Here is a 115,343-nt window from a genome sequence, read left to right as displayed (position 1 = left end):
TTCAATTCTTTCGCTTTTGCTGTAATCGCTAATGTTGATGATGGCGTTAATGCTGATACACGTTTTGCTAACTTCACTAAAATCTCCCCCTATGAACTAAAGCTATAATCAGCCCGCGGGCTGATTATAGATAAAAAATTGGCTTCATTTTCATAAAGCGCTGAAATCTTATATTATGACACATATGGTATTTCATATGGTATAAACGATTTATGATTGTGATAAGCTGTATCGTTTTATAAATTCACCGCTAGAGAAATCAAGATAATAGTATGTTAAATGTTTCTTATCTTTATCCACATATGTTACTTCCCACAGCGGCTTTTTATTTTCAATGCCTAGGCGCACCGACTTAATTTCCTGCGGGTTTTTATCATTTTTCACAATGGAAATGGCTTTCTCTTTTGTGATCCCGCTGCTTGCTTTCTTTAAAACAGCTGTTTGTTTTTTGCTTTTAGGCATCCAAGCAATTACCTTTTGATTGCTTCGGTTTGTACCTTCTACTACATAAAATGCATGATTGCCGAAATATGGCTGGGTGCTTGTGACAGATTTCAAATTAAATTCTTTTTTTGCTTGGGATGCTGCTTTTTCCTCAGCAGACTGAACATCCTTCACGGACGAGTGATAAATGCTAAAAGAAATGCCCCCGATAATTAAAAGCACAGCAGCTACCGCTACAATAATTAACTTTTTCATAAAATCCCTACTTATGTACGATAAATTGTAAATACAGCTTTGCTTTGATCTTCTTCATCTAACGCTAATCCGAACATCAAATCTTGCTTTTTCAACGTGCGATTCAAACTATCAACAATTTTATATAAATCCGAGGAATTTTCCACGCGGACAGTTGATAATACTTCAATCCTACTTTCCATTGTAAACCTCCTAGCTCGTCTATCATGACGCAAAAATGACGATATCCGTATTATAACAGGTATCAAAAACTATCGTCATCTTTTTCACTCATCAATCCCGTCTGTACGTTTTGCGTAAAAACCGAATAAATAAGTAAACATATATAATATTATAAGGAATTTACCTCTTTTTGCAAAAGGAAATTTGTTTATTTTGCAGAAAATTTCATCACATCATAGGATTTTAGCGACATTTTAATAGAGTAAGCGCTCCCCTCTCTTACGTCATATAATTCAATCCATTCAGCTGTTAAATTTGAAAGCAGTCTAGAGGAATATGAACGGCCTTGTTTCGTAAACGCAACGGCAAGCTGTGTATCTAATTGCTTCAAAAATGCATTCGAAAAAAACGTCCCTTCTCCAAAATTAGGAATTTTCAATACATCTACATGGGTAAGAGGAATGCGTAAAAACTTTTCTTCTACTTCATCTGAGCTGCTCATTGCATATAGAATCCGATGTTCTCCGATTGTAAATAATAGATCCATAGCCGCTGTTTTTTGCTTCGATGCATGCAAGACATCAACATGTATATTATTTGTTAACTGAAATAAATCATTTTCTCTCCACTTCTCTGTTTGAAACTCCGCCTGGTACTGAGCCGGGACAATAATACGCTCTATATGATAATCATTCACAGCTCGCTGAACATTTGAATCATAGTACTTTTGCTGTTTCGTAATTATTAACTGATTTATTTTTTTCACTTTATATCGCTGTATCCAATTCTTTAGCTCGGGATAGGAAGAGGCATTTCCGGTATTTATCAAAATGGTCTCTCCGCTTCCGTCTTGAATTAGACTTGCTTCTCCATCTGAAAGAGGTAAAAAAGTGATAACGACTTCATCAGCTTGTAAACCAAAATCTACGTTTTTAATAACGGCTGCTGAAACCGAACAGTTCATAAAACTAAAAAACAGTACAGCACTTATCAATATTTTAATCATACACTGTCCTCATTTGCTTATCATAGTATATTACTATCGTCTCTCAAGTGAAGAAACAGTATGCATAAAAAAAGACTTAAGCGTATGCTCAAGTCTTTTCATTCCACCATTCTTTGTAGTCCAGTAAGATATTCGAAAACGTTTTTTGAACAACCTGGACTTTTGGAAGTGAATGAAGGAAATGGTACCCATATGCTGTTCGCGTAATACGATTATCAAAAATAAATATAGCTCCTCGGTCACTTTTTGAACGAATCAACCGTCCAAATCCTTGTTTAAAACGGATAACGGCCTGAGGAAGTGAATAATTCATAAAAGGACTTTTCCCTTCTTTTTTCATCTGCTCAAATTTAGCTGTCAGCAGAGGTTGATTTGGAGATGAAAAAGGAAGTCTGACAATTACGAGACATGATAATAAATCTCCTGGCAGATCAATTCCTTCCCACAGGCTGTTTGTACCCAATAGAATGGAATGCTCAAACTGGCTGAAGTCTTTTAATAGTCTATTACGATTTCTAGTTGTGACTCCTTGACCGAGCAGTACAAATTCTTCAAGGTCGTTTAACTCTTTTAAATAACCATACGTAGCTTTCAACATGTCATATGAAGTAAAAAGCACCAGCATACGACCATTTGTTACTTTAGCTACGTCAAGAATACTTTCTGCCATCATAGCGCTATACTCATATAATGATACTTCGTTAACAGCAGGCGTATCTTGAGGAATATAGACTCTAGCTTGCTTCTCATAATCAAACTCGGAAGGGAGAATGAGTTGAGCAGGCTGAAAGTCATATAACCCTAGCTCTTGAATTAAATAATCAAATGTTCCATTCACCGTCAATGTAGCCGATGTTAAAATAACGCTTTGTTTCTTAGCGAAAAATTCATCAGCCAGCGTATCGGCAATGGAGGTAGGCTGACTATAGATATACGTAGCATTCGCTGCTCCTTTTGGTTCAATCTCAAACCACGTTACGTGATGACTCTGCTGTTTGAACAAAAGCTTTTCTATTTGCTGAGATATGTGTTCAAATCCTTTAACAGCCGTTTGAAATTCATGAAGAGACGACTGTTCATTTTTTGTGACTTTGTCATATAGTTCGTCAAAGGAATGTCTTGCCCCATCATTCCATGTAAAAAGATCGTGAATTAAAAAACGAATGCGCGACGCTGCTTCTTGAATAGCCGTCCAGTAATGCCCATGCTCTTTTTCCACTTTATATCGATAGCTGCTTCTTCCAATCTCGCCCTGCTGATTGCCGATTCTTTTTTGGACAAAAGAATGAATCAAACGAAATAAGTCATCGCACTCAGAATGAAGCTGCACAAACAGGTTTTGAAGAAGTTCAGTGTTAAGCTCGATGCTATATTTCACAAACGTATGATGAAGTTTTTTTAACAGCCCTTTGTCTTGAATGGTTCCGATTCGGTTTAATAGCGCATTAACCGCAAAATAATCTAAGCGCTCCCCCAGCTCTTCTCCAGCAATGTCTTCTAAGTGATGAGCCTCGTCAATAATAATCTGTTCATACTCAGGCAGCAGCTCATGATTACTCATCACATCCATCAACAGCAAGCGATGATTTGTCACTACTATATGGGCATTTTGCGCTCTGTTCTGCGCTCGTTCATAAAAAGAATAAAGTTTCCAAGGATGCTTAAAGTCACTTGGAGACGGATTGCTTTCATTTAGCTGTTCCCAAAAAAGTTTGCCGCCAGAAGGCAGGTTTATTTCATCGCTATCGCCCGTTTCCGTTTCCGTCAGCCAAATAAGCAGCTTCGCTTTTGTGAGGATCGCATCGTAATTATTATTGCGCTCTTTTAAGAGCTGAATAAATTTTCTTATACTAATGTAATGTTCTCTTCCTTTTAAAACAGCTGCCGTAACAGGAAACGGAACAATCTTTTCTAGAATGGGCACATCTTTTTCGATGATTTGCTGCTGAAGCGTTACCGTGTTAGTCGAGATAATGACTGGGTGATGATGAACAGAAGCATAAAACACGGCAGGAACTAAATAAGCGTAGGTTTTACCAATACCGGTCCCGGCTTCAATTAAAGCATGCTCATTACCTGCAAAGCACTCTTGTACAAAGTTCATCATCTCCCACTGCCCTTTTCGTTCTTCAAACAATGGCAGAGCCTGATGGAACAGCTTTTGCTTTTCAGTTTCAAATATTTCGTAAGTATGAGAGTGCTGCTTTTCATTAGCTGAATGCGGCTGATATTTGTTTAGCGCAATGCCATGTATAAATTCATACGAATCATCCTCGGCATAGCTTTTATCATCTATAACTTGTTGAATTAGTTCTCCAATTTCACTTTTAAAGTGCAAGCTTAGCGCATACAGCTGCTTTAAGGTTGTTAGAGGTAGCTTCTTTAATTTCTCAATTAATAACAGTAAAATACGTGCCGTTACTTCTGCATCACTGTCTGCTTGATGAGGGTTTTCATGTTCAATATGTAAATACTCAGCTAATTGGCTAAGTTTGTACCCATCAACTGTAGGCAGCAGAATCCGAGCCAGTTCGACGGTATCTACGGTTGAATTATAAAGCGTCTCCTCTCCGCACTGATAGAGTTCTTCTTGTAAAAAAGTTAAATCAAATGCCACATTATGTGCAACAAAATAAGCATCATCTAGCAATTCTATAATTTTAGGTGAAATTTCTTCAAATAAAGGTGCATCTTTCACCATATCATTTTGAATGTTAGTTAGTTGTGTAATAAAAGGCGGAATATCCATACCAGGATTTAAAAAACTAGAAAAACGTTCAACAATTTTGCCGTTTTCTACTATGACAGCAGCAAATTGAATCATTTTATCTCCTTGTTTTGGAGAATGTCCCGTCGTTTCAAGATCTACCACAACAAAGCGTTTATTCACGGTCAACACCTCGCAAGTCTGTCTTTTTATAGTATAAAGTGAAAGCCTGCTCTATATGCTTTAAAAGCGCAACTCCTTCTCGTGAAAAACAGAGAGGCTTTCATACATAGAAGTTTTACTTTAGTGTGTATAGAGGTTTATACCGTTCACTTACTAGAGTATGTATTCAAATAAAAATCCCCCTCATGAAGGGGGACTGTTCTTATAGAATTGTACCAGCTGGTTCTTGTTTAAGCAATTGTTGGATTTTATTCTGTTCATTCATAATCGCTACGGTTGGATGATGGTGAGCTACTTCTTCATTTGCTACGAGCGCATAAGAGATAATGATGATAATATCTCCCGGCTGCACGAGTCTTGCAGCAGCTCCATTTAAACAAACTACGCCGCTCCCTCGTTCACCGGGAATGACGTACGTTTCCAAGCGAGCTCCGTTATTATTGTTTACAATTTGGACTTTTTCGTTTGCTGTGATTCCTACTGCGTCGATGACATCTTCATCAATAGTGATGCTCCCAACATAATTTAAGTTGGCTTCAGTTACATAAGCTCTGTGTATTTTAGCATTCATCATCGTGCGAAACATTTAGTTATCCCCCTGTACGTCTACAATTACATTATCAATTAAACGGGCTTTAGAGAATTGAACAGCTAAAGCAATAATGATTTTTCCAGCGGCTTGCTCAATCGTTTTTAGCTCTGGATACGTATAAACATCGATATAATCCACTTTACCGCTCGTATGTTGCTCATTTTCTTTTCGAATGGCCTGTTTAAGGATTTCTACTTGCTTCTCTCCGCTTTCAAGAAGCTGCAGAGCGCTTTGTAAACTCTTAAATAAAACAGGTGCCTCTTCTCTTTCTTTATCTGTTAAATATACGTTACGAGAACTTTTAGCTAATCCATCTGCTTCTCTCACCGTGTCTACTGCTCTAAGCTCCACTGGGAAATTAAAGTCTTCAATTAAGCCATCTACCACAGCAACTTGCTGTGCATCTTTTTTACCAAAGTATGCACGATCTGGTGTTACAATATGAAAAAGCTTTGTTAGTACCGTGGCTACTCCGTCAAAATGGCCGGGGCGCTTCTGTCCACACAATACGTCTACACGATCTGTCACGGTTATAGCAACTGAACAGCTTGACTTATACATTTCCTCTACTGAAGGATAAAATAAATAGTCGACGTTAGCTTCTTTTGCCACGCGCTCATCGCGTTCAAAATCTCTTGGATACGTATCAAAATCTTCATTTGGTCCAAATTGAGTCGGGTTCACAAAAATACTTAGCACCACCACTTCATTTTCTGTGCGAGCCGCTCCAAGCAAAGTAGCATGGCCTTCATGCAAATAGCCCATCGTCGGGACAAATCCAATTGAACGTCCAAGCTGCCTTTCTTTTTTCATCTCCTGCTGCATGTCTTTAATTGTTGTAATGACTTTCATCTTATTTCCCTCCGTACAGTGCCGTTAACTGCTCTTCTTTCATTGAAAAAATATGTGCTTCTTTCGGAAACTCTCTTTTTTTCACTTCACTTACATACTGTGAAAGCCCCTGTAAAATAGGCTCATTTATTTTCGCAAATGACTGAACGAATTTTGGCACACGCTCTACGCCGTACGTTAATACATCGTGGTATACAAGTACTTGACCATCCGTGTCAGCTCCTGCTCCAATTCCGATTGTGGGAATGCTTAAGCGTTCAGCTACTTGTTTTGCTACTTGTTTAGGAACACACTCTAATACAACAGCAATAGCTCCCGCCTGCTCACACTTGATCGCATCTTGGATTAGCTGTTTTGCTTCTTTCGCTTCTTTCCCTTGCACTTTATAACCGCCCAGGACGCCGACAGACTGAGGAGTTAACCCGAGATGTGCAACAACCGGAATACCAGCTTGCGTCAATTCTGAAATTGTATAGAGAACATCGTTTGCACCTTCTACTTTTAAGGCATGAGCTCCGCTTTCCTGCATAATACGAGCAGCATTTTTCATCGTGTCTTCTTTCGACACGTGATAGGACATAAATGGCATGTCGGTGACGATAAATGTATCAGCAGCTCCTCTTTTAACCGCTTTTGTATGATGAATCATATCATCTACCGTTACAGGAATCGTAGAGTCATATCCTAAAACGACCATTCCTAGAGAATCGCCTACTAAAATCATGTCTACGCCTGCTTCCTCAGCGTACTTAGCTGACGGATAATCGTATGCAGTCAGCATCACAATTGGTTCATTGTTTTGTTTCATACGTAAAAAATCTAATTTTGTTTTCACTAACTTTCTCCTCCTTCTCAGAGGAGATGAGCGCACGTCTGCACACAAAAAGCCCTTCTACCTATAAAAGGAAGAAGGACTTTGACAGACTTCATCTATAAAAAGCACACTTTCCCTAATGTGCTTACCTACGCGTCATCCCTCTGTCCTAGTCCTTAATGGATCAAGGCAGATTTATTGTCGTATTAAAAATAAACAAACGAGTATCAAGTGAAGTTCTTGCGATACTACCTTGATACTCGTATTATAATAAAAATTTCTTTATTTTTCTACTATTTTTTAGCAGAGAGCTCAATATCTGCAGAATGAATTCGGTGTATAACTCCTTCATCATCTTCAATCAATAAAACGCCTTCATCTGTTATACCTTTTGCAAAGCCTTCAATGTTAGCTGTCATCGTGCGCGCTATAATTCGCTTGCCAATACTGATCGCATACGTTTCCCAAAGAACTTTAATTAAACCAAAGCCATTTTTTAAGTATTCTTCATAAAGGGTTTCTAACTTTAAGAAAAACGCTTGCATCAAAGCCGCACGATTAATTTCTTCACCTTTTTCAATACGTAAAGATGTGGCAATGTGTTTGATTTGTTCATTAAAATCCGTTTCCTGCTGATTCACATTGATGCCAATTCCAATGATGACCGAATGAATCCGGTCAAAATCAGCCTGCATTTCTGTTAAAATCCCAACTAGCTTCTTCCCATTTAATAAAACATCATTCGGCCATTTAATGTCTGGAGAAAGGTTCGTCACTTCTTGAATGGCCTGTACAACAGCCACTGCTGATAGTAGAGTCAGCTGAGGAGCCTGCTGCGGAGGGATAGAAGGACGCAGTATAATACTCATCCAGGCACCAGTATATTTTGGGGAATACCAAGCTCTATCAAGTCTTCCTCTCCCTGCCGTTTGCTCTTCAGCAACTACAACCGTTCCTTCTTTTGCTCCTTCTTGAGCAATTCGATGAGCAATTTTCTGAGTAGAATGCACGCTTTCCTCATAATGAATATACTGACCGATTTTTGTTGTTTGGAGCCCTAATAAAAGCTCGTTGCTGCTTACTTTGTTCGGCTTCCCAACAATGCGATAGCCTTTTTTACGAACAGCTTCAAGTTCATAGCCGTCTTTTCGCAGCTCTTCGATATGCTTCCATACAGCTGTTCTTGAACAGCCTAATAAATCGCTGATCTTTTGGCCGGACACATAGTCCCCATCTGCGTTCGTAAACATTTCAAGCAGCGTTCTTCTTATATCTGACTGCAAGACTGCACCCACTTTCTTATTGAAGATTTCGTGTTCATTAACTCATTGTATAGAACTTTCTCCTCAATTTCTTTTAACAGTTGAGACACCCATGGACCACCCTTTTTACCTGTCCACACTAAAAGATCTTGACCATTTATATCTAAATCTTTTAAAGAATGAATAGGCAGCTCGCTATAGATGTAAAGAAGCTCATGTTCATTCATATACTCATTGTTTCGAAGAAGTTGTAAAATACGATTCACGCTTACGCTGGCCTGCTCTCCAATTGTATACATGATGCGTTTTGACCATCCATTTTCCAAAACGTCTCGAAGACCAATAGACTGAAGCTGAATATCTTTAATTTGCTTATTAGATAATTTCCAGCTTTTAAAAAATGCCTGCTTGTCTTGAATGTCGAGTAGATGTACCAGAAGTGTCCATGACTCCGATACTCGCTGAAGCATCATCCAATCGTGTGCACAAACAGATCGGAATTTTTGCGGATCTACATTCAATTGGGGCAAGTAGCGATACAGCTCCGTATCTGCTACAAGTGCTAATGCTAAAGACGGACGCTTTCCGCTCAGCATTTTTTCGAATTCAACTGTAATGCGTTCAATAGAAACATGCCTCAGCAGTTCACCGTATTGCTGAATGGCTCTTTTAGTTTGATCAGACAGCGAAAACGCCAGCTGACTGACAAAGCGAACGGCTCTCATCATACGAAGAGCATCTTCATGAAAGCGTTCTTTAGCATTTCCGACAGTGCGAATTAACTGGTTTCGCAAATCTTCTCTTCCATTAAATGGATCAATGATTTCTCCTTTTGCATTCATAGCCATTGCATTGATTGTAAAATCGCGACGCTGCAAATCTTCTATCAGAGACGAAATAAACGTAACGGACGAGGGGCGACGAAAATCATCATATTCTCCCTCAGAGCGAAAAGTGGTTACCTCATAGGTCTCGTTCTCATGGACAACGACAACCGTACCATGCTCGATTCCTACATGAATCGTCTTAGGAAAGAGTTCCATCACTTGTTCAGGTCTAGCTGACGTAGCGATATCAATATCTCCAATCGTCCGATTTAAAATGAGATCCCGGACCGCTCCTCCAACAAAATACGCTTCGTAACCGGCTGTCTCCAGTTTTTCAATAATATAAAGCGGATGAATGAACGGTTCTTTCATAACTTCCTCCATTCTTCAACCCTGTACCAATTTATAATAAAGTTTTTCATATTGACTCACAATCTCTGTTGAATGAAATTTATGATTAACTGCGCTTAGAGACGCTTCCCTCATTTGGTGATGCAACTGTTCATTTTCAAGTAGCTGAATTGCTTTGCTCGCTGCCTCTTCGACGTCTCCCACTTCGCAAATATATCCTGTTTTTTCGTGTTCAATTACTTCGGGTATTCCGCCTATATTTGTTCCGATGCACGGAACACCACAAGCCATAGCTTCTAAAAGTACAAGCCCAAAGCTTTCTTTTTCAGATAATAACAGTTTTAAATCGCTAATCGAATATAGTTCTGCTACATTTTCTTGTTTCCCAAGAAATAACACAGAATCTTGAAGATTTAGCTCTCTTACTAATTGAGACACTACCGTCATTTCAGGGCCGTCTCCTACAAGGAGCAGCTTAGACTGAAGCTTTTTATTAATAATAGCAAATGTTTTGACTATATCTGTAACTCGTTTGACTTGACGAAAGTTTGAAATATGAATAACGACTTTTTCATTTTCTAATATGCCATACTCCGCTTTTAAATACTGAACTTCTTTTTTATGATAAACTCGTTCATCAATAAAATTATACATCGTTTCAATTTCTTTATCTGGACTAATCAAATGGTGAGTTTGATCAACAAGTGACTGAGATACAGCCGTCACTGCATCTGATTTCTCAATTCCAAATTTAATTAAATCTTTTAACGATGGATCCTCTCCTAGAACCGTAATATCTGTCCCATGAAGAGTCGTCACAATTTTCACTTCGTGCTCCACCATTTGTTTAGCTAAAATCCCGCAAACGGCATGGGGGATTGCATAGTGCGTATGAATAATGTCAAGCTTTTCTCTTTTAGCCACTTCAGCCATTTTACTGGATAAAGCGAGATCATACGGAGGGTATTTAAAGACGGAGTACTGATTTACATCTACTTCGTGAAAATAAATATTTGGATATACTTTCGTCAATCTAAAAGGCATGCTAGAGGAAATAAAATGAATTTCGTGCCCTTTTTCAGCCAGCAGCTTCCCTAGCTCCGTTGCTACCACTCCTGAACCTCCAACGGAAGCATAACATGTAATACCAATTTTTAACTTCATTTATTTTCCACCTACTAAATCGTCGTACATCAAAATCGGTTTTTTAGATAAAAAACCTTCACCGTATGTTACCCCGACTTCTTTGCCAAATAATTGCTCTCTGCTCTCTACCGTTTCAATATATCCGTTTACCAGCGGCGTATCAAACGTATCTGCTGTTTTTATAAATTGACTTTCATAAGCCTCTAGACTAGCTACTTTCTTTTGAAACGTGCTTGATACATCTACGACAAAATCTGGCTTATGAAATCCATTTATCATATAGAAATAAAGAGCCTCAGCACGATGAGCTTTTTGCTTCTTATAATCGATATAATTTTTAACGCCAGCTGAAAACATGGCCTCTTCTACAAGCTTTGCACAATTTCCATGATCAGGATGACGATCTTCAAAGTAAGGAGCAAATATAATCCTTGGTTGATACGTGCGAATAACTGATGCAATTTCAGCTATATACTCTGCCTTTAAAACCAAACCTCTGTCTGGCAAATCCAGATGAATTCGCTCATGAACACCTAAGACATTAGCAGCTTTGGACGCTTCTTGTTTTCGAATTTCAACCGTTCCATTTGAAGAAAGTTCAGCTTGCGTCAAATCGCAAATAACTACCTTCAAACCTTGTTCACTCATTCTTGCAATGGTTCCACCCATGCCGATTTCTACATCATCGGCATGAGCACCAAAGGCAAGGATATCTATTGTTTCTTTCATTATCTTCACCCTATTTTTTTATAATTGAACGCCAATGCAAATCGCCTCGTTCAAGTCCATGAATTAAAATCTCTGCTGTTCCCATATTCGTTGCAAGAGGAACCGCATAGACGTCACATAGGCGCATCAGAGCTGAAATATCAGGTTCATGAGGCTGAGCTGTTAACGGATCGCGGAAAAAAATAACCATATCCATTTCATTTTGAGCAATTAAAGCTCCTATCTCCTGATCTCCTCCAAGGGGTCCTGATTGAAAGCGGTGAACCTTCAAACCTGTTGCTTCTGAAATACGCGTTCCTGTTGTTCCTGTTGCGAACAGCGAATGTTCCTGTAAAATCGCTTGATAGGCTGTTGTGAATTGTACCATATCATTTTTCTTTTTATCATGTGCAATTAAGGCGATTTTCATTTTTCTCGCTCCTTAGTCAATAATATTTTCTAATCCATATACAAGTGTGTCTACGTTCATAACTGTATCAACAGCTAGCTTCACACCTGACATAAAAGAAGCACGGTTGTATGAATCATGACGGATTTTTAATGTTTGTCCAAATCCTCCGAACATCACTTCTTGGTGAGCAATCAGCCCTGGCAGGCGTACGCTATGTAGGCGGATTCCTTCATAATCTGCACCGCGCGCCCCTTCTAGCAATTCTTTTTCCTCAGGATGACCCTGTTTTTTTGCTTCACGAACTTCACTGATAAGCTCCGCTGTTTTTAAGCCTGTTCCTGATGGTGCATCTAACTTTTGATCGTGATGCATTTCAATAATTTCAACATCATCAAAGTATTTAGCTGCCATTTGTGAAAACTTCATCATTAAAATAGCGCCAATCGCAAAATTAGGTGCAATGATACAGCCAAGTTCCTTCTCTTCAGCAAGCTGCTTTAATTCTTTTAAATCTTCTTCTGAAAAGCCAGTTGTTCCTACAACAGGCCTTACTCCATATGTTAGGGCTGTTTTAGTATGAACGCGCCCAATTTCAGGTGTTGTCAAGTCAACTAAAACATCTGCCTTAACGTCTTGAAAACATTTTTCAATATCCGTGTAGATTGGCGCTTGTACATTTGGCATTCCTTCAATATCACTTATGTATTTTCCTTCATTGATACGATCTACCGCTGCTACTAATTCAAAATGCTCTGTTTCTTCTATTAATAATACAGCTTCTTTTCCCATACGACCTCTTGGTCCTGCAAGTACAATTCGAATTTTGTCCATTCTTTTTCTCTCCTTAGTCTTCTTTTTTCGTCCAGCGATCTTTGTCACGCGTATTAAATTTATTCATAACGCGATCATGCGCTTCTTGTAAATCAATATTTAATGAATTTGCAAAGCAAATTAATACAAATAAAATGTCGCCCATTTCTTCTTCGACCGTACGTTCTGCTTCAGTCGTTTTCTTCGGCTTTTCACCATAATAGTGGTTAATTTCGCGCGATAATTCGCCCACTTCTTCCGACATTCGCGCAAGCATAGCAAGAGGACTAAAATATCCTTCTTTAAATTGGCTAATATATGCATCAACTTCTTGCTGCATTTGTTCCATCGTTTTTTTTGACATCTTTTTATTTCACCTCTTTTAGAAGTACACTCAGCTTACTATTATAACATCTTTACTTCAAATTATTTAGTGTAATTACTTCTTCTTACCAAGCCTTTATCAGATGCTCTTTCACAATATTCCTCACGTTTCCCTTAATTCTCAAAAATCTGTCTATATTTTACGAATTGAGGATACTACTAATACATAGCACTAGAAGTAACATCATCACTTTTTACTATTTTCAAAAATCTTTTCGATAGTTATTTACGAAATGAAATATATTCCTTTATGATAAGGTAGTGCAAAAACGGTCATAGGAGGTTTGTAAGTATGAAAGGTCTCAGATTTAAAAATATTATTTTTATACTGCTTGGTGCTGCCATATTTGCGTTTGGACTTGTTAATTTTAACATGCAAAACAATTTAGCTGAAGGTGGATTCACAGGCATTACCCTGCTTTTATTTTTCTTATTTAACATTGATCCCTCTTATTCTAACTTAGTGTTAAATATTCCTTTGTTTTTTGTAGGGTGGAAACTATTAGGGAGAACAGCATTTATTTATACCATGCTCGGAGTCGTCAGCTTATCGCTATTTTTATGGATATTCCAGCGCTTCCCGGTGAATATGCCCCTGCGACATGATATGACTCTAGCAGCTCTTTTTGCCGGTGTTTTTATTGGAGTGGGTCTTGGTATTATTTTCAGGTTTGGAGGAACAACAGGAGGAGTCGATATCATCGCACGTGTTGTTCAAAAATATATCGGGTGGAATATGGGGAAAACGATGTTTCTTTTTGACTTTATTGTGATTAGTGCGTCTCTCATTTATTTATCCTACCGAGAAGCTATGTACACACTTGTTGCAGTTTTTGTCGCTGCACGGGTTATTGACTTTATGCAAGACGGCGCGTATGCCGCCAAAGGAGCAACGATCATTTCAAATCATAACGAAGCCATATCGGATAAAATTATGAAAGAAATGGATCGAGGCGTGACGATTTTAAAAGGACAAGGTTCTTTTTCTAAGCAAGATACCAACGTGCTATACTGTGTTGTTAGTAAAAATGAAATTTTCCGTTTAAAGCAAGTTATTACTTCTGTAGATCCACACGCATTCGTTGCAGTTACGGATGTTCATGATGTCTTGGGCGAAGGATTTACTCTTGATGAAAATAAAAAACCGCTTGAAAGATAAAAAAATACCGCATTAGCGGTATTTTTTATTAGTCGTCGTTATTCATTCCTGTATAAATCATGATTAAACGAACCAGCTCAAGAACTGCTACTGCTGCGGCTGCTACGTATGTTAAAGCCGCTGCGTTAAGCACTTTGCGCGTCTCGCGCTCTTCGTCATTTCGAATCGCTCCGACTGAGACGATTTGCGTCATTGCTCGGCTTGAAGCGTTAAATTCAACAGGCAGTGTTACAACCTGGAATACGACCGCTGCTGCCATGAAGATAATACCTAACAATAGCAACGGCTTAATCGACGCGATAATTCCAATCATAATTAAAATCCAAGAAGCGTTTGATCCAAGGCTTGCCACCGGCACAAGCGAGTGGCGAAGACGTAAAAACGAATAGTTTTCTTTGTCTTGAATCGCGTGTCCCACTTCGTGAGCCGCAACGGCAGCGCCTGCGACAGACGTTCCGTAATAGTTGTCTTCTGACAAACGAATTACTTTTGAACGAGGATCGTAGTGATCCGATAAAAATCCGCCTACAGGCTCTACGTGAACGTTGTACAACCCGTTTTCATCCAAAATTTTTCTTGCTACTTCTGCGCCTGTCATTCCTGATGAGTTGCTTACTTGTGAATATTTTTTGTAAGCACTTCTCACCTTAAACTGTGCCCAAATTGGCACAAGGATAATAATGAGAAAATAAATCAAAAAGCTCATTTACCCACACCTTTCATTATGTGTTTGACTACTCTTTTATTTTAGACAACTCTGCGCTTTTACGTCAATCATTACGCCCTCTAGCTGACTTTCTTTTCTGGTCAGCGAAATATTTTCGCGCTCCTACATAAAAAAGTGTAGCAATAATAATACTTCCGGTGGTAATTGTAACCCAAATAAAAGACGGGTCTGTACGATTTTCTTTTACTTGTTCAAAAAAACCTTTTAAGTTTTGTTCCATTTGGTTAAACTGCTCATCGTTAATCTCACTTAGCGTTCCCTCAGTTTGTAAAAAGTGAACGTCCGCGCTCACACGCTGTACGTAGGGAGACGACACGTCTACCTGCGCGCTCGGTAAGATCATATCATATTCCTTCAAAAATTGCTTAAGCTGCGCTTCATAAGCCGCTTGTTCTCCTTTTACCGCTTCATTTCTCATCTCTTTAAATGTTGCTAGCATACTCCCTTCGAGCTCAGTCCACATAGGCTGATGCTTGCTGTGCAGCGCATCGACTAATAATCGAAATTGAGTAGCTTTTTGAAGACGTTCTTCATCACTGGAATCAGAAGATAAAAGAGACCTTTCTACCTGTTCATAACAAAGAGTTAAAATACGTATATCTTCGGCCGATACGCCCAAAGAAGCTGTATTGAGACTGGTAAATTCATTCGAAAAGTTTCTGAACAAATGTTGGGCTGCTTTATACTCCTTTTGCTCTACAAGCGATAGCGTTTGATCAGATAAGTTATCAAGCTTTTCCCACTGCCCTTCAGCTGCATGTACAGTAGTCGTATATGCAAAGAAAAGTACGAGCAATATTCCTACTATTCTTCCTTTCATTCTCGTCCCTCCTCTAACCTCTACTAAAACTTATGAGAAAGAGGACAAGAGTAGACCTATTTTCAAAAGGAAGTTTTGATCTTACTATTCATTCATCGGAGTGATAAAGTTTTGCGTATAATATTTCTCATATACACCTACACCAAGACGCGTAAACTCTTTATTGAGTAAAGCCTTACGATGTCCCTCACTATTAAGCCACCCTTCAACCGCAGCGATTCCATCCTGATAATTCGAGGCAATATTTTCGCCCGCGATACGATATACTACATCACCTTTTTGCAGACGGTTGCCTAAATCACCTTGTGCTGGTGAAACGTGAGAGAAATAGTTTAAGTCGCTCATTTCTTTGCTGTGTAAATAAGCTACTCCGGCAGTGGCTTCGTCCCAAGCTAAAGGTGACAGCTGAAACCGGTCTCGAATTACATTTGTAATATCGATAATTTGCTGTTCTTCTCCTTCTTGGACACTTTTCCACTCATCCGATGTTAATGACGGAGCTGTTGGAAGCTCACCGCGATAAACGATTTCGTACGGACGCTGTTTTAATAGCGTGTTCATGTCCATAATTCGAATACTTGAGATTGTATTAAGGAACTGATCAAAATATAGTTGGACGTATACATCTCCATATTTAATAATTGGGCGCATTTTCATATCCTCTTCACTCAGACGAAATCGGTATTCATTTCCGTCTTTTTGAAGCGTGAGTTCGGATGAAAGTGAAACTCTTTTTTCTACTTCCTCTCGCTTCTCACCAATCTCAAAAGGATCTGTATTTGTTTTTGAACCAATGACGTATACAGATACGACTTGATTATTTTCTACTCCTACCTGCGCATACGTTTGACGATTCTTTTTGTAAATCCACCAGTCATAGCCATATGCAGAAGAATCAATACGATCCGGCTCTCCAAGCATTCCAATCAGCTGTTCTGAATGATCTCCAATGAGCTTCATCATATTTTCACTTTGTTTTTCATAAGAAGCCACTTCTTGTGTAGGCTGACTTTTGGAATCCGTTTGGTTTTGCTCAATATTTTGACCCGTTAGATATTTTTCTAGCTGAGGTAAATAATCCTCCGCGTATACAAATGCCACTATTAATACGAGAATAAAAATAACTTTTTTCAGCTTTTCTTCCTCTCCTTACACCTGTTTTCTTTACCTGTTTAACTTATTTTTATCTCTATTATACATGCATTCAAAAAAAAATAGCTATTGGTATGAAGGAAACAAAAGAAAAAGCCAACTATTTACGAATATACTGCAAACAGTTGGCTTAGTTGGCTTTCGCTTTTTAATGCGTTTGTTCTGAAATGTCTGAGAGCGCTTCTCCTGCACGTTCATTTGCATAGCGAAACGTTGATAAATCACCTAGCGATACAATCCCTACTAGCTTTTGGTTTTCCACAACAGGAAGACGACGGATTTGATGTTGAGCCATAAGCTTAGCAGCTTCTTCTACAGAGGCTTCCGCTGTAATAGTTATAAGCTCTTCACTCATAACATCCGTTACTTTACTTGAATTTGGCTTCTTTTCTGCAATGCCTTTTATAACTAAGTCTCGATCTGTAATCATTCCTACTAGCTGATCTCTATCGACAATTGGAATTGCTCCTACATTCCATTCCTTCATTTTCACTGCCACTTCATATACGTTATCGAGCGTGGTGCATGTTTCCGTATCAGCTGTCATTACCTCTTGTACAGTTTTCATTGTTTTATCCTCCTTTACATAATGTGTTCGCTTTATAGTGTGACCAACTTTTTAGTAAACTTTCGTATTTAAAACGTTTAAATAAAAATAGATAACGTTTACATTTTTCCTTATTAGATATTGCAAGTTTTATCCATTCGGCTTATGATTTAATTGGGGTATATCTGTTTTGGGAGGGAGTTCATATGAAATTTGAATATGCAAAATTTGATTCATTAAAGGTTGATTTAGATTTATTAGATGAGATTATGCATCAATTTGGTCTGGTCCGCGCCGGACAATGGGATTATGAACGCGTCACGTACGATCGAAAATTCGAGTTTCAGCGAGATACCTTCTATTTGCGAGTCCAAGGACATGCTATTTCAGGCGATGTAGGGGGCAGACATGCTGTTATTCATCTTATGACACCTCTACTAGGCAAACATTATTATCCTCACGGTGTAGAATATGGAGACGGCGAATACTTTCCGCCATCCCTTGTAGAACAGTGTGAAAAGATATTAACACAAATCAAATCACAGCTTGAAACCGTTCAGCTATAGAAGTAAAAGAGGCTGAGACAAAGTATGTTAGTTGAAGTTAAATGCGAACTACTAATCAAAATTATTGATTGGTAGTTCGTTTTTTGTTGTCATATTGAACGTAGGTTTCGTGTAGCTGCTTCTAGCAGTTGATCGGAGAGCAAGGCAAAAACTCCTGCGGGAAAAGCGGCACATATGAGAACCGGCAGGAGCAAAAGCGACGAGGAGGCTCACCGCCCGCCCGCGGAAAGGGAAGCCTTGCATGGAAATCAACCGCGGTTTCACAAGCGGTTCAGCTCCTTTATCCCATTTGTTTGTCTTTAGTTTGGATTGATGTAGTTATGTCGCGATCTGTTTTTAATTCAAAGGAGGAGTAGATGGGATCTCCTTTGCTTTTATATCTTGACGTTCACTAAAATCAGGCATGTACGTATCTTTCTCTCGTTCTTGTCGAGCCCACTGAAAAAAAATAAAGCCTAAAACCGTTCCATACACAATTTCTTGAATGATCTTCATAATAACGCCGCCTAGCTGCTGATCTTCCACGGGCGGCAGCCTATTAAACATCTCGGGAGCAAGCTGCCCTAAACTTGCAATCATAGAAGGCGGTACACAAAGGGAAAGAGCTTGTACCCAAGCGCTTGAGTCTGTATACGTCGCATATAAAGAATGATTTGCAAAAATAATCAGCGCGCACGCTGGAGTAAGGAGTACGCCATCTGCAAAAATGTATCCAAGCTTTTTTAAAGAACTTAGCGTTTGTTCTTCTTCTAGCTGATTAACGAGTGGCCACCACATGCAAAATGCAGCGATAAATAATATAACACTCACGATTCCGTGGAGCATCATATCCGTTTTAATAAAATCAAAAAGCAGCGGAATATGATACAAAGAGAATAACCCATTGAATAATAGTAGCGCAATTAAGGGCTTTGTAAAGAATTTAAAAACAGGTTTAACCCCTCTTACATAAATACCACAACGAGCTAACCACGGCGGAATTCCTAAAATAAAAAGCGGAGGAATCACCAAGTAAACGATTGCCATTTGCGTCATATGAGCACTAAACATAAAATGCCCTAGTAAATCTACAGGTCCTCCTTTACATATATATAAAAGAACCATGCTAATAACAAAATACGCTTTTGTTTTTCTGTTTACGGCCATCGCTCCTCTAAAATTCCCTCTCCATCTACCAACGATGAAAAAATATAAGACGGTCACCAGACAAATGGTTAAAAAATAGTAAGGACTCCAAAGTGCTTCAAAACCAAACATCTGCAAATTGTTAATCAACGTCTATTCCTCCTTCTACAGATGATGAAAAGGACTGGCGCATGCCAGCCCTTCTCTTTACCACCAAATAATGGTTACAAAAGCTAAAATGGTTAAAAGAGCTACCAATACGCCTGAATACAAGAAAAATGCTGGTATGGTATGTCCTTTGTGGTTCATATGCATGAAATAATAAAGTTGAAAGATGACTTGAACAACGGCCAAGAGCACAATCACCGGCATAATGTACCATCCGCTAAACTCTTGATAAACCGCAAAAAAAGCAATTAGTGTTAGAAACAACATCATCCCAAAAGAGATAACTTGCATCTTCATATCTTCTGCGTTTCTTTTTTTACGATAATCTAAATTGAGCCTTGGGTTATCTGAGTTTGATTGATTTGTCGTCATCAGCTTATCCCACCATTCCCATTAAGTATACAACCGTGAAAATAAAGACCCAAACCACATCGATAAAGTGCCAGTATAAACTTGCTACATAATATTTTGGGGCGTTATATAAGTTTAGTCCCCGCTTCGCATTTCGAATCATCAAAGAACCAATCCAAAGCAATCCGAACGTTACGTGAGCTCCGTGTGTCCCAACCAGCGCGTAGAAAGAAGAACCGAATGCGCTGCTTGTAAACGTATGCCCTTCATGAACATAATGCCTGAACTCATAAATTTCTAGCCCTAAAAACGCTAAACCTAAAAGCCACGTAACGCCTAACCATAGCTGCATCTTTTTAAATTCAAAATTTTTCATATGATACATAGCATATACGCTTGTTAATGAACTTGTTAATAAAATCATAGTCGCTGCAAATACAAGCTTAATATCAAATAATTCTTCTGGCTTAGGCCCTGACATGGTTGAGTTGCGCAAAGCTAAATAAGTAGCAAAAAGGGAAGCAAACAAAACCGTCTCTCCGCCTAAAAAGAGCCAAAAGCCAGTAAATTTATTTTTCCCTTCAAGCGTTGCTTTTTCAGGCGAAGCAGGGAAAGTTTCAGCAGTTAGCTTTTGTTCAGTCTCCATTACATCTTCGCCTCCTTGTCATCATCAACTAAGTCTTCTTTGTGAATATGAAAGCCGTGATCATCAATCCATGAACGGAAGAACATTGATAAAAACATGACGATCATTCCAATAATCCCTACAATATCTCCCCACGCATGATCATTTCGATACAAAAAGCCAATCCCTGCAATAAACATTCCAAGCGATATCATAAATGGAATAAACGACGAGTTTGGCATATGAATATCACCAAGAGGTTCGGCTGGCGTCATTTCTTTATTTCCTGCCATTTTTTCAATCCAATATGCATCTAACCCGCGTACAAGCGGCGTTTGTTTAAAGTTATACTCTGGAGGCGGAGATGAAATAGCCCATTCTAATGTACGTCCGTCTCCCCAAGGGTCTCCTCCTACCTTTTGTCCTTTGGCAGTTGTTTTTATAATATTAACAAGTAAAATGAGCGTAGCAACCGCCATGAAAGCAGCTCCTGATGAACTGATTGCATTCCCAAGGTCGAGACCTTGATTAGGCAAGAACGTCCATACGCGGCGAGGCATCCCCATTAGGCCCAAGAAATGCTGAATAAAGAACGTTAAGTGGAAACCAATCAAAAAGAGCCAAAACGTTGCTTTGCTTAACTTTTCATCTAACATCTTCCCAAACATTTTTGGCCACCAGTATGTGACACCTGCTAATATAGCGTAGACGACACCGCCTACGATAACGTAATGGAAGTGGGCAACGATAAAATAAGAATCTTGAAATTGATAATCTGCAGGTGCTACAGCTGCCATAACTCCTGTTACTCCCCCGATAACAAATGATGGAATAAAGGCGACAGCATACAGCATTGGAGACGTAAACTCAATACTTCCTCCCCAAAGCGTAAACAGCCAGTTGAAAATTTTAATTCCAGTTGGAACGGCGATAGCCATCGTAGCGACAGCAAAAATGGCATTTGCAATCGGACCAAGTCCAGTTGTAAACATGTGGTGAGCCCACACCATGAACCCTAAAAATCCGATTAATACGGTAGCAAAAACCATCGACGAGTACCCGAATAATCTCTTTCTTGAAAAAGTAGGTAAAATTTCAGAGAAAACACCAAACGCTGGAAGAATTAAAATATATACTTCCGGATGACCGAATATCCAGAAAAGATGTTCCCAGATAATGGTGTTTCCACCCATTGTAGCGTCAAAAAAGTTCCCACCAAATAAGCGGTCAAAAATCATTAAAAACAATCCAACCGTCAGTGCTGGAAACGCAAACAAAATAAGAGCTGATGCAACAAACGTCGTCCACGTAAACAGCGGCATACGCATATAAGTCATACCTGGCGCCCTCATGTTAATGATTGTCACGAGAAAGTTGATACCTGAAATCAATGTCCCGGCTCCCGAAATCTGCAAACCTATCGCATAAAAATCAATGCCGTGACCAGGTGATGCAATAGACAGCGAAGCATAGGATGTCCAACCTGCATCAGGTGCTCCTCCTAAAAACCAGCTTAGATTTAAAAAGAGTCCCCCAAAGGCAAACAACCAAAAACCTAACAAATTTAAAAATGGAAATGCTACATCTCGAGCTCCAATTTGCAGCGGAACAACTGCATTCATCATCGCAAAAAGAAGCGGCATTGCGGCTAAGAAAATCATTGTTGTTCCATGCATTGTTAAAATTTCATTATACGTTCCTGCACTGACAAAGTCATTGCTTGGTATAGCAAGCTGAATACGTATAAATAGCGCTTCCACTCCTCCGACTAGAAAAAAGATACCGCCGGCAATTAAATAAAGAATGGCGATTTTCTTATGGTCAACGGTTGTCATAAAGTCCCAAATTGTTCCACCTACACCCTTCTTTTGACTGAGTGTACTCATCGCTAAACCTCCCCTTTTAAAAACGACTGGACGTTTATTTTTCTTTTAAACTCATTAAATAGTCTGCTAGCTCATTCACTTGTTCATCTGTTAAGTCAGGATATGTACCACTCATCTTATTACCCGGCTTAACTTTTTCAGGGTCTTTTAACCATTTTTTGATATTTTCCTTGTTGTGAGGAAGCACCCCAGCTACACGCTCACGTTCAGAAAAACCGGCTAAGTTTGGTGCTTGACGAGCTTGCTCTGGACGATTGTCTTTGACGTCAACAGCATGACATCCGATACAGCTTTCATTAAAGACCTCTTGGCCAGCTTTTGCGGATGCTGTTTCTACATCAGGCTTTGCCTTTTTCAAATCTTTTGCCCACGTATCAAATTCATCGCTTGATACAGCCCGTACTTTAAAGTCCATAAGAGAATGAGATGGACCGCAAAGCTCAGCACATTTTCCGTAGAAAACCCCGTTAGCTTCCTTTGATTTTTTAGAATCAAACACTAGCCAGAATTTATTATCATTTTCTGTGTTAGCATCGAGCTTTCCTCCAACTGACGGAATCCAGAATGAGTGCTTGACGTCAGAAGCTTTAATGTTAAAGTAGACTTTTTTATCCGTTGGAACAACTAGATCTTGCGATGTAATAATTTTTTGATTAGGATACTCAAATTCCCACCAGTACAAGTTAGCGCGCACATTTACTACGACAGCATCTTTGTCCTTCATTCCTTTTACATCCGCTAGCTTAAATGTTGAGATGACCGTTGGAACAGTCAAAATAATCAGCAGCAAGATAGGGATCACTGTCCATATAATTTCTAACTTTCTGCTTCCCTCTACTTGCTTTGGAATCACATTTTCTTCGCCTTTACGACGACGAAAGCGCAGAATAACAAATATAAAGATAATGGTGACAACAATAATAACTAAAACCATGATGGCTGTACTAAGCAGCATAAGCGAATATTGTTCTTCAGCTACCTCACCTGCAGGCTTAAGTGTTGACAAAAACGGTTTTCCACAGGCCGATAACACGAATGCAAGCAGCGTAAATAACGACAAAACACGAAAGTTCAATCGCCATTTTTTCATACCATTCCCCAACCTCTCTTTCATTGACGTGATTTCATCTATGCCCTCTTGAGCATAAAACTTATTCCTTCTATAATGAATTCTACATGTAGAAGAAATCCCCCTTGTGCAGTGTCGCATTCAGCGAAAGATTTTATCTAGGCAAAAAGCGTTGCGACAATCATTGAGACAAATAAAATAGTTAAATAGTTTAGTGAGTAGACAAACATCATGCTAGCCCACTTTGTGTCTTCTTGTTTATTGTATTGAGCAAATCCTAAAAATAGCCATCCTATGTTTAAAACAGTGGCCAAAATTAGAAATGGAGTGCCTAATTCGTATAAATAAAGAGGTAATGGCAACAAACAAGCAATCCAAATGAGAATCTGTCGTTTTGTAAGCTCAAAACCGTGTACAACAGGCAACATAGGGATTCCCGCTGCTCGGTATTCTTCACATCTTCGCATAGCAAGAGCTAGAAAATGAGGCGGTTGCCAAATAAACATGATTAAAAATAACACCCAAGCCACTACATGTAAATTGGGATCGATAGCGGCCCATCCAATTAAAGGCGGGACAGCCCCTGATACACTTCCGATTACTGTATTAATTGTGTATAGTCTTTTGGACCACATGGTGTAAAGAACTACATATGTAAGTATTCCTGCTAATCCGATGAGAGCGGCTACGGAAGAAACAACTAGTAGCATAAGCAAGCCGGTTAACGTAAAACCGATTCCAATCCCAAGGACCGTCAAAGGTGTAAAACTCCCTGTCACTGTAGGTCGTCCCTTTGTTCGTTCCATTAGAGGGTCAATGTCACGATCTATGTAATTGTTCAAACTGCATGAACCGGCGATGATAAGTGAAGAACCTATTAAAGTAAAAAATGCTTTATCCAGGTTTTCTAAGAAGTGTTGTTCGTTGAAGAAAAGAGCTAGCCAAAAACCAGTAAAGGTGGTGATGAAATTTGAGTTGACTATTCCAATTTTAATCGTAGCTAAAAAATCTGACCAAACGGAACTATTTTCGCTTACATGAGCTGTGTTAGGCGATGCAGAAAGCGTTGAATCTTCCACCACTTTTGAATCTTCCATGGCGCTTCCTCCTTTACTCATCCACAGACTTTTATCTAGTAAATAAAGAGTCTATAAATGAAGGCGTTTTCAACATATTTTTACAAAAATCTCCCCTTTGTTCACAAAGAAGGCATATTCCTCTCATCAAAGCTACTTAAAAGCTTCACATGTAAACGATAAAATAGTAGAGAAATATCTATTTCTCATGTTTATTAAACCATATTTTGCCGTTACTTTGTGAAGAATTCATGAAAAAAATATGGATTTTTTTTGTCATGAGCTAAATGCATGTCCCTGTCACTTGTTAAAAGATATTTCTGCAAGTAAAATAGTTTTCTGTACGGTACCTTTTACATATCTGCAGAGTCAAACTCATGAACAAACCTTACACTTTCTACCATTATAACAAATTCAATCAAGTTTATGGAGAATAAATGAAATTTATGTTTAATATACAAAAAGATTAGGATAAATTGTTTAGCTCGTTATATTACTTACTTTGCTTTTAGGATGGTGATTATTGTGCGACTTGGATTAAAATTTTTATCCGTTGTGACGAGCATGGCCATGTTACTTATTCTACTTGGCGGTGCCCTTGTCACGAAAACTGGTTCAGCAGACGGGTGCGGAGATTCTTGGCCTCTGTGTAATGGACAGCTCATTCCTGACCCTTTAACATTTGAAACCGTTGTTGAATTAAGCCACCGCTTAGTTTCTGGCGTGTCGGGCTTTCTAGTGCTCGCTTTATGCGTATGGGCATGGATTTCACTAGGGCATATAAAAGAAGTTAGACCTTTAGCGTTTATCTCTTTTTTCTTCCTAGTACTGCAAGCATTAATTGGGGCCGCTGCCGTTATGTGGGGGCAATCAGATGCAGTGCTTGCCCTTCATTTTGGTATTTCCCTTATTTCGTTTGCTTCTGTGCTGCTGTTAACACTTATTATCTTTGAAGTGGATCAAAAGCTCGACGCAACTAATATACAGCTAGGCTCTAAAATGAAAAAACACATTTACGGGGTTATCTTGTACACATATGCCGTTGTGTACACGGGCGCGCTTGTTCGCCATAAAGAAGCTAGCTTGGCTTGTCCAGACGTTCCATTTTGTTCAAACGGAAACGGTTGGCTACCTGTTGATTTGAATCAGTGGATTCAAATGGGACATCGATTCGCTGCTGTTTTAACGTTTGTATGGATTTTAGCTTCCTTTATCCATGCAGTTAAATATTATCGCCATCAAAAAAATATTTTTTACGGATGGTTAGCTGCTCTCATTCTAGTTATTTTTCAGGCGGTTTCCGGTATGCTTGTTGTTGTCACACGTTTGCAGCTAGAGCTCGCGCTTGCTCATTCTTTAATTATCTCTTTCCTATTCGGTGTATTAAGCTACTTAACCTTACTTGCAACGCGTCATACACATAATTGATCAAAAAAGGTACGAGCTCAGAGCTCGTACCTTTTTTAATCAGCTTTCTAATTCAATTAATAAATCTCCCGGCTGAATGCCATCTCCACTCGACACGTGTACTTGTTTAATCACGCCGTCAAATGGTGCTTGCACGGTTGTTTCCATTTTCATTGCTTCTGTGATCATTAAGTGATCACCTTTTGAGACTTTATCGCCTTTTTCTACTACTACTCGAATAACGGTTCCAGGCATTGAAGCGCCGATGTGGGCCGGATTTCCTTGGTCGGCTTTTTGTTTTGCCGTAACGGTTGTTTTAACACTTTCGTCTTTAATCACGACTTCACGAGGCTGACCGTTCAATTCAAAGTATACCGCTCGCGTACCGTCTGCCTGCGGTTCTCCAATGGATACAAGGCGGACAATTAAGGTTTTTCCTTTTTCAATCTCAATTTCAACCTCTTCTCCTAAACGCATGCCGTATAGGAAAGTCGGAGTATCAAGAACAGAAATGTCCCCGTATTGTTCGACTGCTTTGTGATAATCCATAAATACTTTTGGATACAGCGCATAAGCAATGGCATCAAAACTCGTTACTTGACGATTTAAGTCTTTAAATAGCTTTTCTTTCACTGCATCGAAGTCCACATCTTCTAACAATTCTCCAGGACGAACTGTAATAGGTTTTCTGCCTTTTAGAATGATGCGCTGAAGCTCTTTAGGGAATCCCCCGTGAGGCTGCCCTAAATACCCTTCAAACAATTCAATAACTGAATCCGGGAAGTCAAGCGTTTCACCGCGCTCAAACAGCGTTTCTTCTGTCAAGTTGTTTTGAACCATAAACAATGCCATATCTCCAACTACTTTTGATGATGGCGTAACTTTTACAATATCACCAAATAACAAATTCACGCGTGAATACATATCTTTTACTTCATCCCAGCGGTTTCCTAAACCAACTGCTTTTGCTTGTTGCTGTAAGTTGCTATATTGACCGCCTGGCATTTCATGCACATATACTTCTGTATGAGGAGCGTTCATGCCGCTTTCGAAGTCTTGGTAATATTTTCGCACGTCTTCCCAATAGTAAGAAAGCTCTTCTAGATTTTTAATATCTAGATTTGGTCTGCGGTCCGCACCTTCTAATGCGTAATAAAGAGAGTTAGCACTTGGCTGAGACGTTAAGCCTGCCATTGAGCTTACGGCTACGTCTACAATGTCTACACCCGCTTCAATTGCTTTTGCATACGTGTATACACCGTTTCCGCTTGTATCATGCGTATGAAGGTGGATTGGAATATCAACCGTTTCTTTTAGAGCCGATACTAAATCATAAGCTGCCTGTGGTTTTAAAAGACCCGCCATATCTTTAATGCCCAGGATATGTGCTCCAGACTGCTCAAGCTCTTTTGCTAAGTTCTTGTAGTAATCCAAATCATACTTACGGCGCGTCGGATCTAAAATATCACCTGTATAACACATCGCTGCTTCTGCAATCTTTCCTGTTTGACGAACGGAGTCAATTGCAAGAGTCATTCCTTGCACCCAGTTTAAGCTGTCAAAGATACGGAAAACATCAATACCTGCATAAGCTGATTTTTCAACAAATTCTTTAATTACATTATCAGGATAGTTTTTATATCCAACGGCATTTGACGCGCGAAGAAGCATTTGGAAAAGAACGTTTGGCGCTTGTTGACGTAAAGTAAGCAAGCGATCCCACGGATCTTCTTTTAAGAATCGATAAGCAACATCAAACGTTGCTCCCCCCCACATTTCCATAGAAAATAAATCTGGAAGCAAGCGTGCAGTTGGGTTAGCTACTTGTTTTAAGTCGTTTGTACGGATACGCGTTGCTAAAAGAGACTGATGGCCATCACGGAAGGTTGTATCCGTTAATAGCACTTCCTTGCGTTCTTTCACCCAATTTACTAAACCTTCTGCACCTTTTTCATCTAAAATCTGCTTTGTTCCGTTTTGAATTGGTTTGCTTATATCCACACTAGGAACGCGCGGTTTCGTAAAGATCGGCTTTTTCTTTTCAGATACACCTGGGAATCCATTTACCGTAACATTCCCAATGTATGTAAGCATTTTAGTTCCGCGGTCTTTTCGCTTCGGGAAAACAAAAAGTTCAGGCGTTGTATCAATAAATGATGTATCATAAGCACCTGTTAAGAACTTATCATGCTTCACTACATTTTCAAGGAACGGAATATTGGTTTTAATTCCACGAATACGAAATTCTTTTAAGTTCCGTACCATTTTTGATGCGGCTTGATCGAATGTTAATGCCCATGTTGTTACTTTTACTAACAGTGAATCATAATAAGGCGTAATTACAGCACCTTGGAAGCTGTTTCCCGTATCTAAGCGTACGCCAAAACCGCCACCAGAACGATAAGCCATAATCTTACCCGTATCCGGCATAAAATTGTTTAACGGATCTTCTGTCGTCACACGAGATTGAATCGCATATCCATGTACGTGAATTTGATCTTGTGCAGGAATGGACACTTCCTTGCTGTGAATCGCGTAGCCGTCTGCAATTAAAATTTGCGATTGAACGATATCAATACCTGTAATCATTTCAGTAATTGTGTGCTCTACTTGAACACGTGGATTTACTTCAATAAAATAAAAATCGTTTCCTGACACTAAAAATTCTACTGTACCAGCATTTATGTACTGCACTTTTTCCATCAGCTGCACAGCTGCTTCACAAATGCGGAGACGTAAGTCTTCATCTATAGAAACACTTGGTGCTACTTCTACTACTTTTTGGTGACGACGCTGCACAGAACAGTCGCGTTCATAAAGATGTACAACATTTCCTTGTTCATCACCTAAAATTTGCACTTCAATATGTTTTGGATTTTCAACTAGTTTCTCGACATACACTTCATCATTACCAAAAGCAGCTTTTGCTTCTGATTTAGCACGGTCATAAGATTCATTCAGGCTGTCTGCATCGCGAACGATACGCATGCCTCGACCGCCTCCGCCCAAAGCCGCTTTGATCATTAGAGGATATCCATGCTGATTAGCAAATTCTTTTGCTTCGTCAATTGAATCAATAGGACCATCCGTACCAGGAATGACGGGAATATCTGCTTGAATAGCCTGATGACGTGCTTTTACTTTATCGCCAAACATATCAAGATGCTTGGATTTTGGGCCAATAAAAATAATACCTTCTTCTTCACAACGTTTCGCAAATTGGATATTTTCTGACAAAAAACCATAGCCAGGGTGAATAGCATCTACATCATGAGACTTAGCAATATCGATGATGCCTTCTATATCTAAATAAGCATCAATCGGTTTTTTCTCCGCTCCTACTAAATAGGCTTCATCCGCTTTGTAACGGTGATAAGAACCTGCGTCTTCCTTAGAATAAATTGCAACAGTCCGAATATTCAGTTCAGTACATGCTCGAAATACACGAATCGCAATTTCTCCTCGGTTTGCTACTAATACTTTTTTGATTTTTTTAGTTACAAAACTCATGTTGCTAATCTCCTCTCAATTTCGTATAAACTTCAATATATAGCAAAATTGGATAAAAGAAAAGCAAAAATCAATGGAAAATGATAAAATTCCAATAAATTTTTGCTTTTTTTACACAATTTTTTCACGAAAATCAATCGCTTGTTGTTGATGTATTGTTCGGATGTAGCACAATATTTTCCGTATTTTTCTGTTTTTTATTTTGATAATTTACGAAAAACGAAATATTTACAATAATTCCCATAGATACCATCAGCGTTAGCAGCGAAGACCCTCCGTAACTGATAAACGGAAGCGTGACGCCGGTAATCGGAATGAGTCCCGTAAGCCCACCAAGGTTAATGCCTGTTTGAATACCTATCATACTGGCTACTCCAATACAAATCATGCTAGCAAACGGATCCTGAGATTTTTTAGCCAGCATTAAAATCCTGAAAATTAAGAAGCCTAAAAGACCCAGCACGAGCATAACTCCAAAGAACCCTAATTCTTCTGCAATAATAGCCATAATGAAATCGGTATGGGGCTCCGGAAGATAACCATACTTTTGTACACTTTCTCCTAAACCAAGGCCTTTCAAGCCTCCTGTACCTATTGCTAAATATGAATTAACCAGCTGATAACCGGTTCCTTGAGCATTGGCAAACGGATCTGATGCACCGGTAAAACGGCCAATTCGATTGGCCGTAAACTGACCTGTAAAAAAACCAATTGTAATAATTACCGTAAGCAAAATGAGCCCTAGTGCTAGCATGCGGAAAAAGGTTTTTTTAGAGATTCCCGAACATAGCATAATGGTAACGGCAATAGCAAAAATAATTGATCCCGTTCCAAGGTCAGGCTGAATAGCTACAAAACCTAATATTAGAAATACAAGACCCATAGGTCCAAAAAAAGCTTTTTTGATATTATCAATATACTCTTGTCTTTTAGACAAAACATACGATAAGTACAAAATGACAACAAGCTTGGCATACTCAGCTGGCTGCATGTTTGCCCCGCCAAGCTTCAGCCAACTTTGCGCATTGTTACTCGTATGCCCCATTACAAATACAAGCAAAAGCAGTACAAAAATGCCCAGAATTGCATAAGGCAGTATTTTAGGATACAGCTTGTAAGGTGTTAGCATTGTTAAAATGAACAATACAAGCGTAAAAGCAAGCCACATCTTTTGTCTGTTGTAAAAGAAATCGCTTGACGTATGATATCTTGTAATACTTACAATCATACTTGAACTGTAAACCATAACTAGTCCAACCGCACAAAGAAGCAGCACTGGAATTACAATTGAATAGTCAAAATGCCTAAATATTTTTTTTACCATAACCCTCTTCCTTTAAAAATGACGTGTTTCTGTTTCGTTTCATCTTTTATGTACAAATTTGAGTAGATTAGGAAATTTCAACCACCTGTAATAAAAAACTCAAACTACGTTTGTATATAGTTTGAGTTTCGATCGCGTGATTTTTATTTTTTTGTAAACGCTTCATGCAGTGCAGAAAGTTCACGCTCGAGGCGGTCTAGCAATGTTTTTCCAACACGTTCATCAATTAAACCAAGACGAACTGCAAAATCAATTTCTCTTGATAAACCAAACATTTGTGTATCTAAAACCTCTTCATAAAGAGGACATTGTGGCATTGTTAAGTTATCCATTTGAACTTGAATTAATTGCAAAATCTTATCTGCATCAGCTTTTAACAACGCATACGCTTTTTCACGATGATCTATCATTGTCTCAGGCGTCAAACTCAATCCCTCCGTTCGCGAGCGATTACCTAATCTATCTCTCAATTTTAAAGGCTATGCTCCAAAAAAGCAAGGATAAACATGTCCGTGAGGCTGGCCGTCTTTTTTATACTGTTACTTTCTCAAAACCGTTACCATAGATGTAGGAAATTTCGCACTTTCGTTGACCTTTCCATTATATCATACGAAAATCACTCTCAACTAAATTTTTTCATCAAAGTGACAAATAAGTAGAAAGCGCTTATACTTTTAGCAAGGGGGCATTTATGATGAATTCAATTATTATGTTAAAAGGAAAAGTAAAATATACGCTGACACTCGACCCAAGCGTGTGGATTTTCGATGACCGCAAGCTCGATATGGACGTTTTCTTTGAACATCCACCGGAGCAAAAAGACGAGACAGAAGCGTACACAAAGGCTGTTTCGAAGCATTGGGACCGTGAAATTCAAGAGGGAGCCGTCTTTCCTCCTACGTTAAAAACCGAAAAGAAATTCAAAAAACAGGAGCTAGTAAATGGAACATTTGGCATTTTATTTGCACCTTTTCTAGCAAACGCTTCACCTACTGAAGAAGCTACCAACGTTTCATTTAAAACAAAAGATGCGCTGATTTCTTTTTCATTAGAAGAAGCGCAAAAACTAATCTTTGGTTTCAGCCAAGATGGAAAGCCTCTTAGAGAAGATGGGCCTATCTATGTCTATTTACCTGACGGATCTAACCGAAATAAACCTATTAAATATGTGGAAGAAATCATCGTTACATAATAAAAGAAGCGGGGTTCCACAAGGAACCCTGCTTCTTTTAAAGAATATCAGCTGCTAATTGTGCTAGCCCGGAGCGCTCTCCTTTGATTAACCGAACGTGGCCCGATACTTTTTGCTCTTTAAACTTTTCAACTACGTACGTTAATCCGTTGTTATACTCATCTAAATAAGGATGATCAATTTGAGCCGGATCTCCCATAAGGACAATTTTACTCTTTTCCCCCACCCTTGTTAAAATTGTTTTTATTTCATGCTTCGTTAAATTTTGCGCTTCATCAATAATAATGAACTGTTCCGGAATGCTTCGGCCTCTTATATACGTCAAGGCTTCCACTTCTATTGAACTGAGCCCAGCTAGAATCGCATCCAGCTCTCCAGGTTTTTTAGTGTTGAATAAGTACTCTAGGTTATCATAAATTGGCTGCATCCATGGACGAAGCTTCTCCTGCTTTTCTCCTGGCAAGAATCCAATATCTTTCCCTAAAGGAACAATTGGACGAGCTACAAGTAGTTTTTTAAAACACCCTAAATCTTCCGTCTGCATAAGTCCTGAAGCTAAAGCAAGCAGCGTTTTACCCGTACCTGCCTTTCCAATTAACGTGACCAGTTGAACGTCGTCTCTAAGAAGAAGTTCTAAAGCCATAATTTGCTGAACATTTCGAGGTTTGATTCCCCAGATATGATCATATTCAAATAAAAGCTTTTTTACTTTCGTTGTTGTTTGATCGACAATGCCGATGGCTGATCCAGATCCTCCAAATGCATCTTTCATCACTAAGAATTGATTTGCAAAAAAGGAGTGGTTCGCAATTTGAGACGTTAGCAGTTCTCCTTTTTCGTAAAATTGACTCAGCAGTTCTTTTGCAATATAGACTTCAGAAAAGCCTGTATAAATACTATTGAATTCCACTACTCGATCACTTAAAAAATCTTCTGCCCTTAAGCCGATTGCGTCAGCCTTCACACGTACCAACACATCTTTACTCACTAGTATCACTTCACGTCCATCTTCTTTTGTTTCCTCTTCAAGAGATAGATTTTTAGCAACAGCTAAAATTCGATTATCATTTGTTTTTTCCACAAAGATTTCTTGAAGCTGTTGAAAAGAGCGATGATTGAGTTCAATTCGCAAATGGCCCCCATTTTCTAAAGGGATTCTCTCATATAACTTTCCATGTTGTCTTAAGTTATCAATGAGTTTGGATACCTGCCTTGCATTTCGTCCGACTTCATCCATATTTCTTTTTTTCGAATCAACTTCTTCTAGCACAACGGCCGGAATCACTACTTCGTTATCATCAAATGAAAAAATTGAATGCGGATCTTGTAATAAAACATTCGTATCTAATACATAAATTTTTCCCAATAATTCAGCCTCCTACTCCGATTGTTTTTCCTGTAAGGAGTGAAACAAGGCACCCATCCATTTATATACTATGTAACGCACATGTGTGAAGTGACCTTAAATGGACGGACCATTTTCTTTAAATATATGAACACGTGTATAAAGATAGAAGAACTATTAGAAACTAAATACAAATTACTACAAAAAATGAGTCATTCATAAGGAGGAGTCTCCCACATGAACAAATTTTTTCTATCCATTAGCTTATGTTTTATTACACTAACCGGCTGCAACAATAACCAAGCAGACGTTGAAGAAGGGCAAAAAACAGATCGAATTGTACAGGTCAAAAATTCATCTCCTGAACGCTCTCACAAGCGTACTGCTAATGAAATATCAGCTCATTTAGTTGAACTGGCTTCAAGCGTTCCGAATGTAAATGATGCTACTGCCATTGTGCTCGGTAAGTATGCAATCGTAGGCATTGACGTCGGCAAAGATATTGATCGTTCAGAAGTAAGTTCAATCAAATATACAGTTGCCGAAGGTCTGAAAGCTGATCCGTACGGCGCTAATTCTGTTGTTATTGCAGATCCTGATACGGTCGCTCGGCTAAAACAAATTGGAAATGAAATTCGCAAAGGTCGGCCGGTTACAGGATTTTTAGATGAATTAGCAGCCATTGTAAACCGAGTAATGCCTGAATTTGCAGAAGAAATTCGCCGAAATCCTAGCTCAACAGATACAAACAATCAAAAACTAAATAATAAACAAGAGCAAAATTTAAAGAATGAGCAGGAAAAACAATCTAATAATCATCTTCAAAAAAATGAATAAGAAAGTCGCTTAGCGGCAGGCTGCTGCTAAGCTTTTTTTATCGCTTCAATTACTTGCTTATCGAGTTTAGCAGCTGCTACTGGATCATAGGTCTTTTCATATGAAGGGTTTACTGAAATCTTAGAACCATAGAACATGACATCTCTTACTTCATTAATATCTAGTTCGATTAGCGTCAGCTTTAAAGCTACTCCTTCTAAATTTTCTTGCACTACCTCAGCTATTCCGCTGATTGAGTAGCATGATTCATTAGCAAGAATATTTACCACTGCTTTATTCGTATGTTTAATGTTTTCTACAATCCTCGATTTGACATCTACGGCAAATCGAATTTTTTGTTTAGTCGGAGCTACTAACCACGAAATGGCACTAACATTTGGACCGTTTGTTTCAAAATCAATAGTTGAAATGGTTGCAAATCTCTCTGTCTGTAGCTCATCGTATAATGCATCTACTAATTGAGTCTCGACTTCGTTGGCCATTTTCATCCCTCCTACTGTTTATGTACTTACTAGTTACTATCTTCGAGCTAACAAGCAAAATTACCTGCTTCTTTAGGAATGTTTTCCTATCGTTCCTTTTCTACTGAGAGATAGCACCGCAAAAAAACTTTATAAAACAAGAATTTTCGGCTAGAATGATGTATAGAGAAGTTGAGGTGATAGAAATGAGAGTACAATGTGTCATGTGCGATAAAATTGAAACAATTGAGGATGAAACACTCGTGGCAAAACGACTGCGCAACCGTCCTATCCATACATATATGTGCAATGAATGTTCTGAACGGATTGAAAAACGAACAAAAGAACGCATAGCTACTGGTAACTTTAAACTATATGAGTCGAAAAAGACAGAGGAGGATTGGTAAGGTGCTCCGATTAGGAATAAGTATTGGCATGTTAAGTGGGATTATCCTTGGGTTATGTTTAAAATGGATAGAATGGCTAACCGGCAAACAAGTTTATACCCTTTTATTAAATGTTGATTTTATTCCTATCATTGGCCCTATTCAATGGTCTGAATGGGTAGAGTTTGTTTTTCATTTACTCATTGCCGTTGCAATTGGGATCGTTTTTGTTTACATAGTAGGTAAATTAAATAATATGTCTATTCGAAAAATCGTATTGTGTTCCTTTTTATTAACACTTCCAACCATTCCTTTGTATTTTCCGTTGACGCTGCTTGCGCTCAAGCCTACGCCTGCGGTGGATGATGCAGTAGCGATTTTTTATTGGACAGCTGGCCATTTAATTTTCGCAGCCGCTCTTGTCTTCGGCTATATCATACTAAAAAGACGCTTGTAGCTATAAGCGTCTTTTTATGTAGTCTTTTATGAACCCAACGTGGAGTTTTGCTTCTTAGCCTGATACAGCCGTATTTTATAAATAATCAATACAAGCGCTGCAACCACAAGCCCTTCAGCTACAGGTAAAAAAATGCCTAAAAACGTTAAGATCGTACATCCAAAAGCTAAAAATAGATAAATAACCACAGATTTTAAAAGCGGCAGCTTCTTTGCAAACCCGAGTTTGTACACGAGAACAGATAGCCCTAAAATGGTAAAGTATAACAGCCACATTCCTATTTTTGCATGTTCATCTACTTGATAAAGAGCAGCAAAAAATGAAAGGTGTTCTTTTACATCCATACTTCTTCCCCCTATTCCTTACTTTACATTATTCGATATAAGCCACCTTTTTCCTTTCCAAATTCTATCTTTATAGAACGCTTTCAAAAAATAGAAAATTCTGATATAATAGATAAAAAACAAGCCGCTAGCAGATAGAGCTAACGACTTACTTTTTTTATTATTTCGTGTCAGCGTATTTTTTCTTTTTCGCTGCTTTTTCACGTTCATTTTTATCAAGAATTTTTTTACGTAGACGAATAGATTCTGGTGTGATTTCACAATATTCATCTTCGTTTAAATATTCAAGTGATTGCTCTAAAGACATAATACGAGGTTTTTTCATACCTGTTGTTTGATCTTTATTAGCAGAACGCATATTCGTCATTTGCTTCATTTTACAGATGTTAACAACGATATCATTTTCACGAGTGTGTTCTCCTACGATCATACCTTCGTATACTTCTGTACCTGGCTCAACGAAAATTGTACCGCGGTCTTCTACGCCTTGGATTCCATAAGTAGATGATTTACCGCTTTCCATAGAAACAAGCACACCTTGACGGCGACCTCCAACTTGACCTTGCTGCATTGGTTGGTAGCTATCAAATGAATGGTTAATGATACCGAATCCACGAGTTAACGATAAGAACTCAGTTGTATAACCGATTAAACCACGTGCAGGAACCATAAAGATCAGACGAACTTGACCGCTGCCGTTGTTAATCATATCAACCATTTCACCTTTACGAGCACCCATCGATTCCATAATAGAACCTGTATGTTCTTCAGGCACGTCGATTTGCACACGTTCAACTGGCTCACAGCGAACGCCATCAATTTCACGAACGATTACTTCAGGTTTTGATACTTGAATCTCATATCCTTCACGACGCATGTTTTCAATTAAAATAGATAAATGAAGTTCTCCACGTCCTGAAACAACCCATACATCCGGTGAATCAGTATTTTCCACGCGTAAACTTACATCCGTCTCAAGTTCAGACATTAAGCGCTCTTCAATTTTACGAGATGTAACAAATTTACCTTCACGACCAGCAAACGGTGAATTGTTTACTAAGAACGTCATTTGTAAAGTAGGTTCATCAATACGTAAAATTGGCAGTGCATCTTGGTGGTCAAACGGACATACGGTTTCACCTACGTTGATGTCTTCCATTCCTGATACAGCGATCAGGTCTCCTGCTTTTGCTTCTTCGATTTCAACACGCTTTAAGCCTAGGAAACCGAATAATTTTGTTACACGGAATTGTTTTACCGTACCGTCAAGCTTCATTAATGCAACTTGCTGGCCTACTTTCATTGTTCCGCGGAATACGCGACCTACACCGATACGACCAAGATAGTCATTGTAGTCAAGCATTGCCACTTGGAATTGAAGTGGTTCGTCGCTGTTGTCTACTGGTGCTGGAATGTGCTCAATGATTGAGTCAAATAGAGACGACATGTTCTCATCTTGCTTTTCAGGGTTCGTGCTAGCCGTTCCGTTGATTGCTGAAGCATAAACAACAGGGAACTCAATTTGTTCCTCGCTTGCACCTAGTTCAATAAATAAGTCAATTACTTCATCGACTACTTCAGTTGGACGAGCAAAGTCACGGTCAATTTTGTTAACAACAACAATCGGCGTTAAGTTTTGCTCTAATGCTTTTTTCAATACAAAGCGCGTTTGAGGCATACATCCTTCGTATGCGTCTACTACAAGTAGAACACCGTCTACCATTTTCATAATACGCTCAACTTCTCCACCGAAGTCAGCATGTCCTGGCGTATCCATAATGTTGATACGCGTATCTTTATAATTAATAGCTGTGTTTTTCGCTAAAATTGTAATTCCACGCTCACGCTCAAGGTCATTTGAATCCATCGCACGTTCTTCAACATGCTCATTAGTACGGAATGTTCCGGACTGATGTAATAATTTATCTACTAACGTTGTTTTCCCATGGTCTACATGGGCAATAATGGCAATATTACGTAAATCTTTACGAATGTTCACGCATTTCACTCCTATGCTTGTAATAACTAAGCTATTATATCACACTAACTCTAGAATTGCAGAATGATTTTGTTGTACACTATAAATATCCGTTATAAATGGGAGGAATCAACATGAGAAACATTAAGTGGGTATTTGTTTTATATGCATTTATCGCAACTGCGGCAATTATGTCAATCGGCATATTTATCGGAGAAGGAAGCGCTCTCGGGGTCATTTTAGCTATCGCAGCTTTAATTGTTGTAATGGGCCTTGGCTTTACGACTAAGAAAAAAATGCGAGAAAAAGGGCAGCTGTAATTTTTTTTGCGATGATTGAAAGCGTCATGGCCATTTGCAACATCAAAATGGTTCATGACGTTTTTTCATCACAAAATTCTTTGACTACACGTAAGTCTTCACTTCTATTTTATTTATTCCACTTTCCTTCAAGGTACGTACGAAAGATTTCGTCATGTAATGTTGGTTTGCTTACAAATACACTGCTTTTTTCAAGAATCTCTAACGGCTTTCCTTCTAAATCCGTCATAACTCCTCCAACTTCTTCAATCAATACTTTACCGGCAGCAAAGTCCCATGGAGCCAAACGTAAAGTAATGTATCCATCCAAGCGTCCAGCCGCTACGTAAGCAAGCTCAATAGCTGCGGATCCATAGGAACGGGTCCCTCTTACTTTACGCACAAGCGGACTTAATACGGAAGGATCAATACGGCGGTTCTCCGTCACCCATGTTGCATTTAGGCTAATAATAGCTTGTTCAACTGGTACAGGTTCAAGTTTCGGCAATTGGATGTCATTCATAAACGCGCCCTGTCCTTTTAAAGCATGATACAGCTCATTATGAATAACATCATAAATATAACCTGCTTGTCCTACACCATTTTCAAATATACCGATGGAAATAGCAAAATTTCGCTGCTGATGAACAAAGTTCATCGTCCCGTCGATTGGATCGATAATCCAAATCGTTCCTTCTTCTGATTCAAGCTCTTCTCCATATCCTTCTTCTCCGAGAATATGATGTTCGGGAAAGGTTTCATTGATTTTTGAGATAAAAAACTGTTCAATTTCTTTATCCATATTTGTTACTAAATCATTTGGATTCGATTTCGTTTGAATGAGAAGTTCTTTACTAAACGACTGTTGAATTTTTTGTCCAGCTTCTTTTAGCCACTCTTTAACGTATGTATCAATTTCTTTCCAGCGTTGCGTCATCTCAATTCCCCCTCAAAAATACGTCTCTTATTTAAGCTTAAAAAAACCTCTGCAAGATGTCAATTAACAGAGCACGTGGGAGAAGAACTGCCGCTTCTTCTCCCACGTGCTCTGTTACCACTTATGAATCTGCTCATTCAGTTTAATCCTTTTTTACAGTTTACCCTTATTTGTTCTATTTTATTCCCGTATCTGCTACTGAAGAGATATCATTTCTTCACGAAGTTTCTCGAGCTTTCGCTTACATTTTTGTTTTTGTTCCTCATTATTCTCCATCATGGCTTCATATAACGTCGCTAACTCGTAATCTAACTCCAAACGAATTACACCTAATCTTTTTTGTCCATCATTCTTCTTATACATATTCACCACTTGTTTCATGTTTCAAACACCCCTCTCAAATTATTGAACCTGCTTATAGAAAACTAAATTTTCAGATATTTTGATTGATATAGTCTATGTCGAAACCTAATCTCATGTAACTAAATTGTGTGATTACCTATAAAAAAATGATAGACACGTTTTGACAAGCATATGCGAATTAATTGGTGTTTATGCTTTTCATGTGGTAGAATCTTCGCGTAAATCATACTTACTTGCATAGATGCACAGCAGCTATACATATTCACTAAAAAACGGAGGTTTCACATGGCATTCTCAGGATTTTCACAAGATGACTTTAACGTATTCCGTATCGAGGGACTTGATGCACGTATGGAAGCCATCAAGACAACGATACGCCCAAAATTCGAACAATTGAGCAATCATTTTGCTCCGACTCTTTCTTCACTTTGTGGAGATGAAATGTTCGTACACATTGCCAAACATGCACGAAGAACAGTTAACCCGCCAGCAGATACGTGGGTAGCCTTTGCTAACAGTAAACGCGGGTATAAAAAGCTCCCTCATTTCCAAATTGGCCTTTGGGAAACACATGTCTTTGTGTGGTTCGCCGTCATTTACGAATCACCTATTAAAGAACAATTTGGAAAGCTGCTAAAACAAAACATTGAGGAGATTCGTCAAAATATCCCTGCCTCGTTTGTTTGGTCGAAAGATCATACAAAACCTGATAGTGAAAAAATGGGCGACTTATCTTCTGAAGACTTAGAGAGTTTGTTTGAACGTCTAGAAACGGTTAAAAAAGCTGAGATCCTATGCGGCATTACGATTCCAAAAGAAGAAGCGATTGCAATGAACGGCGAAGAATGGATAGCTCGTATTGAACAAACATTTCATACGGTAACTCCATTATATGAACTAACTAAAAAAGCATATGCATAATTTTAACGAATTGATATAAAAAAAATGGAGCCAAGCTTGGCTCCATTTTTTACATTTTTATGATGTCTCCAGAAGAAGCAGCCTTTGCTTTTTGAATCGTTCGATAAGAAGAGTATTTGCTTTGGTCTTCAAAATCGTTACAGATTGTTTTTTCTTCTGCTTTACTTGGCACAATTTCTTTAAATCGGCGATAGACTGCCATTAGGTGATCACGCTCAATACCTTTTTCATAAGCACGTTCAATGCTTTCAAAAAACTTCACTACATCAATAATTTCTTCTGTACTCCAATCAAGGGAGATAGGGTATTGATATTCCACTTCTCATCACTCCATTTATTTCTTCAATCTATGTATATCTATATTCTTAACTCTATCACAATCTATAATGTACACAAAATTTATTCTCTTTTCACACAAAAGAATTTCTCCTTTTTTTTCTTTTTATTTTCTCTTTAAAATATCTTTGCAAATGGGTTAATAAGTGCTATAATTCTTTTGTTTTATGGGGATTTTCAAAACATAAAGAACTATAAAATAATGAGTAATAAGCAGTTTACAATTACTTGTATTTTTTAAACTAAAAATTGTATTTATATTATCAAACAGTAGTAAACATACACGTTTCATTCATTTATATAATGGTTAAAATCAAGAAAACTGCCGAGTAGAATTTCTGTTGAATTTCTTTTATAGAAAAAAGATCTGATATTTTAATATGTAGAATTCAACAGCCACTAGTTTTTGGTATATAAAATTGAATGCTGTAATTTGATAAAAAAACAATCAAAGTCCCTCTAAGCTTTGCTTAGAGGGACTGACAATTTATAATAAAAGAGGTGTATAGCAAAGTTGTCTTCTCAATTCTCAACTCCATTATTTACTGGATTGGTTAATCACGCTAAGAAAAACCCAACACAATTCCATATCCCTGGACATAAAAAAGGAAATGGAATGGATCCTGAATTCCGCTCATTTATTGGCGATGATGCTTTATCCATTGATTTAATTAACATCGGTCCTCTTGATGACCTTCACCAGCCAAAAGGCATTATCAAACAAGCGCAGGATTTAGCTGCAGAAGCATTTGGTGCTGACCATACTTTTTTCTCTGTTCAAGGAACGAGCGGAGCAATTATGGCAATGGTTATGGCGACATGTGGGCCTGGAGATAAAATTATCGTTCCTAGAAACGTGCATAAATCTGTTATGAGTGCGATTGTTTTTTCAGGAGCTACGCCTATTTTTATTCACCCTGAAATTGACGAAAATCTTGGCATTTCTCACGGTATTACATCGGACTCTGTAGAAAAAGCCTTAAAGCAGCACCCTGAAGCAAAAGCAGTGCTTGTTATCAATCCAACTTACTTTGGAATTTCTGGAGACCTTCGTAAAATCGTAGAAATTGCCCACTCGTATCAAGTGCCTGTACTTGTTGATGAAGCTCACGGCGTTCATATTCACTTCCATGATGATTTGCCTCTGTCTGCTATGCAGGCCGGTGCAGACATGGCAGCAACAAGCGTGCACAAACTAGGCGGCTCTATGACGCAAAGTTCAATTCTAAACATACGCGAAGGCTTAATCTCTCCAAAACGTGTACAGTCTATTTTAAGCATGCTGACAACAACATCAACATCTTATCTGCTGCTGGCTTCTTTAGATGTTGCACGAAAACGTTTAGCCACAGAAGGAAAAGAGCTGGCTGAACGTGCAATTTCTCTTGCTGAACAAGCACGAAAAGAAATTAATACAATTGAGCATATCCGATGTATAGGCAGAGAAATTTTAGGCACAAAAGCTACGTATGATTTAGACCCTACTAAATTAATTATTTCTGTTTCAGATTTAGGAATTACGGGCTATGACGTAGAAAAATGGATGCGTGAAGCTCATAATATCGAAGTTGAAATGTCTGACCTTTATAATATTCTATGTATTATCACGCCTGGAGATACAGAAGAAGATCTTTCACGTCTGGTCACGGCTCTGCGTGAGTTATCTGCAAAATTCCATAATCTTTCTGAGACAACGGCAAAACCGGCTATTTTATTGCCTGATATTCCTGTATTGGCTTTAACACCTCGCGATGCTTTTTACGCTGAAACCGAAGTGGTACCTTTTCATGAGTCGGCAGGTCGTATTATTGCAGAATTTGTGATGGTCTATCCTCCTGGTATTCCTATTTTTATTCCTGGGGAAATCATCACTGAGGAAAATTTAACCTACATTGAAACAAACTTAGAGGCAGGTTTACCAGTGCAGGGTCCGGAAGATTTTGAATTAAAAACATTTCGTGTCATTAAAGAACATAAAGCAATTCAATAAAAAAAAGGTGCGAATTTCCGCACCTTTTTTTATTGAATTAATCTAAATCTTCATCTGCTTTTTGACATTCTCCGCTTTTACATGTTGAGTATAATCGCGTCACTTTCTCATCTTCGAAATGATCAATTGTGCAGTTACATGTTTGACATACGATTGTTCCCATTTTGTAAACTCCCCTTTAACCGTCTTTTTTGTAAGCGTTTTACAACTCTTGATATTATATTATTATGTCACATTAAATATGTCAACAACTAATTAGTATGTCACATTAAAAATATTTTTCTCATAAATGTTATATTTGTTTTCAAAAAGCTGAACGCTTAGCATCATCTCTATTTATATGAAAAAACAATGTCTAATTTCACATCTATTTCAGCACTTTAAAATAATTACGAAAAATAAGAATTTGAGCTCTTGCCTTTTTTTCTTACTAATAGGGTAGACATTTCATACAAACTTTACTAGAATGTATAACCATGTGGTTTCATGTATAGCTAAAAAAGTTATATGAGAAACTATGTTATGTAAAATAGAATAGGAAAGGAGTGATAATCGATGAAAAAACTGACTCCTGTTTTTATCATTTCGGTTATTATTGCTGCAGTATTTATCGTATGGGGTGTTATTCCAGAATCTGTGCTAGGAAGCGCAGCGCTTACACCCGTCACATCGGCAATACATAGTTTTATCATCGAGAAATTTGGCTGGTATTACTTATTAGCAGCTACATTATTCTTAGTTTTTACGCTGTACTTAATTTTTTCAAAGTACGGAAACATTAAACTAGGTAAACCTGACGAAAAGCCTCAGTATGGTTATGTCTCGTGGTTTGCCATGTTATTTAGTGCTGGTATGGGGATTGGACTTGTATTCTGGGGTGTTTCAGAACCAATCAATCATTTTCATACTCCACCTTCTGGTGAAGGCGGTACAGCAGAATCAGCTCGTGCAGCTCTACGTTATTCGTTTTTCCACTGGGGTTTACATCCTTGGGCTATTTATTCCGTTCTTGCACTGGCCCTTGCATATTTTCAATTTAGAAAAGGTTACCCGTTCATAATTAGTAATATTTTACGTCCACTATTAGGAAAACGTGTTGATGGACCTCTTGGAACGATCATAAACGTCCTCGCCGTATTTGCAACTATTTTTGGGGTGGCAACATCTCTTGGACTAGGCGCTATTCAAATTACCGGTGGAGCCTCTTACTTGTCGCCAAGTATTGATAATAATTTCACGACTCAATTAATTGTTATTATTATCGTGACGTTCTTGTTCATGCTGTCAGCACAGACGGGTCTGAACAAAGGTATTAAGTATTTGAGTAACATTAATATTGTTTTAGCTATTCTGTTAATGCTATTCTTGTTATTTGCAGGTCCAACCAACTTTATTATGGACTTATTCGTTACAACAATTGGCAGCTATATTCAAAACTTGCCGTCGATGAGTTTTCGATTGAGCCCGTTTGATAATAGCACCTGGGTTCAAGATTGGACAATTTTCTACTGGGCATGGTGGATCGCTTGGGCACCGTTTGTTGGTACGTTCATTGCTCGTATTTCACGAGGTAGAACCATTCGAGAATTTTTAATTGGTGTACTAGCTGTTCCTACCGTATTTGGTGGATTATGGTTTGCTGTATTCGGAGGTTCTGGGGTCTACTTAGACTTTTTTAAGGATCTTCCTGTTATGGATGTTATCAACAATAAAGGAACAGAAGTTGCTTTATTCTATGTACTTGAACAGTTTCCATTTGGTACGTTCATGTCTATTGTCGCTATTTGCTTAATCGCTACATTCTTCATTACATCAGCTGACTCAGCTACATTTGTTTTAGGAATGCAGACAACAAATGGTGATCTAAATCCTTCAGGCTCTATTAAACTTACGTGGGGCTTAATTCAATCGTTAACAGCAATCATTCTGCTTTGGACAGGTGGTTTGGACGCGCTCCAAACAGCTGCGATTATAGCAGCGCTTCCATTCTCAATTGTGCTGGTGCTAACGGTCTTTTCATTAATGAAAGCATTTAAAGAAGAAGGCGCATTGAAAAGAGAAAAGAAATCTGTGTAAGACAAAAAAAGCGTTAGCTTATATAAGCTAACGCTTTTTTATGCAATCTTACGCCGTACAAAATAAAATTAGTTGATAACATGTCAAGCAAACAGCTGAAGTTGTACCCGTCATCATAAGCGCCAGTCTTTTAGATTTGACGTTCATTTCTGCTATGCCGTAAGCTAAATAAGCAAATACTACAAATAAAATAATTTTAGATGTCAACTGATCACGTTTTGATAGCAATTCAACCAGTGAATAACCTATCCAAATAACAATGTGTAAGCTCCAAACGAAATACGTCTTCATAGCTCCTTCGCCGCCTTTTCATTCGTTATCCAAAAGAGCAATTTTTTATCTACCTATAAGGAAAGCACGTCCCACTTCATATGTATGCATCTAGAGCTCATTTAAGACTGCCTCAGCGCTTTTTACACGTTTCTTTTAAGGAGTTATACTCATCAGCAACAAAAGCTGCCTGACAAGCATCTGATACTTTATGAAAACCGTTTTCCTCAAAAAAAAGCTGATGCATACGCATCAGCTTTTTAAAAACATTATTTTACAATGTGAATTGGGCTTCCAATAGCTACTTCAGCAGCTTCCATTGTGATTTCACCTAATGTTGGGTGAGCGTGAATTGTTAATGCGATATCTTCAGCTGTTACGCCAGCTTCGATAGCAAGACCAAGCTCAGCGATCATGTCAGATGCGCTAGGTCCAGCGATTTGAGCACCAACAACTACTCCGTCTTCTTTACGAGTGATAAGCTTCAAGAAGCCTTCTGCAGCGTTAAGTGCAAGCGCACGTCCGTTAGCAGCAAATGGGAATTTAGAAGCTTTAACAGCTAATCCTTCTTCTTTCGCTTGTGCTTCAGTATAACCTACAGATGCAAGCTCAGGCTCAGAGAATACAACTGCTGGAATTCCTAAGTAGTCAATTTCAGCAGGTTCGCCAGCAATTACTTCAGCTGCGATTTTACCTTCGTAAGAAGCTTTGTGTGCAAGTGGAGGTCCAGTTACGATATCACCAATTGCAAAGATGTTGCTTACAGATGTACGAGTTTGGTTATCGATTTCGATAAGACCACGGTCAGTCATTTTAACGCCAACTTGCTCAAGACCAAGCTCATCAGTGTTAGGACGACGACCTACAGTAACTAATACGTAGTCAGCATCGATTACTTTTGACTCTCCGCCTACTTCAAACGTAACTTGTACGCCGTCAGCAGTTTCTTCAACGCCTTTAGCCATTGCTTTTGTATAGATTTCAACGTTTCCTTTTTTCTTAAGGTTACGTTTAACAAGTGAACTCATTTGTTTTTCAAAACCAGCTAAGATTTCATCAGCAGCTTCTACAAATGTAACTTCTGTACCGAAGTTAGCAAAAGCAGTACCAAGCTCAGTACCGATGTAACCTCCGCCAATTACAACTAATTTTTTAGGAACTTCTTTAAGCGCTAGTGCACCTGTAGAGTTGATTACGCGCTCAGAGAATTTGAATCCAGGGATCTCGATTGGACGAGAACCAGTTGCAAGGATAGCATTTTTGAATTTGTACGTTTGTGCAGAATTTTCATCCATTACACGTACAGTTTCGCTGTCAACGAAGTAAGCTTCACCTTTTACGATGTCAACTTTGTTACCTTTAAGAAGGCCTTCAACACCGCCAGTAAGTTTGTTTACAACGCCGTTTTTGAATTCTTGAACTTTAGAGAAATCAACTGTTACATTCTCAGCGATAATCCCCATGTCTTCAGAATGTTTAGCGTGTTCAAAACGGTGACCTGCAGCGATTAATGCTTTTGAAGGAATACAACCAACGTTTAAGCATACGCCTCCAAGGTTACCTTTTTCTACGATTGTAACTTTTTGACCTAATTGAGCTGCACGAATTGCTGCAACGTAGCCACCAGGGCCAGCACCAATGACAAGAGTATCAGTTTCGATTGGGAAATCTCCTACTACCATTTATTACGCCTCCATTAATAATAATTCTGGATCATTTAATAAACGCTTGATTTGGTTAAGAGCGTTTTGAGCTGTTGCGCCATCGATAATACGGTGGTCAAAGCTTAGTGATAATGCTAATACTGGAGCAATTACAATTTCACCGTCGCGTACAACTGGTTTTTCAGCGATACGTCCGATACCTAGAATTGCAACTTCTGGGTGGTTGATAACAGGAGTAAACCATTGTCCACCAGCAGAACCGATATTTGTGATTGTACAAGAAGCGCCTTTCATTTCAGCAGGAGCTAATTTACCATCACGTGCTTTTCCAGCAAGGTCGTTAATTTGATCAGAAATTTCGAACACAGATTTACGATCAGCATTTTTCACAACTGGTACTAAAAGACCTTTTTCAGTGTCAGCAGCGATACCGATGTTGTAGTAATGTTTTTGAATTACTTCATCTGTAGAGTCATCGATTGAAGTGTTAAGAGCTGGGAACTTCTTAAGTGCTGAAGTTAACGCTTTTACCACGTAAGGTAAGAATGTTAATTTAATACCTTGATCTGCTGCAACTGTTTTGAATTTTTTACGATGAGCAACAAGAGCTGTTACATCGATTTCATCCATTAATGTTACGTGTGGAGCAGTGTGTTTAGAGTTAACCATAGCTTTTGCGATTGCACGACGGATACCGCTCATTTTCTCGCGAGTTTCTGGTAGGTCGCCTTCAGGAATAGCTTGTGCTGCTGCTGCTTTTGGTTCAGCTGAAGCAGTTTCCTCTTTAGCTGGAGCTTCAGCAGTTGCTGTAGCTGTAGAACCACCAGATAAGAAGCTATCGATGTCATCTTTAACAATACGTCCGTTTTTACCTGAACCAGGAACAGCTTTAATGTCTACACCTTTTTCACGAGCATATTTGCGCACTGAAGGCATAGCAATTACTTTACGGTTAGGATCAACATCAGCTTGTGCTGCAGGAGCTGTTGCTTCTTCAGTCACTTCTTCAGTTGAAGCTTCTTCTTTAGCTTCTTCTGCTGGTGCATCATCATGATCGTCACCTTTGAATTTTAAGTCTTCGTATCCAGGAGCATCAAAAGTAACGATAACTTGTCCTACAGTAGCTACTGTACCTTCGTCAACTTTTACTTCTAATACTTTACCTTTTACAGGAGATGGGATTTCAACAACAGCTTTGTCATTTTGTACTTCTGCTAGTACATCATCCTCATCAATTTCATCTCCAGCTTTTACGAACCATTTTACAATTTCACCTTCGTGGATACCTTCACCGATATCCGGCAGTTTAAATTCAAATGCCACGTGTCTTCACCCTCCTAGTTAGTTGCGTTCAATTTGTTAGTGTTTATTTTATCTAAGACAGAAATCAGCACAAAGCTGATTTCTATCACAGTAAAATGCTAATTAAAATTCAAGTACTTTCTTAGCTGTTTCAACGATATCTTTGTGGTCTGGTAACCATACGCCCTCAGCTTGAGAGAATGGGAACACAGTATCCGGTGCTGTTACACGTAATACTGGTGCTTCTAAGCTTAAGATTGCACGATCGTTAATTTCAGCTACAACGTTAGCTGCGATACCAGCTTGTTTTTGAGCTTCTTGAACTACTACTACGCGACCAGTTTTTTCAACTGATGCAAGAATTGTATCGATATCTAAAGGTTGAACTGTACGTAAGTCCACTACTTCAGCAGAGATACCTTCTTTTTCTAGTTCTTCAGCTGCTTTTAATGATGAGTGTACCATTGCACCGTAAGCGATAAGCGTTACGTCTGTACCTTCACGTTTCACATCAGCTGTACCTAAATCAATTGTGTATGATTCTTCAGGTACTTCTTGACGGAATGAACGGTAAAGCTTCATGTGCTCTAAGTATACAACCGGATCGTTATCACGAATTGATGAAATTAAAAGACCTTTTGCATCGTATGGAGTTGAAGGAATTACAACTTTTAAACCAGGTTGAGATGCTACGATACCTTCTAAGCTATCAGCGTGAAGTTCTGGTGTATGAACGCCTCCACCAAATGGTGAACGGAATGTGATTGGTGCATTCCAGCGACCGCCAGAACGGTAGCGCATACGTGCAGCTTGACCTGATACAGAATCAAGTACTTCGTATACGAAACCAAAGAATTGAATTTCAGGAACCGGACGGAAACCTTGAGTCGATAGACCCACAGCAAGACCACCGATACCAGATTCAGCTAATGGCGTATCGAATACGCGATCTTCGCCGAATTCTTGTTGAAGACCTTCAGTCGCACGGAATACTCCACCGTTTACGCCAACGTCTTCACCAAAAACTAATACGTTTTCGTCGTTTTTCATTTCTGTGCGTAACGCATCAGTAATCGCTTGAATCATTGTCATTTGCGCCATGGCTTACTTCGACTCCTTCTCTTTGTAGATTTCATATTGCTCTTGTAAGTTTGAAGGCATAGTTTCGTACATGATTTCCATTAAATCTGTAACTTTTTGTTTTGGATAATCGTCAGCCTTCTTAATAGCTTGTTTGATATCTTCTTTAGCTTGCTCGATTACTTTGTTTTCTTCTTCTTCATTCCAGATGCCTTTAGCTTCTAAGAATTTACGGAAGCGAACAAGTGGATCTTTCTTTTCCCACTCAGTGTCAAGCTCAGCTGTACGATAACGAGTTGGATCGTCACCAGCCATTGTATGTGGACCATAACGGTAAGTTAATGTTTCAATTAAAGTTGGACCTTCACCGTTTACTGCACGCTCACGAGCTTCGCTTACTGCAACGTATACTGCTAGTGCATCCATACCGTCTACTTGAACGCCTGGGATACCAACAGCCGCTGCTTTTTGAGCGATTGTACGTGCTGCAGATTGCTTTTCAACTGGTGTTGAAATTGCAAAGCGGTTGTTTTGTACAACAAAGATTGCTGGAGCTTTGAATGCACCTGCGAAGTTCATACCTTCGTAGAAGTCACCTTGTGAAGCTCCGCCGTCACCTGTATAAGTGATTGCTACTGCTTTTTTACCGCGCTTTTTAAGACCTAGTGCCACACCAGCAGTTTGCACGATTTGTGCACCGATGATGATTTGTGGAGAAAGTACATCTACACCTTCTGGCGCTTGGTTACCGTGGAAATGACCACGAGAGAATAAGAACGCTTGATATAGTGGAAGACCATGCCAAATTAACTGAGGCACATCACGGTACCCAGGTAAAATGAAGTCTTCTTGTTCTAATGCGAAATGTGAAGCGATTTGAGAAGCTTCTTGCCCAGCAGTTGGTGCATAGAAACCTAAACGACCTTGACGGTTCAATGAAATTGAACGTTGATCAAGAATACGAGTGTATACCATGCGAGTCATTAACTCTTTTAATTTTTCGTCAGATAAATCTGGCAACGCTGATTTATTTACTACTTCGCCCTCTTCATTAAGAATTTGGAACGTTTGGTACTGCTCAGCGATTTTATCAAGTTGCTTTGATACATCAATAATAGCCTTTTTAGTTTTAGCAGCCATCTAAGTCACCTCTTCCTTTCATTTAAGCCGTATAAATTCATTTTACTAATCAAACAAACATACACGCTTTTAGAATGTCCCAAATGGACAAGTAAAAGTCATATTTTGTCGAGTAGCTTTTTGAATTCGCTAATCCTTAACATTTCTATGTATTCCCCAGCGAATTCGGTGCAAACATTTACGTAAAAGGAAAGTTTAAGCGAAACGAGCGTTTCGTTAAACTGTATTAATTATTTTGCAAAAATGATTAATACAACACTTACTACGCTACCTAGTTTACAATACACTAAAACAGTTCGTCAATGCATTTACATCAAGAAATTACGCTTTTTTAGTTTGTGAAATAAAACACATAAAAAAGACATGCTGTACTATTACACAGATACAAACTGTATTATATGTTTTATAATAACCTTCTCTTTTTTTACGTCTACACATCTCCTATCTTGCCACAAATAAACGATTTTTTAAAACAATAACCTTTTGTAATTTTTACTTGAATCATGTCGAAACTCTTTCTTTATTTCAGAAAACCTTCCTTTTCAGCCAAAAAAGACCTGTAAACTTCACAGGCCTTCTTAATTATCCTCGCTATTTTTCACCTTTAACTTCGTTTTGTTATAAAAATCCTCTTTGGCTTTGTTATAGTCAGCTGTTAATGTGTTAAACGTTTCTTTTTTCTTTTCAACTTCTTTATAAGTAGCATTGATCGAAGCAATTTGTGTTTCAAGATTCTCTAATTTTACATTGTCTTTTTCAAAGAGCGTATATAGCTGACGATCTAATTCAATGGAATGAAGATAGGCATCATGTAAGGACTGGTAGGCATTATAACGCTTCTTCATTAACGAAGATAGTTCAAGCGCCTCTTCTTTTGCTTTGCCATCCTCTAACTTTTGGATCTTCGGCTCTGTCGCTTCAAATTGTTTTTGCGAAGCGCTGATGCTTTTTTCTTCTTTTTGTAATTTACTTTCACGCTCATCTAATAACTGCTGCGCTTTTTGTGCTTTATTTTTTATTTTCTTTTTATCTTTAATCCCTAGCTCAATAATTTGGTCGTATATCGCATTTTCTTGCTGTTCTAAATCAGCTAACGGTTTTTGCTGATCTGCAAATTGCTTTTCTTGTACTACCACTTTTTCTAATCCATTATATACCTCAAGTTCAGGCGATGAGCCTTCTGCACAGCCTGCTAGTGACATAGCAGCAATGCCGACAACTATATATCTTCCGACGCATTTCATATCTGGTAAATCCTCCCTTATTCATGGGTCATTATACAATTTTTGTAGGAAATTAGCAATTTATCTACACCCTTTTTCCACCTTTTAATATATTATACTAACCCAATGGTGAAAAAAAGGGAGTTTATTACTTTTTACCTTGGGATTGATAACTACGGGAGGTTACATTATGTTGGGTTATGGTGGATATGGCTGCGGCGGTTCTAATAAAGGTTTTGTGTTATTAATCGTACTGTTCATTTTATTAGTTATTATCGGCTGCAGCTGTGGCGGCTGGTAATTATACAATAAAAGCGGCTAACGGTCGCTTTTATTTTTTCTTATGCATGTTTTTCCATATGCTTGATGCATATAATTAGTAGAAACATTTATGTGGTCAAGGTCGAGGTAATGACTTTTTTATACGGATTTGGTACACTTTATACCTATAAAATAGCCTAGGGAGATGTGAAAGTTGATTACAATGAACGATATTATTCAAGACGGACACCCAACGCTGCGAGAAGTAGCAAAAGAAGTACCGTTACCTGCTTCTGAAGAAGACAAAAAGATTTTACATAGCTTATTAGAATATGTAAAAAACAGCCAAGATCCTGAAATTGCTGCTAAATATGAACTGCGATCTGGTATCGGGCTTGCCGCTCCTCAAATTAATGTATCAAAACGAATGATTGGGGTACACGTTACGGATGAAAAAGGCAAGCTATACAGCTATGCATTATTTAACCCTAAGATCATTAGCCACTCAGTAGAAAAGACATACCTTACAGGCGGTGAAGGCTGCTTGTCTGTCGATCAAGATATCCCAGGATTTGTTCCTCGATATGCACGCATCACAGTAAAAGGCACAACGCTTGAAGGCGAGGAAGTGAAAATTCGTTTGAAAGGCCTTCCTGCTGTCGTATTTCAGCACGAAATTGATCATTTAGACGGAATTATGTTTTATGATTACATTAATAAAGAAAATCCATTTCAAGAACCTGAAAATGCTTTTCCATATGAACGCTAAAAAACGCGAGCTAGAGCTCGCGTTTTTCTTACTTTAATAATCCTACTAGCTCTAATCCATGAAGAATACCATCTTCTGCTACATCTTTTGTAACAAGATTAGCAACTTCTTTCACAACTTCTTCCGCATTTCCCATCGCTACGCCATTCCCAACAAATTCCAGCATTTCGATATCGTTTAAGCCGTCTCCGAATGCATATACATCTTTTTTGTCAAAGCCAAGCTTTTCAATCATGGTCTCAATTCCTCGCGCTTTTGATCCACCTTTTGGCAGAACATCAGTTGAAAATTCATGCCAGCGAATAAAGTCAAATTTCTTAAATTTTTCTTCATAAGGCGCTTCTTCTCCCGCTGTACAGAATAAGAGGGATTGATAAATTTCACGCCCTTCGAAATAAGTAGGATCGTGGTGAGGGTGGGTAAATCCAATTTTCAGCGTGCTGATGCTGGATTCGATATAGTCATGAAACTCAATGTTTGATTTCATATCTTCATGATCCATGTATACGACAGGGTGATCATGCTCAACAGCAAAAGCTGTTAAATCTTGAAGCTCTTCTTTATTTAACGGGTTTTTGTAAAGAACTTCTCCATTTAAAACAATGTACTGACCATTAAAGCTAATATATGTTTGAATATCCAACTCTTCACGCAGATCTTTAAACATAAAAGGAGCCCTTCCAGTTGCGATTGCCACTTCATGCCCCTGCTCTTTTAACAGCTGGACAGCTTTTTTTGTAGAAGCAGGCAGTTTTTTATCATGATCCAATAACGTTCCATCAATATCAAAAAAAACAATCTTTCGTTCCACGTTTATCACCTTATTTTTTATAATTTTTTATCTCTTTGTTAAGCCTTTCCAATTATATCAAACAAGCGCTCGTTTCTCTATAAATGGACGGTCTTATTTACATTTTTTCCATATTTAACCATGAGAAACCTCTCCCTTTTCATCATATAATAAAAGTACAGAGAGAGACAGGCAGGTATCGCAAAAAAACAAAGGAGCTGAAAAATCATGTTAAAAGATTTTCGAAAAAGGCTGCTAAAACGCTGGAATGAATTATTGCGTAAAAAAACGATGGCATAATCGATTTTTTTAGGGCTTTCTGTTGTAAAATTTGCAGAGTGTGTGTCTGCATCGTACAATGGAATAGCCCTTATTTTTTATACGCCCGGAAAATATAGTCTTGTATCCGTTTCCTATTAATATTATTCTATAATTAATTGACTTGTTATATTTAGATGACTAAAATGTAGTGAAAGCGAGTTTCTTTAGAAAATACATGAAATACATACACATTTTATAATATAATAAAATAAGTTATTTGAATTTCGGAATTAAGGAGAGATTTTTGTTATGATTTTTAAAGTTTATTTTCAAGAAAAAATGAATGAAGTAGCTGTACGTGAAAATACAAAAACAGTGTATGTGAACGCAGATTCTGAGCGTGACGTTCGTAAAAAGTTAAAAGCGCGTTCAATTAATATTGAGTTTGTTCAAGCAGTGACTGGAGACTATCTAGAATATGAACAACAGCATGAAGATTTTAAAGTATTGGAGATATGATGAAAATGAAATTTGTAAAAAATAATCAAACGGCAGTTTTCGCCCTGGGTGGACTAGGCGAAATCGGTAAAAATACGTATGCCGTACAGTTTCAAGATGAAATTATTCTTATTGATGCAGGAATTAAATTCCCTGAAGATGAGCTTTTAGGAATTGACTACGTTATTCCTGACTACAGTTACTTGGTAAAAAATGCAGATAAAATCCGTGGCCTTTTCGTTACACATGGTCATGAAGATCACATCGGCGGAATTCCTTACTTATTAAGAGAATTAAACATTCCTATTTATGCAGGGAAATTAGCCCTTGGGCTTCTTCGCAACAAATTAGACGAGCATGGGTTGCTTCGTACAGCTCAGCTTCATGAAATTACTGAAGATGACGTAATTAAATTCCGTAAAACATCGGTAACGTTCTTCCGCACAACTCACAGTATTCCTGATTCTTACGGAATTGTGGTAAAAACACCAAACGGACAAATCGTACATACAGGAGATTTCAAGTTTGATTTTACACCAGTGGGCGAACCGGCTAACTTAACAAAAATGGCTGAAATCGGTAAAGAAGGCGTTCTATGCTTGCTTTCAGACAGTACAAACAGTGAAATTCCTAACTTTACGATGTCTGAGCGCCGCGTAGGTGACAGCATTCATGACATTTTCCGTAAAGTAGACGGCCGTATTATTTTTGCAACGTTTGCTTCAAATATTCACCGCTTACAGCAAGTAGTGGAAGCAGCCGTATTGCATAACCGTAAAGTTGCTGTATTCGGACGCAGTATGGAAGCAGCTATTGAGATTGGCCAACAGCTTGGGTATATTTCATGTCCAAAAGATACGTTCATTGAGCCTTCTCAAATTAACCGAATTCCAGCTAACCGCGTGACTATTTTATGTACAGGCAGCCAAGGTGAACCGATGGCAGCGCTATCTAGAATTGCAAATGGTACTCATCGCCAAATTCAAATTATCCCTGGAGATACGGTTGTATTCTCATCTTCACCTATTCCAGGAAATACAGTAAGTGTTAGCAAAACAATTGATATGCTATTCCGTGCAGGAGCTGAGGTTATTCACGGTGCTCTAAACGATATCCATACTTCTGGACACGGTGGACAGGAAGAGCAAAAATTAATGCTTCGTTTGATGAAACCAAAATACTTTATGCCAATTCACGGTGAATATCGCATGCAGAAGATGCACATCAAACTTGCAACAGACTGTGGAGTTCCTGAAGAAAACTGCTTCATTATGGATAATGGAGAGGTGCTAGCTTTAAGTGACAGCGAAGCTTCAGTAGCCGGCAAAATCCCTTCAGGCTCTGTATATATTGACGGAAGCGGAATTGGTGACATTGGAAATATCGTACTTCGTGACCGCCGCATTTTATCTGAAGAAGGTCTTGTTATTGTGGTTGTAAGCATCAATATGAAAGATTTCAAGATCGCTGCTGGTCCAGACATTATCTCTCGTGGTTTTGTTTATATGCGCGAATCTGGCGACTTAATTAATGATGCACAGTCCCTCATTACAAAACACTTGAACAAAGTGATGGAACGTCGTACGTCACAATGGTCTGAGATTAAAAATGAAATCACAGACACATTGGCTCCATTCCTTTACGAAAAAACAAAGCGCCGTCCAATGATTTTACCAATCATTATGGAGGTTTAATAAAAGAAAAAGAGCGGATGCAATTGCATCTGCTCTTTTTTATTAAGCACTGGCAAATTTATTTTCGAAGCGGTTGATATCTGCATCTGCTCCAATAACAATCAACACGTCCCCTTCTTGAATCGTTTCGGACGCCTGAGGAGAAACGATGATATCTCGATCACGCTTAATGGCTACAATGTTAATTCCATATTTGGCACGAATGTCTAACTCAATCAGCGTATTGCCAGCCATTCTTTTGCTCGCTACTAATTCGACAATGCTGTGTTCTTCAGATAGCTCTAAATAATCCAGCACGCTGTTTGAAATCATGTTGTTGGCAATTCTTCGTCCCATATCTCGTTCGGGATGCACGATAAAATTAGCGCCAATTTTTGATAATACTTTAGCATGATAATCATTTTGCGCTTTTACCGTTATTTTTTCAACGCCCAGCTCTTTTAAAATAAGAGTCGTCAAAATACTTGCCTGAATATTGTCACCAATAGCTACGATAACGTGATCAAAATTACGAATTCCTAAACTTTTTAGAACCCCTTCATCCATTGAATCGCCTACTACTGCATGGGAAGCAACGTTAGCATACTCATTCACCTTTTCTTCATCAATATCAATCGCCAGAACTTCCATTCCTTGATCGCTTAACGTTTTACAAATACTTCCTCCAAATCTACCTAATCCGATGACTGCAAATTCTTTTTTCATTTGAATTCCTCCATTATGTACAGGGAAAAATCTGAACTACCGTTATTTTACCACAATTCTTTTGTATCAACCTCATTTTCCCGTTAACACTTATATCTCTTTACTATTTCTCACACTCATAGAAAAACAGAAGGATCAGCTCCCTCTGTTTTTTAAGCTGTAGCATGGGTTTGAACAAGGTAATAATATACGCCTTTTTGCTGCATTAGTTCCCCGTGATTCCCTGTTTCAATAATGCTACCGCGATCTAATACAATAATGTTACCTGCTTCTCGTATAGTAGATAACCGATGAGCAATCATGATGGCAGTTCTGTTTTTTAACAGCGTTTTAAGCGCCTGCTGAATCTTCACTTCTGTTTCTGTATCGATGCTTGCTGTCGCTTCATCTAAAATGATAATACGAGGATCAGCCAACAGCGTTCGAGCAAATGAAATCAATTGACGCTCTCCCACGGATAAGACGTTTCCTCGCTCTTCTACTTCCGTATCATAGCCTTTTTTCAGACGCTTTATAAAATCTGCAGCCCCTACCGCTTCTGCGGCCTTAATCACTTCATCATCAGTAGCATCCGGTTTTCCAAACCGAATGTTTTCCATAATGGTTCCTGAAAAAATAAAGGTTTCTTGCAGCACAATACTAATTTGCGCTCGTAAACTCGCTAACGTAATATCTTGAATAGGTATATTATCAATTAAAATCTGCCCTTCGTTCACATCATAAAAACGGGTGATTAAATTAGCAATGGACGTTTTTCCAGATCCAGTATGCCCCACTAAAGCAACCGTCTGGCCTTCTTTTATGTCAATTGATACGTTGTTTAGAGCTTTCCGCTTCCCATCATAAGAAAATGAGACGTGCTTGAACTCAACTTTTCCTTTCATATCCTCTAAAGACGTAGCGGTTTCCAAATCTGCGACGAGAGGTTTTTCATCTAGAAATTCAAAAATACGCTCGGATGAAGCCATTCCCATTAATAATTGATTATACACTTGCCCTAAACGAGAAATCGGTTCCCAAAACATTCCAAGATAAAAAGCAAATGATACAAAAATACCAATTGTTAGCCGTTCATCTTGAATAAGTACAGCACCGAACCAAATTAAAATAGCCGTTCCGACAGCATTTGTGAGTTCTACAAACGGTCGAAACATGGCATTTTTTCGAGTAGCTTGCCTCCAGCTCTCGTAATTTTCACTGTTTATGCGCTCAAAAAACAGCATATTTTCTTGTTCTTGAGCAAATGATTGAGTGACGCGAATGCCTTGAATACTCTCATTTAAATGTGAATTTAATACTGACTGCTTCATACGAACAACTTGCCACGACCGACGAATTCTTCTTCTCAGCTTTGTGGAAATCAAGAACATAATCGGTAAAATGATTAAAACAGCACATGTCAAAGCAGGACTGAGAGAAAATAATATAACTACAATCCCAACTAACAATAAGAGGTCCATAAACAGGTTAACTACCCCGTTGGTAAATAAATCTTGAAGAGAGTTAATATCATTCATGATCCTTACAAGAATAGAGCCTCCTGAACGCGTATCAAAAAACCGGTGCGACAGCCCTTGAATATGCGTAAATAAATGTTTTCTTAAATCATATATAACGTGCTGCCCGAGTTGATTCATCCATTTAATTCGAAAGATATTCGAAATATAAGATAGTACATACAAGCTAAAGATTATGAAAACTAACTGCATGAGCAGCGTGCTATTCTTATCTTTTACAGCATGATCAAGCGTATATACACCTATCAAAATAGGAATAGCGAGTCTGATGACCGTCGTGATAATGACCATAAGAAACGAGAAAGGAAGCAAGTTTTTTCGATATGGATGAAGATAACGAAACAAGCGGGCCATTTGCTTCCAGTTAAACATCTTATCAATGATTTGATCTGTTTGATAATAAAAGCGCTCTCGCACAACTTTATTTTTTCCGGCTTCCATTCTATTCCTCCCTTGTTATACGTTCATCACCGACGTATTGCTTTCATATTGAATGTCATAAATATTTTTATAAATCCCTTGCTTTTGAATGAGCGTTTTATGGCTTCCTCTCTCTTTTATTTGACCTTCATGTAAAACCAAAATTTCATCGGCATGTCGCAAAGAAGAAAGGCGGTGTGCGATAATAAACGTAGTACGATTTTTCATCACTTCTTTTAAAGCTAATTGAATTTCTCTTTCTGTTTTCATATCAACGGCACTCGTCGCATCATCTAATACTAAGATGCTAGGGTTTAAGATAAGCGCTCGTGCAATCGCAATGCGCTGCTTTTGTCCGCCTGATAACCCCAGTCCTCTCTCTCCCAGCATCGTGTCATATCCATCTGGAAGCTCCATAATAAAGTCATGCGCCTGCGCTCGTTTTGCAGCATCAATAATGTCTTCTCTAGAAATACCCGGCACGCCATAAGAAATGTTGGTTCCTATGCTGCTTGAGAACAAAAACGTTTCTTGAAGTACAAAGCCAATTTCTTTCCGAAGAACAGGGAGCGGATACTCTTTAATCGGACGATGGTTAACTAAGATTTGCCCTGAAGTCGGTTCGTAAAACCTCGTGAGCAGCTGTGTTAAGCTTGTTTTGCCGGCTCCAGTTGCTCCGATTAAACCTACTACTTTTCCTTTAGAAGCAGAAAAAGATATGTTCTCAAGCGATTTTTTTTCTTCGTTTGGATAGGATAAGCTAACATGTTGAAACTCGACCGTTCCATTAATAGAGAAACTTCCGGCATGCTCATGGACTTTTTCTTCTTCTTCTAAAATTTCTAGCAGCCTTTCACCTGAAGCTTTAGACTGTGAAAACATATTGATAACAAACCCTAGATTCATAATAGGCCACATTAAATAAGAGGTTAAGCTAAAGAAAGCAACAAGCTCTCCCGGACGTACGCTTCCGTCCATAACAAGCGCTCCTCCGTACGCAAGGAGACCAACAATAGATAAGTTTCCTATAAACTCCATTAAGGGGAAATAAGTTGCCCACACATTCGCGGTTTCAATGTTTCGATTTTTATAAACTCCGTTGGAGTCGTTAAATTTAGAGGTTTGAAATTTTTCTCTTGATAATGACTTGACCGTTTGTATGCCGCTTATATTTTCTTGAACATTTGTATTAAGTTCCCCAAACGATTGGCGAATTAAGCGAAACGCTGGATGAACGCGTTTATCAAAACGATAAACAGCTACCCCCAAAAAAGGCAGCAGGCAGATTGTGACAAGAGTGAGTGAAATAGAGTAATAGAACATAACGGAAAAGCTGGCAGTAAGTAAAATAACGAAGCGAATTAATTCTGAGAAGCCAAAAGATAGAAAAAAACGAAACCCTTCTACATCAGCTGTCAACCTGGACATCAAGTCCCCTGTTTTAGCATTGTCATAGTAAGAAAACGGTAAATACTGAAGTTTGCGGTAAAGTTTATTGCGAAGAGTATACACGGACTTAATTCCAAATAAGTCGCCGTAATATTGCTGAATATATGTAAAGATTCCTTTGACAATCATCAGCCCAATAAAAATAAATGCTACATTATCGACTAGCTGATATTGTTTTCCTAACACAATATGATCAATCGTATATTGCAGCACAATAGGGTAAATCACAGTGATGGAGGTTACAAACAACAAGCAAATAGCAGAATAAAAAAAGTACATTCGGTACGGCAAATAAAAATCTTTTAGTTTTTTAAACGTTTCCATATACCCCGTCCTTCCTTTAGCTAAAATGTGGCACACATATTTAAATATATCGGTTGCCGAAATAAATTACCATAATTTTTAAATATTTTTTCAAAAAAAGGTAAATAGTCATAAAAAAAGAGGCTGGGATATAACTAAATGAATTCAATCTAAAGATGAACAAATGGAATACATTAGTTGAACTGCTAGAAAGATCTACACAGACGAAACTATTCACCATAACAAAAAAACGAACCACTAATCAAACATGTTGATCAATGGTTCGTTTTTCAATTCGTCTAAAATACGTTTGTCCCAGCCTCTTTTTTTATTGTTTTTCTACTGCATGTCCGCCGAATTCATTGCGAAGAGCGGCAACTACTTTACCTGTAAACGTATCGTCTTCAAGTGAGCGATAGCGCATCATTAACGATAGAGCAATAACTGGCGTTGGCACTTGTAAATCTAAAGCTGATTCAACCGTCCATTTTCCTTCACCGGAAGAATGCATAACTCCTTTAATACTGTCAAGTTTTGCATCTTTTGAAAATGCACGTTCCATTAATTCGATTAACCATGAGCGAATAACAGAGCCATTATTCCATACGCGGGCTACAGCTTCATAGTCATAGTCAAATTCACTTTTCTCTAACACATCAAAACCTTCAGCAATTGCTTGCATCATGCCGTACTCAATTCCGTTATGAACCATTTTCAAGAAGTGGCCGCTTCCTGCTGCACCTGAATAGAGATAGCCGTTTTCTACGTTGATGTCGCGGAAAATAGGTTCGATTGTAGAAAATGCTTCTTTATCTCCCCCAATCATCATACAAGCGCCATTTCGGGCACCTTCCATTCCGCCGCTTGTTCCGACATCAAAGTAGTGAATTCCTTTTTCAGCAGAAGCTGCAGCACGTCGTACAGAATCTTTATACTTGGAATTACCGCCTTCAATAATCATATCTCCTTCTTCAAGTAGTTCTTGGAGCTCAGAAATTACTTTTTCTGTGAGCTCCCCAGCCGGAACCATTACCCAAGCAATGCGTGGTTTTTCTAATTTGCTCACTAATTCTTTAATGGAAGAAGCGCCTTCTGCTCCCTTTTTTGATACTTTCTGTACGGCTTCGTTGTTCACATCGAATGCTACCACAGAATGATTATGATCTAGTAAATTCAATACTAAGTTTGCTCCCATTTTCCCTAAGCCAATCATACCTAATTTCATATGTAAATTACCTCCAATAGTAAGTTTCGTATCATGTTGTTAGTGTTAGTATGGTGTAAACTCACAAGAAAAAATCCACATTTTTATATTTCCTCTATCAGTTACTTCTTACACACAAAAAAGAAAAACATTCGATGCAAGTTCTACTAAGCATCGAATGCTTTTCACCTGTTACAGCTGCCTGTATTTATTCGTTCTCGCCTAATACACGATTCACGCGCTTTTCAAGCATTTTCATACCGCTTCCACCAGCTTGGAAGTGGCGTAGTTGACCTGTTTTGTCAAATACATAATATGCCGGTACATATTGATTTTCAAATGCATCCGTTAATTTATGCTCACTGTCTACAAAAATTGGCTGCGTAATATCATGTTCTGCTGCTACTTCTTTAATTTTTGATAAGTCTAAATCATCTTCAGAGCGCGGCATATGAACTGCTACTACGTTTAATTGATCTTTGTATTGGTCGCGAAATTCATTTACTTGAGGCATTGCTTCTTTACATAAATGACAGCTTACTGACCAAAAATGAATAAGCGTTGGCTTTTCGCCGATTAGCTGCTCTTTTGTAACCTCTCCGTTTAACCATTCTGTAGCGCCCGTTAACTCAGGCATTGGCTGACGTAATTTCATGAATAAAAGCCTCCCTTATTCTCACTATTATTGACTATATGTTCTTTATTATCCGATGAAAAAAAGGCCTAACGTGGACGTTAGACCTTTTAAACGTTGTGCTTACGCGTTTAAAGTAGCTTGACCTGGTTTCCAGTTAGCTGGGCAAAGTCCGCCAGTTTGTAACGCTTGAAGAACACGTAAAGTTTCATCAACGTCACGGCCAATATTGTTGTGGTTTACAACTGAATATTGTAATTCGCCTTCTGGGCTGATGATGAATAAACCGCGAAGTGCTACACCTTCTTCTTCAATTAAAACGCCGTACTCACGAGAAACAACGTGATTTGTATCAGCTGCTAATGGATATTTAAGATCACCTAAACCATTATCTTTACGATCAGTGTTGATCCAAGCTAAGTGTGTATGGATTGTGTCTGTAGAAACACCGATTACTTCTGCGTCAAGATCTTCAAACTCATCATAACGGTCAGAAAGTGCAGTGATTTCTGTTGGACATACAAATGTAAAGTCCATTGGATAGAAGAATAATACTGTCCATTTGTCATTTTTAATATTTTCTTCTAAGCTAACTTTACCGAATTCTTTGTTTGATAATACAGCTTCCATTTCAAAGCGTGGAGCTTGTTTACCTACCATACGTTCTGGCATACATGATCCCTCCAAATAATTATTAAATGAGAAAATGTATAAAACATTCTCACTTATGTACTGTTATAACGGTTTTCATTATAATGGATATTGTTTTTTTAGTCAATATTAATTAAGAATGAATTTAAACAACATCTTATAATGGTAACATAGTTGTTATGCCCGCCTTTAAGGCAAATTAAACTCTGCCTTTAGCAAAAAAATGCTATAAAAGGGTTGCATTTATTTACCTTCTCAGTTTAGCATGTCTAATATCGGGAATAAACAAATGTGCTCATACTCTTACAAAATCTTTTCCGCAGAATAAATTCCCACTTATTAATATTGAAACAGAACATAGAAAGGATGAACAATTAATGTTTAAGATGCAAGACATCAACTGGGAACAGCTTCTTACCAATGCTGGAGTTATTGTATTAAAACTCATTGCCATTACCATTGTATTTTTACTTGTACGAGCAATTGGTAAAAAAGTTATTGAACGTTCCTTTGAAAAAATGAGTGAGCGCGAAAATGCTACGCGCGGACGTATGCTCACACTCAAAAGTTTAACCGTTAATGTGTTTTCATATGTACTTATTTTTATTTTTGTCGTTATGCTGCTTGAAGCAGTAAATATCCATGCCACGGCTCTATTAGCTGGTGCCGGAGTTGTGGGTCTAGCAATCGGGTTCGGTGCTCAAGGACTGGTTAGCGACGTTGTAACAGGTTTCTTTTTACTTCTTGAAAAACAGCTTGATGTTGACGACTATGTAACAACCGGAAGTTTTTCAGGAATTGTCGAATCAGTAGGTCTTCGTACTACTCAAATTCGCGGATTTGATGGAACTCTGCACTATGTGCCTAACCGTGAAATTACAAGCTTAAGCAATCATTCCCGAGGCAATATGCGCGCGTTAATTGATATTGGCATTTCGTATGATGATGATATTGACAAAGCTATTTCCGTACTAGAAAAAGTATGCGAGCGCGTTGCTGCAACAAATGAAAACATTGTAGAAGGACCAAACGTGATAGGAGTTCAAGGTCTAGGCGCATCGGACGTTGTGCTTCGTGTAGTTGGCAAAGCTAAAAACGGTGAACAGTGGGGGATTGAACGTCAGCTTCGCAAAGAGTTTAAAGAAGCATTTGACGCAAACGGTATTGATATTCCGTTCCCTCATCAAGTAAATATTGATAAAAAGCAGCCTGAAGATGCCAAGCAGCCTCAGCATGCATAAAAAATAGCCGAAGGATTTATTCCTTCGGCTTTCTTTTATCCCTGTACCTTGTTGCCTACTTGCTGACAAATTTCTTCTGCCGTTAATCCGCTAGCTGTAATAACCGAGCCTTGCGTTACTGCATCAGAAATCCCCATTACGTTTGAATCCTGTCCTGTTACAACACAGCAATCGCACCCTTGTGCATCACTTTCGTTGCGTAATTGTACCACTTCATGTCCGAGCTGCTGAAGTGCAGCCTGTACATCTGTTAAACCGTATTCTACACCAATTCGTGCCATCGTTGCCCACCTCCTCATGGTATTAATTTAGCCATAAGGAAAAATGATTATACGATTTATTGATTGCCTTTATGTTCAAAATATTTTGTAATAAGTGAAATCGCAATATCTATTGCGCCTTCATGAGGCTGTAGCTTGGCATGATGAAGCCCATATTCAGACTGAACGCCAAGCCAAAACATAAATCCAGGAATATCTTTTAGCATATAGCCAAAATCTTCTCCTGTCATTGCTTCTTTGCACTCAATGACATCCACGTCCGTTTGCGCTTTGGCAAATTTCATGAACTCTCGCGTGACTTCATGGTGATTATATACTTGATGATACATACAACCATAATCAATGGCTGTTTCACACTGATACCCTACTTCTACTCCTTTAACAATCGCTTCAATTCGTTCTTTAACACGCGTCATTGATTCAGGAGATAGCGTGCGAATGGTTCCTTCTATGCGAGCTCGCTCCGCAATAATATTTTGAACCGTCCCGCCTTGAATTTTTCCTACTGTAATTACAGCGCTGTCTAGCGGATCAACGTTGCGAGCAACAATAGTTTGAAGCTGTGAAACGAGCTGACATGCAGCAACTACCATATCATTTGTTGTATGTGGATAAGCAGCATGGCCGCCTTTTCCTTTTAAATCAATAAATAGCTCAGACGTGTTAGCAAATAGTAACCCTTCCTTCAGCGCAATCGATCCAACCGGATATTCAGGCGCTACGTGAAGGGCGAAGATGAAATCTGGAAGCCATTCTTTCATGATGTCGCTTTGGAGCATTGGCTGTGCTCCTCCTGGACCTTCTTCTGCAGGTTGAAAGATAAACAGTACATTATCTTTGATTTCATGCTGAGCAAAGTAAGTCAGTACGCCTAGCCCAATGGCCATATGCATATCATGTCCGCAGGCATGCATGAGTCCTTCATGCTGTGATTGAAAAGAATAATTCGTTTCTTCCGTGATAGGAAGACCGTCAATATCTGCTCGGTAGCCTATTGTTTTAGTTGGATTTGTACCATGTACTTTAACAAAGAGTCCTGTTTTCCACGTCTTTACTTCTAAGCGCTCTTGCGGAAGAGTGTTAATATAATCAAGCAAAAAACGCTGTGTTTTCACCTCTTGAAATCCTAATTCAGGAATTTTATGTAGCTCTCTTCTTATTTTCACAAATTCATTTTCAGCCATGTGTATGTCCTCCTCACGAAATAAAGAAGAAAGCGTGGTTGCCCACGCTTCCAACTTGTCCATATGATACGTTTAAGGATTCAGTATCCCAATCGCTAAAACCTATTAATTCAGCAAAGAAAAAGCGCAAACTGATCGTTTTTCTTATTCTTCGTTTAATTGACGCAATTCTTGCTTGATTTCTGTTTTAGACTTTGTTTTTTCGTCAATTTCTTTAATAACGCGAGCCGGCGTACCTGCTACTACTGTGTAAGGAGCTACATCTTCTACCACAATTGCACCTGCAGCAACTACGGCACCTTTACCTACTGTTACACCTTCAAGAACAACAGCATTAGCACCGATTACTACATCATCTTCTACTACAACTGGTTTTGCAGAAGGTGGCTCAATAACACCAGCTAATACAGAACCTGCGCCGATGTGACAGTTTTTACCTACTGTTGCACGACCACCAAGTACTACGTTCATGTCGATCATTGTTCCTTCACCGATCACAGAGCCGATGTTAATAGATGCACCCATCATAATAACAGCGTTGTCGCCGATTTCAACTTGATCGCGAATAATAGCGCCTGGCTCAATACGAGCTTTAATTCCTTTCATATCTAATAAAGGAATCGCAGAGTTACGGCGATCGTTTTCAATTACGTAGTCTTCAATTTTTCCTTCGTTTGCTTCAATAGCAGCTTTGATTTCTTTCCATTCACCAAATACTACACCTGTGTTGCCCGTTACGAATGTTTTAGAAGATGAACCAAAGTCAATTCCTTCTACTTCACCTTTTACGTAAACTTTTACCGGTGTTGATTTTGTGCTGTTTTGAATAAATGAGATAATCTCATTAGCATCCATCATTTTCATTATGTATTCCTCCTAAGTAAGCAATGTCTCATTTAATGTAACAAAATGCTTTCACAATGACAAGCATCATTATCGTTTTAATAAAAAGATAACGATTGCAAATAAAAAAAGCGAGCATCTAGGCTCGCTTTAAACCGTTTCTCTTACATATTCACGTACAATATCAACAAATGCTCGAACTTGCTTTAGTTTAAACGCTGATTCATATCCAACTAAAGAAGTGTCTCGCGTAATTGGCTCTCCATTTGCTTTCAGAAGCGGCGTCCGGTGAATATGGCTTCCAGCTTCTTTAATAGCAATCGATGGTAAAATAGCGAAGCCAAGACCATTTAAAGCCATTTGCTTACACGTCTCAATCTGATCCACTACAATCGTACGCTTCGGTGTAGTATGAAACTCTCGATGCCACCATTCTAAAATTTCTTGATAATACGTTGAGTCACTTTTAAATTGAATAAATGGTCGATGAGTATTTACTACTTCCGCTGCCCTTTCAATTTCTGAATCAACTAGGTAAAGAGGATCTGTAAACAAATGTTCTTTGACACCTTTCCAATCCGGATTTCCGCGTATGATTCCAATATGTACCTCATCTTCGTACAGATAGCGAAGCATTTCACTGCTCCAGCCGGTTACAAGAGAGATTTTAGCATGTGGGTAACGATCCATATAGCGTTTTAACACCGCCGGCAGCCAGTGCTGTCCAATAATCGAAGCCACCGCTAATTTGAGTGTACCATATACTTCATTATCTAAATGATGCAAGTCCTCACGAACCCGATCTTCTTTTTCTACCACTTCTTTTGCAAATTGAACAATCTTTTCTCCAGCAGGCGTTAATGACAGTCCTTTTTGCGAACGAATGAAGATTTGTGTATCCCATGCTTTTTCAATGGTTTGCAGCCTCTGTGATAAAGCTGGTTGCGATACAAATAATCTCTCTGCAGCTTTTCTCATATTTAATTCTTGAGCTAATACAACGAGCATTCGACATTCTATTAATTGCATTCAGTTATTCCTTTCAAGCCTCTTTTTACTTTCATTTTACCTTTATCATATAAGAAAAAAACGGAGAAAGATAGGCTGAAACACGATTTCTTAAAAAAATTATTGAAATGACTCTTTCGGGAGAATGATGGACTGCCTTCTTAATGACTTTAACAAATTTCTTCGTGTTAAAATCCCTTCAAAAATGCCATCTTCATTCTCTACGCACAAAAAAGGATGGTTAATCATGGCATTTATGACTTTTAATACGGATTTTTTCATGGAGACACGAGGAACATTTTGATTCATAACTTCTTCTACTTTCATGGTTTCTAATCGTTCAAATTCAATGCGCTTTAATCCTAAAATCGAATCTAAAATAAGCGTCATGCTCACGAACCCCTGCAGCTGAAACCTTGGATTTAATACGGGAATGGACGTATAGCCAGTCTTTGTTAACACAAGCAAAGCATGTTCTAAATTATTTCCCACTTGAACATGAGCAACTTTATCAGAAGTGACAAGTAAATCTCGAAGTTCAATTTGATTTAACTGATTGTGATCAATATCAATCATTTATACATTCTCCTTCCATTTCTCATAACTTCCACGTGTGTAAAGAGAAAAAGAACAAGCTACAAAATGAAAATAGCTTGCTTACGTAAATGCGAACCTTTAAGAGGGAATAGAAGCAGACACACTCGATGTTCTCCCTTATATGTTAAGTCTAGATTTTTTTAAAACAAGTGTCAACGAAAGTTCATAATTATCTGAATTTTTTATTTTGATTTTTTTACAGCATTCGACCCGTTCCTTCCATTTATCAGAAAATCCGCTATCACTTTGTCGATATTTCTCGGGAAAATAGGGCAGAAGCCACCGCAAAAACTCCATACGCAGTAACAAAAAAATACCGCAAAGTATAAAATCCTTTGCGGCATTCGTTTTGCTTTATCCCTTAATGAATAAGTTCAAAAATTTCAATTGCAATCATATCAACGTTATCAAATTGATAAACGGCTGGCTTTTCACCATCTTGATATACTTCAAGTTCGTATGTTTCAGTTTTTGCATGATATTTCACGCTGCAAATTCTTTTTCCCTCTACTTCGAAGAAGCGTTGTGGCGCTTCACTTCCACTTGCTTGCTCACGGAGATTCACAAGACGAGTTAAAATACCTTGTAATTGTGACATATAATCTCTCCTTTCACCTATTACATCATTACGCATTCGACTTTTCTACAATATCAATTCAAATAAATACTTTATCTAAACTAATACTTAAAAGACACCATTTCACTATATGCCACATACTAAAAAAACACAAGTACTTTACGTGATTTTTCATAAGAAAATGCCTTATTATAGCGATATATGTCGTTTTTTATTATAATAACATAGCGATATACTATGTATCATACAAAACTTCATTCTACTTTAACACCATTCATTTTAATATAGGGAGGTGCTTTCATTGAGATCTATAGAGTTGTACACACAACCAGCTTGCCCACCTTGCGAAATTGTTAAACAGTTTTTACAGCATCATCACGTTTCTTATAAAGAATTTGACGTATCTAAAGATGCTTCTGCTCGAAAACGAATGACTACTGAGTTAGAGTCTTATTCCACTCCGACCATTCGTGTTGACCAGGAGATTATCAGAGGATTTGACCTTCAAGCGCTTGAGAAGCTTCTTAACATCGGGTAACAGAAACACTCAAAATAAGCTTTCCTCGGCTATTTTGAGTGTTACTTACTATATATAAACTTTTGCACTTTCCATTTCCCCTGTTTTTTTACTAAAGTGATCATTTCGTAATGATCTTGGTATTTTACCCGTTCATTATGCACAGCCGGAAAAAATTGATAGACATAAGCTTTGTTTTGGTCGGAATGAAGAGCTACCTTCGTATGTTCATCGAAAGAAAAGAAAGGGATGTAGTGTGTTAAATATTCAGGTCCCTCTCCGACATACCCTTGAGCTTTTTGCAAGAGAGCCTCATTAAAAAACACAGATGCATACTCATCATCTAAAAACAATTTCAGCTCACGAACAGCGTCTTGATTAGTATGGGCAGACGCAGCTCTTAGCTGAGCCTGATAAGCGTCCTGCAAATTTATAAAGATTTCATGCCTAATCTCTCCTGATACTTCTGCATGAACAGATTTTCCTGAGTACAAGACAATCAGCAAAAAGACAAGTAAGCATATTTTCTTCAAATTAAATCAGCTCCTTAACTTCTTTTTTATTAGAATTCCGAAATTTTCTCTGCCTATGCATATCTCTATAACCGACTGTCGTTCTCCTCTAAAAAAACATAAAAAACCGGCAACCACTTTTGCTGGTTGCCGGTTTAACTTCAACTTATTTATTCTCTACAAAACGTCTCTTTCGTATAAAAAAGAATATGAAATATCAAGGAATATATAGTGCATATTATCAATCGGATACGAAAAAGTTCGGATATTCTCACCTGTTTCAATATCATTATACAAATCTGATAATATGCCTTTTTTTTCATAGCTCATTCGAATAATATTCTCAAGAAAATATGGGCGCCAGCTCCAATTTTTCTTTACATATTCAGGTTCAAGAATCCAATCCTCGTTTTTCTTTACATAGTTAGAAGACTTTTGAAATCCATTTTCATCGCAGATGTAAAGGCGAAAACACACGTTGGATAGTTCTTCTGCAATAACAGGCAGCATATCGTCATACGTTTCTAGCTTTCTGCACTTTGTCATTACCTGCTGCATTTTATCTTGAAAGCGTTCTGTCAGCTGGTAAACAGCAAGCAGCTTTTTCTTTTCGTGAGCGATATACATTTCAAAACGTTCCTTTAGTTTATCCTTTAAGATGTTCGGATCGACAAGTTCAGCAGCCGGCTTATGTAAATAATAACCTTGAAAATACCTGCCTCCGTTTCTCCATGCATATTGCAGCTGATAGGAGGCTTCTATATCTTCGTATAGAAGCGTAGCACCCATTTTTCTTGCTAACAGAGATAAAGAATACAATACGTCTTGATACGACTGCGCCATGTCCGTTTGTCTTAGAATATGTAAATCTACTTTTAAGATATCTGGTGAAAGCAACCCAATCCTGTCTAGATTACTACTTTCTTTTCCTATATTATCAATTGCAATCTTAATACCATATGTTTGATAATACTTTAGTAAGTGTTGAAGTGATTCCAAATCTCCACTAAAATTGTGTTCTGTAATTTCGAGAACAATTCGATCAAGAGATAATCCTTTATTTTCGAAAAGTTGCAATAATTCTAGCAAGGATTCTCCATGATCGTTCATTAATAAATTAGGGTTCTGATTAATAAAAATTAAAAATTGTTCTTCCTGGGTCAACATATGCTCGAGCGCTTGTGTTAAAACAGCATAATCAACTTCTATGCGATATTCATCCGGAATCGCATCATCATGAAAGAATGAGCCGAGACTTTCAATTTCCCCTTCATTTTGAAACCTCGCCAACACTTCATAGCCAATTACTCTATGTCCATCTGCACTAAAAATTGCTTGATAATACGGAAGAGTTTTCTCTATGTTTGTTAATACATCTAACGGGTCCACTCAACTCTCCCCTCTCCTTGTTCACTTTACGTTAGTATAATACGAATAGCATAATTTTACTAGCCCTTCTCGGTTTGCTTTGTACTTTTTAGTGCGTATCCAAACTTAAAAAGGATGCTGATTTAGCCACTGTCCCCCGTCCATTGTGATGCATTCCCCATTGATATAAGACGCTTCATCAGAGAATAAGAAACTGGCTAATCCTGCTATTTCCTCAGGAGTTCCAAGGCGTCCTAATGGTACAGAATTCAATGTACGCGCTTTCATTTTTTCTGACTCAAATAATTTATCGGCTCCTCCTGTTCGCTCGATTGGCCCCGGTGCAATCGCATTTACCCGTATACCATATTTCTTCCCCCACTCTACTGCGAGCGTGCGCGTCATGGTTAAAACTCCTGACTTGGCACAAGCTGAATGAATAACACCTGCTCCTGCGTTCCAGGCATATGTAGCCACAATGTTTGTAATGGCCCCTTTTGCACCTTTATCGATCCAATATTTCCCTACTGCAGAACTGCAATAAAATGTACCATTTAATACGATATTAATTACGCTGTTCCATCCGTTAATGGATAAGTCTTCAGCTGCACATATAAAATTGCCTGCAGCGTTATTAACTAAAAAATCAATTTGTCCAAATGCCTTGTCCGTTTCTTGAACCATTCGTTCCACATCTTCTGGATTGCGTACATCCATTACCACTGAAAGTACCTGTCCATCAAACGTTTTAATTTCATTTTCTGTCTCTTGTAATCGATCGGCTGATCTACCTGTGATTACCACATGAGCACCTTGTTGTGCAAATCGCTTCGCCATATGTTTTCCCATTCCACTTGAACCGCCAGTAACAATTACGACCTTGTTCTTCAATTTATCTTCCTCCCCAAAACATAAGTGTTTTACAACTATCATTTTACTATTTTTTCTGAATAAAGTGAAACTTTTAACTATTTAACTTAAAAGCAGACTTCTCGTTGTGATGATAAAAAAAACAATGCTATAATGAAAACTTGAAAACTATAAGGAATAGGTTGATTTTGCATGAAAAAGACGTATACAAGACGATCTTTTTTGAAAGGACTAGCGTCTATTTCGTTGGGGTCTTTGCTCACCACGTCTTTTGGGTATACATATGCCAAATATATTGAGCCTAGACGTCTGCAAATTGTTCGTCATACAGTTACTTCTAAAAACATTCCGAAAAGCTTTAACGGAATAAAAGTTTTACAATTTAGTGATATTCACCTTGGACTCTCTTACGATTTATTACAACTAGAACAGCTTATGGTGACCATAAATAACTTGAAGCCCAATATCATATTATTTACCGGAGATTTAATGGATGTACCTAATGAATACCCGCATCCAGAAAGAATTCCACCGATTTTACAGAGGCTTCAGGCTCCTCTTGGAAAATATGCCATATATGGTAACCATGATCATGGAGGATATGGAACAAATATCTATAAACAAGCCATTGAAGACGCAGGATTTAGACTTCTAGTAAATGAAGTTGACACAGTGTCCATGCCTGATAAAAGCTACATTCATATTTGTGGACTCGATGATATTATGCTTGGGAATCCACAATATGAAGGAACGCTAGGACAATTACAGCCGGATATTTTTTCTATTGCTATGATTCATGAACCTGACGTTGCTGTCAAAGCAGCTCCTTTTCCAGTGGATCTTCAGCTCTCCGGCCATAGTCATGGAGGCCAAATTCAAATTCCTTTTTACGGTCCTTTGATTACACCGCCCTTTGGGACGGTTTACCCTGAAGGAATGTACGAAGTTGGAGATTCTAAAATGAAGCTTTATGTGAATAGAGGCTTAGGAACCACTCGCATTCCTTTTCGTTTTTTAGCTACGCCTGAAATTACGCTTTTCACCTTGCAATCAACATAAAAACGCCCTTACAGGGCGTTTTTATGTTGATTGTCTTTTTTTAGCTGATCATGACCGCCTAATTCTAGTCTTAAAGAAATAAACCAGGCTCAAAAGCTTCCGTTCAGCCATACACTACAAAGACAACTGACAAGGAGGTTAAATTATGTACTATCAATATCCCTATACAGGATATCGTAATATTCCAAATGGTGACGAGCGCTTTTTTGGATTTCCTTTTGTTGCTGGCTTAGCTGGTGGGCTGCTTGGCGGACTAGCTGTTGGCGGTTTTGGAGGCAGACCTGGGTGCTGTCCACCACCTTATCCTTATCCAGTTCCGTTTTACGGCGGTGGATTTCCTGGAGGAGGCTACCCTGGTGCCGGCTATGGAGGCGGTGCTCCTGTTTATAACACATACTACGGACCTGGATACGGTCCTGTTGGTCCCATTCCTAGATAATAACATGACTAAAAAGCCGAGCACTCGGCTTTTTTTATGTTATTCTTGATCGTCGCAAAGAGCATATTGACAAAAGATCTCTTGACTATTAATAGAGAGCTCATGTTCTTTTTTTATGACGTAATGATAATTCCCTTCTTGGTCTTGTTCTCGTGCTTTTACATTATCAGCAAGCATAACTTCAAGCCACTTCCACACTTTTTTTTTCAAATGTGTATCCAAGATAGGAAATAAAATTTCTACTCGTTTCACCATATTTCTTGTCATCATATCTGCAGATGAAAAGAAAAACTTTTCCTGTTTATTATGATGAAAATAATAGATTCGGCTATGCTCTAAAAATCGTCCGACAATGCTTCTTACTCTTATATTCTCGCTAACGCCTTGAATTTGAGGGCGCAAGCAGCACGCTCCTCTAACAATGAGTTCGATTGTCACACCAGCTATAGAAGCTTCATATAGCTTCATAATTAAAATTTTATCCGTTAATGAGTTCATTTTCCCAATGATTCTTCCATTGCCATACCGTCTGTGATAATGGATTTCCTGATCAATGAGATGCAAAAAATCATTTCTTATATCAAGTGGTGCAACGGATAAATGATGATATACTGGTTTTTGCGTATAGCCACTTAAGTAATTAAAAAAATTGGCCGCATCTATCCCGATGTTTCGGTTGACAGTAAAAAGACTTATATCCGTATAGATCTTTGCCGTGGCATCGTTGTAATTCCCAGTACCAAGATGAACAAACCGTTTAATATGCTCTCCTTCTCTTCTCACCACGAGCGTAATTTTACCATGCGTTTTTAAATGCGTCATTCCATATATCACGTGGCACCCTGCCCGCTCTAGCTCTTTAGCCCATTGCACATTATTCTCTTCATCAAACCTCGCTTTTAGTTCAACTAGTACCGTCACTTGTTTACCTTTTGCAGCCGCTCGTTTTAATGCTTTAATAACGGGAGAATCTCCGCTTACCCTGTATAACGTTTGCTTAATAGCAAGCACATTTTCATCGTCTGCTGCACCGTTAACAAAATCAAGTACCGGCTTAAATGATTCATAAGGATGGTGAAACAAAATATCTCTTTGAATCATTTGGTCGAAAACATTTTGATCCGGGTGTAACTCTGTTGTAAGCTTAGGAATAAAGGCTTTTTCAGCCAACTCTTCATGCGTAGATTTAAGTAATCTATAAAACGAAAATAAACTGGTTAAATCCAGCTGTCCTTCGATCTCATACACATCTTCATCGTCAATTTCAAGTACTGACTTTAAATACGCTAGTACACCCTGATCATATGGACTCTTAATCTCAAGCCGAACAGCCACTCCCCATTTTCGCTTCTGTAACTCTTCTTCAATTTCTTTTAGTAAATCTTGAGCGTCTTCTTCGTGAATAGTCATATCCGCGTTGCGGGTAATTCGAAATTGAGAAACGGATGAAACGCGGTATCCCTTAAACAACTTTTTAATAAAATAGGCAATTACATTCTCTAGCAATACAAATAGACGGGTAGAATCTGACGTGGCTATTTCAATGTAGCGCGTTAGCATCGAAGGTACTTGAACGATAGCTAGTCTTTCTTTTATCTCGGCAATTTGCTGCTCATCATTTGAATTTTCTGAAAGGACGACTGCTAAGTTCAAGCTTTTATTCATCAACATAGGAAACGGCCGGTAGGTATCAATAGCCATAGGAGTTAATACGGGAAAGATTTGCTCGTCAAAATACTGTTCAAGCTTATCTAGATTTGATTTCTCCAGCTTTTCAACCGTAATGATTTCCACGCCGTATTTCTGTAATTCGGGAAGAAGTGTATGAATATACGTATCATACTGCTGCTTGACTAGATCGTGGTTTTGTTTGGAGATAGAAAATAGCTGCTGTTTAGGAGTTAAGCCTGCTTTGTTTTCAGGTTTGCTAAATCCAGCTTTCACTTGATCTTTTAATCCGGCTACCCGAATCATAAAAAACTCATCCAGATTTGAACTGAAAATTCCTAGAAATTTAAACCGCTCAAGCAAAGGGTTTTTCGTATCTACTGCTTCTTCCAGCACCCGCTTGTTAAAAGCCAGCCAGCTCAATTCACGATTATTGTAATAAGCTGAATCAGCCACTTGTATGGTTTGCTTATAAGTGCGATCACTTTCTAACATTAGCCTCACCTTCCAGGATAATGGATTTAATCTAGTTAGCTATACTGAATATTCTAACCGATCCAGCGTTATTCTAAAGCTTAGTAAATTCAAGAACAATATTTTTTTTCACTACTTTTTCTAGATGCTTTTTCTGTTTTTCAGCCTGATATTGTTCAGGACGAAAGGTTTTTGTACATAATAGTTTAATCGTAACTGTGTTTTCATCGCTTTTCATGTCAATATGTTGAACAACATTTCGCTTTGTTGCATGTAAACCGTCAGCTATTTTTAAAACCGCACCGAGCAGCTGGACTTTTTTTTGTTCTTCTTTTGTTAACCACTTTTTAAAAGGAGCAACATATTGCCTAAAAGAAGACTTCCCTTTATATGAAGAAACAAGTGCCAGCTTTAAACGTTCTCTATGTGAAATGCCATCGATTGTACGATTAGCAAGCACATAAAACGTATGCTGGCTGCTTGATTCCGCATCAATATACTTTCCTATATCATACACTTGCACAGCTTTTATAAGAAGCGCTAAGTCATCCTCTTTTAAATCAACCGGTCCCTGCTCCCTAAGATGCTGAAACATCATAATAGCTGTGCGCGTAAGCTGTTTGACGTAATCTTTACTTACTTCAAACTCTTCCATTATTTCTTGAAAACTTTGCTGTATGACATCGGGGTACATTGGCTGGATATTAGCATCAAAAGCCTCCTTAAATAACACCCCTTCTCTTAAGCCTTTGCGGCTTAAGATGAAACGAGTCGCGTTGACTGTTTCATATAATGATTGAAATACTTCAATCGCTGGCAAAATTGTATCCGCACGATCCTTTGACAAGCGGTCTAGCTTTTGAAGATTGTGAGAAGACAATGAGCCTATAGCAGATTTCACATGCAATATATCAGCTAAATTCATTTCATATTGATGCAGCCCGGCGAGGGGATAGTGGATAAAACCTTGATGCACTTGCACCATACTTCTTGCACTTCCTCCAATGGCTACAATCGGAACTTGGCGATTTAAAAGCCACGGGACAGTATGGAAATGCCGGATCACGAAATCGCGGATTTTTACTTTCTCTTCTGCAGTGGGAATATTGCCTTTGACGAACTTCAGACGAAGAGATAAGGCACCGAACGGAAAGCTGTGGTACTGCACTAACTCTCGATTGCGAAAATACGTAACTTCCGTACTTCCCCCACCAATGTCAATTGTAATGGCTTCTTCGATCGAAGTGGAATGAATAACGGCAACAAAGCCGTAATACGCTTCTTCATATTCAGACAATAGTTGAATAGAAAAGCCCGTTTCTTTTTTTACAAGCGCTAGAACTTCTTTTGCATTAGCCGCTTGACGGATGGTAGCTGTGGCCACACAGGTAACGTGCGGCAGCTGCTGATGCTTGGTAATAACTCCAAACGTTTTAAGCGTATCAAGCAAGGTATATATTCCTTTAGCCGTTAACACTCCTTCTTTACTTAAATAATTTCGAAGCCGTGCAGCTACTTTCACGTTTTCAATTTGCTTAAACCCTCTGCCTTTTTTGTATTCATAAATAACAAGGCGTATCGTATTTGAACCTATATCAATCAGTCCATGCTTATAAGTCAATGTAATTTCAACACCTTTTTCAAAATAACTTTATGCTCACAAAAGTCACTTTTACTTTTTTCAATCGTATACTGTTACAACATAGTCATATATCAAAGGAGCGAAGTTAATGAGATATATAGTAAAGCGCGGTGAAACCTGGCAAAGCGTTTCAGGTGACTACCGGGTTCCGGTTGAAGACCTGTGGATGGCTAATCCTTTTGTAAGCCATAGTACGCTGAAGCCTGGGCAAGTAATCATCATTCCAAACCTCCCTGATAAAGAGCTCATTCCTTACACGATCCACGTGTTTATTGCTGAAAAGCAGCTTGAATTACGAAGAAATAATATCATACAAAAAGTCTATCCCATTGCAGCAGGAAAAATGCTGAGCGCAACCCCTACTGGAGACTTTGTTATCGTTAACCGGGAGCCAAACCCTGGGGGGCCTTTTGGTACAATGTGGCTAAGCTTGTCTAAAAAGTCATATGGCATTCACGGAACAAATGATCCAAGTTCTATTGGAAAAGCCGTATCCAAAGGATGCATTCGCATGTATAATGCCCAAGTAAATGAGCTAGCTCAAATTGTGCCAAATGGGACTGGTGTTTATATTCGACCTTCTCGACGAATGGCTCAATAGTTCGGGATTTACTAATCAATGATGGTTTAACTGTGCGAGCAGCATTTTTTTAAAAATAGAAAGTATGGCGTGCTGTTCCACTTTACTTGTATAAGGAAGCGTAACAAAACAAACCCTATACATAGGAAATTTCATTAATTACCAAAATACTTCTTCGTGTAATTATTTTCAAATGGGACAAGACACGCTATAATGAACGTATCAGCTTTCACCTTATAGGTTGAACAGCTGATATGATAGAAAGGGAGTGAACGTATGTCTCAAGCAAATGGACAAGGCTCTTTGACCCCGTCTGTATCTGAGATTGCACAAGCTATTTTCACTGTAAATCGTCACGCAAAAGCTGCTCCTGATCCTAAGCAGTTATATACGTTAAAGAAAATTGCATTAGATCAACTAATTTTAGAAGGAAAAGCCAAAAAAGAAGGACTTCACTTTTCGCCAAACCCTGGTAAAAGTCAACAAAAATCAGATGTACTTGTATCAGTTGGAGACTACTTTTTCCATATGCCTCCAAAGAAAGAAGACTTCAAAGAGTTATCACACCTCGGCCATTTAAACCATCAGTATCGAAATCCCAAAACGACTATGTCATTATCTTATGCGAAGCGCTTATTATCTAAATATACGGGTCATCTCGTACAGCCGGCTAAAAGCCCTGTTTCGACTCCAAGAAAACGGCAAGCACCTGTGTTTAAACCGCTGGGTAAAAGTTATTTTTAAAAAAGTGCCTGAAGTGGAGCAATCTGCTTTCAGGCACTTTTTTGTGATCCTACAAAATATAGAGATCGATCAACTCAACAAGCTCTCCGATTTCCGGCTTACTTACTTGTCCTTCCGCTCCTACCATCTTTCCCTTGTGACGTAAATCTTCTGTGATAAGAGAAGAGAAGATAATGACTGGAAGTATAGAAAGCTGAGGATTTTCTTTCACTTTTTTAGTTAAATGATGCCCATCCATTTGCGGCATTTCTATATCTGTAATAAGCAGCTGGACTTGATCACTGATTTCCACACCTTCATCGATCACCGAGCTTAGATAGTTCCACGCTTCCTCACCGTTCTCAAAAAATTCCGTGTTCTCATAACCTGCTTGTGCAAGAGTATCTTCAATCATTCGGCGCAGCAGCGGCGAGTCTTCAGCCACGACAATCTTTTTATTAGAGCGTTCCCTAGCCCCTAGCTTTTTTATTTTCGACTGATTAATACCCGCATCAGGGTTCACGTCAGAAATCAACTTTTCAAAGTCTAACAGCAGAATCATTTGACCGTTTAATTTTACCACTCCAGTAATCTGCGTTTCCAAACCTTGATACAAATCTGAAGGCTTCTCAATTTCTTTCCAAGAAATACGGTGAATTTGCGTCACTGCATGGGTATGAAAGACAATTTTTTGCTGATTGAACTCTGTAACAATTAACTTATCTTTTTGCGGCGTATTTGAAGGTTCCATTTTTAACGCTTTTGCTATGTCAACAACAGGAAGTACTTCCCCTCTTAGCTCTATAATACCTTCTATGTAAGAATGCGCATTTGGAACAGGTGTAATAGATACCGGATTAATAATCTCTCTAACTTTTACTACATTGATGCCAAACCAAACATTTCCTATCTCAAATTCGACAATTTCCAGTTCGTTTGTACCACTTTCCAACAAAATCCCTTTATCTCGATTCATATACTTACTCCTCTCATCTCACCTGCTTATCTAATAGTCCATATTTCCCATTATAGTGACCGCCTCTTATATCCGTAAAGAAAAATTTTCTTATTTTGTTATCCTTTTTCCCTAAAACATATACATAAAATATTGTTTTACGAATTAACAGAATATTATATACTATATAAAAACATGAGCGTCGATCCCTTTCGTCTCATCCTCTGCTCAGTTTTTTACTTACTCTACTCTACTTCTCTATACTAGCTTATGAACTTGAGTCAAACGACTACTCCTATTAAAACGAGGTGTAATTTATGAACAGAGGATTACAAAAAGAAGAAACAAAAAAACGCATCCAAAAAGCCGCTATCTCTTTATTCCAACAGCAGGGATATCAAAAAACGATTGTGTCTCAAATTACCCATGAAGCGGGTGTAGCAAAGGGAACATTTTTTAATTACTTCAAAACGAAAGAAGAAGTTCTTCACTACCTTGGAATTAATTTTACAAACCGTATCTCCTATAAATTAGAACAGCTCCTTCAAACAGAAGAATCAAGTGCTGCCATTGTTAAACAACTGTTTTTATTACTAGCACAATCAAACGAAGAAGCGAACCCTCACCTAATCCGTTCTTGGTTTCATATTGCTATTACCAACACTTCCTTTCAACAATCTGAAATTCTTCAAATTGAAAAAATGCGTGCTCATTTTACAAAAGTTTTTCAAACAGGACAAAACAGAGGTGAACTTATAGTCGATATCCCTGCCGAAGAAATGGCTTCTATTGCTATACTTAATTTTTTTGGCACACTTCTCTACTGGTGTACCAACCAACCCGACTCTGCTACCCTTCAAGAAAGAATAGACAAGTCGGTTACTCTTTTATTTAAAGGGTTTCTTATTCATTCCTAAAAGCCTGTTCACAAATTTTTAACAAGAAATCGAAGATAGCTGTGGACTCTACAGCCAAAACGGTTTATACTACACAAAGTGAATGAATAATCTTAAAAGAAGGTGTTCGTAATATGAAAGGCTCCGTCATTCTTTTTAATGACGATAATGAAATGACCATTATTGAAAACGTAGAAGAAGCTGTATATCAAGATATTAAAGAACAAGAAGGCTCTGATCACTGCGTTGTAACATTGGACGATCATGAAGTTGATTTTGGCTACGTTTCCCCCGTTTATTGGCGTGAAGGCCAAATACACACTGACTAATATACAAGACCTGCATATATATGCAGGTCTTTTTATGCGCTTATTATTTTGAATCTAGAATTGAACGTGAAGCGAGGAACCTCTGATTTCCTAACACATACCTTAGCACATTCGCAGCTGAAAAACAGGGTTAACAACTATATAGAAAGGGTACATTTCAAGTAATAGAAGCTGCGTTTTATTTTAAAAAAGGAGGTTTATGTTATGAGTTCTTATCGAAAAAATATGAATCACTATCCTCACTCATCTCAGTACACACCTTACCAACACTATTACGCGAAAGAAGCTGATCGTATTTTAACGACTATGAGTACAAACTTTAATAAACAGCATTTGAAATCTCTTATCGACGATGCGTTAGATAACAGAGATGAAGAACAATTTTATGAACTAACAACTGCTTATAATAAGCTGTATAATACCTAACTTAAAACCACTATTTGCCAAATGCGCAAATAGTGGTTTTTTACCTATTTTCATTGTGATAAAATGAGTTGAAAATACGCGGAAGGATTTGAAACTATGGAGCACTTAATCAATAAACGTGTCAAAGAAATTGAATTATCAGGAATACGTACATTTTATAATATGGTCTCACAATATCAAGATGTTTTATCCCTCACAATTGGACAACCTGACTTCTTAACACCACAGCATGTAAAAGAAGCGGCAAAATCTGCAATTGATGATAACCAAACTTCTTATACCCACAATGCTGGAACGATAGAACTGCGCGAGGCAGCAGCTCAATTTGTCAAAGAAAAATATGACTTGCACTATAACCCAGCGGATGAAGTGATTGTGACCATTGGAGCTAGTCAAGCAATTGATATTGCTCTTCGTACCATTTTAGAAGAAGATTCTGAAGTTATTTTACCTGGACCTGTTTACCCAGGATATGAACCGCTTATCAGATTAAACGGCGCTAAACCTGTGCATATTGATACAACCGAAACAGGATTTCGACTAACAGCAGATTTAATCCAACAACATTTGACGTCTAAAACAAGATGCGTCATCTTACCTTATCCGTCTAATCCTACAGGCGTGACGTTATCACAGCAAGAATTAGAAGAAATTTCCGCTCTTTTAAGCGATAAAAATATTTTTGTACTATCTGATGAAATATACAGCGAGCTCGTTTTTGATAAAAAACATCAGTCCATTGCCTCCATTTCCTCTATGAGAGAGAAAACAATTGTTATTAACGGAGTATCAAAGTCTCATTCCATGACAGGCTGGCGAATTGGCCTTTTATTTGCTCCTTCTTATTTAGCCAAACATATTTTAAAAGTTCATCAATACAACGTGAGCTGTGCTTCTTCTGTCTCTCAAGCAGCTGCACTCGAGGCACTGACAGCAGGTAAAAACGATGCGGTGGATATGAAAAAAGAATACGAACAAAGGCTGAATTATGTGTATGACCGATTAGTAAACATGGGATTTGACGTAGAAAAGCCGACTGGTGCTTTTTATATCTTCCCTTCTATTCAGAACTTCCACAGTAATTCATTTGATTTTGCCCTGGAGTTAGTAAAAGAAGCAGGTGTTGCACTAGTACCCGGCAGCGCTTTTTCTTCCCACGGTGAAGGATATGTCCGCCTGTCGTATGCGTATTCCATGAACACGCTGCGTGAAGCCTGTGATCGAATTGAAGCTTATCTTACATCTCGTCAGTCACGTTAAGCCGATGAGAAGAAGTGTATGCATTTTTTTGTGAGTGACAGCACATAAGAGCGGGTATACTAAAAGCATATAAATTGACTTCAATAGTGTATCATTATAAAATGTGCATCGATTCACTAAAGAAATACATATTTTTAACGGAGGTTTTTATTATGACAAAAGATTTTTTTGATGTGGTAAATGAACGTACATCGATTCGAGAATATGACTCTTCAGCTAAATTAAGCAAAGAAGAATTAACGGAACTTTTAGAAGCAACAGTGAAGTCACCATCAGCTTGGAACTTACAGCACTGGCATTTCGTTGTTATTACAGACCAAGATGCGAAAGAACGTCTACTTCCAATTGCTTACAACCAAAAACAAATTACAGAAGCAGGCGCTGTAGTAGCTGTCTTAGGTGATTTAGAAGCCAATAAAAATGTAGATGACGTGTACAATCCACTAGTCGAAGCAGGTCACATGACAGAAGACGTAAAAAATATTTTGTCAGGACAAATTAACGGCGCTTATAAAAACGGTGCTTTTGCCCGCGATGCAGCGTTTACGAATGCTTCTCTTGCATCTATGACATTCATGCTTGCAGCAAAAGCAAAAGGATTAGACACTTGCTCAATGGGCGGATTTAACGCTCAAAAATTTGTAGAAGAATTTAAAATTGAGGATCGATACATTCCAGTTATGCTTATCTCAGTTGGAAAAGCGGCTAAAGAAGCACACGCTAGCGATCGTTTACCATTAGATCAAGTTACAACTTGGATTTAACAAAAAACCCTGCGGCTGCAGGGTTTTTCTATGTAACTAAATGGATTTCACCATGCCTCCGTCGATTAGAAATGACTGGCCTGTCATATATGAATTCGCTCCCGAGACAAAGAAAGCAACGGCTTTAGCAAACTCTTCAGGCTGACCGTAGCGCTTAAGAGGAATTTGGTTTCTCATCTCTTCTTCAATTTCTAAAACGTCTACTCCCAATTTTTCAGCACGAATGGTATCTAGCTCTTTCACTCGGTCTGTTGCAATTCTTCCTGGCGCAACCGTGTTAATTAAGATACCGTCCTCTGCTAGTTCTGAAGCAAGTGTTTTGGTAAGCCCCACGATTCCGGTACGGAATGTATTTGACAGAATCAGCCCAGCAATTGGCTCTTTAATGGAAGAAGAAGCAATATTGACAATACGTCCTCCGCTCTTTTTCATAACGGGCACTACCTCACGAATGATAGGAATATAGCTGAGGAGATTTAACTCAAATGCATGCTTCCAATCATCATCTGTTAACGAAAAGAAGTTCCCTGCTTTAGGACCTCCTGTATTATTAATTAAAATATCAATGGTTCCAAGCGTATCTACTGTATATTGAATAACATCTTGAATGTCTTGAGTTTTCGTGACATCTGCCGTTTTATGTAACACTTGTCCGCTTCCAAGATATGAAATCTCTTCCGCTACTTGGATTAGTTTCTCTTCTGAACGACTTGCAATCATAACGTTTGCGCCTTCTTCTGCGAGCCTGGCAGCAATCGCTTTACCGAGCCCTTGGCTGGCCACAAATACAAGTGCTGTTTTTCCTTTTAATTCAACATCCATTTCTTTCACCTCGTCCAATAGTTCGAATTTTTTTAACTTTATCAAGTTCTCGTCAAATTCTTCAATAAATATGAAATAATTTCTTTTTTCCATATGGTATACTTAATTATCTGAAAATTCTTTTCTTAAAGGAGGCAAAAAAGCAATGTATAAAAAGCAATTCTTTGTCTTTCATCAAAACAAGCCTGTAACATGTACGGTACGATCATATACATCAAATGACTTCGATGAGCTGATTCGGATTCAAGAAGAAAGTTTTCCCCCTCCTTTCCCTTGTGAATTATTATGGAGCAAAGATCAGTTAAATAACCATGTTTCCCTTTTTCCGGATGGAGCGCTATGCGTGGAGATATACGGAACAATATGCGGATCTATCACAAGCGCGATTGTTTCAGTGGAAGGAAATGCGGCTCACACCTGGGATGAAGTAACAGGAAGCGGATATATTCATACGCACGACCCTTCTGGTAATACGCTTTATGTAGTGGACGTATGCGTCATTCCTTCGCATCGATCGATGGGGCTTGGGAAGCTGCTTTTGCAGTCTTTATATGAAGTCGTGATTCATTACAAGTTAGAAAGGCTGCTCGGCGGGTGCCGCATCCCTGGATACGCATCAGTGTCTTCCTTGTACACGCCCGTTGAATACATGAACCTTGTATCAGCCGGAACTCTCTACGACCCGGTTATGACCTTTTTAATGCGCTGTGGCAGAACGCCTATTGGTCTCGCAGCAAACTATATTGAAGATAAAGATTCACACAACTACGCCGTACTAATGGAATGGAAAAATCCATTTTATACGGCTATTCAAAAAGAGGCTGGAACAAAGGTATTTTAGCCCAAGTGAAAAACGAACCGTTAATCAACATGTTTGATTAACGGTTCGTTTTTTTGTGATTGTAAATATAGTTTTATCTGTTTCGTTCCTTCTAGCAGTTGATTGGAGAGCAAGACGAAGACTCCTGCGGGAAATGAGACCCCATAGGAGCGAAAGCGACCAGGAGGCTCAGCGGCCGCCCGCGGAAGGCGAGGCTTTGCACGGAAATCAACTGCGGTATAATAAGAATCCAGCTCATGTGTTCGTCTTTAGGTTGGATTCATTTAGTTATGTCTCAACCTCTTTTTAGATTATTGAACTTCTTCAATGCTCCACTCTAGTTCTTTATGAGTGAGAACAAGATGCGCCTGCAATTTACTCATCTCTTTGTGCTCTAACCGATCATTATACATTTCATTCATGTCGTCAAAGTCACCGATTGTATACAAAGGAATTTTAATATCTCTACGGGATTGCACCATGTGTTCAAAATCAATAAACAAACCGTCATTCGTTAAAGTAAGAAGCGTATTTGCTAACACGAGCGGCAATATTGGATATTCTAACTTCTTCCTTCTAAATACAAATCTTTTTTGCTTAATTTCTGACATTTTTAACGGAATGATTCGGCTTAAAATATGCTTCATATCATACACGTCTCGAAAATAGATTTTGTTATAAAATCCATCATCATGCGCTAAATAAACAAATTGATTACCGAGTTTATTATTAAATGGCGAATTGAGCGGTTTTTTTAAATGACCTAAATACAGCAGCGCTGCAATATCTTGAGGTTCTAACAAATCTAACGAAGATACATCCTCAAAATCAATCCAACAAAAATCACCATAATTATAAACATCATCTTCTGCTAAAAGATGAATTTGTTCTTCTTCTACGTAGTCCATATGGGTTTGGTAATGGTAATCACTGTCTTCAAAACCGTGCTTTAACAATAATATATTTGCAAGCGGCGTAGGAAGGGAATGATAAAACTCTTTAAATTCAATTCCATATGTAATAAAGCATTTTTTATTTACATGGCCATTAATATAAACGATATCTCTTATTTCATCTGCTTTACTCAACCGTTCTAACCACCTTATTGATTGATTCTGTGATCGATATGTAACCGTTCTACTGATTTATATATTATACTTCTAAAATAAACAATGTGTAAATATATATTGTTGGCAATTTCTTTTGTATTCACTACCTCTTCTACTGCTCATTTTATTTGATAGGAAAGAAAGGTATAGAGCTGATTGTGAATGTGATAGAATGTGTGTATCTTATTAATTAGCATATATGAACACGGAGGTATACAAAATGGATGTTCGCCATTTGCATTACTTAACAGAAGTGGCTAAACATAAAAATTTCACAAGAGCTTCTGAAGCGCTGCATATTTCTCAACCTTCTCTCAGTAAAATGGTTAAATCATTAGAAGAAGAGCTCGGCACACCTTTGTTTGATCGCGCTGGCAAACAAGTTCAGCTTACCGATGCAGGAATAATCGTGTACGAGCAAGCTGAAAGTATTTTATCTTCTCTCCGAGATTTATCGGATTCCCTCTATGATTTAATGCATTTAAAAAGAGGCACCATCAAAATAGGCATTCCCCCTATTATTGGTACATTGTTTTTTCCTACTATTATTAAAGCATTTCGAGAGCAATACCCTGAGATTCATATTCAATTAGTCGAATATGGCGCTAAAAGAATGCAAAAATTTGTGGAACAAGGAGAAGTAGATGTGGGCGTAGTTTTACTTCCAGTTGATGAAAACATGTTTTTTACGACTCCTTTAGCTCGAGAAACACTGCAGCTTGTTGTTCATAAATCTCATCCGTTAGCTCAGCATTCTACGATTTCATTAAAAGAGTTAAAAGACGAAACGCTTATTTCCTTTCATGAAGACTTCACCATGCATGAAATGGTCTATAACGAATGTTTAAAAAATGGATTTACACCTAATATTGCTTTTAAAAGCTCTCAGTGGGACTTCATTGGAGAGCTGGTAGCTGCTAATCTCGGCATTGCTCTTTTCCCTTATTCATTATGTGAAAAGCTTGATTTGGAGCATGTGAAAGTAATTAATCTCGAGAATGCTATTCCATGGGAAATTGCTTTAATCGTTAAAAAAGATCGCTATATCTCTTACGCTACACAGGCTTTTATTGATTATATTAAAAGTACAGTTTAACAAAGCTGAGACAAAAGTAGTTTAATTAAAAATCCAAATGAGTTTGATTCTTAATAGAAAATCAAACTCATTTGGATTTTTTTTATGGTGGTGAACATAGGTTTCATATATGTAGCGGCTTTTAGCTGTTGATTGGAGAGCAAGGCGAAGACTCCTGCGGGAAAAGCGGAAGCGACGAGGAGGCTCAGGGGCCATCCGCGGAAAACGAAGCCTTGCCCGGAAATCAACAGCGGTGTAACAAGTCATTCATACTAAATCATTTATCCCATTGGTTCGTCTTTAGATTGAATTGATTTAAGCATGTCTCCATCTCTTTTTTTAATTGCCTTTTATTAAATAATTAGACCTTATATTTCACAAACTCTTTTTTGAAAAGGTTACCAACGCATTTGTAAAGAGATTTCTTTCAACTATAACTAAAAAGAATAGTTATCATAGTTATTATATATTTCATATTATAGTCGTTTTTTTGTAAGATAAGTGTGTAGCATTCATTTACTCAAGTTGTATCCCCATTTGCAAAATCCAAATAGTTTCTCTTTTCCCATGATGGAGTCGTCTTTTCAGCATAGACGACTCCATTATTGTCTCAACAAACTAGGAATGAATGAATAAAAACATAAATAAAGGAGGCTAATCATGAAACTGATTATGGTGATTTTACAGATTTTATTACTAACGGCTCTGTTTTTAATAGGAGAAAGTATTTCACAGTGGTTTGACCTCCCAGTGCCAGGTAGTATCATCGGATTTTTCTTACTGTTTTTCTTACTGTACTTTAAAGTAATTAAATTAAGCTGGGTTGAACAAGGTGGAACACTGTTAGTGGGAGAACTATTACTATTTTTCATACCAGCTGTCGTTGGACTCATCAATTATGGAGATGTATTGATGCATTTTGGAATCCAGATTGTGATTATTATCACAATCAGTACGATTATTGTGATGTCTATAACGGGAATCATTGCAGAACATATTTCAAGAAGAAAGGAAGGTTCGCTAAAATGACATTACTCACATGGATAGCTCTTCCGCTTACACTGCTCGTTTATGTCGGCACAAAAGTGCTCTATAAAAAATATAAGTCTATGCTAGTTTCCCCTATTTTACTAGCCCCCATTCTTTTAATTGGCATCTTATTAGTAACGAATGGCTCTTATGATCATTATAAGCAAGGTGCCAGTGCTATTAGCTTTATGCTTGGACCAGCAACCGTTGCTTTTGCTGTTCCTATGTTTAAGTATTTTGATTTACTCAAAAAACATCGTGTTGAAATCAGCTTAAGCGTAGGGCTCGGCACGTTTGCTGCCATGATATCTTCCATGCTGTTAGCATTAGTGTTTCATTTACAATCAACGCTGGTTCATAGCTTGATTCCAAGATCGGTTACGATTCCTATTGCTGTTAATGTATCTCAGACGCTAGGAGGAGATCCAAATATCACCATTATGTTTGTGATTATAACCGGTGTAGTAGGATGTATGGTCGCTCCAAAACTGATTAAGCTCCTCGCACTGCACTCTTCTCTAGCAAGAGGTCTTCTTTTAGGAGTAGCTTCTCATGGGACAGGTACAGCAAGAGCTTTTGAATTTGGAAAAATTGAAGGTACTTTTTCTAGCCTTGGCATGATCGTAGCAGCACTTCTTACAATGCTGTTTGCGAATATGCTTCTGCCTACTATTTTCGCTTAAAAGATAAAAAAGGTGTGATCATATATGATCACACCTTTTTATTATCCAATATGAAAAGTTGATTTTACGAACTCAATAACTTCTTCCGTAGAAGACATTGATAGAATTGTATCTAAATGAGGTTCGATATCAGCTTTTGATAATTGACGGATTTGAGAACGAGCTTTCAGAATAGATGTTGCACTCATTGAGAATTCATCTAAGCCTAAACCTAAAAGAATTGGAATTGCAATCTCATCTCCTGCCATCTCTCCGCACATGCCTACCCACTTACCTTCTTTGTGAGCCGCTTTGATTACCATATTCACCAAGCGAAGAATCGCTGGGTTATACGGTTGATATAAATAAGACACGCGCTCATTCATGCGGTCAGCAGCAAGCGTGTATTGAATTAAATCGTTTGTTCCGATAGAGAAGAAATCTACTTCTTTAGCAAATAAATCTGCGATTACCGCGGAAGAAGGAATCTCTACCATCATCCCTACTTCGATGTCTTCCGAAACTTGTACGCCTTCTTGTTCAAGTTTAGCTTTTTCTTCTAAAAGAATAGCTTTTGCTTGACGGAACTCATCAACAGTAGCAATCATAGGAAACATAATTTTCAGATTACCGTATACGCTTGCACGTAGAAGCGCACGAAGCTGTGTACGGAACATGTCTTGCATCTCTAGACATAAGCGAATGGCACGGAATCCTAAGAATGGGTTCATTTCTTTTGGTAGATTTAAATAAGGAAGCTCTTTGTCTCCACCAATGTCAAGAGTACGAACAACCACTGGTTTGCCTTCCATACGTTCAAGAACTGTTTTATAAGAAGTAAACTGCTCTTCTTCCGTCGGAAGCTCTTCGCGGCCCATATATAAGAATTCTGTACGGTAAAGGCCAACGCCTTCGCCGCCGTTTTCTAATACGCCTTTTACATCTTCTGGTGTACCAATGTTAGCGGCAAGTTCAACATGGTGATCATCAGCTGAAACCGTTTTTTCATTTACAAGCTTAGCCCACTCAGCTTTTTGTTCTGCATATTCAGCGGCTTTTTTCTCGTAAGCTTTTACTGTTTCTTCGCTTGGATCAACGATAACTTCGCCATCTAAACCATCAACAATTACTAATACGCCGTTTTGAATGTCTTCCATAACTGTTTTTGTACCTACAACAGCTGGAATCTCCATTGAACGCGCCATAATTGCTGAGTGAGAAGTACGTCCGCCAATATCTGTTGTAAATCCTTTCACGAACTTACGATTTAACTGTGCTGTATCAGACGGCGTTAAATCTTCTGCAATAATGACAACTTCTTCTGAGATTAAGCTTGGATTTGAAACGTTTACACCTAAAAGATGAGCTAATACACGTTTTGTTACGTCACGGATATCAGCAGCACGTTCTTTCATATATTCATTGTCCATTGACTCAAACATATTAATAAACATTGCCGCTACTTCATCAAGTGCATGCTCAGCGTTTACATTTTCATTTGTAATTTTATCTTTAATTGGATTAATAAGTTCAGGATCGCTTAGAACTAATAAGTGAGCTTCAAAGATTTCTGCTTTGTCATCTCCAAGTTCTTTACGAGCGTGCTCTCTAATAATTTCAAGTTCTGATTTTGACTTTTCTAGCGCAGCTTCTAGACGTGCTACTTCTGCTTCAACTTCAGTTACTGATTTTTTTTCAACGGTTAATTCTGGATTTTCTAGACGAAATGCTTTAGCAATAGCAATGCCGCTAGAAGCGGCAATGCCTTGAATTTCCTTTGTCATTATTCGCCTAATCCTTCTTTGCTCATTGTATCTTCAAGAGCAGCAAGTGCATCTGCTTCGTCAGAACCTTCTGCAGAGATAGTGATTGTAGCGCCTTTTTGAATACCTAAAGACATAACGCCCATGATTGATTTTAAGTTTACAGTTTTACCGTTGAATTCTAAGTTGATATCAGAATCAAATTTGCTTGCTGCTTGTACTAAAGTTGTTGCTGGACGTGCGTGAATTCCTGAGTCTGCTGTTACTGTAAATGTTTTTTGTGCCATGTTAAATCAATCTCCTTTTTACTTTGAAATGTTAATAATATTTGCTTCTTGTTGAGAAACTTGGCCCTGCTTTAAGATATCAATTTTTTCATCAGCTTGTAAATTCGTGAAAATGATCGGCGTAATCGTCGATGGCGCATTTTCTTTTACAAAGTCTAAATCAATTTTCAATAGAGGCTGTCCTTTTTTCACTTCATCGCCTTGGGCAACTAAAGCTTCAAAACCTTCGCCTTTTAAATTAACTGTATCAATACCAACGTGAATTAAAATTTCACGTCCAGTCGTTGATTCAATACCTAAAGCATGTTTCGTCGGGAATAAGTTTACTATTTTTCCGTCCACTGGTGCAACTACTGTGCCTGTTTTCGGAATAATCGCAAAACCGTCACCCATTAATTTTTGTGAAAATACCTGATCTGGTACTTCCGATAAAGGTACCAATTCTCCCTCAATCGGTGAAACAATATCATTACCATTATCGCTTCCTACTTCAGATGTTGCAACAGGTTTTTCAATTGTTTTTGTCTCTTCTTTTGTGACAACCGGTGTTTTGCCATTCATAATGTCTTGAATTTGACCTTTTAACGTGTCAGATTTCGGACCGAAAATAGCTTGAATATTGTTACCAACTTCAAGAACACCAGCTGCTCCCAGTTTTTTCAAGCGGTTTTTATCAACATTACCTACATCATCTACTGATACACGCAAACGCGTAATACAAGCATCTAAATGTGTAATGTTTTCTTTACCGCCAAGTGCAGCTAAAACATTTGTTGGAAGCTCTGCTGCTTCTACTTTTACATCTTCTTCTCCTTCTTCTTTATCTTCACGACCCGGTGTTTTTAAGTTAAATTTACGGATTGCAAAGCGGAAACCGAAGTAGTAAATAACTGCTAGAACTAAACCTACTGGAATAACTAGCCACCATGCTGTACGGTTTTGCATAACTCCAAATAGAACGTAATCGATAACCCCACCTGAGAATGTCATACCGATTTTAACATTTAATAATTGCATAACCATAAATGATAAACCAGCAAATACTGCGTGAATTGCAAATAGTACTGGTGCTACGAATAAGAATGAGAACTCAAGGGGCTCTGTAATACCCGTTAAGAAAGATGTTAAAGCAGCTGAACCCATAATACCAGCTACATATTTTTTGTTTTCAGGACGAGCTTCGTGATAAATCGCAAGAGCTGCTGCTGGCAATCCGAACATCATGAACGGGAATTTACCAACTTGGAATGTTCCTGCTGTTAAAGGCACGCCATCTGCTAATTGAGCAAAGAAAATCTTTTGGTCACCGTGAATATGTTGACCTGCTTTATTAACGTAATCACCAAACTCAAACCAGAACGGAGAGTAGAAGATGTGATGAAGTCCAAATGGAATTAATGAACGTTCAATCAATCCAAATACAAACGCTGATAAAGTTGGGTTTGCATCAATCATGTTAGTAGAGAAAGCATTTAATCCGCTTTGAATTGGCGGCCAAATGAAAATCATAATAACACCTAAAATAATTGAAAATACCCCAGTAATGATTGGTACAAATCGTTTTCCTGCAAAGAACCCTAAATAAGATGGTAATTCAATATTGAAATAGCGATTATACATGGATGAAGCTAAAATACCTACTATGATACCCCCGAATACACCTGTAGCTAACGTAGGAATTCCTAAGATGCTAGTGTAAGCTGGATTGGCACCCATTTTGTCAGGATCTAGTTGTCCTGTAGCAACTAAGATTGTGCTCATCGTTTTGTTCATAATTAAGTAGCCTACGATTGCAGCAATACCTGCTACACCGTCACCACCAGCTAAACCAACGGCAACACCAACGGCAAACAATAGCGATAAGTTGTCAAATACAATTTGACCCGCTTGCGACAAAACATTTGAAACCAATTGAACCCAGTCTGCACCAAGTGCCGGTACTGCATCCAACAATGTAGGGTTTTGAAGCGCTGTCCCTACTCCAAGTAAAATCCCTGCTGCCGGTAAAATCGCAACCGGTAACATAAGCGCTTTTCCGACTTTTTGTAATACTCCAAAAAGTTTTTTAAACATGGCGCTTACCTCCTTTTATATATTTAGTGTGCAACAAGCTATTTATTTGATACGTGAATCATTAACGCGCTTTCATAAAACGCTTTCTTTAACTAGAAAACTCATTACATCTCCTGGTGTCCTGAAGCCTAAGCTTTAAATGATTGCGCTTTCTTATAACAAAAAAAAGGCATGAGGAAAAAGAAACGATAAATGGATACACTCATCCAATTACACATCGCTTCATTTCTCACTCATGCCTGATCGTATCAGTAACACGTATTGAAATGATTTTATAAATCCGTTTTTGTTATAAGTCGCTGCAGATGCATCGTTAAGTAAACTGCTTCTGCTTCATACACAGGTAAATGTAACGCTTGCTGCATTACTTTTATCACTTTCCAAGACACATTGTAACACAGGGGATATTCTTCTTTCAATAGCAAAGCAATTTTTTTTGGCTCTTCTATTTTTTCTCCTGTTTTTACTCGATCAATAGCAAAATGCAAATGACGAATCAATCTCATATAGTGCACAGATTCTTTGTCTACCTGCAGATGAAGTGATTCTTCAATCACATTAATAATCGTTTGAATAAGCTGCGAGTCTTGATTCACTTCCAGCAGGTTTTTTTCAGTCAGCGCACTGTGGATATGAAGCGCAATAAAACCAATCTCTCCTACTGGAAGCTGCACGCCTATTTTGCGACTAATAATTTCTACCACTTCAGATGCGATCGTATATTCCTCTGGATATAAAGCTTTTGTTTCAAGTAAAAATGGATTTTTAAGCCCCATTCCCTGCTGAAAACGTTTTATCGCAAACGCGATATGATCCGTCAATGAAATGTGTATATGCTCATTCAAAGGAATGTTAACACGCTTTTGAATGTGCGTTACAATATCATTCATCATTTCAATCACGTCTTCATCCACCTGAGCTAAAAGCTGCTTGTACTGTTCTTGCTCTTCTTCACTCTTTAACAAAAACATTTTCTCCACGGCTTTTGCATCGATTTCATCGCCTTTTTTCTTATTGAACCCTATTCCTTTCCCAATTAGCACAACTTCATCATAGGTAAGGTGTTTAGCAATTAATACATTATTATTAAGTACCTTTTCTACAAAAAAGGACTCTTTCACGAATCCTTCACTCCCCTGTTTCGGCTTTCTATTATTTGCTTTCCTATCTTACAAATAATACGCATAACCGTCAATTCATTTTTCTTTGTTTCAAATATTATTGAACTAAACTATTTGAGTTACGTATTATCTTAGTAGTTCTTCGCTGGAAACGCAACGTCTTTTTTGCTCGTCCCATAACAATTTTTCATAATAAAGTTTTGAAGCATAACGCTCAGAATGAATGCACCCGCTTGTAGAAGCGTAAAAAGAACAAGTGAAGTGGTAATAGATACCAGCAAAACCCCATAGTGAATCAGTAAAATATCTACTATACGCAGCCCCGCTATAATCATTCCAGCTCCAACAAAAAATTCTTTGGCTACACTCCAAACGAGGAGAATCGTAACAATACAAACGTAAATTATCGTGGCATTTACGGAATCATGAGTAGCCGACCCAAACCATCCTGTATAAAACCAATTATTATGAAAATATGCTAACAGCATAAACATAATAGTAGAAGTAATGGCGATCATCCCGAGAACAAATGTAGCGTAATGCACAAATGTCATATACCGTTCTGTTAGCCATACATACCAAATCTTTGAAATGCTAAAGCCTATAGTCATTAAAACGCCTGTATAAACTGTTTTCCACCAGTGATGTGTATAAATATCCCAGTGTAAAAATAATTCTTCAATCCCCATAAACATAGCTGAAATGAATAAAATATAGCGGAATTTTAATTGATAAGCAGCTACCACCATAGCCATGATTGGAAAAGCAAACGCTTGAGAAGTTAAGGAACCAAACAAATTATCAAAATATTCATTGGTCATAAAATCAGGATCGTAATCGTAACTTTCAAACAACACAAATACAACATACTCTAGTATATAAGCCATTCCAATGATAAAAAAAAGCAAAACGACTAGCTTTTTGTCTTTTTTACGTATGAAGACTGTAAGCAAAACGGCTGTGCTGATAATAATCAATGCAAAAAAAGCAGTATAATGAGGCATAGACGTCTCCCTTTTACGACCTAATTATTACTTAGAGTAAGACGTCTTAGCCAAATTATACATAGCTAGCTTCTATTCAAAAGAGCTTGAGACATAACTACATCAATCCAATCTAAAAGCGAACAAACGGGATACATGAGATAGTATAGATCGCTTTCTACACTGCAGTTGATTTCCGTGCAAGACTTCGCTTTCCGCGGGCGGCCGCTGAGCCTCCTCGTCGCCTACGCTTCTGCGGCGTCACAGTTCTTCCGCTTTTCCCGCAGAAGTCTTTGCCTTACCCTTTAATCTACAGCTAGAAGCCACTACATACATGAAACCTACCTTCACCCTACCAATGAAAAAATCCGAACGATTCATCGTTCGGATCTTCCTTCAACTAACATACTTTTGTTTCAGCCTCTTTCAACTCTTCAGCTTGTAAAAACTGGAATGGTATCAATTATCCTTCAATCATTTTTGAAAGGTTAGCCATTTCGATAGCTGATGCTGCAGCTTCCCATCCTTTATTTCCTGCTTTTGTTCCTGCACGTTCAATTGCTTGCTCAATTGTTTCAGTTGTTAATACACCAAAAATAATTGGCACGCCTGTTTGTAAGCTTTGAGATGCAACGCCTTTTGCTACTTCATTACATACAAAATCAAAGTGTGGAGTAGCTCCTCGAATAACGGTTCCTAGCGTAATCACTGCATCATATTTTTTAGATTCAGCTAATTTTTTGGCGATTAATGGGATTTCATAAGCGCCCGGCACCCAAGCCACGTCTACGTCTTCATCAGCTACGCCGTGACGTTTGAGCGCATCTTCTGCTCCACTAAGTAAACGGCCTGTAATAAATTCATTAAAACGCCCTACCACGATTCCGATTTTTAATCCTGTGCCTACTAAATTTCCTTCATATAAATGATTCATCTTTTGTTCCTCCTGCTAGTATTAATATATAGTTATTTACATTTCTTTTCATGAATTAGCTTCATTTGTTATAACGAAAAAAAGTGTAAAATTATAAATGTAATAAATGACCTAATTTTTTAACTTTTGTATCTAAGTATTTTTTATTGGCATCCACTGCCGGCATTTGAAGAGGCACTCGCTCGATCACTTCAAGGTCGTAGCCTTTTAGCCCAGTAATTTTACGAGGGTTATTCGTTAAAAGCTTCATTTGTTTGACTCCAAGGTCTTTTAAGATTTGAGCACCGATTCCATACTCTCGTAAATCTGCAGCAAATCCGAGTTTTTCATTCGCTTCTACGGTATCGTATCCTTCTTCCTGCAGCTTATATGCTCTTAGCTTATTTAGTAAACCAATACCTCTGCCCTCTTGACGCATATACAGCAGAATGCCGCGTCCTTCTTCTTCAATTTGCGTAAGAGCTGCGTGAAGCTGAGGACCACAGTCGCAGCGTTCAGAACCAAACACATCTCCAGTCAAACACTCAGAGTGAACGCGAACGAGAACGGGGCTATTATGATCAATATCACCTTTGATAAGAGCCACATGTTCTTTATTATCAAGTTTATTTGTATATCCTACAGCTTTAAACTCACCAAATGCCGTAGGTAAGCTCACTTCTACTTCACGGCTAATAAGCTGGTCATGTTTGCGGCGGTAGGCAATCAAATCTTTTATTGTAATCATTTTTAAATCAAATTGCTCTGCAATTTTTGTTAAATCCGGTACGCGTGCCATTGTTCCATCTTCATTCATAATTTCACAAATAACACCCGCAGGCTTTCCTCCTGCTAATACTGCTAAATCAACAGCAGCCTCTGTATGACCTGCACGCTGCAGAACGCCCCCGTCTTTTGCAATCAATGGGAAAATATGTCCTGGGCGTTGAAAATCACTTGCTACCGTCGCTTCATTTACAAGAGCCATAACGGTAGCAGAGCGTTCGTATGCACTGATACCTGTTGTACTTGAAATATGATCAATACTTACTGTAAATGCTGTTCCATGTACATCCGTATTGTTCGCTACCATCGGGTGAAGATTCAATTTATGCGCAATTTCTTCATTAACAGGTGTACAAATTAATCCTCTTCCATGAGTAGCCATAAAGTTAATAACCTCAGGCGTCGTTTTTTCGGCTAATGCAATAAAATCTCCTTCGTTTTCTCGATCTTCATCATCGCATACAATAACCACTTTTCCCTTTTTTAACTCTTCAATGGCTTCTTCTACTTTATGAAACATCTCTTTCACCTCACTGTTAATTTGTAAAACCATGCTGCTGTAATAAATCCTTCATGTTACCTGAACGATTCGAGGCGCCAGGAGTTGACTTATTTGTCATCATCTGATGCATATATTTAGCTAACATATCGCATTCAATATTCACCTTGTCTCCTTGCTGTTTGTCTCCAACGACTGTGTGAAGCACCGTATGAGGAATAAGAGAAATAGTAAATGATTGGTTGCTGACATCAAAAATAGTAAGACTTGTTCCGTCTACGGAAACAGATCCTTTTAACATCATAAATTCACGAAGTTCAGGATCGACTTGAATTTCATAATAAAAGGCATTTCCTTTACGTGTTTTGCTTACAATGGTTCCAATTCCATCAACGTGTCCGCTAACGAAATGCCCTCCAAACCGGCCATTTGCAGCCATCGCCCGTTCTAAGTTAACACGTGATCCAACGGTTAGAAGCTGAAGGGTACTTGCTTTAATCGTCTCGGGCATGACATCGACCGTAAATTCATTTTGAGAGTAAGCCGTTACGGTTAAACAAACGCCGTTAACTGAAATACTGTCCCCTAAGTTCACATCTTCTAACACGGTCTTCGCATCAATCGTAAGAACAATTGCTTCTGTGGCCTTTTGAATACGTTTTATTTTTCCAATTTCTTCAATGATACCTGTGAACATTTTCTTCACCTGCTTTGGCGCTATTCCAACTTCTTATACCGTTTTGAAATAGCAGCTGCTTTTTTTTCATATTTATCTTTCCCCCAACCACTGAAAATAAAAAAGCCCCTTGAACAAATGTCCAAGGGGTCGGCTGAGCTGAATCAGTTTTATCTATGCAAAATTCCGCTAATTGTATACGAAATAAACAGTTATATTTTGTGTACAAAAACAAGGGTAGCTTTAAAAAAGGCAAGCGTGTCCCTTATTAATTCAACACAAAAAAACAACTGTGCTTCCTGATCCTTCTCCCATCCAGACTTTTACTGTCGGCTCTAGATTTTAACTAGATCCACCGCTAACATACATCGTATGAAAACGGGTCACGGGCTTAAAAGCATACGCTTTATCACCGCCGGTTGGGACTTACACCCGACCCCGAAGGATAATATATTCGACTGCTATAGTCTCATTTGTTTTACATTATAGCAAAGTAAAATCGACTTGTCACATCATTTAACTTCGTTTCTTCACATCTATTCTTTAAAATCCAGCTTTTAGCTTATTTTTTCTTTTTTAATACATAGCATCCATACAAAAGCTAGTCCAATATAGCCAAATATCGGATACAAAAACTCAAGAAGCTGGGCATATCCGAATTGCCCAATAATAAAGCAAGCCAAGATAATAAACGCAAAAGCTTGTTTGTCATTCAGGGGAAGAAATGACTGAAGCTGCTTAGCGATTCCAAATACATTTCCAATCAATGTAGTAAAAATCTCGCCTAACACAACTACCGTAAATAAAACATTCACCCACGCTGAGATATTTTTAACAACGGCACTCATCGGAATATCAAGTTGAAATGAATAAGGCAAATTGGAAAGGGCAAGATGAGTAGAAACAAGCATAAACGTAAGTACACATCCTCCTATTACGGCCCCTTTTTTAATCACGCTCCTATCTTTCACCGAGCTTCCTAATGGAACCAAAACGGCCTGCGCCAAAGCTAGATTTAGGGAAATATATAAAAAGGGACTAACCGCCCACTTCCACTGTGTGACGAGCGTTAAATCCGGCTTCGTTTGAATCAGTGAGAAATAGCTGATATTTGGCACAAAGATGATAAAAGCAAATGAAAGCATCATCGGCACAACAAGAGAATTAACCATTAAAATACCGTTAATTCCTTTTGCGATAAATATATAAGTTAAAACAATTGTAAAAATCATCCCAACAGGAGGCCACAGCCCGAACTGTTCTTTTCCTATTGCCCCCGTACTCGCTAGCATGACTGAAGTTACTCCAAATAAAATGACAATCATTACACCGTTTACCGCTTTTCCAAGCACATCACCAAATAAATATGTATTAAGCTGCTGATAAGAAGAAGCCCCAATTGCGTGCGAAAGCAGCATCATTTTCGAACCTAGCCAAATAAAAAACAAGCCGCTGACCAAAATTCCAACCATTCCAAGTTCCCCGTACTGTGTAAAAAATTGAACGATTTCCTTGCCTGTTGCAAAACCGGCTCCTACAACGGTGCCTACATACGTAGCAGCAACCTGCAGCGTGAGTTTCCACCTTTTCATGCCCATCACCCTTCTACCCTTCATAGTTCACTATATGTAGAAACGATTAAAAAAAGACGAGCCTTTTTACGTGTAAATCTACGCATATCCCAGCGTTTGTGCCTTTTCGTTTATTTTTTATTTTTCATTTTCTTTTTGCATTTCTCACAAAAAACTCCTTAACCCTAACATAACAGTCATTTTCAAACAAAATATACGGATATTTTCCCTTTAGCTTTTAAATTTTCCTCAATATTTGCTGGAAATTCACAATTTACTGTTGTATAATTTCTAAAAATCAGATAAATTATTAAATAAGTATTCTTTCTATTTAAAAAAATATGTTTCAATTATATACAATTGATTCTTATCATGAGAGGTGGAGGGACTGGCCCTTTGAAACCTCAGCAACCAGTCGTTAGAGACATGGTGCTAAATCCAGCAAGCAATTTATTGCTTGGAAGATAAGAAGGCGAAAAAAGTCTTCTTCTTAAGAAGACTTTTTCTATTTTATCGGCATATTGCATAAAACGAATCACTCGTGAAATAGAAGCGGAACAATTTAAGGAGGTTTTGACATGGGGTTACTTGAAGATTTAAAGTCTAAAATTTTAATTGGGGATGGTGCCACTGGTACCCTCCTTTACTCACACGGTATTGACAGCTGTTTTGAAGAACTAAACATCACCAAACCAGAAGAGGTTTCTCGTATTCACAGAGCCTATGTAGAAGCTGGTGCAAACGTTATTCAAACAAATACGTACGCTGCTAATTATCAAAAACTTGCCCGTTATGGATTAGAAGATTCAGTCAAAGACATCAATATTGCTGGTGTAAAATTAGCGAAACAAGCTGCAAAAGATCAGGCTTACGTGGTTGGTACACTCGGCGGTATTCGTTCTTTCCAAAAAAACGCTATTAGTTTAGAAGAGGTTAAGCGAAGCATTCGTGAACAAATGTTTTGGCTTTTAAATGAAGGCGTGGATGGCCTTTTATTTGAAACATACTATGATTTCGAAGAATTAAAGACCGTTCTTACACTGGCAAGAAAAGAAACGGATAAGCCTATTATTACCCATGTTTCCCTGCATGATATTGGCGTACTGCAAGATGGCCGCCCTTTAGCAGATGCATTAAAAGAATTAGAAGACTTGGGAGCAGATGTTGTCGGGCTAAACTGCCGTTTAGGTCCTTATCATATGATTCAGTCTCTTGAAGAAGTACCTCTTCCTGATCGTGCTTTCTTATCTGCTTACCCTAATGCCAGCCTTCCGGCGTATGTGGAAGGAAAGTTGGAATATGAAACGAATGAAGACTACTTTGTAGAAAGCGCGCGTTTATTCCGCGAACAAGGGGTTCGCTTAATTGGAGGATGCTGCGGTACAACACCAGCTCACGTACGCGCAATGTCATCTGCCTTAAAAGACTTGCCTCCGATTACAAGCAAAGTCGTTAAAATGAGACCAGCCGTTACGGTTCAAGAGCGTGAGCAGCAGGATAAACCTCATATGCATGAGATTGTGAAGAAGCGCCGTTCGGTTATCGTCGAGCTAGATCCGCCTAAACAGCTTGGTCCGACGAAATTTTTAGAAGGCGCAAAAGCACTTGATAAAGTCGGCGTAGATGCTATTACATTAGCTGATAATTCTCTTGCCTCACCTCGCATCAGCAACTTGGCAATGGCAACACTGATGCAGCAAGAAACAAAAGCACGACCGCTTATTCATATTACCTGTCGCGACCGAAATTTAATTGGACTTCAATCTCATTTAATGGGACTTCATACGTTAGGAATGAATCAAGTGCTTGCGATTACCGGTGATCCTTCAAAAGTTGGCGATTTCCCTGGCGCCACTTCGGTCTACGATTTATCTTCATTTGACTTGATTAGTTTAATCGCTCAGTTTAATGAAGGACTATCTTATTCCGGCAAACCGCTTGGTCAAAAAACCAATTTTTCCATCGCAGCTGCCTTTAACCCAAACGTGCGTCACTTAGACCGAGCCGTTCAGCGTTTGGAAAAGAAAATCGACTGCGGGGCTCACTATTTCATTACTCAGCCTCTCTATTCAACTAAGCAAATTGAAGAGGTATATGAAGCAACCAAACATTTAACAACACCGGTATACATCGGTATCATGCCGTTAACAAGCGCAAGAAATGCTCGATTTATTCACCATGAAGTACCTGGAATTAAATTATCAGAAGATATTCTAGAACGCATGGATGCCACGGGAAATGACCGAATTCGCGGTGAAGTCGAAGGTCTTGCGATTGCAAAAAACTTAATTGATACAGCATATGAGTTATTTGACGGTATTTACTTAATTACGCCGTTTATGCGCTATGAAATGACCGAAATTCTAACACGCTATATTCACGACAAGCAACTTGTTACATCAGAAAGGAAGATATAAATGAGCTCACTTATCGAACAACAACTAAAGAAGCGAATACTCGTCATCGATGGAGCAATGGGAACGATGATTCAAGATGCTGATTTAACCGCTGAAGATTTTGGCGGCGAAGAATATGAAGGCTGTAACGAATATTTGACTCGAACAGCGCCTCATGTGATTCAGCGCATTCATGAAGAGTACTTTGCAGCAGGTGCTGACATCATTGAAACCAATACGTTTGGCTCAACATCTACCGTACTTGATGAATACGATTTAGGTCACTTGGCGTATGAATTGAATATCGAAGCTGTGAAGCTTGCTTGTGCAGCCCGCGATAAATATTCAACTCCCGAATGGCCTAGGTTCGTAGCTGGAGCTATCGGTCCTACCACTAAAACTCTCTCTGTTACCGGAGGCATTACATTCCCTGAGTTAGTAGAATCGTACGAAGAGCAAGCTCGGGGTTTGTTAGACGGCGGCGTTGACTTGCTTTTAGTCGAAACCTGTCAAGACATGCTGAACGTAAAAGCCGCGTTTCTAGGCATTACAGCGGCGTTTGAAAAACTAAAAACCGAAGTTCCTATTATGATTTCAGGAACAATTGAGCCTATGGGAACAACTCTCGCTGGTCAAGATATCGAATCTTTTTACTTATCACTGGAACACATGAAGCCTCTTTCAGTCGGACTTAACTGCGCGACAGGCCCTGAATTTATGACGGATCATATTCGCTCTCTTTCAGACCTAGCCACTTCAGCAGTTAGCTGTTATCCAAACGCTGGACTTCCGGATGAAGAAGGCAATTATCACGAATCCCCTGAGCTGCTTGCTCAAAAAATTAAAGGGTTTGCTGATAAAGGCTGGCTGAACTTTGTAGGCGGATGCTGTGGTACAACGCCTGCTCATATTAAAGCACTGGCTGAAGCGGTAAAAGAGGTTGCGCCTCGTTCGCTTGATCGCTCCGAGCATAACCATGCTGTAACCGGTATTGAACCACTTGTATATGACGATTCTATGCGCCCTCTTTTTGTGGGAGAACGTACGAATGTAATCGGTTCTCGCAAGTTCAAGCGTCTGATTGCGGAAGGAAAAATTGAAGAAGCATCTGAAATTGCGCGTGCTCAAGTTAAAAATGGTGCTCACGTTATTGATATTTGCTTAGCAGATCCAGACCGTGAAGAAATGGAAGACATGGAGGAATTTATTCAAGAAGTTGTAAAAAAAGTGAAGGTTCCCCTTGTAATCGATTCAACGGACGAGAAAGTTATTGAAAAAGCTTTAACGTACTCACAAGGTAAGGTCATTATTAACTCCATTAACTTAGAAGATGGTGAAGAGCGTTTTGATGCAATCTTACCGCTAGTAAAAAAATTCGGTGCAGCTCTGGTTGTCGGTACGATCGATGAAACAGGCATGGCCGTTACTGCAGAACGAAAAGTAGAGATTGCTAAACGCTCACATGATTTGCTTGTTGAAAAACATGGCTTTAATCCAAAAGATATTATTTTTGACCCTCTTGTGTTCCCTGTAGGAACTGGTGATGAACAATATATTGGTTCTGCTGAAGAAACAGTGAAGGGAATTAAAATGATTAAAGAAGCCCTGCCTGATTGCCTGACCATTCTTGGCGTAAGTAACGTGTCATTCGGTCTTCCTCCAGTGGGACGTGAAGTACTAAATGCCGTTTACCTTTATCACTGTACGCAGGCTGGACTCGATTATGCCATTGTTAATACCGAAAAGTTAGAGCGCTATGCTTCTATTCCAGAAGCTGAAATTGAGCTTGCTAATGCGTTATTATTTAACACAACTGATGAAACGCTAAGCACGTTTACCGACTTTTATCGTGATAAAAAGAAAGAAGCAAAAGTAGAAATTTCTACGTTAACACTCGAAGAACGATTGGCAATGTATATTGTCGAAGGTACAAAAGAAGGATTGCTTCCTGATTTAGAACAGGCTTTAGCTCAATATGATGATCCGTTAGATATTATTAACGGACCGCTTATGAAGGGGATGGCGGAAGTTGGACGTTTGTTTAATGACAATCAGCTGATTGTAGCAGAAGTACTTCAAAGTGCGGAAGTTATGAAAGCATCCGTTGCCTTTTTAGAACCTCATATGGAAGCAACTGAAAATGATTCTGGAAAAGGCAAAGTAATTCTTGCAACGGTTAAAGGCGATGTGCACGATATCGGCAAAAACTTAGTAGACATCATTTTAAGCAACAATGGTTTTAAAGTAATTGATTTAGGGATTAAAGTAACGCCGCAGCAGCTGATTGAAGCAGTAAAAGAAGAAAAGCCAGACATCATTGGCCTGTCAGGTCTTCTAGTAAAGTCAGCTCAGCAAATGGTTTTGACTGCCCAAGATTTAACACAATCAAGCATTGATGTTCCAATTATGGTAGGAGGCGCTGCCCTTTCCCGTAAATTTACTGACTTTAAAATTGCCCCGGAATATGAAGGTGCGGTCCTCTACGCCAAAGATGCGATGGACGGATTAGCGTTAGCAAATAAGCTGCAGAACAAAGAAGAAGTTATTCAGCTTTTAGCAGATTTAAAAACGCGGCAAGAAAAGAAAGTAACGGTTCGAGAACGCCAGCCTCAAACCGCTCAAGCAGCTACGGCTGTTTTAGAAAGATCCGCCATTTCAACGGACGCTCCTGTTTTTATACCGGCTGATTTAAAGCGGCACGTTGTCAAACACTACGATTTGGCACAGGTTCTTCCGTATATTAACTGGCAGATGCTTTTAGGCCATCACTTAGGGCTAAAAGGAAAAGTGAATAAGCTGCTTGCTGAAAAAGACGAGCGTGCTGTTCAATTAAAAGAAACCGTTGATGACCTGCTCGAACTGGCACTAAAAGAAAACTTAATTAAGCCAGCGGTTATTTATCAGTTCTTCCCTGCTCAAGCAGACGGAAATGATTTAATTATTTATGATCCTGCTGATGAAAAAACAGAAATTGAACGCTTTACCTTCCCTCGACAAGCAAAAGGACAGTTCCTGTGCTTATCTGATTTTGCAAAGCCTAAAGAAAAAGAGATGGACTATGTATGTTTCTTCTCTGTAACAGCAGGAACAGGCATTCGCGAACGCGCGGCGAAATTCAAAGAAAACGGCGAGTTTTTAAAGAGTCACGTGTTCCAAGCTCTTGCGCTTGAACTAGCCGAAGGATTAGCAGAACGTGTTCATCAGCAAATTCGTGACCGCTGGGGATTCCCCGATTCGCCTGACTTTACAATGGCGGAGCGTTTTTCAGCCAAATACCAAGGTCAGCGTTTTTCATTCGGATATCCTGCATGTCCAGACCTTGAGGACCAAGCAAAACTGTTTAAATTACTTAAACCTGAAGACATCGGCATTCAGTTAACAGACGGTTTCATGATGGAACCAGAAGCTTCTGTTACAGCCCTTGTTTTTGCACATCCTGAAGCGAAATATTTTAACGTATTATAAAATATGGCCGCGGTCTTTTAGACCGCGGCTGTTTTTTCACACTGAACAAAGCTAAAAAAAGGCTGCGACAAATGTATTTTAGCTGAAGAAAGATCCGAACGGTAAATCCAGATTCTTGACTGAGAATCAACTCCGTTCGGATTTTTTCATTGTGATGGTGAACTAGATTTCATGCAGCTGTTTCTAGCTGCTGATTGAAGGGCAAGGCGAAGACTCCTGCGGGAAAAAATTGATGCAGTTATGTCTCAATCTCTTTGAATTCACCGCCGGTTTGAGCTTTTTTTATGAGTTTCTTGGGACACACTGATAGAATAAGGAATGTAATAAATTTGTAACACGCTTATCACAGCAAATTTTTCAGGGAAAGGAATTTTCAAGAAATGATCAAATTATTTGTAAGCGACTTAGATGGCACTCTTTTACACGAAGAAAAATACGTAGAACAGCATAATGCAGACGCACTTAGTGAACTTCAGCGCCAAGGAGTAGATGTTTGTCTTGCTTCTGGACGAATGGATACGGAAATTTTAAAAATTTCTACTGATATTAATAATACATTTCATCGCATAAGCCAAAACGGAGGATTTGTGTGGACCAAAGAAAATCAAGAACTTCATGGAAAAGTGTTTGAAGATGATTTAGCGGTTCAACTTTATAAAAAAACGATAGATCCTAACCGTATTACGCTTGTCTGTTCAAACGACACCAATTATGTAGAGCAGCGAAATGAAATTATTGAAGCAATTGAAACTCACATGTTTTTCCCTATCGAAGAACAAATTGAAATGACGGATTCATTTGGTCACGCTCTTTCTCCATCTAAAATCACGGTTCTTGGAGATCATGATGAAATGGTAGCTCTGCAAAAAGAAGTGAACGAAGAGTTTGGTGATTATATTGATACATATATTTCTGCCAAGCAGTGTTTGGATATTATGCCTAAACATATCAGCAAAGGAAATGCCATTGAAATTTTATTAAATCATCTTCAGCTAAAACCAGAGGAAATTGCATGTGTGGGGGATTCATTTAATGATATTCCTATGTTTCAATTAACGCCGAACAGTTTTGCTATGGCTACAGCTCCTGAAGCTGTTCAGCGCCACGCCTCTGCTGTTGTGTCATCAGTTAGTGAAGCAGCGCGTATTGTTTTAGAAAAAAATAAGCAGACAACCTAAAAAAAGCGGTCAACGTTTAAATTGACCGCTTTTATCTATTTAATAAGAAAACGGTAGTTATTTTTTTCGTAAAGAACGAAAAAATTCACCTAAGCTTTTTTGCTTCCCATCTGCATGCTCTCCGTGATTAACCAAGCTGCTGATTCTTTCTCGTCGAACAACAACCATAATAAGAGTGGCAAAAAAGATAATGGAAACGGCAATGACAACCAGTGCAAGAACGGATGCTACAATAGCTTCAGAAGTCGTTAGTGACGATAGCATCTGCCTCGTACACCTCCATTTCGTTTGTGGCGAAAAGGAGCCTAGCAATTAGAAATGCAAATAATCTTTTTTCTCAGCTTGATGCATGTTATTATACACCATTTTCATTTTAGAAGCTGTAGCTTTTAAAGACGTAGACGAATCCACATCTTCGGCTAACATAATGTTTACTAAGTCAACCACAGAACGAGACAACAACTCTACATTATTTTGCAACTCTAATTCGTCATAAGTCGTACGGTCTTGAAGACGAAGTCGAATAATTTCATTTGCTAGCTCCCTAACACGCACTAATTGTTGATGTTCTCCCATAGTATCTCCGCCGCAAGAAACTTATAATCAGCCCTTTTATTGGCTTTTATAAGAGCTAGAAATCCGTGCAGCTTACCCCTCCTTATAAAGATGCCTAGCACACCTTTATGTAAATCACACTTTCACCTTGTTTACATGTATATTCGCTATAGCTGGTTCTTTTTCCTTTTGAAATTAGCAGCCATCGTCAACGACCTTCTTCGTTTATCGTTCAGATTTCAAATTTTTAAGGATGTGATATACGAAAATTAGAACGCCAATAGCCGTAAGTGTTGCTCCTGCTGCCACTACGGGTGTAAAAGCTTGGTTTTGTAGTACGATCATGAAAAATAAACCAATCATCATGACCGGTAATCCTATATTATGCAGCTATACGTGCAGTTTGGCTAATTTACTTTTGCTAAACGCAGGAAACAAATAATAAATAAGTCCCGCTAACGTAAGCGACGTCCATCCTAATAAATTGATGTGCACGTGAACAGGTGTCAAAGCATAGCTGTGAACAATTGACATATAATACCCCAATATGATGCCAATTCCAAAATAAATGGCTGATATTTTAATTAATTTAATTCCCATCGTTTTCTCCCCCTTATATCCCCCTCCGACTTCTGTACTACTTTACGCAGGAAACGTCATTTTAGAAGCGGAAGTTAGCCAAAGGACACGAAATACGGAGTATGATATCTAAAAAGAGGATTCTTTACCGCAAACACAAAAAACAGCTGAGCAAAAGCACTCAGCTGTCTATTTTAAGCAATATAATGCAGCACAAAATTCAAGAAAAACAACAGCGCGCTTACATACATAAACATCGATACTTCACGCATTTTACCAAGGAATAATTTAAGCAGTGGATACGCAATGAACCCAAATGCAATTCCATCAGCAATACTGTACGTAAGAGGAATAAGCGCAATAATTAAAAATGCAGGGAAACCTTCTGTTAAGTCCTGTAAATTAATGTTTTTGATATTTTGAATCATCAATGCTCCAATAACAATGAGAATAGGTGCAATAGCACTATCTGGAACCAGCTTGATAAATGGAATAAACAGAAGTGAACTTAAAAATAAAACTCCTGTAATCAGCGATGTTAAACCCGTTCGCCCTCCAGCTGCAATACCAGATGCTCCTTCTACAGAAGACACCGTTGGACTTGTTCCAAACACGCCGCTTAGCAAAGCTGAGGCGGCTGTTGCTTGAAAGGCCCGCGGAAATTTGCTATCTTGATTCATCATACCTAGCTGACCATGCAGCAAACCGATATTTTCAAAAATCAATACCATTGTTAATGAAAAGACAGCTGCCCAAAACGCAACGTCTCCAATAGCTCCAAAAGACAATGTGCCAAAGCTGCTAAAGAAGTCGTTCACGCTCCCAGCGGACTGTCCTTTTTCTGCACCGCTTCTTACACCAAGTAAGAAGGCAAGGACTGATCCAGCAATCATGCTTAACAAAAAGTTACCTTTCACATTTCGGATAAACAGTACGATTGTGATAATTAGCGTCAACAGCGTACTGATTACAAACGGATCTGACAAGTCTCCAAGTGCTACAAAAGTGTTTTCGCTTGGAACTACAAGCTTCCCTTTTTGCAAACCGATAAATGTTAAAAATAAGCCAACACCGACTGTTATCGCTTCTTTTAGCGAATGCGGAATCGAAGAGACAATTTTGGCAGACAGTCGTGAAAAAGCTAATGCTATAAAAAGAAAGCCCGATATCACTACTGCTAATAACCCTTCTTGCCAAGATAACCCCATTGATTGAACCATCGTATAAGTAAACAATGCATTAATCCCCATACCTGGCACCAGAATAAGAGGCGCATTTGCCCAAAAAGCCATAATAACACAGCCTACAAAAGCCGAAGCTACTGTTGCGAATATTCCTGCTTCAAGCGGAATACCGGCATCAGACAAAATGGTTGAATTAACAGCAATAATATACACGATGGAAAGAAATGAAATGACCCCAGCTAAGCTTTCTTTTCCGACAGTTGTTTGGTGGTCGTTTAAACGAAACAACTTTTCAAATAATGCGTTCAATCTAATTTCCTTCTTTTCATCTATCCCTCGCCCACCCAGTGACCAAAAATGCCACCGAAGTTATTATAGCAAAATCAACAATTGTTGCAAGGAAAACTTGTCTCCTTTAGCTTAAGCGTTCATTCCTTATTTAAAACTGTTATTATTTTCTAAACGTAACGTCTTGCATTCATTCTATATATTTGGATTGGACATAATAAAAGAGCGCTTTATCAGCGCTCATTGTTTTAATAATAATAAGGATAATATGGTGGGTACGGCGGATAATATGGTGCTGGATAACCGTAATAACCTGGACCTCCTAGTGCACTTCCAAGAATCAACCCTCCAAGAAATGGAGCTCCAAAGCCCCAACCCCAAGGGCGACCAAAGCCAAAGCCGAACCCCGGACGGCCGAAGCCAAAACCAGGACGACCGAAACCAAAACCTGGGCGACCGAAACCGAATCCTGGACGACCAAAGCCTCCAAAACCCCCAAATGGTCTTCTTATGTCATTAATATCAAATTCTTGCATGATACATGCCTCCTCAAATTATATTTCATTCTCTTTATTACATATGTTATTCACCTACTTCTTGCATAGGCAATCGCCTCTTTTTTTGTGATTTCTTAAAAAATATTCCTTTTCTACCACCTCGTTAGGATTAAACAAGCGTATAGACATATATTTTTTAAGGATTTGAAACATACTACATGTAACTTATGTAAAATAAGAGAGATGAAACGAGGAATGCACCTTTACAATTTTCAGCAGTTCCTGCAATGAGGAATAAACATAATATGAACGCATAAAAAGAACGCTCAACAAAAATGTTGACCGTTCTTCTTATGAAAATACATAGCGATTTTTTATTAATTTATCTGACCCTTTGCTTGACCGTATATGCCCTAAAGCTATATAATCCCCTTTTTATACAATGCGCTTTGAACATAAAATCATAGGAGCGTCTCCCCAAACGCTGCTATGTATGTATATCTGTAATCGCTTACAAACCTTTAATAAAAAACCGATATGATTTTCTATCTATTTACATTAAACAATATTTTAGGCTAAATTTCAACACATTTTTTGTTTTTCTTTGTACTCAGCAAAAAAACAGGTGATATAGCACAGTGATTTTCCTTTTTTCCTGTCCCTTTTACTTATAGCCATAATCGTTTATAGTTTATAACGAAAGGAAGTGACGCAATGTCTGATCAACTAGAAGAATACTTAGAACGAGGAATGTACGGAGCAAAGGAAACAAAAAGAGACGAAAGAAGATATTTCTTAACTGCTCTACGTGAGAATATTGAAATTGCGCTAAAAAAAGGGCAAGTCATGAAAAAGGATGCAGCAAAAATAAAGCCTCTTTTAAAAAAAGTGAAAGACGGTCATTTGTTTTTAAATGGCTCCTTGTCTTATTCATACCTCTCCCCCTATATTCAAGCGGCTAACCAACATAAAGTGCCTTTTACCATCGTCCAGAACTTAGAAGCTGATACCGATATTGGTCTGGTTTTAACGGGTTCTGAAGGCAGTTTGGAACGAGATATCTTTTTAGACTAAAAAAAAGAGCCCGAACGGCTCTTTTTTATTTAGCAAATACATGATGATCAATTGTTTTAATGACAGCACGTGAACGGATCCAGTTATCGGTAGCTGTTTTTGGATTATAAAAGTAAATGGAATCGTCTAAACGATCCTTTCTAGTCAATGCTTGCTCTACTGCTTTTTTCGAATCTTCTGAAGCAGGCTTGTTAATTGATCCGTTTTGGACCGGTGAAAAAGCGTATGCTTTTCCGACAACTTGTTTAATAACTCCTGTTACCGTATCTGGAAACTTCGGAGAATCTACACGGTTTAACACCACTGTTGCTACCCCTACTTTTCCTTCATACGATTCGCCTTTTGCTTCAGCTTCTACTAAGCGAGCTAATAAATCTTTTTCACTTGCGGAAATCGAAACTGCAGGTGTTTCCTGCTCTACGGGTTTGGCTTCTGGTTTTGGTTCTGGCTTAGCCGTATTAGCCGGTGCTGCCGTTGAAGGTTCCGTTGTTTCAGCAGCCAGCACTTTTGTCTTACTCGGAATAGCTAATGTTTCACCAATATAAATCATATCTCCTTGACGATTGTTTAATTTTTTAATATCGTCAATTGTTACACTATATCTTTTACCTAACTTCCAAAGACTATCGCCTTTGACTACTTTATAATTAGTTGCAGCCGTAGCTGTTGCATTAAAACCTATAAATGAAAGAGTAGCTAAACAAGCTACTACCATTGATTTCATATAACTATGTTTCATAGGTAATACCTCCTGAAATTTCGTATGGTATTACTCTATCATAGCTATATAGGGGTTTCACCGAACGATTCAATTACATTTCTTTAAGTTTGATGAACAAAATTACGTTCGGAACACAATTATGACATTGTACCTTGTTTTTTGTCATAATCACGGTAATTTTTCTAAAATGCAGGTATATTTTCCCGCTTCATTTCAGTTTAATCAGAAATTTCTTCATTCGTTTTTCCCCTATAATTCTTATGATAAACATTTAAATTCATCTACTTTTACACAAAAGAGCTGAATGTTGTAATCAACATTCAGCTCTTTTTAATCTTCAATCTCAATTTCTACAACGTCATAGAAATCAATCACTAGTTTAGCACCCGTATCATCCATAAACGTAAAGACGTCTTGATCATCTGCTAAATGTATCACGTATCCGGTCAACTGCTGTTCACTGTTATCGTAAACAGTAGTAATTAGAATTTTTTTATGATCTACATATGCTTCTTCTAATAACGAATGGAGGTCATAGTCCCCGTCATCTTCGGGCCGGTTCGTTAACAGCATCCCATAAGTCGTCATTCCATTTTTATCTTTCCATATATGATCTGCAAAATAAAAAGGTGCTGTACTTTTTCGAAACTCATCCATAATATCCCTCCTATAGCTGCACACATTTATTCGCTCTTACCGTACGTTATTAAATAAACGCACAAGCACTTGTAACAGTATATTCTCTACTGTACAGGCTCATACATCCATTATATAAGGCATAATCAAATAATGCCATCATTTCGTTTAACTCCTAGGAATTTCTAGATACGTATAGGTAAAATCGCCTCCGCGTCCGGCTATTCCTCGGAAATGTTTGAAATCAGGCCGGTTTACTAAAAAAGGTCGAAAAGCAAGAAAGTCCTCTTTTTTGACTTTAATTTCGGTTACTTTTCCTTCACTTAACTCATTCAACATGTTTATTGCTGTTTGTTCATCCATTCAGTTTTACCTCGCTTTTAACTGTTCAGCCAATTTTGCAGAGATGCAAATTGAGCTTCAGCTTCTTTATACCCTTGGTTGTAAAGAGCGTCGAGACGCTCACGATTCTTCTCAATTCGCCCTACTACAAGAGGGGTTTGCGGACGAATCACAAAGATATTCCCCTGTCTTTCCTGCTCTTCAATATATGACAATGTTTCATTATACAATTTATAGCGGTTCTCAAGCGCACGAGTCAGCCCATCATAATGACGATATTTGCGTTTCAATAACCATAGCATATTTGATTTCTTTTTTCGATATCCTTCGTTTCGCGTTAGCACAACAATATTTTTTCTATATCCATCCTGCACTGCTTTTTTGATTGGAATCGGATCACTGATTCCTCCGTCTAACAGCTCTTTTCCTTTATATGTAACGACAGGTGCTAAAAATGGAAGGGAACTAGAAGCGCGAACCGCTGTCAAAATGTCCCGGTCATACTCATCAAAATAAACGGGTTCTCCCGTCACGCAGTCCGTTGCTCCTACTACAAGCTTCTCTGTACGCTCAGCAAATGCCTCAAAGTCAAATGGAAGAAGCTGATTAGGAATTTCATCAAAAACGAAATCCATTCCAAATATCTCTTTTGTTTTAAAATAATTTTTCCACGACAAGTAGCGAGGATCCTCTAAAAAATCTAAATTAGCTTTGCGACTTCTTCCTATTTGTCTAGATAAATAAGAAGTGGCATGACAAGCGCCGGCTGAAACGCCAATTACATACGGAAGGTACAGATTTCTTTCCATAAAGTAATCTAAAACTCCAGTTGTATAAAGGCCTCTCATACCGCCTCCTTCGAGCACGAGTCCAGTATCTTTCAATTTCTACACCTTCTAATTCTTATAATTTATGACAAGATTATACCTCGTTTATTATAACGAAAGATGAACAAAGATGGAACTGTCCTGCTTCTCTCTTTCGTTAAAGCTACCAATTCCTTTTATTTCTCAGCACATTTTACTTATTTTTTCAATTTTATTTTATATTTTTTCAAAAAACCCTTTACTAATTCCCAGTTTTAAGGCAAAATTGTAAAAAAGAAAACGCTAACTAGTTTTACTATTTATAAAATTAAAATTATTTCAAAAATTTATAATGAACTAATTTAAAACAAAGGAGCGATGAATCATGAAAATAGCAGAGGTAGGAAACTTGATAGAATTTAAAAATGGCCTACAGGGCATTGTCGAAAAAGTAAATGAAAACTCCGTGATTGTAGATTTGACTTACATGACAAACTACCGCGATTTAGACTTAGAACAGCGAACTGTTGTCAACCACAAAAACTACACCATCATTAATCCAGCTATGTAAAGGAAAAAAGCAGCCGGAAAGCAAAAGCGGTTGCTTTTTCATTGGTTTTGAAAGAATTGATTCTTTTGTTCTTCTGTAATAATCCCTAGTTTATACATGAGGTAAATATACTGTTGCACCTTAACATCCTTCGAACTTTTTTTCACTGTACTCCCTCTTTTCTAAAATGTTTCTTTATACAATAATATATGGCTGAGATAAAAAAAGTTTCCTTAAAGAAACAAAAACAGGCCCCATTTTTTCTTGAAAGGGGCTTATTTTCGTGTGACAATAAGAACAAGCTACTACTATCTTTTTACCGAAAGGAATTACTAGCATGTTTGATACTGTATTGTTTATCATTGCTCTTATTGTCATTCTTTTTTTCATCGTGCAGTTCGTTTTTAAACGCAAACAAACTTCAAATAAAAAAACATCCGTTAAACCCATGAATTATGCCGAAGAAGATTCTAACTCCTACACAAGCTGGAGTGAATCTGCTTCTAACCACGACCATGATGGCGATGCGGATGGTGACGGAAGATAGAAAAAAAGCCCCTTCTTATGAAGAGGCTTTTCTTTATTTTGATAATACTCGCTTGCCGTTGGTAAACGAATAATAGCATTCACCTGTATAAATGTCTTGGCTTTCATGTACATGAACGCCACATTTATCTTCAAGAGCAGCTTTCATCATCGATTTGGCTACGTTATACGCTTTAATTGGACGATACTTTCTCCACTTTCCTACAAGGCAAAATGAACACGACTTTAACGTGTATCCCCCAATCTTTTCAAATAGGCGAAACTCTTGGCGCTTGCCTAATAATAACGATGGGCGGAAAAAGTGAGTAGAACGGATATACAAGCTTGCGATATCTTCTTCTACTTGCCCCTTTACTTTACTGTAAAAGAATGGCGAACGAAGATCAGCACCAATTGCTGTGATCGTTAAAAAGTTTTTGCAGCGATATTTTTCTGCACATTTAGCCGCTTTTAAAGGAAATTCGTAGTCCACTTTAATGAATTTCGCTTTTGTTTTTGCTTTTTTCATTGTCGTGCCTAAACAGCAATATACATCATCAACTGCAAAGCATTCTTCGTGCTTATCAAGCTCTGAAAAATCAATTTCAAGCTGACGTAGCTTTGTGTGTTCGATTGGTAGCTTTTTTCGAACAAACACTGTCACATGGTTATATAAGCTGTTGCTTAATAACATTTTTAAAAGTTCTTGACCAACAAGTCCGCTTGCACCTAATACTAATGCTGATCTCTGTGACATTCTTTCACCTTCTCACCTGTTGTTTTTGCAATGGAAAACAGGTTGCATACACAACCTGTTTGTTCGAATTAACGATTATCAATTGTTTCTGGGTATAAATCATGATTCATCAGGCGATAATTAGCCATTTCTTCATACTTCGTACCGGGACGGCCATAGTTTGTATATGGATCAATTGAAATCCCGCCGCGTGGTGTGAATTTTCCCCATACTTCAATATATCTTGGATTCATCAGTTTAATTAAGTCATTCATAATAATGTTCATACAGTCTTCATGGAAATCTCCATGGTTACGGAAGCTGAACAAATAAAGCTTTAACGACTTGCTTTCCACCATTTTTTCATCTGGAATGTAACTAATATAAATGGTTGCGAAATCCGGCTGACCTGTTTTTGGACATAAGCTCGTAAATTCTGGACAGTTGAATTTCACAAAATAATCACGATTTGGATGTTTGTTATCAAATGCTTCTAGAATCTCTGGTGAATATTCAAACAAATAGTTTGTTCCTTGATTTCCGAGGAGTGATACACCTTCTAATTCTTCATCTTTTCGACCGCTCATTTGCATTTCCTCTCTTTCTACGATTGTCATTCTAACAGCGTTTTTTTATTTTGTATATATCTGTTTTTATTTTTTTTTGTAAATTTTTTGCTACACGCTTACACGCCTCGTTTATTTCCCCAAACAAGGGCGTGAACCTGCGGCAGAACTCTTACACCGTTCATGTTTTTAGCTGCCACTGCCTTATCGATTAACCACTCATACTTTTTAAGCAATTCTTGTGTTAACGACGCATTATCGATTGTCGTTAAGTCCTCGTTGCCTACTTGAACAAAAAATGGAACCTCAGGATAACGTTCATGAACAGCCTCTGCATACTCAAAGTCCTCATCATTAAATACAACGACTTTTATGCTTATATGCGCCATGCGTTTTTCCTTTATTAATGTCTCTATAATATCGTCTAATACGGAGAAATTTGTTTTCATTAATGAACTTGGAGGCTTAGGAGAAATCGTTAAATCATCGATCTTTAGGAACCAATCCTGATAACGGCTTCCCTGTGTTTCGAGAGCTGCTTTTACCCCATGACTGTGCAAAAGCTCTACAAGTGAACCAATTGCCTTGATAAGCGCAGGGTTTCCTCCAGAAATGGTGACGTGATCAAAGCACTCTCCTCCAATTTCTTTTAGCTCCGT

120 protein-coding genes, 1 pseudogene and 2 riboswitches (2 of these 123 cut by a window edge) are annotated in these 115,343 nt (G+C 38.4%); of the genes and pseudogenes, 37 read left to right on the top strand and 84 right to left on the bottom strand.

The window, feature by feature from the left end:
* The 15 genes from ACN6NE_RS17940 to ACN6NE_RS17870 form a co-directional block, all read right to left on the bottom strand.
* Positions 1-77, bottom strand: partial view of a pyridoxal phosphate-dependent aminotransferase gene (locus ACN6NE_RS17940; protein WP_129707183.1) — the start only. Its footprint begins 1,108 nt before the window's first position; 77 of the gene's 1,185 nt are visible here — the first part of the coding sequence; it begins with the start codon at positions 75-77; the stop codon falls past the left edge of the window.
* A gap of 133 nt (positions 78-210) precedes the next feature.
* The gene (locus ACN6NE_RS17935; protein ID WP_013056103.1) at positions 211-699 is read right to left on the bottom strand and encodes a cell wall elongation regulator TseB-like domain-containing protein; all 489 of its coding nucleotides are present in this window, start codon (positions 697-699) and stop codon (positions 211-213) included.
* 11 nt (positions 700-710) lie between these two features.
* The gene (locus tag ACN6NE_RS17930) at positions 711-881 is read right to left on the bottom strand and encodes a YpmA family protein (RefSeq protein ID WP_013056102.1); all 171 of its coding nucleotides are present in this window, start codon (positions 879-881) and stop codon (positions 711-713) included.
* A gap of 188 nt (positions 882-1,069) precedes the next feature.
* A complete protein-coding gene (locus tag ACN6NE_RS17925; RefSeq protein ID WP_474326288.1) occupies positions 1,070-1,867 on the bottom strand; it encodes a ComEC/Rec2 family competence protein in 798 nt (265 codons plus the stop codon).
* A gap of 88 nt (positions 1,868-1,955) precedes the next feature.
* Positions 1,956-4,757 (bottom strand): ATP-dependent DNA helicase DinG, encoded by a 2,802-nt coding sequence (gene dinG / locus ACN6NE_RS17920; RefSeq protein WP_474326286.1) that lies wholly within the window; start codon positions 4,755-4,757, stop codon positions 1,956-1,958.
* 202 nt (positions 4,758-4,959) lie between these two features.
* Positions 4,960-5,343 (bottom strand): aspartate 1-decarboxylase, encoded by a 384-nt coding sequence (gene panD, locus ACN6NE_RS17915; protein ID WP_129707177.1) that lies wholly within the window; start codon positions 5,341-5,343, stop codon positions 4,960-4,962.
* Positions 5,344-6,201 carry a pantoate--beta-alanine ligase gene (gene panC, locus ACN6NE_RS17910; RefSeq protein ID WP_474326283.1) on the bottom strand — a complete coding sequence of 286 codons (858 nt, stop codon included), beginning with the start codon at positions 6,199-6,201 and terminating at the stop codon, positions 5,344-5,346. It abuts the gene before it with no gap.
* Position 6,202: 1 nt separating this feature from the next.
* Positions 6,203-7,036: a 3-methyl-2-oxobutanoate hydroxymethyltransferase gene (gene panB / locus ACN6NE_RS17905; protein WP_474326280.1), complete on the bottom strand. Its 834-nt coding sequence runs from the start codon at positions 7,034-7,036 to the stop codon at positions 6,203-6,205.
* 272 nt (positions 7,037-7,308) lie between these two features.
* Positions 7,309-8,298 (bottom strand): bifunctional biotin--[acetyl-CoA-carboxylase] synthetase/biotin operon repressor, encoded by a 990-nt coding sequence (locus tag ACN6NE_RS17900; RefSeq protein WP_013056096.1) that lies wholly within the window; start codon positions 8,296-8,298, stop codon positions 7,309-7,311.
* On the bottom strand, positions 8,283-9,476 hold the full coding sequence (locus ACN6NE_RS17895; protein ID WP_129707171.1) for a CCA tRNA nucleotidyltransferase: 1,194 nt from the start codon (positions 9,474-9,476) through the stop codon (positions 8,283-8,285). Before ACN6NE_RS17895 ends, ACN6NE_RS17900 begins: the two co-directional genes overlap by 16 nt.
* A 15-nt stretch (positions 9,477-9,491) precedes the next feature.
* Entirely contained in the window at positions 9,492-10,619 is a 1,128-nt protein-coding gene (bshA, locus tag ACN6NE_RS17890; RefSeq protein ID WP_013056094.1) for an N-acetyl-alpha-D-glucosaminyl L-malate synthase BshA, read from the bottom strand.
* The gene (bshB1, locus tag ACN6NE_RS17885) at positions 10,620-11,330 is read right to left on the bottom strand and encodes a bacillithiol biosynthesis deacetylase BshB1 (RefSeq protein ID WP_474326275.1); all 711 of its coding nucleotides are present in this window, start codon (positions 11,328-11,330) and stop codon (positions 10,620-10,622) included.
* A 10-nt stretch (positions 11,331-11,340) separates the two neighbouring features.
* Positions 11,341-11,739, bottom strand: coding sequence for a methylglyoxal synthase (gene mgsA / locus ACN6NE_RS17880; protein ID WP_013056092.1), 399 nt, complete (start codon positions 11,737-11,739; stop codon positions 11,341-11,343).
* Positions 11,740-11,751: 12 nt separating this feature from the next.
* Complete coding sequence (gene dapB / locus ACN6NE_RS17875; RefSeq protein WP_013056091.1) at positions 11,752-12,552, bottom strand: 4-hydroxy-tetrahydrodipicolinate reductase; 801 nt, start codon at positions 12,550-12,552, stop codon at positions 11,752-11,754.
* Between the two features lie 13 nt (positions 12,553-12,565).
* Entirely contained in the window at positions 12,566-12,895 is a 330-nt protein-coding gene (locus ACN6NE_RS17870) for a nucleotide pyrophosphohydrolase (RefSeq protein WP_013056090.1), read from the bottom strand.
* Between the two features lie 312 nt (positions 12,896-13,207).
* Between ACN6NE_RS17870 and ACN6NE_RS17865 the strand changes: the two genes are divergently transcribed.
* Positions 13,208-14,074: a YitT family protein gene (locus tag ACN6NE_RS17865; RefSeq protein WP_013056089.1), complete on the top strand. Its 867-nt coding sequence runs from the start codon at positions 13,208-13,210 to the stop codon at positions 14,072-14,074.
* Positions 14,075-14,102: 28 nt separating this feature from the next.
* On the opposite strand, the gene ACN6NE_RS17860 is transcribed toward ACN6NE_RS17865, so the two are convergent.
* The 4 genes from ACN6NE_RS17860 to ACN6NE_RS17845 all read right to left on the bottom strand — a co-directional run bounded on the left by ACN6NE_RS17860 (position 14,103) and on the right by ACN6NE_RS17845 (position 17,341).
* Complete coding sequence (locus ACN6NE_RS17860; protein WP_013056088.1) at positions 14,103-14,780, bottom strand: zinc metallopeptidase; 678 nt, start codon at positions 14,778-14,780, stop codon at positions 14,103-14,105.
* 64 nt (positions 14,781-14,844) lie between these two features.
* Positions 14,845-15,621, bottom strand: a complete 777-nt coding sequence (locus ACN6NE_RS17855; RefSeq protein ID WP_129707167.1) for a sporulation protein YpjB — start codon at positions 15,619-15,621, stop codon at positions 14,845-14,847.
* 84 nt (positions 15,622-15,705) lie between these two features.
* A complete protein-coding gene (locus ACN6NE_RS17850) occupies positions 15,706-16,722 on the bottom strand; it encodes a CAP domain-containing protein (protein ID WP_474326269.1) in 1,017 nt (338 codons plus the stop codon).
* A 199-nt stretch (positions 16,723-16,921) separates the two neighbouring features.
* Positions 16,922-17,341 (bottom strand): CBS domain-containing protein, encoded by a 420-nt coding sequence (locus tag ACN6NE_RS17845; protein WP_474326267.1) that lies wholly within the window; start codon positions 17,339-17,341, stop codon positions 16,922-16,924.
* 185 nt (positions 17,342-17,526) lie between these two features.
* Here ACN6NE_RS17845 and ACN6NE_RS17840 point away from each other — a divergent pair, with 185 nt between their 5' ends.
* On the top strand, positions 17,527-17,886 hold the full coding sequence (locus ACN6NE_RS17840) for a YugN family protein (RefSeq protein WP_013056084.1): 360 nt from the start codon (positions 17,527-17,529) through the stop codon (positions 17,884-17,886).
* 128 nt (positions 17,887-18,014) lie between these two features.
* Positions 18,015-18,242, top strand: a complete 228-nt coding sequence (locus ACN6NE_RS17835; RefSeq protein ID WP_165351698.1) for a hypothetical protein — start codon at positions 18,015-18,017, stop codon at positions 18,240-18,242.
* Here the strand turns inward: ACN6NE_RS17835 and ctaG are convergent.
* From ctaG to cyoE, 6 genes are all read right to left on the bottom strand, one after another.
* Positions 18,223-19,161, bottom strand: coding sequence for a cytochrome c oxidase assembly factor CtaG (gene ctaG / locus ACN6NE_RS17830; protein WP_474326263.1), 939 nt, complete (start codon positions 19,159-19,161; stop codon positions 18,223-18,225). The two genes, ACN6NE_RS17835 and ctaG, sit on opposite strands and share 20 nt — an antisense overlap.
* A 57-nt stretch (positions 19,162-19,218) precedes the next feature.
* Positions 19,219-19,551: a cytochrome c oxidase subunit IVB gene (gene ctaF, locus ACN6NE_RS17825; protein WP_013082313.1), complete on the bottom strand. Its 333-nt coding sequence runs from the start codon at positions 19,549-19,551 to the stop codon at positions 19,219-19,221.
* 4 nt (positions 19,552-19,555) lie between these two features.
* On the bottom strand, positions 19,556-20,176 hold the full coding sequence (gene ctaE / locus ACN6NE_RS17820; protein ID WP_013056081.1) for a cytochrome c oxidase subunit III: 621 nt from the start codon (positions 20,174-20,176) through the stop codon (positions 19,556-19,558).
* Positions 20,176-22,041 (bottom strand): cytochrome c oxidase subunit I, encoded by a 1,866-nt coding sequence (gene ctaD / locus ACN6NE_RS17815; RefSeq protein WP_013082312.1) that lies wholly within the window; start codon positions 22,039-22,041, stop codon positions 20,176-20,178. The genes ctaE and ctaD overlap by 1 nt, the downstream gene beginning before the upstream one ends.
* A 34-nt stretch (positions 22,042-22,075) precedes the next feature.
* Complete coding sequence (coxB, locus tag ACN6NE_RS17810; RefSeq protein ID WP_016763448.1) at positions 22,076-23,131, bottom strand: cytochrome c oxidase subunit II; 1,056 nt, start codon at positions 23,129-23,131, stop codon at positions 22,076-22,078.
* Between the two features lie 137 nt (positions 23,132-23,268).
* Positions 23,269-24,207, bottom strand: coding sequence for a heme o synthase (gene cyoE, locus ACN6NE_RS17805; RefSeq protein ID WP_129707159.1), 939 nt, complete (start codon positions 24,205-24,207; stop codon positions 23,269-23,271).
* Positions 24,208-24,711: 504 nt separating this feature from the next.
* Here cyoE and ACN6NE_RS17800 point away from each other — a divergent pair.
* Positions 24,712-25,614, top strand: a complete 903-nt coding sequence (locus ACN6NE_RS17800; protein ID WP_129707157.1) for a COX15/CtaA family protein — start codon at positions 24,712-24,714, stop codon at positions 25,612-25,614.
* Positions 25,615-25,653: 39 nt separating this feature from the next.
* Here the strand turns inward: ACN6NE_RS17800 and pyc are convergent, their stop codons facing one another.
* From pyc to ACN6NE_RS17785, 3 genes are all read right to left on the bottom strand, one after another.
* A complete protein-coding gene (gene pyc, locus ACN6NE_RS17795) occupies positions 25,654-29,103 on the bottom strand; it encodes a pyruvate carboxylase (RefSeq protein WP_129707155.1) in 3,450 nt (1,149 codons plus the stop codon).
* Between the two features lie 133 nt (positions 29,104-29,236).
* Positions 29,237-30,427: an FtsW/RodA/SpoVE family cell cycle protein gene (locus tag ACN6NE_RS17790; RefSeq protein ID WP_129707153.1), complete on the bottom strand. Its 1,191-nt coding sequence runs from the start codon at positions 30,425-30,427 to the stop codon at positions 29,237-29,239.
* Positions 30,428-30,570: 143 nt separating this feature from the next.
* A complete protein-coding gene (locus ACN6NE_RS17785; RefSeq protein ID WP_370506486.1) occupies positions 30,571-30,837 on the bottom strand; it encodes an Fpa/YlaN family protein in 267 nt (88 codons plus the stop codon).
* 281 nt (positions 30,838-31,118) lie between these two features.
* Between ACN6NE_RS17785 and ACN6NE_RS17780 the strand changes: the two genes are divergently transcribed.
* Positions 31,119-31,619 (top strand): peptidyl-prolyl cis-trans isomerase, encoded by a 501-nt coding sequence (locus ACN6NE_RS17780; protein WP_129707150.1) that lies wholly within the window; start codon positions 31,119-31,121, stop codon positions 31,617-31,619.
* A 37-nt stretch (positions 31,620-31,656) separates the two neighbouring features.
* On the opposite strand, the gene ACN6NE_RS17775 is transcribed toward ACN6NE_RS17780, so the two are convergent.
* Positions 31,657-32,985 (bottom strand): PhoH family protein, encoded by a 1,329-nt coding sequence (locus ACN6NE_RS17775; RefSeq protein WP_129707148.1) that lies wholly within the window; start codon positions 32,983-32,985, stop codon positions 31,657-31,659.
* Positions 32,986-33,201: 216 nt separating this feature from the next.
* Here ACN6NE_RS17775 and ACN6NE_RS17770 point away from each other — a divergent pair, with 216 nt between their 5' ends.
* Positions 33,202-33,801 carry a YhcN/YlaJ family sporulation lipoprotein gene (locus ACN6NE_RS17770; protein WP_013056071.1) on the top strand — a complete coding sequence of 200 codons (600 nt, stop codon included), beginning with the start codon at positions 33,202-33,204 and terminating at the stop codon, positions 33,799-33,801.
* A gap of 26 nt (positions 33,802-33,827) precedes the next feature.
* Here the strand turns inward: ACN6NE_RS17770 and ACN6NE_RS17765 are convergent, their stop codons facing one another.
* Complete coding sequence (locus tag ACN6NE_RS17765) at positions 33,828-34,283, bottom strand: pyridoxamine 5'-phosphate oxidase family protein (protein WP_129707146.1); 456 nt, start codon at positions 34,281-34,283, stop codon at positions 33,828-33,830.
* A gap of 185 nt (positions 34,284-34,468) precedes the next feature.
* On the opposite strand from ACN6NE_RS17765, the gene ACN6NE_RS17760 reads away from it, so the two are divergent.
* Together ACN6NE_RS17760 and ACN6NE_RS17755 are read left to right on the top strand one after the other, a co-directional pair.
* Entirely contained in the window at positions 34,469-34,669 is a 201-nt protein-coding gene (locus tag ACN6NE_RS17760) for a YlaI family protein (RefSeq protein WP_013056069.1), read from the top strand.
* 1 nt (position 34,670) lies between these two features.
* A complete protein-coding gene (locus ACN6NE_RS17755; protein WP_129707144.1) occupies positions 34,671-35,105 on the top strand; it encodes a hypothetical protein in 435 nt (144 codons plus the stop codon).
* Positions 35,106-35,131: 26 nt separating this feature from the next.
* Here the strand turns inward: ACN6NE_RS17755 and ACN6NE_RS17750 are convergent, their stop codons facing one another.
* Complete coding sequence (locus ACN6NE_RS17750; protein WP_013056067.1) at positions 35,132-35,449, bottom strand: YlaH-like family protein; 318 nt, start codon at positions 35,447-35,449, stop codon at positions 35,132-35,134.
* Between the two features lie 160 nt (positions 35,450-35,609).
* On the bottom strand, positions 35,610-37,448 hold the full coding sequence (gene typA, locus ACN6NE_RS17745; RefSeq protein ID WP_013056066.1) for a translational GTPase TypA: 1,839 nt from the start codon (positions 37,446-37,448) through the stop codon (positions 35,610-35,612).
* A gap of 113 nt (positions 37,449-37,561) precedes the next feature.
* Here typA and ACN6NE_RS17740 point away from each other — a divergent pair, with 113 nt between their 5' ends.
* Complete coding sequence (locus ACN6NE_RS17740) at positions 37,562-37,747, top strand: YlaF family protein (protein ID WP_016763441.1); 186 nt, start codon at positions 37,562-37,564, stop codon at positions 37,745-37,747.
* A 109-nt stretch (positions 37,748-37,856) separates the two neighbouring features.
* Here the strand turns inward: ACN6NE_RS17740 and ACN6NE_RS17735 are convergent, their stop codons facing one another.
* Together ACN6NE_RS17735 and ACN6NE_RS17730 are read right to left on the bottom strand one after the other, a co-directional pair.
* On the bottom strand, positions 37,857-38,663 hold the full coding sequence (locus tag ACN6NE_RS17735) for an inositol monophosphatase family protein (protein WP_016763440.1): 807 nt from the start codon (positions 38,661-38,663) through the stop codon (positions 37,857-37,859).
* Positions 38,664-38,858: 195 nt separating this feature from the next.
* Positions 38,859-39,044, bottom strand: coding sequence for a hypothetical protein (locus ACN6NE_RS17730; protein ID WP_013056063.1), 186 nt, complete (start codon positions 39,042-39,044; stop codon positions 38,859-38,861).
* A gap of 267 nt (positions 39,045-39,311) precedes the next feature.
* On the opposite strand from ACN6NE_RS17730, the gene ACN6NE_RS17725 reads away from it, so the two are divergent.
* Positions 39,312-39,947, top strand: coding sequence for a YktB family protein (locus ACN6NE_RS17725; RefSeq protein WP_057238635.1), 636 nt, complete (start codon positions 39,312-39,314; stop codon positions 39,945-39,947).
* 49 nt (positions 39,948-39,996) lie between these two features.
* On the opposite strand, the gene ACN6NE_RS17720 is transcribed toward ACN6NE_RS17725, so the two are convergent.
* The gene (locus ACN6NE_RS17720) at positions 39,997-40,266 is read right to left on the bottom strand and encodes a UPF0223 family protein (RefSeq protein WP_013056061.1); all 270 of its coding nucleotides are present in this window, start codon (positions 40,264-40,266) and stop codon (positions 39,997-39,999) included.
* Between the two features lie 531 nt (positions 40,267-40,797).
* Here ACN6NE_RS17720 and ACN6NE_RS17715 point away from each other — a divergent pair.
* Positions 40,798-42,273: an aminotransferase class I/II-fold pyridoxal phosphate-dependent enzyme gene (locus tag ACN6NE_RS17715; RefSeq protein WP_129707142.1), complete on the top strand. Its 1,476-nt coding sequence runs from the start codon at positions 40,798-40,800 to the stop codon at positions 42,271-42,273.
* Positions 42,274-42,310: 37 nt separating this feature from the next.
* On the opposite strand, the gene ACN6NE_RS17710 is transcribed toward ACN6NE_RS17715, so the two are convergent.
* Positions 42,311-42,436, bottom strand: a complete 126-nt coding sequence (locus ACN6NE_RS17710; protein WP_013056059.1) for a GapA-binding peptide SR1P — start codon at positions 42,434-42,436, stop codon at positions 42,311-42,313.
* 392 nt (positions 42,437-42,828) lie between these two features.
* Here ACN6NE_RS17710 and ACN6NE_RS17705 point away from each other — a divergent pair, with 392 nt between their 5' ends.
* Entirely contained in the window at positions 42,829-44,349 is a 1,521-nt protein-coding gene (locus tag ACN6NE_RS17705; protein ID WP_129707140.1) for a glycine betaine uptake BCCT transporter, read from the top strand.
* Positions 44,350-44,397: 48 nt separating this feature from the next.
* Here the strand turns inward: ACN6NE_RS17705 and ACN6NE_RS17700 are convergent, their stop codons facing one another.
* From ACN6NE_RS17700 to ACN6NE_RS17675, 6 genes are all read right to left on the bottom strand, one after another.
* On the bottom strand, positions 44,398-44,640 hold the full coding sequence (locus tag ACN6NE_RS17700) for a hypothetical protein (protein WP_205654915.1): 243 nt from the start codon (positions 44,638-44,640) through the stop codon (positions 44,398-44,400).
* 248 nt (positions 44,641-44,888) lie between these two features.
* Positions 44,889-46,301 carry a dihydrolipoyl dehydrogenase gene (gene lpdA / locus ACN6NE_RS17695; RefSeq protein WP_013082295.1) on the bottom strand — a complete coding sequence of 471 codons (1,413 nt, stop codon included), beginning with the start codon at positions 46,299-46,301 and terminating at the stop codon, positions 44,889-44,891.
* 3 nt (positions 46,302-46,304) lie between these two features.
* Positions 46,305-47,606 carry a dihydrolipoamide acetyltransferase family protein gene (locus ACN6NE_RS17690; protein ID WP_028407941.1) on the bottom strand — a complete coding sequence of 434 codons (1,302 nt, stop codon included), beginning with the start codon at positions 47,604-47,606 and terminating at the stop codon, positions 46,305-46,307.
* A 102-nt stretch (positions 47,607-47,708) separates the two neighbouring features.
* A complete protein-coding gene (locus ACN6NE_RS17685; protein ID WP_013056055.1) occupies positions 47,709-48,686 on the bottom strand; it encodes an alpha-ketoacid dehydrogenase subunit beta in 978 nt (325 codons plus the stop codon).
* Positions 48,687-48,689: 3 nt separating this feature from the next.
* On the bottom strand, positions 48,690-49,805 hold the full coding sequence (pdhA, locus tag ACN6NE_RS17680) for a pyruvate dehydrogenase (acetyl-transferring) E1 component subunit alpha (protein WP_474326241.1): 1,116 nt from the start codon (positions 49,803-49,805) through the stop codon (positions 48,690-48,692).
* Positions 49,806-50,383: 578 nt separating this feature from the next.
* Positions 50,384-51,049 carry a YkyA family protein gene (locus tag ACN6NE_RS17675; protein ID WP_129707136.1) on the bottom strand — a complete coding sequence of 222 codons (666 nt, stop codon included), beginning with the start codon at positions 51,047-51,049 and terminating at the stop codon, positions 50,384-50,386.
* Between the two features lie 169 nt (positions 51,050-51,218).
* Here ACN6NE_RS17675 and ACN6NE_RS17670 point away from each other — a divergent pair, with 169 nt between their 5' ends.
* Positions 51,219-51,329 (top strand): YjcZ family sporulation protein, encoded by a 111-nt coding sequence (locus ACN6NE_RS17670; protein WP_016763434.1) that lies wholly within the window; start codon positions 51,219-51,221, stop codon positions 51,327-51,329.
* A 174-nt stretch (positions 51,330-51,503) separates the two neighbouring features.
* The gene (def, locus tag ACN6NE_RS17665; protein ID WP_098621494.1) at positions 51,504-52,058 is read left to right on the top strand and encodes a peptide deformylase; all 555 of its coding nucleotides are present in this window, start codon (positions 51,504-51,506) and stop codon (positions 52,056-52,058) included.
* Between the two features lie 28 nt (positions 52,059-52,086).
* On the opposite strand, the gene ACN6NE_RS17660 is transcribed toward def, so the two are convergent.
* On the bottom strand, positions 52,087-52,869 hold the full coding sequence (locus ACN6NE_RS17660; protein ID WP_129707134.1) for a Cof-type HAD-IIB family hydrolase: 783 nt from the start codon (positions 52,867-52,869) through the stop codon (positions 52,087-52,089).
* A gap of 549 nt (positions 52,870-53,418) precedes the next feature.
* On the opposite strand from ACN6NE_RS17660, the gene ACN6NE_RS17655 reads away from it, so the two are divergent.
* Both ACN6NE_RS17655 and rnjA read left to right on the top strand, forming a co-directional pair.
* Positions 53,419-53,628, top strand: coding sequence for a DNA-dependent RNA polymerase subunit epsilon (locus tag ACN6NE_RS17655; protein ID WP_057238645.1), 210 nt, complete (start codon positions 53,419-53,421; stop codon positions 53,626-53,628).
* A 5-nt stretch (positions 53,629-53,633) separates the two neighbouring features.
* Positions 53,634-55,301: a ribonuclease J1 gene (gene rnjA, locus ACN6NE_RS17650; RefSeq protein WP_013056048.1), complete on the top strand. Its 1,668-nt coding sequence runs from the start codon at positions 53,634-53,636 to the stop codon at positions 55,299-55,301.
* A gap of 42 nt (positions 55,302-55,343) precedes the next feature.
* Here rnjA and ACN6NE_RS17645 read toward each other — a convergent pair whose 3' ends face one another.
* From ACN6NE_RS17645 to ACN6NE_RS17620, 6 genes are all read right to left on the bottom strand, one after another.
* Positions 55,344-56,006: a potassium channel family protein gene (locus tag ACN6NE_RS17645; protein ID WP_013056047.1), complete on the bottom strand. Its 663-nt coding sequence runs from the start codon at positions 56,004-56,006 to the stop codon at positions 55,344-55,346.
* 152 nt (positions 56,007-56,158) lie between these two features.
* A complete protein-coding gene (locus ACN6NE_RS17640) occupies positions 56,159-57,964 on the bottom strand; it encodes an ABC transporter ATP-binding protein (RefSeq protein ID WP_474326233.1) in 1,806 nt (601 codons plus the stop codon).
* A gap of 15 nt (positions 57,965-57,979) precedes the next feature.
* Entirely contained in the window at positions 57,980-59,716 is a 1,737-nt protein-coding gene (locus ACN6NE_RS17635) for an ABC transporter ATP-binding protein (RefSeq protein ID WP_129707129.1), read from the bottom strand.
* Positions 59,717-60,023: 307 nt separating this feature from the next.
* Positions 60,024-60,920 (bottom strand): phosphogluconate dehydrogenase (NAD(+)-dependent, decarboxylating), encoded by an 897-nt coding sequence (gnd, locus tag ACN6NE_RS17630; protein WP_129707127.1) that lies wholly within the window; start codon positions 60,918-60,920, stop codon positions 60,024-60,026.
* Positions 60,921-61,107: 187 nt separating this feature from the next.
* Positions 61,108-61,554: a redoxin domain-containing protein gene (locus ACN6NE_RS17625; protein WP_013056043.1), complete on the bottom strand. Its 447-nt coding sequence runs from the start codon at positions 61,552-61,554 to the stop codon at positions 61,108-61,110.
* 102 nt (positions 61,555-61,656) lie between these two features.
* Complete coding sequence (locus ACN6NE_RS17620) at positions 61,657-62,205, bottom strand: peroxiredoxin (RefSeq protein ID WP_014461006.1); 549 nt, start codon at positions 62,203-62,205, stop codon at positions 61,657-61,659.
* A gap of 356 nt (positions 62,206-62,561) precedes the next feature.
* On the opposite strand from ACN6NE_RS17620, the gene ACN6NE_RS17615 reads away from it, so the two are divergent.
* Positions 62,562-63,425, top strand: coding sequence for a mechanosensitive ion channel family protein (locus tag ACN6NE_RS17615; RefSeq protein WP_013082282.1), 864 nt, complete (start codon positions 62,562-62,564; stop codon positions 63,423-63,425).
* Positions 63,426-63,460: 35 nt separating this feature from the next.
* Here the strand turns inward: ACN6NE_RS17615 and ACN6NE_RS17610 are convergent, their stop codons facing one another.
* The 6 genes from ACN6NE_RS17610 to ACN6NE_RS17585 all read right to left on the bottom strand — a co-directional run bounded on the left by ACN6NE_RS17610 (position 63,461) and on the right by ACN6NE_RS17585 (position 67,936).
* Positions 63,461-63,706: a YkuS family protein gene (locus ACN6NE_RS17610; protein ID WP_013056040.1), complete on the bottom strand. Its 246-nt coding sequence runs from the start codon at positions 63,704-63,706 to the stop codon at positions 63,461-63,463.
* Between the two features lie 56 nt (positions 63,707-63,762).
* A complete protein-coding gene (locus ACN6NE_RS17605) occupies positions 63,763-64,890 on the bottom strand; it encodes an N-acetyldiaminopimelate deacetylase (protein WP_129707122.1) in 1,128 nt (375 codons plus the stop codon).
* 144 nt (positions 64,891-65,034) lie between these two features.
* Entirely contained in the window at positions 65,035-65,754 is a 720-nt protein-coding gene (gene dapD / locus ACN6NE_RS17600; protein ID WP_013082280.1) for a 2,3,4,5-tetrahydropyridine-2,6-dicarboxylate N-acetyltransferase, read from the bottom strand.
* Positions 65,755-65,883: 129 nt separating this feature from the next.
* Positions 65,884-66,762 (bottom strand): LysR family transcriptional regulator, encoded by an 879-nt coding sequence (locus ACN6NE_RS17595; protein ID WP_013056037.1) that lies wholly within the window; start codon positions 66,760-66,762, stop codon positions 65,884-65,886.
* A gap of 99 nt (positions 66,763-66,861) precedes the next feature.
* Positions 66,862-67,317, bottom strand: a complete 456-nt coding sequence (gene cbpB, locus ACN6NE_RS17590) for a cyclic-di-AMP-binding protein CbpB (protein WP_013056036.1) — start codon at positions 67,315-67,317, stop codon at positions 66,862-66,864.
* A gap of 382 nt (positions 67,318-67,699) precedes the next feature.
* The gene (locus tag ACN6NE_RS17585; RefSeq protein WP_013056035.1) at positions 67,700-67,936 is read right to left on the bottom strand and encodes a YkuJ family protein; all 237 of its coding nucleotides are present in this window, start codon (positions 67,934-67,936) and stop codon (positions 67,700-67,702) included.
* Positions 67,937-68,216: 280 nt separating this feature from the next.
* Between ACN6NE_RS17585 and ACN6NE_RS17580 the strand changes: the two genes are divergently transcribed.
* Positions 68,217-68,453: a glutaredoxin domain-containing protein gene (locus tag ACN6NE_RS17580; protein ID WP_013056034.1), complete on the top strand. Its 237-nt coding sequence runs from the start codon at positions 68,217-68,219 to the stop codon at positions 68,451-68,453.
* A 41-nt stretch (positions 68,454-68,494) separates the two neighbouring features.
* On the opposite strand, the gene ACN6NE_RS17575 is transcribed toward ACN6NE_RS17580, so the two are convergent.
* The 3 genes from ACN6NE_RS17575 to fadH all read right to left on the bottom strand — a co-directional run bounded on the left by ACN6NE_RS17575 (position 68,495) and on the right by fadH (position 71,203).
* Complete coding sequence (locus ACN6NE_RS17575; protein ID WP_193423642.1) at positions 68,495-68,965, bottom strand: DUF3993 domain-containing protein; 471 nt, start codon at positions 68,963-68,965, stop codon at positions 68,495-68,497.
* 156 nt (positions 68,966-69,121) lie between these two features.
* Positions 69,122-70,333, bottom strand: a complete 1,212-nt coding sequence (locus ACN6NE_RS17570; RefSeq protein ID WP_116074111.1) for an EAL domain-containing protein — start codon at positions 70,331-70,333, stop codon at positions 69,122-69,124.
* A gap of 105 nt (positions 70,334-70,438) precedes the next feature.
* Entirely contained in the window at positions 70,439-71,203 is a 765-nt protein-coding gene (gene fadH / locus ACN6NE_RS17565; RefSeq protein ID WP_129707118.1) for a 2,4-dienoyl-CoA reductase, read from the bottom strand.
* A 171-nt stretch (positions 71,204-71,374) separates the two neighbouring features.
* Here fadH and ACN6NE_RS17560 point away from each other — a divergent pair, with 171 nt between their 5' ends.
* Positions 71,375-72,241 carry a metallophosphoesterase gene (locus ACN6NE_RS17560; RefSeq protein ID WP_129707116.1) on the top strand — a complete coding sequence of 289 codons (867 nt, stop codon included), beginning with the start codon at positions 71,375-71,377 and terminating at the stop codon, positions 72,239-72,241.
* Positions 72,242-72,386: 145 nt separating this feature from the next.
* Positions 72,387-72,680 carry a hypothetical protein gene (locus ACN6NE_RS17555; RefSeq protein WP_013082274.1) on the top strand — a complete coding sequence of 98 codons (294 nt, stop codon included), beginning with the start codon at positions 72,387-72,389 and terminating at the stop codon, positions 72,678-72,680.
* 39 nt (positions 72,681-72,719) lie between these two features.
* Here the strand turns inward: ACN6NE_RS17555 and ACN6NE_RS17550 are convergent, their stop codons facing one another.
* Both ACN6NE_RS17550 and ACN6NE_RS17545 read right to left on the bottom strand, forming a co-directional pair.
* Positions 72,720-74,843 (bottom strand): RNA degradosome polyphosphate kinase, encoded by a 2,124-nt coding sequence (locus ACN6NE_RS17550; protein WP_474326220.1) that lies wholly within the window; start codon positions 74,841-74,843, stop codon positions 72,720-72,722.
* Between the two features lie 73 nt (positions 74,844-74,916).
* The gene (locus tag ACN6NE_RS17545; protein WP_129707112.1) at positions 74,917-76,443 is read right to left on the bottom strand and encodes a Ppx/GppA family phosphatase; all 1,527 of its coding nucleotides are present in this window, start codon (positions 76,441-76,443) and stop codon (positions 74,917-74,919) included.
* Positions 76,444-76,552: 109 nt separating this feature from the next.
* Between ACN6NE_RS17545 and ACN6NE_RS17540 the strand changes: the two genes are divergently transcribed.
* On the top strand, positions 76,553-77,065 hold the full coding sequence (locus tag ACN6NE_RS17540; RefSeq protein WP_129707110.1) for a L,D-transpeptidase family protein: 513 nt from the start codon (positions 76,553-76,555) through the stop codon (positions 77,063-77,065).
* A gap of 255 nt (positions 77,066-77,320) precedes the next feature.
* Positions 77,321-77,788, top strand: coding sequence for a YkyB family protein (locus tag ACN6NE_RS17535; RefSeq protein ID WP_013056025.1), 468 nt, complete (start codon positions 77,321-77,323; stop codon positions 77,786-77,788).
* 49 nt (positions 77,789-77,837) lie between these two features.
* Here ACN6NE_RS17535 and ACN6NE_RS17530 read toward each other — a convergent pair whose 3' ends face one another.
* Positions 77,838-78,743, bottom strand: coding sequence for a chemotaxis protein (locus ACN6NE_RS17530; protein WP_057241775.1), 906 nt, complete (start codon positions 78,741-78,743; stop codon positions 77,838-77,840).
* Positions 78,744-79,039: 296 nt separating this feature from the next.
* Here ACN6NE_RS17530 and ACN6NE_RS17525 point away from each other — a divergent pair, with 296 nt between their 5' ends.
* The 5 genes from ACN6NE_RS17525 to ACN6NE_RS17505 all read left to right on the top strand — a co-directional run bounded on the left by ACN6NE_RS17525 (position 79,040) and on the right by ACN6NE_RS17505 (position 82,397).
* Positions 79,040-79,639 carry a TetR/AcrR family transcriptional regulator gene (locus tag ACN6NE_RS17525; RefSeq protein ID WP_474326215.1) on the top strand — a complete coding sequence of 200 codons (600 nt, stop codon included), beginning with the start codon at positions 79,040-79,042 and terminating at the stop codon, positions 79,637-79,639.
* Positions 79,640-79,752: 113 nt separating this feature from the next.
* The gene (locus ACN6NE_RS17520; RefSeq protein WP_013056022.1) at positions 79,753-79,947 is read left to right on the top strand and encodes a hypothetical protein; all 195 of its coding nucleotides are present in this window, start codon (positions 79,753-79,755) and stop codon (positions 79,945-79,947) included.
* A 204-nt stretch (positions 79,948-80,151) separates the two neighbouring features.
* Positions 80,152-80,373: an IDEAL domain-containing protein gene (locus ACN6NE_RS17515; protein WP_013056021.1), complete on the top strand. Its 222-nt coding sequence runs from the start codon at positions 80,152-80,154 to the stop codon at positions 80,371-80,373.
* Between the two features lie 96 nt (positions 80,374-80,469).
* A complete protein-coding gene (locus tag ACN6NE_RS17510; RefSeq protein WP_129707105.1) occupies positions 80,470-81,633 on the top strand; it encodes an aminotransferase A in 1,164 nt (387 codons plus the stop codon).
* 152 nt (positions 81,634-81,785) lie between these two features.
* Positions 81,786-82,397 carry a nitroreductase family protein gene (locus ACN6NE_RS17505; protein WP_025749407.1) on the top strand — a complete coding sequence of 204 codons (612 nt, stop codon included), beginning with the start codon at positions 81,786-81,788 and terminating at the stop codon, positions 82,395-82,397.
* A gap of 36 nt (positions 82,398-82,433) precedes the next feature.
* Here ACN6NE_RS17505 and ACN6NE_RS17500 read toward each other — a convergent pair whose 3' ends face one another.
* A complete protein-coding gene (locus ACN6NE_RS17500; RefSeq protein WP_474326209.1) occupies positions 82,434-83,219 on the bottom strand; it encodes an SDR family oxidoreductase in 786 nt (261 codons plus the stop codon).
* A 145-nt stretch (positions 83,220-83,364) separates the two neighbouring features.
* Between ACN6NE_RS17500 and ACN6NE_RS17495 the strand changes: the two genes are divergently transcribed.
* The gene (locus tag ACN6NE_RS17495; RefSeq protein WP_474326206.1) at positions 83,365-84,060 is read left to right on the top strand and encodes a GNAT family N-acetyltransferase; all 696 of its coding nucleotides are present in this window, start codon (positions 83,365-83,367) and stop codon (positions 84,058-84,060) included.
* Positions 84,061-84,350: 290 nt separating this feature from the next.
* On the opposite strand, the gene ACN6NE_RS17490 is transcribed toward ACN6NE_RS17495, so the two are convergent.
* Complete coding sequence (locus tag ACN6NE_RS17490; protein WP_474326204.1) at positions 84,351-85,127, bottom strand: peptide ABC transporter permease; 777 nt, start codon at positions 85,125-85,127, stop codon at positions 84,351-84,353.
* A 241-nt stretch (positions 85,128-85,368) separates the two neighbouring features.
* Between ACN6NE_RS17490 and ACN6NE_RS17485 the strand changes: the two genes are divergently transcribed.
* The 3 genes from ACN6NE_RS17485 to ACN6NE_RS17475 all read left to right on the top strand — a co-directional run bounded on the left by ACN6NE_RS17485 (position 85,369) and on the right by ACN6NE_RS17475 (position 87,935).
* Entirely contained in the window at positions 85,369-86,244 is an 876-nt protein-coding gene (locus ACN6NE_RS17485; RefSeq protein ID WP_013056015.1) for a LysR family transcriptional regulator, read from the top strand.
* Positions 86,245-86,883: 639 nt separating this feature from the next.
* Positions 86,884-87,252: a CidA/LrgA family holin-like protein gene (locus tag ACN6NE_RS17480; protein ID WP_013082263.1), complete on the top strand. Its 369-nt coding sequence runs from the start codon at positions 86,884-86,886 to the stop codon at positions 87,250-87,252.
* Entirely contained in the window at positions 87,249-87,935 is a 687-nt protein-coding gene (locus ACN6NE_RS17475; RefSeq protein ID WP_013056013.1) for an LrgB family protein, read from the top strand. Before ACN6NE_RS17480 ends, ACN6NE_RS17475 begins: the two co-directional genes overlap by 4 nt.
* Before the next feature lie 41 nt (positions 87,936-87,976).
* Here ACN6NE_RS17475 and ptsP read toward each other — a convergent pair whose 3' ends face one another.
* The 9 genes from ptsP to ACN6NE_RS17430 all read right to left on the bottom strand — a co-directional run bounded on the left by ptsP (position 87,977) and on the right by ACN6NE_RS17430 (position 98,607).
* Positions 87,977-89,698, bottom strand: a complete 1,722-nt coding sequence (ptsP, locus tag ACN6NE_RS17470) for a phosphoenolpyruvate--protein phosphotransferase (RefSeq protein WP_474326199.1) — start codon at positions 89,696-89,698, stop codon at positions 87,977-87,979.
* Complete coding sequence (locus tag ACN6NE_RS17465; protein WP_013056011.1) at positions 89,698-89,964, bottom strand: phosphocarrier protein HPr; 267 nt, start codon at positions 89,962-89,964, stop codon at positions 89,698-89,700. Before ACN6NE_RS17465 ends, ptsP begins: the two co-directional genes overlap by 1 nt.
* A gap of 18 nt (positions 89,965-89,982) precedes the next feature.
* A complete protein-coding gene (gene ptsG / locus ACN6NE_RS17460) occupies positions 89,983-92,037 on the bottom strand; it encodes a glucose-specific PTS transporter subunit IIBC (protein ID WP_129707097.1) in 2,055 nt (684 codons plus the stop codon).
* 272 nt (positions 92,038-92,309) lie between these two features.
* Positions 92,310-93,158 carry a glucose PTS transporter transcription antiterminator GlcT gene (gene glcT / locus ACN6NE_RS17455; protein ID WP_013056009.1) on the bottom strand — a complete coding sequence of 283 codons (849 nt, stop codon included), beginning with the start codon at positions 93,156-93,158 and terminating at the stop codon, positions 92,310-92,312.
* Between the two features lie 131 nt (positions 93,159-93,289).
* Positions 93,290-94,162, bottom strand: coding sequence for a hypothetical protein (locus tag ACN6NE_RS17450; RefSeq protein ID WP_129707095.1), 873 nt, complete (start codon positions 94,160-94,162; stop codon positions 93,290-93,292).
* A 442-nt stretch (positions 94,163-94,604) separates the two neighbouring features.
* Complete coding sequence (ribH, locus tag ACN6NE_RS17445) at positions 94,605-95,075, bottom strand: 6,7-dimethyl-8-ribityllumazine synthase (protein WP_013056007.1); 471 nt, start codon at positions 95,073-95,075, stop codon at positions 94,605-94,607.
* Between the two features lie 91 nt (positions 95,076-95,166).
* Positions 95,167-96,360: a bifunctional 3,4-dihydroxy-2-butanone-4-phosphate synthase/GTP cyclohydrolase II gene (locus ACN6NE_RS17440; protein WP_129707093.1), complete on the bottom strand. Its 1,194-nt coding sequence runs from the start codon at positions 96,358-96,360 to the stop codon at positions 95,167-95,169.
* A 16-nt stretch (positions 96,361-96,376) separates the two neighbouring features.
* Positions 96,377-97,036 (bottom strand): riboflavin synthase, encoded by a 660-nt coding sequence (gene ribE / locus ACN6NE_RS17435; protein ID WP_280167534.1) that lies wholly within the window; start codon positions 97,034-97,036, stop codon positions 96,377-96,379.
* Positions 97,037-97,314: 278 nt separating this feature from the next.
* Positions 97,315-97,465: riboswitch (FMN riboswitch) on the bottom strand.
* Between the two features lie 107 nt (positions 97,466-97,572).
* Positions 97,573-98,607, bottom strand: coding sequence for a YkvI family membrane protein (locus ACN6NE_RS17430; protein ID WP_013056003.1), 1,035 nt, complete (start codon positions 98,605-98,607; stop codon positions 97,573-97,575).
* 343 nt (positions 98,608-98,950) lie between these two features.
* Positions 98,951-99,057, top strand: a riboswitch (SAM riboswitch).
* A 107-nt stretch (positions 99,058-99,164) separates the two neighbouring features.
* Here ACN6NE_RS17430 and ACN6NE_RS17425 point away from each other — a divergent pair.
* The 3 genes from ACN6NE_RS17425 to ACN6NE_RS17415 all read left to right on the top strand — a co-directional run bounded on the left by ACN6NE_RS17425 (position 99,165) and on the right by ACN6NE_RS17415 (position 105,625).
* Positions 99,165-101,003: a bifunctional homocysteine S-methyltransferase/methylenetetrahydrofolate reductase gene (locus ACN6NE_RS17425; RefSeq protein WP_334036161.1), complete on the top strand. Its 1,839-nt coding sequence runs from the start codon at positions 99,165-99,167 to the stop codon at positions 101,001-101,003.
* Entirely contained in the window at positions 101,004-104,447 is a 3,444-nt protein-coding gene (metH, locus tag ACN6NE_RS17420) for a methionine synthase (protein WP_474326189.1), read from the top strand. It begins immediately after the preceding gene.
* Between the two features lie 380 nt (positions 104,448-104,827).
* Entirely contained in the window at positions 104,828-105,625 is a 798-nt protein-coding gene (locus tag ACN6NE_RS17415) for an HAD family hydrolase (protein ID WP_474326186.1), read from the top strand.
* 57 nt (positions 105,626-105,682) lie between these two features.
* Here the strand turns inward: ACN6NE_RS17415 and ACN6NE_RS17410 are convergent, their stop codons facing one another.
* From ACN6NE_RS17410 to ACN6NE_RS17390, 5 genes and pseudogenes are all read right to left on the bottom strand, one after another.
* Positions 105,683-105,889: a hypothetical protein gene (locus tag ACN6NE_RS17410; protein ID WP_013055999.1), complete on the bottom strand. Its 207-nt coding sequence runs from the start codon at positions 105,887-105,889 to the stop codon at positions 105,683-105,685.
* 48 nt (positions 105,890-105,937) lie between these two features.
* Entirely contained in the window at positions 105,938-106,201 is a 264-nt protein-coding gene (locus tag ACN6NE_RS17405) for a hypothetical protein (RefSeq protein ID WP_013055998.1), read from the bottom strand.
* A gap of 204 nt (positions 106,202-106,405) precedes the next feature.
* Positions 106,406-106,780: pseudogene (locus ACN6NE_RS17400) on the bottom strand (cytochrome-c oxidase).
* Between the two features lie 173 nt (positions 106,781-106,953).
* Positions 106,954-108,252 (bottom strand): NCS2 family permease, encoded by a 1,299-nt coding sequence (locus ACN6NE_RS17395; RefSeq protein ID WP_013055996.1) that lies wholly within the window; start codon positions 108,250-108,252, stop codon positions 106,954-106,956.
* Between the two features lie 227 nt (positions 108,253-108,479).
* Entirely contained in the window at positions 108,480-108,767 is a 288-nt protein-coding gene (locus ACN6NE_RS17390) for a hypothetical protein (protein ID WP_289522205.1), read from the bottom strand.
* A 675-nt stretch (positions 108,768-109,442) separates the two neighbouring features.
* Between ACN6NE_RS17390 and ACN6NE_RS17385 the strand changes: the two genes are divergently transcribed.
* Positions 109,443-109,802, top strand: coding sequence for a YueI family protein (locus ACN6NE_RS17385; RefSeq protein WP_014461047.1), 360 nt, complete (start codon positions 109,443-109,445; stop codon positions 109,800-109,802).
* A gap of 25 nt (positions 109,803-109,827) precedes the next feature.
* Here ACN6NE_RS17385 and ACN6NE_RS17380 read toward each other — a convergent pair whose 3' ends face one another.
* The 4 genes from ACN6NE_RS17380 to ACN6NE_RS17365 form a co-directional block, all read right to left on the bottom strand.
* Positions 109,828-110,541 carry a cell wall hydrolase gene (locus ACN6NE_RS17380; RefSeq protein ID WP_129707083.1) on the bottom strand — a complete coding sequence of 238 codons (714 nt, stop codon included), beginning with the start codon at positions 110,539-110,541 and terminating at the stop codon, positions 109,828-109,830.
* Between the two features lie 312 nt (positions 110,542-110,853).
* Positions 110,854-111,180 carry a hypothetical protein gene (locus tag ACN6NE_RS17375; protein WP_014461050.1) on the bottom strand — a complete coding sequence of 109 codons (327 nt, stop codon included), beginning with the start codon at positions 111,178-111,180 and terminating at the stop codon, positions 110,854-110,856.
* A gap of 147 nt (positions 111,181-111,327) precedes the next feature.
* A complete protein-coding gene (locus ACN6NE_RS17370) occupies positions 111,328-111,522 on the bottom strand; it encodes a hypothetical protein (RefSeq protein ID WP_013055990.1) in 195 nt (64 codons plus the stop codon).
* A 17-nt stretch (positions 111,523-111,539) separates the two neighbouring features.
* A complete protein-coding gene (locus ACN6NE_RS17365; protein ID WP_013055989.1) occupies positions 111,540-112,385 on the bottom strand; it encodes a patatin-like phospholipase family protein in 846 nt (281 codons plus the stop codon).
* Between the two features lie 307 nt (positions 112,386-112,692).
* Between ACN6NE_RS17365 and ACN6NE_RS17360 the strand changes: the two genes are divergently transcribed.
* Together ACN6NE_RS17360 and ACN6NE_RS17355 are read left to right on the top strand one after the other, a co-directional pair.
* A complete protein-coding gene (locus ACN6NE_RS17360; protein WP_013055988.1) occupies positions 112,693-112,878 on the top strand; it encodes a YkvS family protein in 186 nt (61 codons plus the stop codon).
* Positions 112,879-113,194: 316 nt separating this feature from the next.
* Positions 113,195-113,404 (top strand): hypothetical protein, encoded by a 210-nt coding sequence (locus ACN6NE_RS17355; protein ID WP_474326179.1) that lies wholly within the window; start codon positions 113,195-113,197, stop codon positions 113,402-113,404.
* 33 nt (positions 113,405-113,437) lie between these two features.
* On the opposite strand, the gene ACN6NE_RS17350 is transcribed toward ACN6NE_RS17355, so the two are convergent.
* The 3 genes from ACN6NE_RS17350 to queE form a co-directional block, all read right to left on the bottom strand.
* Positions 113,438-114,139 carry an NAD(P)H-binding protein gene (locus tag ACN6NE_RS17350; protein WP_013055986.1) on the bottom strand — a complete coding sequence of 234 codons (702 nt, stop codon included), beginning with the start codon at positions 114,137-114,139 and terminating at the stop codon, positions 113,438-113,440.
* A 68-nt stretch (positions 114,140-114,207) separates the two neighbouring features.
* Entirely contained in the window at positions 114,208-114,705 is a 498-nt protein-coding gene (gene queF / locus ACN6NE_RS17345; RefSeq protein WP_013055985.1) for a preQ(1) synthase, read from the bottom strand.
* Positions 114,706-114,803: 98 nt separating this feature from the next.
* A protein-coding gene (gene queE, locus ACN6NE_RS17340) for a 7-carboxy-7-deazaguanine synthase QueE (RefSeq protein ID WP_129707077.1) crosses the window boundary here: on the bottom strand, positions 114,804-115,343 show its 3' portion. The gene runs 192 nt beyond the window's last position; 540 of the gene's 732 nt are visible here — the last part of the coding sequence; its start codon lies off the right edge, out of view; it ends in the stop codon at positions 114,804-114,806.

Source organism: Priestia sp. 53B2, from assembly GCF_056099005.1.
This window is presented reverse-complemented; position numbering and strand designations above follow the sequence as displayed.

Bases quoted from the DNA above. Each gene is read 5' to 3' on its own strand.
- ACN6NE_RS17560 (WP_129707116.1), top strand. From the start codon at position 71,375: ATGAAAAAGACGTATACAAGACGATCTTTTTTGAAAGGACTAGCGTCT.
- ACN6NE_RS17530 (WP_057241775.1), bottom strand. From the start codon at position 78,743: ATGAATCGAGATAAAGGGATTTTGTTGGAAAGTGGTACAAACGAACTG.
- ACN6NE_RS17585 (WP_013056035.1), bottom strand. From the start codon at position 67,936: ATGTCACAATTACAAGGTATTTTAACTCGTCTTGTGAATCTCCGTGAG.
- ACN6NE_RS17465 (WP_013056011.1), bottom strand. From the start codon at position 89,964: ATGGCACAAAAAACATTTACAGTAACAGCAGACTCAGGAATTCACGCA.
- ACN6NE_RS17645 (WP_013056047.1), bottom strand. From the start codon at position 56,006: ATGAAAAAAGAATTTGCAGTCATCGGATTAGGTAGATTTGGAGGAAGT.
- ACN6NE_RS17550 (WP_474326220.1), bottom strand. From the start codon at position 74,843: ATGTTAGAAAGTGATCGCACTTATAAGCAAACCATACAAGTGGCTGAT.
- ACN6NE_RS17685 (WP_013056055.1), bottom strand. From the start codon at position 48,686: ATGGCGCAAATGACAATGATTCAAGCGATTACTGATGCGTTACGCACA.
- lpdA (WP_013082295.1), bottom strand. From the start codon at position 46,301: ATGGTAGTAGGAGATTTCCCAATCGAAACTGATACTCTTGTCATTGGT.
- pdhA (WP_474326241.1), bottom strand. From the start codon at position 49,805: ATGGCTGCTAAAACTAAAAAGGCTATTATTGATGTATCAAAGCAACTT.
- ACN6NE_RS17610 (WP_013056040.1), bottom strand. From the start codon at position 63,706: ATGGCACGAATTGGTGTAGAATACGGTTTAACAGATGTACAGGCTGCA.
- ACN6NE_RS17895 (WP_129707171.1), bottom strand. From the start codon at position 9,476: ATGAAAGAACCGTTCATTCATCCGCTTTATATTATTGAAAAACTGGAG.
- ACN6NE_RS17625 (WP_013056043.1), bottom strand. From the start codon at position 61,554: ATGAAATTACGTCAGCCAATGCCTGAGTTAACGGGCGCTACAGAATGG.
- ACN6NE_RS17700 (WP_205654915.1), bottom strand. From the start codon at position 44,640: ATGAAGACGTATTTCGTTTGGAGCTTACACATTGTTATTTGGATAGGT.
- ribE (WP_280167534.1), bottom strand. From the start codon at position 97,036: ATGTTCACAGGTATCATTGAAGAAATTGGAAAAATAAAACGTATTCAA.
- ACN6NE_RS17405 (WP_013055998.1), bottom strand. From the start codon at position 106,201: ATGGGAGAACATCAACAATTAGTGCGTGTTAGGGAGCTAGCAAATGAA.
- ACN6NE_RS17770 (WP_013056071.1), top strand. From the start codon at position 33,202: ATGAACAAATTTTTTCTATCCATTAGCTTATGTTTTATTACACTAACC.
- ACN6NE_RS17925 (WP_474326288.1), bottom strand. From the start codon at position 1,867: ATGATTAAAATATTGATAAGTGCTGTACTGTTTTTTAGTTTTATGAAC.
- ACN6NE_RS17415 (WP_474326186.1), top strand. From the start codon at position 104,828: ATGATCAAATTATTTGTAAGCGACTTAGATGGCACTCTTTTACACGAA.
- ACN6NE_RS17385 (WP_014461047.1), top strand. From the start codon at position 109,443: ATGTCTGATCAACTAGAAGAATACTTAGAACGAGGAATGTACGGAGCA.
- ctaD (WP_013082312.1), bottom strand. From the start codon at position 22,041: ATGAGTACACTCAGTCAAAAGAAGGGTGTAGGTGGAACAATTTGGGAC.
- ACN6NE_RS17760 (WP_013056069.1), top strand. From the start codon at position 34,469: ATGAGAGTACAATGTGTCATGTGCGATAAAATTGAAACAATTGAGGAT.
- coxB (WP_016763448.1), bottom strand. From the start codon at position 23,131: ATGAAAAAATGGCGATTGAACTTTCGTGTTTTGTCGTTATTTACGCTG.
- ACN6NE_RS17425 (WP_334036161.1), top strand. From the start codon at position 99,165: ATGGGGTTACTTGAAGATTTAAAGTCTAAAATTTTAATTGGGGATGGT.
- ACN6NE_RS17605 (WP_129707122.1), bottom strand. From the start codon at position 64,890: ATGGCTGAAAATGAATTTGTGAAAATAAGAAGAGAGCTACATAAAATT.
- ACN6NE_RS17475 (WP_013056013.1), top strand. From the start codon at position 87,249: ATGACATTACTCACATGGATAGCTCTTCCGCTTACACTGCTCGTTTAT.
- ACN6NE_RS17790 (WP_129707153.1), bottom strand. From the start codon at position 30,427: ATGGTAAAAAAAATATTTAGGCATTTTGACTATTCAATTGTAATTCCA.
- ACN6NE_RS17485 (WP_013056015.1), top strand. From the start codon at position 85,369: ATGGATGTTCGCCATTTGCATTACTTAACAGAAGTGGCTAAACATAAA.
- ACN6NE_RS17735 (WP_016763440.1), bottom strand. From the start codon at position 38,663: ATGACGCAACGCTGGAAAGAAATTGATACATACGTTAAAGAGTGGCTA.
- ACN6NE_RS17540 (WP_129707110.1), top strand. From the start codon at position 76,553: ATGAGATATATAGTAAAGCGCGGTGAAACCTGGCAAAGCGTTTCAGGT.
- ACN6NE_RS17370 (WP_013055990.1), bottom strand. From the start codon at position 111,522: ATGGATGAACAAACAGCAATAAACATGTTGAATGAGTTAAGTGAAGGA.
- panD (WP_129707177.1), bottom strand. From the start codon at position 5,343: ATGTTTCGCACGATGATGAATGCTAAAATACACAGAGCTTATGTAACT.
- ACN6NE_RS17765 (WP_129707146.1), bottom strand. From the start codon at position 34,283: ATGGCCAACGAAGTCGAGACTCAATTAGTAGATGCATTATACGATGAG.
- ACN6NE_RS17515 (WP_013056021.1), top strand. From the start codon at position 80,152: ATGAGTTCTTATCGAAAAAATATGAATCACTATCCTCACTCATCTCAG.
- ACN6NE_RS17705 (WP_129707140.1), top strand. From the start codon at position 42,829: ATGAAAAAACTGACTCCTGTTTTTATCATTTCGGTTATTATTGCTGCA.
- ACN6NE_RS17500 (WP_474326209.1), bottom strand. From the start codon at position 83,219: ATGGATGTTGAATTAAAAGGAAAAACAGCACTTGTATTTGTGGCCAGC.
- ACN6NE_RS17430 (WP_013056003.1), bottom strand. From the start codon at position 98,607: ATGAAAAGGTGGAAACTCACGCTGCAGGTTGCTGCTACGTATGTAGGC.
- ACN6NE_RS17350 (WP_013055986.1), bottom strand. From the start codon at position 114,139: ATGTCACAGAGATCAGCATTAGTATTAGGTGCAAGCGGACTTGTTGGT.
- ribH (WP_013056007.1), bottom strand. From the start codon at position 95,075: ATGAATCATTTATATGAAGGAAATTTAGTAGGCACAGGATTAAAAATC.
- ptsG (WP_129707097.1), bottom strand. From the start codon at position 92,037: ATGTTTAAAAAACTTTTTGGAGTATTACAAAAAGTCGGAAAAGCGCTT.
- ACN6NE_RS17855 (WP_129707167.1), bottom strand. From the start codon at position 15,621: ATGAAAGGAAGAATAGTAGGAATATTGCTCGTACTTTTCTTTGCATAT.
- ACN6NE_RS17840 (WP_013056084.1), top strand. From the start codon at position 17,527: ATGAAATTTGAATATGCAAAATTTGATTCATTAAAGGTTGATTTAGAT.
- ACN6NE_RS17520 (WP_013056022.1), top strand. From the start codon at position 79,753: ATGAAAGGCTCCGTCATTCTTTTTAATGACGATAATGAAATGACCATT.
- ACN6NE_RS17510 (WP_129707105.1), top strand. From the start codon at position 80,470: ATGGAGCACTTAATCAATAAACGTGTCAAAGAAATTGAATTATCAGGA.
- ACN6NE_RS17865 (WP_013056089.1), top strand. From the start codon at position 13,208: ATGAAAGGTCTCAGATTTAAAAATATTATTTTTATACTGCTTGGTGCT.
- ACN6NE_RS17390 (WP_289522205.1), bottom strand. From the start codon at position 108,767: ATGCAAGAATTTGATATTAATGACATAAGAAGACCATTTGGGGGTTTT.
- ACN6NE_RS17725 (WP_057238635.1), top strand. From the start codon at position 39,312: ATGGCATTCTCAGGATTTTCACAAGATGACTTTAACGTATTCCGTATC.
- ACN6NE_RS17360 (WP_013055988.1), top strand. From the start codon at position 112,693: ATGAAAATAGCAGAGGTAGGAAACTTGATAGAATTTAAAAATGGCCTA.
- ACN6NE_RS17675 (WP_129707136.1), bottom strand. From the start codon at position 51,049: ATGAAATGCGTCGGAAGATATATAGTTGTCGGCATTGCTGCTATGTCA.
- mgsA (WP_013056092.1), bottom strand. From the start codon at position 11,739: ATGAAAATCGCCTTAATTGCACATGATAAAAAGAAAAATGATATGGTA.
- ACN6NE_RS17935 (WP_013056103.1), bottom strand. From the start codon at position 699: ATGAAAAAGTTAATTATTGTAGCGGTAGCTGCTGTGCTTTTAATTATC.
- ACN6NE_RS17635 (WP_129707129.1), bottom strand. From the start codon at position 59,716: ATGGAAACGTTTAAAAAACTAAAAGATTTTTATTTGCCGTACCGAATG.
- ACN6NE_RS17930 (WP_013056102.1), bottom strand. From the start codon at position 881: ATGGAAAGTAGGATTGAAGTATTATCAACTGTCCGCGTGGAAAATTCC.
- metH (WP_474326189.1), top strand. From the start codon at position 101,004: ATGAGCTCACTTATCGAACAACAACTAAAGAAGCGAATACTCGTCATC.
- ACN6NE_RS17410 (WP_013055999.1), bottom strand. From the start codon at position 105,889: ATGCTATCGTCACTAACGACTTCTGAAGCTATTGTAGCATCCGTTCTT.
- ctaF (WP_013082313.1), bottom strand. From the start codon at position 19,551: ATGACGACAAATCAATCAAACTCAGATAACCCAAGGCTCAATTTAGAT.
- ACN6NE_RS17785 (WP_370506486.1), bottom strand. From the start codon at position 30,837: ATGATAGATCATCGTGAAAAAGCGTATGCGTTGTTAAAAGCTGATGCA.
- ACN6NE_RS17555 (WP_013082274.1), top strand. From the start codon at position 72,387: ATGTACTATCAATATCCCTATACAGGATATCGTAATATTCCAAATGGT.
- dapD (WP_013082280.1), bottom strand. From the start codon at position 65,754: ATGAAAATGATGGATGCTAATGAGATTATCTCATTTATTCAAAACAGC.
- ACN6NE_RS17355 (WP_474326179.1), top strand. From the start codon at position 113,195: ATGTTTGATACTGTATTGTTTATCATTGCTCTTATTGTCATTCTTTTT.
- ACN6NE_RS17780 (WP_129707150.1), top strand. From the start codon at position 31,119: ATGATGAATTCAATTATTATGTTAAAAGGAAAAGTAAAATATACGCTG.
- ACN6NE_RS17615 (WP_013082282.1), top strand. From the start codon at position 62,562: ATGTTTAAGATGCAAGACATCAACTGGGAACAGCTTCTTACCAATGCT.
- ACN6NE_RS17525 (WP_474326215.1), top strand. From the start codon at position 79,040: ATGAACAGAGGATTACAAAAAGAAGAAACAAAAAAACGCATCCAAAAA.
- ACN6NE_RS17380 (WP_129707083.1), bottom strand. From the start codon at position 110,541: ATGAAACATAGTTATATGAAATCAATGGTAGTAGCTTGTTTAGCTACT.
- ACN6NE_RS17495 (WP_474326206.1), top strand. From the start codon at position 83,365: ATGTATAAAAAGCAATTCTTTGTCTTTCATCAAAACAAGCCTGTAACA.
- ACN6NE_RS17870 (WP_013056090.1), bottom strand. From the start codon at position 12,895: ATGTCAAAAAAAACGATGGAACAAATGCAGCAAGAAGTTGATGCATAT.
- ACN6NE_RS17710 (WP_013056059.1), bottom strand. From the start codon at position 42,436: ATGGGAACAATCGTATGTCAAACATGTAACTGCACAATTGATCATTTC.
- ACN6NE_RS17860 (WP_013056088.1), bottom strand. From the start codon at position 14,780: ATGAGCTTTTTGATTTATTTTCTCATTATTATCCTTGTGCCAATTTGG.
- ACN6NE_RS17535 (WP_013056025.1), top strand. From the start codon at position 77,321: ATGTCTCAAGCAAATGGACAAGGCTCTTTGACCCCGTCTGTATCTGAG.
- bshB1 (WP_474326275.1), bottom strand. From the start codon at position 11,330: ATGAAAGAAACAATAGATATCCTTGCCTTTGGTGCTCATGCCGATGAT.
- cbpB (WP_013056036.1), bottom strand. From the start codon at position 67,317: ATGATTGATATTGATCACAATCAGTTAAATCAAATTGAACTTCGAGAT.
- ACN6NE_RS17375 (WP_014461050.1), bottom strand. From the start codon at position 111,180: ATGGATGAGTTTCGAAAAAGTACAGCACCTTTTTATTTTGCAGATCAT.
- ACN6NE_RS17740 (WP_016763441.1), top strand. From the start codon at position 37,562: ATGAGAAACATTAAGTGGGTATTTGTTTTATATGCATTTATCGCAACT.
- gnd (WP_129707127.1), bottom strand. From the start codon at position 60,920: ATGAAATTAGGTATGATTGGCTTAGGGAAAATGGGAGCAAACTTAGTA.
- ACN6NE_RS17655 (WP_057238645.1), top strand. From the start codon at position 53,419: ATGATTTTTAAAGTTTATTTTCAAGAAAAAATGAATGAAGTAGCTGTA.
- ctaE (WP_013056081.1), bottom strand. From the start codon at position 20,176: ATGGAGACTGAACAAAAGCTAACTGCTGAAACTTTCCCTGCTTCGCCT.
- rnjA (WP_013056048.1), top strand. From the start codon at position 53,634: ATGAAATTTGTAAAAAATAATCAAACGGCAGTTTTCGCCCTGGGTGGA.
- cyoE (WP_129707159.1), bottom strand. From the start codon at position 24,207: ATGGAAGATTCAAAAGTGGTGGAAGATTCAACGCTTTCTGCATCGCCT.
- ACN6NE_RS17440 (WP_129707093.1), bottom strand. From the start codon at position 96,360: ATGTTTCATAAAGTAGAAGAAGCCATTGAAGAGTTAAAAAAGGGAAAA.
- queF (WP_013055985.1), bottom strand. From the start codon at position 114,705: ATGAGCGGTCGAAAAGATGAAGAATTAGAAGGTGTATCACTCCTCGGA.
- ACN6NE_RS17595 (WP_013056037.1), bottom strand. From the start codon at position 66,762: ATGCAATTAATAGAATGTCGAATGCTCGTTGTATTAGCTCAAGAATTA.
- dapB (WP_013056091.1), bottom strand. From the start codon at position 12,552: ATGGACAAAATTCGAATTGTACTTGCAGGACCAAGAGGTCGTATGGGA.
- pyc (WP_129707155.1), bottom strand. From the start codon at position 29,103: ATGAGTTTTGTAACTAAAAAAATCAAAAAAGTATTAGTAGCAAACCGA.
- ACN6NE_RS17730 (WP_013056063.1), bottom strand. From the start codon at position 39,044: ATGAAACAAGTGGTGAATATGTATAAGAAGAATGATGGACAAAAAAGA.
- ACN6NE_RS17505 (WP_025749407.1), top strand. From the start codon at position 81,786: ATGACAAAAGATTTTTTTGATGTGGTAAATGAACGTACATCGATTCGA.
- ACN6NE_RS17750 (WP_013056067.1), bottom strand. From the start codon at position 35,449: ATGGATGTAAAAGAACACCTTTCATTTTTTGCTGCTCTTTATCAAGTA.
- ACN6NE_RS17845 (WP_474326267.1), bottom strand. From the start codon at position 17,341: ATGAAAACTGTACAAGAGGTAATGACAGCTGATACGGAAACATGCACC.
- ACN6NE_RS17480 (WP_013082263.1), top strand. From the start codon at position 86,884: ATGAAACTGATTATGGTGATTTTACAGATTTTATTACTAACGGCTCTG.
- ACN6NE_RS17640 (WP_474326233.1), bottom strand. From the start codon at position 57,964: ATGGAAGCCGGAAAAAATAAAGTTGTGCGAGAGCGCTTTTATTATCAA.
- ACN6NE_RS17450 (WP_129707095.1), bottom strand. From the start codon at position 94,162: ATGCCTCATTATACTGCTTTTTTTGCATTGATTATTATCAGCACAGCC.
- ACN6NE_RS17620 (WP_014461006.1), bottom strand. From the start codon at position 62,205: ATGCCAGAACGTATGGTAGGTAAACAAGCTCCACGCTTTGAAATGGAA.
- ptsP (WP_474326199.1), bottom strand. From the start codon at position 89,698: ATGACAAAGGAAATTCAAGGCATTGCCGCTTCTAGCGGCATTGCTATT.
- panC (WP_474326283.1), bottom strand. From the start codon at position 6,201: ATGAAAGTCATTACAACAATTAAAGACATGCAGCAGGAGATGAAAAAA.
- ACN6NE_RS17670 (WP_016763434.1), top strand. From the start codon at position 51,219: ATGTTGGGTTATGGTGGATATGGCTGCGGCGGTTCTAATAAAGGTTTT.
- bshA (WP_013056094.1), bottom strand. From the start codon at position 10,619: ATGAAGTTAAAAATTGGTATTACATGTTATGCTTCCGTTGGAGGTTCA.